General features: G+C 38.2%; 65 protein-coding genes and 1 other RNA gene. 42 read left to right on the top strand and 24 right to left on the bottom strand.

The window, feature by feature from the left end:
• The coding region (locus EQG61_RS13100; protein ID WP_164974942.1) for a T9SS type B sorting domain-containing protein at positions 1-485 on the top strand (485 nt) is incomplete at its 5' end.
• 2,040 nt (positions 486-2,525) lie between these two features.
• Here EQG61_RS13100 and EQG61_RS13105 read toward each other — a convergent pair.
• A complete protein-coding gene (locus EQG61_RS13105; protein ID WP_129462403.1) occupies positions 2,526-3,278 on the bottom strand; it encodes a hypothetical protein in 753 nt (250 codons plus the stop codon).
• A gap of 1,996 nt (positions 3,279-5,274) precedes the next feature.
• On the opposite strand from EQG61_RS13105, the gene EQG61_RS13115 reads away from it, so the two are divergent.
• The 15 genes from EQG61_RS13115 (at position 5,275) to EQG61_RS13185 (ending at position 25,870) form a co-directional block, all read left to right on the top strand.
• Positions 5,275-5,565, top strand: a complete 291-nt coding sequence (locus EQG61_RS13115; protein ID WP_129462405.1) for a hypothetical protein — start codon at positions 5,275-5,277, stop codon at positions 5,563-5,565.
• Positions 5,566-5,572: 7 nt separating this feature from the next.
• On the top strand, positions 5,573-6,727 hold the full coding sequence (locus EQG61_RS13120) for a hypothetical protein (RefSeq protein WP_129462406.1): 1,155 nt from the start codon (positions 5,573-5,575) through the stop codon (positions 6,725-6,727).
• Positions 6,728-6,832: 105 nt separating this feature from the next.
• The gene (locus EQG61_RS13125; RefSeq protein WP_129462407.1) at positions 6,833-7,867 is read left to right on the top strand and encodes a hypothetical protein; all 1,035 of its coding nucleotides are present in this window, start codon (positions 6,833-6,835) and stop codon (positions 7,865-7,867) included.
• A gap of 11 nt (positions 7,868-7,878) precedes the next feature.
• Positions 7,879-9,087 carry an amidohydrolase family protein gene (locus tag EQG61_RS13130; protein ID WP_129462408.1) on the top strand — a complete coding sequence of 403 codons (1,209 nt, stop codon included), beginning with the start codon at positions 7,879-7,881 and terminating at the stop codon, positions 9,085-9,087.
• Positions 9,088-9,155: 68 nt separating this feature from the next.
• Complete coding sequence (locus EQG61_RS13135) at positions 9,156-10,454, top strand: hypothetical protein (protein ID WP_129462409.1); 1,299 nt, start codon at positions 9,156-9,158, stop codon at positions 10,452-10,454.
• Positions 10,455-10,682: 228 nt separating this feature from the next.
• Positions 10,683-15,566, top strand: coding sequence for a DEAD/DEAH box helicase (locus EQG61_RS13140; protein ID WP_129462410.1), 4,884 nt, complete (start codon positions 10,683-10,685; stop codon positions 15,564-15,566).
• Positions 15,567-15,587: 21 nt separating this feature from the next.
• On the top strand, positions 15,588-17,051 hold the full coding sequence (locus EQG61_RS13145) for an SIR2 family protein (protein ID WP_129462411.1): 1,464 nt from the start codon (positions 15,588-15,590) through the stop codon (positions 17,049-17,051).
• 2 nt (positions 17,052-17,053) lie between these two features.
• Positions 17,054-17,725, top strand: coding sequence for a TIR domain-containing protein (locus EQG61_RS13150; protein WP_129462412.1), 672 nt, complete (start codon positions 17,054-17,056; stop codon positions 17,723-17,725).
• Between the two features lie 19 nt (positions 17,726-17,744).
• A complete protein-coding gene (locus EQG61_RS13155) occupies positions 17,745-18,158 on the top strand; it encodes a hypothetical protein (protein WP_129462413.1) in 414 nt (137 codons plus the stop codon).
• A gap of 207 nt (positions 18,159-18,365) precedes the next feature.
• Positions 18,366-20,303: an AAA family ATPase gene (locus EQG61_RS13160; protein WP_129462414.1), complete on the top strand. Its 1,938-nt coding sequence runs from the start codon at positions 18,366-18,368 to the stop codon at positions 20,301-20,303.
• Positions 20,296-21,195 carry a hypothetical protein gene (locus tag EQG61_RS13165; RefSeq protein ID WP_129462415.1) on the top strand — a complete coding sequence of 300 codons (900 nt, stop codon included), beginning with the start codon at positions 20,296-20,298 and terminating at the stop codon, positions 21,193-21,195. The genes EQG61_RS13160 and EQG61_RS13165 overlap by 8 nt, the downstream gene beginning before the upstream one ends.
• Positions 21,192-21,455 carry a hypothetical protein gene (locus tag EQG61_RS13170; RefSeq protein ID WP_129462416.1) on the top strand — a complete coding sequence of 88 codons (264 nt, stop codon included), beginning with the start codon at positions 21,192-21,194 and terminating at the stop codon, positions 21,453-21,455. Before EQG61_RS13165 ends, EQG61_RS13170 begins: the two co-directional genes overlap by 4 nt.
• Before the next feature lie 5 nt (positions 21,456-21,460).
• Complete coding sequence (locus EQG61_RS13175) at positions 21,461-24,031, top strand: McrB family protein (RefSeq protein ID WP_129462417.1); 2,571 nt, start codon at positions 21,461-21,463, stop codon at positions 24,029-24,031.
• 5 nt (positions 24,032-24,036) lie between these two features.
• On the top strand, positions 24,037-25,296 hold the full coding sequence (locus tag EQG61_RS13180; RefSeq protein ID WP_129462418.1) for an McrC family protein: 1,260 nt from the start codon (positions 24,037-24,039) through the stop codon (positions 25,294-25,296).
• 4 nt (positions 25,297-25,300) lie between these two features.
• Positions 25,301-25,870, top strand: coding sequence for a hypothetical protein (locus EQG61_RS13185; RefSeq protein ID WP_129462419.1), 570 nt, complete (start codon positions 25,301-25,303; stop codon positions 25,868-25,870).
• Positions 25,871-25,903: 33 nt separating this feature from the next.
• On the opposite strand, the gene EQG61_RS13190 is transcribed toward EQG61_RS13185, so the two are convergent.
• The 4 genes from EQG61_RS13190 to EQG61_RS13205 form a co-directional block, all read right to left on the bottom strand.
• Positions 25,904-28,891, bottom strand: coding sequence for a DEAD/DEAH box helicase (locus tag EQG61_RS13190; RefSeq protein ID WP_129462420.1), 2,988 nt, complete (start codon positions 28,889-28,891; stop codon positions 25,904-25,906).
• A 315-nt stretch (positions 28,892-29,206) separates the two neighbouring features.
• On the bottom strand, positions 29,207-29,761 hold the full coding sequence (locus EQG61_RS13195; protein WP_129462421.1) for a hypothetical protein: 555 nt from the start codon (positions 29,759-29,761) through the stop codon (positions 29,207-29,209).
• A 524-nt stretch (positions 29,762-30,285) separates the two neighbouring features.
• Positions 30,286-30,735 carry a hypothetical protein gene (locus EQG61_RS13200; protein WP_129462422.1) on the bottom strand — a complete coding sequence of 150 codons (450 nt, stop codon included), beginning with the start codon at positions 30,733-30,735 and terminating at the stop codon, positions 30,286-30,288.
• An 11-nt stretch (positions 30,736-30,746) separates the two neighbouring features.
• Entirely contained in the window at positions 30,747-33,965 is a 3,219-nt protein-coding gene (locus tag EQG61_RS13205; RefSeq protein WP_129462423.1) for a tail fiber domain-containing protein, read from the bottom strand.
• Between the two features lie 264 nt (positions 33,966-34,229).
• Between EQG61_RS13205 and EQG61_RS13210 the strand changes: the two genes are divergently transcribed.
• The 9 genes from EQG61_RS13210 to EQG61_RS13250 all read left to right on the top strand — a co-directional run bounded on the left by EQG61_RS13210 (position 34,230) and on the right by EQG61_RS13250 (position 44,895).
• Positions 34,230-34,967, top strand: a complete 738-nt coding sequence (locus EQG61_RS13210) for a LytR/AlgR family response regulator transcription factor (RefSeq protein WP_129462424.1) — start codon at positions 34,230-34,232, stop codon at positions 34,965-34,967.
• Positions 34,967-36,430, top strand: coding sequence for a sensor histidine kinase (locus EQG61_RS13215; protein WP_129462425.1), 1,464 nt, complete (start codon positions 34,967-34,969; stop codon positions 36,428-36,430). Before EQG61_RS13210 ends, EQG61_RS13215 begins: the two co-directional genes overlap by 1 nt.
• 213 nt (positions 36,431-36,643) lie before the next feature.
• Complete coding sequence (locus tag EQG61_RS13220) at positions 36,644-37,738, top strand: GAF domain-containing protein (protein WP_129462426.1); 1,095 nt, start codon at positions 36,644-36,646, stop codon at positions 37,736-37,738.
• A 15-nt stretch (positions 37,739-37,753) separates the two neighbouring features.
• Complete coding sequence (locus EQG61_RS13225) at positions 37,754-39,331, top strand: rhomboid family intramembrane serine protease (RefSeq protein WP_129462427.1); 1,578 nt, start codon at positions 37,754-37,756, stop codon at positions 39,329-39,331.
• Between the two features lie 116 nt (positions 39,332-39,447).
• Positions 39,448-40,146 (top strand): hypothetical protein, encoded by a 699-nt coding sequence (locus EQG61_RS13230; RefSeq protein ID WP_129462428.1) that lies wholly within the window; start codon positions 39,448-39,450, stop codon positions 40,144-40,146.
• A gap of 695 nt (positions 40,147-40,841) precedes the next feature.
• Positions 40,842-41,609 carry a sensor histidine kinase gene (locus tag EQG61_RS13235; protein WP_129462429.1) on the top strand — a complete coding sequence of 256 codons (768 nt, stop codon included), beginning with the start codon at positions 40,842-40,844 and terminating at the stop codon, positions 41,607-41,609.
• A gap of 33 nt (positions 41,610-41,642) precedes the next feature.
• Positions 41,643-42,302 carry a response regulator transcription factor gene (locus tag EQG61_RS13240; RefSeq protein ID WP_129462430.1) on the top strand — a complete coding sequence of 220 codons (660 nt, stop codon included), beginning with the start codon at positions 41,643-41,645 and terminating at the stop codon, positions 42,300-42,302.
• Positions 42,303-42,531: 229 nt separating this feature from the next.
• Positions 42,532-43,152, top strand: coding sequence for a hypothetical protein (locus EQG61_RS13245; protein WP_129462431.1), 621 nt, complete (start codon positions 42,532-42,534; stop codon positions 43,150-43,152).
• Between the two features lie 192 nt (positions 43,153-43,344).
• On the top strand, positions 43,345-44,895 hold the full coding sequence (locus EQG61_RS13250; RefSeq protein ID WP_129462432.1) for a T9SS type A sorting domain-containing protein: 1,551 nt from the start codon (positions 43,345-43,347) through the stop codon (positions 44,893-44,895).
• Between the two features lie 4 nt (positions 44,896-44,899).
• Here the strand turns inward: EQG61_RS13250 and EQG61_RS13255 are convergent, their stop codons facing one another.
• Complete coding sequence (locus EQG61_RS13255; RefSeq protein ID WP_129462433.1) at positions 44,900-45,808, bottom strand: pseudouridine-5'-phosphate glycosidase; 909 nt, start codon at positions 45,806-45,808, stop codon at positions 44,900-44,902.
• The gene (locus EQG61_RS13260) at positions 45,805-46,701 is read right to left on the bottom strand and encodes a PfkB family carbohydrate kinase (protein WP_129462434.1); all 897 of its coding nucleotides are present in this window, start codon (positions 46,699-46,701) and stop codon (positions 45,805-45,807) included. The genes EQG61_RS13255 and EQG61_RS13260 overlap by 4 nt, the downstream gene beginning before the upstream one ends.
• 271 nt (positions 46,702-46,972) lie before the next feature.
• Between EQG61_RS13260 and gcvT the strand changes: the two genes are divergently transcribed.
• The 3 genes from gcvT (at position 46,973) to EQG61_RS13275 (ending at position 51,053) form a co-directional block, all read left to right on the top strand.
• On the top strand, positions 46,973-48,055 hold the full coding sequence (gene gcvT / locus EQG61_RS13265; protein WP_129462435.1) for a glycine cleavage system aminomethyltransferase GcvT: 1,083 nt from the start codon (positions 46,973-46,975) through the stop codon (positions 48,053-48,055).
• A gap of 87 nt (positions 48,056-48,142) precedes the next feature.
• Positions 48,143-48,853, top strand: a complete 711-nt coding sequence (locus EQG61_RS13270) for a YebC/PmpR family DNA-binding transcriptional regulator (protein ID WP_129462436.1) — start codon at positions 48,143-48,145, stop codon at positions 48,851-48,853.
• Between the two features lie 298 nt (positions 48,854-49,151).
• Positions 49,152-51,053 carry an SPFH domain-containing protein gene (locus EQG61_RS13275; protein ID WP_129462437.1) on the top strand — a complete coding sequence of 634 codons (1,902 nt, stop codon included), beginning with the start codon at positions 49,152-49,154 and terminating at the stop codon, positions 51,051-51,053.
• 107 nt (positions 51,054-51,160) lie between these two features.
• Here EQG61_RS13275 and EQG61_RS13280 read toward each other — a convergent pair whose 3' ends face one another.
• On the bottom strand, positions 51,161-52,333 hold the full coding sequence (locus EQG61_RS13280; protein WP_129462438.1) for a proline dehydrogenase family protein: 1,173 nt from the start codon (positions 52,331-52,333) through the stop codon (positions 51,161-51,163).
• An 87-nt stretch (positions 52,334-52,420) separates the two neighbouring features.
• Between EQG61_RS13280 and aroB the strand changes: the two genes are divergently transcribed.
• The 4 genes from aroB to EQG61_RS13300 all read left to right on the top strand — a co-directional run bounded on the left by aroB (position 52,421) and on the right by EQG61_RS13300 (position 56,662).
• Positions 52,421-53,482, top strand: a complete 1,062-nt coding sequence (aroB, locus tag EQG61_RS13285) for a 3-dehydroquinate synthase (RefSeq protein WP_129462439.1) — start codon at positions 52,421-52,423, stop codon at positions 53,480-53,482.
• A 293-nt stretch (positions 53,483-53,775) separates the two neighbouring features.
• Complete coding sequence (locus EQG61_RS13290; protein WP_129462440.1) at positions 53,776-55,173, top strand: type III PLP-dependent enzyme domain-containing protein; 1,398 nt, start codon at positions 53,776-53,778, stop codon at positions 55,171-55,173.
• 78 nt (positions 55,174-55,251) lie between these two features.
• Positions 55,252-56,226 (top strand): deoxyhypusine synthase family protein, encoded by a 975-nt coding sequence (locus EQG61_RS13295; RefSeq protein ID WP_129462441.1) that lies wholly within the window; start codon positions 55,252-55,254, stop codon positions 56,224-56,226.
• 13 nt (positions 56,227-56,239) lie between these two features.
• Positions 56,240-56,662, top strand: coding sequence for a DNA primase (locus EQG61_RS13300; protein ID WP_129462442.1), 423 nt, complete (start codon positions 56,240-56,242; stop codon positions 56,660-56,662).
• Between the two features lie 112 nt (positions 56,663-56,774).
• On the opposite strand, the gene EQG61_RS13305 is transcribed toward EQG61_RS13300, so the two are convergent.
• The 9 genes from EQG61_RS13305 to EQG61_RS13340 form a co-directional block, all read right to left on the bottom strand.
• Positions 56,775-57,293 carry a DinB family protein gene (locus EQG61_RS13305; RefSeq protein WP_129462443.1) on the bottom strand — a complete coding sequence of 173 codons (519 nt, stop codon included), beginning with the start codon at positions 57,291-57,293 and terminating at the stop codon, positions 56,775-56,777.
• Positions 57,294-57,324: 31 nt separating this feature from the next.
• Positions 57,325-58,437, bottom strand: coding sequence for a homoserine dehydrogenase family protein (locus EQG61_RS13870; RefSeq protein ID WP_206733892.1), 1,113 nt, complete (start codon positions 58,435-58,437; stop codon positions 57,325-57,327).
• The gene (locus tag EQG61_RS13875; protein ID WP_206733893.1) at positions 58,424-59,422 is read right to left on the bottom strand and encodes an alpha/beta fold hydrolase; all 999 of its coding nucleotides are present in this window, start codon (positions 59,420-59,422) and stop codon (positions 58,424-58,426) included. The genes EQG61_RS13870 and EQG61_RS13875 overlap by 14 nt, the downstream gene beginning before the upstream one ends.
• A 255-nt stretch (positions 59,423-59,677) precedes the next feature.
• Positions 59,678-60,970 carry an O-acetylhomoserine aminocarboxypropyltransferase/cysteine synthase family protein gene (locus EQG61_RS13315; protein WP_129462444.1) on the bottom strand — a complete coding sequence of 431 codons (1,293 nt, stop codon included), beginning with the start codon at positions 60,968-60,970 and terminating at the stop codon, positions 59,678-59,680.
• A gap of 582 nt (positions 60,971-61,552) precedes the next feature.
• Entirely contained in the window at positions 61,553-64,114 is a 2,562-nt protein-coding gene (locus EQG61_RS13320) for a phosphoenolpyruvate carboxylase (protein WP_129462462.1), read from the bottom strand.
• Positions 64,115-64,191: 77 nt separating this feature from the next.
• The gene (locus EQG61_RS13325; protein ID WP_073362417.1) at positions 64,192-64,671 is read right to left on the bottom strand and encodes an Lrp/AsnC family transcriptional regulator; all 480 of its coding nucleotides are present in this window, start codon (positions 64,669-64,671) and stop codon (positions 64,192-64,194) included.
• Positions 64,672-64,747: 76 nt separating this feature from the next.
• The gene (locus tag EQG61_RS13330) at positions 64,748-65,893 is read right to left on the bottom strand and encodes a M14 family metallopeptidase (protein ID WP_129462445.1); all 1,146 of its coding nucleotides are present in this window, start codon (positions 65,891-65,893) and stop codon (positions 64,748-64,750) included.
• A gap of 91 nt (positions 65,894-65,984) precedes the next feature.
• Entirely contained in the window at positions 65,985-66,986 is a 1,002-nt protein-coding gene (locus EQG61_RS13335; protein ID WP_129462446.1) for a hypothetical protein, read from the bottom strand.
• A 59-nt stretch (positions 66,987-67,045) separates the two neighbouring features.
• The gene (locus EQG61_RS13340; RefSeq protein WP_129462447.1) at positions 67,046-67,600 is read right to left on the bottom strand and encodes a 1-acyl-sn-glycerol-3-phosphate acyltransferase; all 555 of its coding nucleotides are present in this window, start codon (positions 67,598-67,600) and stop codon (positions 67,046-67,048) included.
• A gap of 51 nt (positions 67,601-67,651) precedes the next feature.
• On the opposite strand from EQG61_RS13340, the gene EQG61_RS13345 reads away from it, so the two are divergent.
• Together EQG61_RS13345 and EQG61_RS13350 are read left to right on the top strand one after the other, a co-directional pair.
• Positions 67,652-68,314: a spermidine synthase gene (locus EQG61_RS13345; protein ID WP_129462448.1), complete on the top strand. Its 663-nt coding sequence runs from the start codon at positions 67,652-67,654 to the stop codon at positions 68,312-68,314.
• Entirely contained in the window at positions 68,314-69,018 is a 705-nt protein-coding gene (locus EQG61_RS13350; RefSeq protein ID WP_129462449.1) for a potassium channel family protein, read from the top strand. Before EQG61_RS13345 ends, EQG61_RS13350 begins: the two co-directional genes overlap by 1 nt.
• A gap of 9 nt (positions 69,019-69,027) precedes the next feature.
• Here the strand turns inward: EQG61_RS13350 and kdsB are convergent, their stop codons facing one another.
• Complete coding sequence (gene kdsB, locus EQG61_RS13355) at positions 69,028-69,765, bottom strand: 3-deoxy-manno-octulosonate cytidylyltransferase (protein ID WP_129462450.1); 738 nt, start codon at positions 69,763-69,765, stop codon at positions 69,028-69,030.
• Positions 69,766-70,123: 358 nt separating this feature from the next.
• Here kdsB and EQG61_RS13360 point away from each other — a divergent pair, with 358 nt between their 5' ends.
• Positions 70,124-70,546: a Spy/CpxP family protein refolding chaperone gene (locus EQG61_RS13360; RefSeq protein WP_129462451.1), complete on the top strand. Its 423-nt coding sequence runs from the start codon at positions 70,124-70,126 to the stop codon at positions 70,544-70,546.
• Positions 70,547-70,896: 350 nt separating this feature from the next.
• Here the strand turns inward: EQG61_RS13360 and EQG61_RS13365 are convergent, their stop codons facing one another.
• Positions 70,897-72,312: an ATP-dependent DNA helicase gene (locus tag EQG61_RS13365; RefSeq protein WP_129462452.1), complete on the bottom strand. Its 1,416-nt coding sequence runs from the start codon at positions 72,310-72,312 to the stop codon at positions 70,897-70,899.
• 97 nt (positions 72,313-72,409) lie between these two features.
• Between EQG61_RS13365 and EQG61_RS13370 the strand changes: the two genes are divergently transcribed.
• A complete protein-coding gene (locus EQG61_RS13370) occupies positions 72,410-73,213 on the top strand; it encodes a DUF3822 family protein (protein WP_129462453.1) in 804 nt (267 codons plus the stop codon).
• Entirely contained in the window at positions 73,210-73,770 is a 561-nt protein-coding gene (gene rsmD, locus EQG61_RS13375; protein WP_129462454.1) for a 16S rRNA (guanine(966)-N(2))-methyltransferase RsmD, read from the top strand. The genes EQG61_RS13370 and rsmD overlap by 4 nt, the downstream gene beginning before the upstream one ends.
• Here rsmD and rnpB read toward each other — a convergent pair.
• An RNA gene (gene rnpB, locus EQG61_RS13380) (RNase P RNA component class A) lies at positions 73,768-74,090 on the bottom strand. The genes rsmD and rnpB overlap by 3 nt on opposite strands.
• A 124-nt stretch (positions 74,091-74,214) precedes the next feature.
• Between rnpB and EQG61_RS13385 the strand changes: the two genes are divergently transcribed.
• The 3 genes from EQG61_RS13385 to EQG61_RS13395 all read left to right on the top strand — a co-directional run bounded on the left by EQG61_RS13385 (position 74,215) and on the right by EQG61_RS13395 (position 77,919).
• Positions 74,215-76,038 carry a carboxylesterase family protein gene (locus EQG61_RS13385; protein ID WP_129462455.1) on the top strand — a complete coding sequence of 608 codons (1,824 nt, stop codon included), beginning with the start codon at positions 74,215-74,217 and terminating at the stop codon, positions 76,036-76,038.
• 103 nt (positions 76,039-76,141) lie between these two features.
• Positions 76,142-77,224, top strand: a complete 1,083-nt coding sequence (dnaX, locus tag EQG61_RS13390) for a DNA polymerase III subunit gamma/tau (RefSeq protein ID WP_129462456.1) — start codon at positions 76,142-76,144, stop codon at positions 77,222-77,224.
• The gene (locus EQG61_RS13395) at positions 77,179-77,919 is read left to right on the top strand and encodes a DNA polymerase III subunit gamma/tau (RefSeq protein ID WP_235829070.1); all 741 of its coding nucleotides are present in this window, start codon (positions 77,179-77,181) and stop codon (positions 77,917-77,919) included. The genes dnaX and EQG61_RS13395 overlap by 46 nt, the downstream gene beginning before the upstream one ends.
• Here the strand turns inward: EQG61_RS13395 and EQG61_RS13400 are convergent.
• The 4 genes from EQG61_RS13400 to EQG61_RS13415 are packed head-to-tail and all read right to left on the bottom strand — an operon-like array spanning position 77,916 to position 82,438.
• The gene (locus EQG61_RS13400) at positions 77,916-78,917 is read right to left on the bottom strand and encodes a proline iminopeptidase-family hydrolase (RefSeq protein ID WP_129462457.1); all 1,002 of its coding nucleotides are present in this window, start codon (positions 78,915-78,917) and stop codon (positions 77,916-77,918) included. The two genes, EQG61_RS13395 and EQG61_RS13400, sit on opposite strands and share 4 nt — an antisense overlap.
• 10 nt (positions 78,918-78,927) lie before the next feature.
• Positions 78,928-79,818, bottom strand: a complete 891-nt coding sequence (locus EQG61_RS13405; protein ID WP_129462458.1) for a Ppx/GppA phosphatase family protein — start codon at positions 79,816-79,818, stop codon at positions 78,928-78,930.
• A gap of 17 nt (positions 79,819-79,835) precedes the next feature.
• On the bottom strand, positions 79,836-81,950 hold the full coding sequence (gene ppk1 / locus EQG61_RS13410) for a polyphosphate kinase 1 (protein WP_164974943.1): 2,115 nt from the start codon (positions 81,948-81,950) through the stop codon (positions 79,836-79,838).
• A 5-nt stretch (positions 81,951-81,955) separates the two neighbouring features.
• Positions 81,956-82,438: a SixA phosphatase family protein gene (locus EQG61_RS13415; protein ID WP_129462459.1), complete on the bottom strand. Its 483-nt coding sequence runs from the start codon at positions 82,436-82,438 to the stop codon at positions 81,956-81,958.
• A gap of 390 nt (positions 82,439-82,828) precedes the next feature.
• Between EQG61_RS13415 and EQG61_RS13420 the strand changes: the two genes are divergently transcribed.
• On the top strand, positions 82,829-83,347 hold the full coding sequence (locus EQG61_RS13420) for a hypothetical protein (RefSeq protein WP_129462460.1): 519 nt from the start codon (positions 82,829-82,831) through the stop codon (positions 83,345-83,347).
• Positions 83,348-83,392: 45 nt separating this feature from the next.
• On the top strand, positions 83,393-88,514 hold a 5,122-nt coding region (locus tag EQG61_RS13425; RefSeq protein WP_129462461.1), incomplete at its 3' end, for a hypothetical protein.

Genomic DNA, 88,514 nt, shown 5'->3' on the forward strand with positions numbered 1-88,514 from the left:
CTATTGGCTATGTAGTGACCAATGCCTTCTCCGACTTACAAACCATCACGGTGAATGTAACGGGTTATGGTAGCTATGTCTTCAGCTTAGACGACGGTCCGAGACAAATCTCGAATGTCTTTGAAAACGTACCATTAGGCGAACATACCATCACGGTTTGGGATACTGAAGGAGGTATGGACAACAGTTGTGATCCGTTAGTGATTAGTGGGGTATCGATTATCGATTATCCGCATTACTTCACTCCGAATGGAGACGGTATTCACGATACGTGGAATATTGTAGGGTTACAAAACACCACCGCGAAGATTTACATCTTTGACCGTATGGGTAAATTAATTAAACAGATTAGTCCGTCTTCACCAGGTTGGGATGGTACCTACAACGGCTATTTAGCTCCATCAACCGATTATTGGTTCAAGGTAGAATATGATGAAGGCGGAGTAATGAAAGAGTTTAAGGCGCATTTCTCGTTGAAACGTTAGTGACTAGTGATTAGTGACTAGATTTAGATATGGAAGCTGCTCGTAAAAGGGCAGCTTTTTTTATTATTATAAATTTTAAATGTTTTGGAGCACAATGGGGCACTAGGTTTTCACGATGTTTCACAAGGTGTAGTCATGAACAAGTACCTCTCTTTCTTCTTGCTTCTTGCTTCTTTCTTCTTGTTTCTAAAAAAGTAAAAACATCACGTTTAATCGGATTAATTAATTTAAATGATGTCATTATGGTTGGGTTTTGGAGCACAAGGTAACACAAGGTTTTCACGATGTTTCACAAGGTGTAGCCATGAACTAGCACCCCCTCTTTTTTCTTGTCTCTTTCTTCTTGCTTCTTCTAATAAACCAAACACTATTACTAGGAGAAAAACCGATTTGGGGATAGGAATAATACTTTGAAATTGGGTAGGAAGTCCTAGGGATTTATTGATTGGGAACTGTGATATTTGTACTAACAAAAACACGCATTACGAGATTCTCGATTTTCATAATCGTAAATCGTGTTTGGCAAGACGAGGAAAAGGAAGCGGAAGCTTCCTTTTTTTTTGGGGTTAAAAGTTTCAAGTTTAATGTTTCAGGTTGGACAACGTGTGAGTTCACGTTTTTAATTACTCAGAAGCTTAGTGGCTTAGTAGCTTTTCAATACTGTATATATTGAAGTAACTACTTTTAATTGGCTTTTTACTTTTTGTCTTGACACAAAAAGTAACCAAAAAGTCAAGGCTTAATACAAAAAAGCTACTTTTCTACGGGTTGTCGCTTGTCCGCAACCCGAGTCGCTAATCGCTATGTGGGTTGCTCCTAGCGCTCCAACCCTTGAAAAGATACGCTTTTTTCTATTAGGCCGGGGCTTTCTAAGAACGTATGTGCTGAATTACGGGAGATTGATTTTGTTTCAAGTTTCAGGTTTCAGGTTTCAAGTTAGCGCTGTTAAAGTTGACGTTTTGTTTTTGAATCTAGTATGTTGTCTTCTGTTTGGAAATTCTCAGAAGCTTAGTGGCTTAGCGTCTTAGTGGCTAGGAAAAGGTTTCAAGTTTCAGGTTTAAAGTTTCAAGTTGATTCCGGGTAAGTTCATGTTTGGAATTACTCAGAAGCTTAGTGGCTTAGTAGCTTTTCAATACTGTATATATTGAAGTAACTACTTTTAATTGGCTTTTTACTTTTTGTCTTGACACAAAAAGTAACCAAAAAGTCAAGGCTTAATACAAAAAAGCTACTTTTCTACGGGTTTTCGCTCGTCCGCAACCCGAGTCGCTAATCGCTATGTGGGTTGCTCCTAGCGCTCCAACCCTTGAAAAGATACGCTTTTTTCTATTAGGCCGGGGGCTTTCTAAGAACGTAAGTGCTGAATTACGGGAAATAGGATTTGTTTCAAGTTTAAGGTTTCAAGTTGGTACTTTGTAAGTTGAAGTATTGTTTTTTTAATCATGTTTCTAGCCTACTGTATGGGATTTCTCCTGGCGTCGAAATGACAAACTGGATGGAGTATTTTTTTGCTAGTAAAAAACATTTATGCGCAATCTTGTCATTTCGACGTAAGGAGAAATCCCATCCCAATTTTCACGCGGTGAAGTTTCAAGTTTCAGGTTTCAAGTTTCAGGTTGATTCCAGGTAAGTTCATGTTTTTTTAATTACTCAGAAGCTTAGTGGCTTAGCGTCTTAGTGGCTAGGAAAAGGTTTCAAGTTTAAGGTTTAAGGTTTAAAGTTGATTCCGGGTAAGTTCATGTTTTTTTAATTACTCAGAAGCTTAGCGGCTTAGCGTCTTAGTGGCTATGAAAGGGTTTCAAGTTTCAGGTTTAAAGTTTCAAGTTGATTCCATGTAATTTAATGTGTTTTTTAATTACTCAGAAGCTTAGTGGCTTAGTGGCTAGGATAAGGGTTTCAAGTTTCAGGCTTAAGGTTTCAGGTTGATTCCAAGTAAATTCTCGTTTGGAATAACTCAGAAGCTCAGTGGCTTAGCGTCTTAGTATCTTTGTGGCACAATAAAAAAACCCGATAACGGGGGAGCTATCGGGTTTGGGGTGGTTACAGTACTTCTAAAATGTTTAGCGAGCTGTATTCCTCATTTTTGAGGGGATAGAAGACGCCGTTGATTTCTTGACTGAAGGTGATCAATAAGAGATAAAAGACAATTCCTGTTCCGACGGGCATTGCTGTGGGGGTCAAGGTAACATCGGTGGGGACCATTGATTCCAAGGGACGGGATTCGACGTTGCTGTAGGTCAATTGGTGTTCTTCAGTCACAAAGTCAAGATTCAGCACAGCCGTTTGAAAATTGATGTGCGAGGCTCCTCTGGGTGCTAGAATGTTTTCCTCGGTGATCAAATCGGTAATGGTTACCACCCCTGTCGCATTATCCAATTGAATTGGGATAAAAACAATTTCGGATAACTGCCCCGTTTCGTTGAAATCAAATCCTTTTAAGATTGCTTTTCCCTCTGGGGTTTGAAGACCATTGGCTACCAATCGTTGTCCTCTCACAGATACGGCATCCAATTTTTTGATTTGTGTAAGATGCGTCATCAATCGGTTGTTCAATTTGTTGTTCTTTGCTTTGAATAACAAACTCCCCACGGATTTGCGCAACAAACCGGCTGCATTCATACTTAATCCGAACTCGGACATGTTTTCACGGGTACGTTTAAAACTGGGATCGTTTTTGATGCGTTCTCCGCTCATTGTTGAACGACGACGCACATAATTTTTTCCGTCTTTTCTGTAAAAGGTCAAGTTCTCTACTGACCCTTCGATGCTGATAATACTGCTACTTTTAGCCATTTTTAAAAAAATTTAAGTTAAACATTGGGTTATATTTCGAGACAAAGAAATCACGATATAAAACACTGTGCAACAGAACACTACCGTCTGTGCCGTTTTTGCCAATTCGTTTTCATTCTGCCTATTTTTGCCGTTTTTGCCTAACTTAAAAAAGGGGTTGGGTACGGTTATCCTAAAGGTATAGTAACCTTTACCTAAAGGATACCATTAGTTAACCACGGGGTTAGTACGGGGTTAGTACGGGGTTAGTCCGAGGTTAGTCCGAGGTTAGAGGGGCTTGAACAGTACTCAGTTGCTAGCGCAGTTTACAGTCTCAGTCGCAGTTTTCAGTTTGAGTTGGTTGGGTTGAAGTATCGATTTTAAAACATGTATGTTACCAACTGTATGGGATTTCTCCTAACGTCGAAATGACAAACTGGATGGGGAAAGGATGAATTGGTTTAAAAGTGGAAAGAGAAGGTTAAGTCGCAGTCTCAGTCGCAGTTTTCAGTTTGAGTTGGTTGGGTTGATGAATTGTTTTTTAAATCATGTATCTAGCCTACTGTATGGGATTTCTCCTGGCGTCGAAATGACAAACTGGATGGGGTATTTTTTTGCTTGCAAAAAAACATTTATGCGCAATCTTGTCATTTCGACGTAAGGAGAAATCCCATCCCAATTTTCACGCTGTGACAGTTTGCAGTTGCTAGCGCAGTTTACAGTCGCAGTCGCATTCTCAGTCTCAGTCGCATTTGAAGTTTGCAGTGGGGGTTGGTTAGGTTGAAGTATGGTTACTTTACTGAGGTTGTGCGCTTTACTGATGGATATGTTAAAAATTTGGCACGGGTTTTGTTTATGCCTTTTTAACCTAAAAAAATTATTCGCCAATTTTATGAGCACAACTTTTACGCTTTGCTAATGCCATGTTACGCATTTGCATTTATCCGAAAGACGTCGTGATTTTGACAGGGAAATCCGAACGTTATGGCCGAGAGATTATTTCACGAATCAAGAAGGCCGAAATGAAAGAAAAACGGCAACCTGTAACCGTTGAAGAATTTTGTAATTATATGCGCCTGGATTCCCAACAGGTATTGCGGTTGTTGAATGATCGAAGGTGACTTGCGCAATTGCTTGCGCAGTACTCAGTCGCAGTCGCAGCTTGCAGTTGCTTGCGCAGTCACAGTCGCAGTCGCAGTTTTCAGTTTGAGTTGGTTGGGTTGATGAATTGTTTTTTAAATCAAGAAAATTAACCTGAATAACAGTATTTAAGGATCATTTTCATAGTTTCAAGTCTGTATGCTAAAGTAATTTTTACTTTTTGTCTTGACACAAAAAGTAACCAAAAAGTCAAGGCTTAATACAAAAAAGCTACTTTTCTACGGGTTTTCGCTCGTCCGCAACCCGAGTCGCTAATCGCTATGTGGGTTGCTCCTAGCGCTCCAACCCTTGAAAAGATACGCTTTTTTCTATTAGGCCGGGGCTTTCTAAGAACGTAAGTGCTGAATTACGGGAGATTGGTTTTGTTTCAAGTTTCAAGTTGATCCCGGGTAAGTTCATGTTTGGAATTACTTTGATGCTTAGCGGCTTAGTGGCTATAAAAGGGTTTCAGGTTTCAGGTTTAAAGTTTAAAGTTGATTCCGGGTAAGTTCATGTTTTTTTAATTACTCAGAAGCTTAGTGGCTTAGCGTCTTAGTGGCTAGGAAAAGGTTTCAAGTTTAAGGTTTAAGGTTGATTTCAAGTAAGTTCATGTTTGGAATTACTCAGGAGCTTTGTGCCTTAGTGTCTTTGTGGCTAATCCCAAAAAATAGGAAAAATACTTTTAAAAAAGGGGGAAAATCCTACTGTTAAAATGAAAATTTAAAGCGAATATTGTATAAGGTATGCAGCTGAAGCTAAGTGGTTTACATTTTGCTTCCCGTCACTCCTTTTCCCTGATTCCTAAAACCTACGCCCCGCTTCTACTGGCCTAATTTGTGAAATATAGTTGATTTGATAATCCCTAAACCCTAATACCATGAAAACAATTCGTATTACCGCAGCAATTAGTTCGGTTTTTGCCCCCAAGTCGCTCTTGGTGGTGATTGACAACAAAGACGATAATGGCTTCGATAAGGAGTACCGCTCCCGAAAGTCCTTTGACCAAGAATTTGAGGCCGGAACGGGTCGCTATGTCATCAAAATTTTTGGCATGAACCAAATCGAGGGTTCGACCACGATCACCGTCTCGGGTGATTTTGAAGAGGCACAGACCCAATCGTCTGATGAAGTGGATTATGTAATGTATTTCGTAGGTACTGTTAACTAATTGCTCTATGAAAAAAATTCAGACGCTTCTTCTCCTCGCTTGTTTGAGCCCGATGCTTTGGGGACAAACTGCTCCCGCTCTCTCGCAAAACTTTGCCGAAATTGAAAAGCTTAAATCGCAAAACCTGAAGGATGCCTTTGCCACATTTTACCAAATTGCACTAAAGAATAGTGATGTCAATGAAAAATCCCTCAACCTCAACGGTTCGCTCTTTTCCCTCTACTACGCCCATGATAAAGCCAAGGTGCAACAGTACTCGGAAGACCAAATTCGTTTTTTGCGGAATTTCAACCTCAACGCTAAAATCAATCTAAACGACGACTACCAGTACCAAGGGTATGCCGTAGGTTTCCAATGGGCCATAATCAATGCTCGGGATACGAAATTCATGAACCTCACCCAAGATGAGGCGTTCATGTTGTATGACGAACTCTTACTCTCGGTGCTTCGTGAAGCGGTAACACCCTTGGAGGATGCTATTTTAAATGGCCAACTCCCCGCAGCAGAACAAGCAGCTCAATTCCAAAAACTACAGACGCTCATGAGTCAGGTGATTCGTGATGAACTCGATGCGGTACGGAAAGATCCGCTGGGTCAACAACTCCTTACCCTTTGTGACCAACAGATTGCCAAAAATGCTCAACTTCAAGCTATCGGGATGATGACTACTAACGATTTGGTTCAAAAACGGAAAGAACGGTACCGCCAACTTATCGCAGACACGGAAAAACTTCCTTTTTGGTCGGTGAATCCGTATGCTAAGACCGATACTCAAGGTCGGATCAATCAAGGGGCCTTCGAGAGTATCTTCTTGTGGAGTGGAAAAAGGGGCGAATTGGATGTTCGAGCGAAATACAACTATGCCGATACCTTATCCACTGGTGTGCGGGAAAAAATGGGAATTACGCTGGGATACAACTTCAAATGGGGTGCGACGCAAGACGAAGTGAGTGTCTTTGAAGTAAAATTTTCAGGGGCCTATCAACGTGTATTGCGTGGCCTTTTGGCCGATGAGGCACGGGAAAAACTGTCTGCTGTAGCCGACATTAAATTTCGTTTATCCGAGAATTTCATCCTGCCCTTTACCCTACAATACGACCCCAAGCAGGGAAAACTGTTTGGCTTTTTAAATCTTACGTATAACTTCAACCTCAAGCCTTAAGACCATGGGACCTAAAGTCATTTTTACATTGGTGTACACCCTACTCCTGCTCCTCGTGAAATCGTGAGTAAACACTAACCCAACATTATCCTAACCCTTTACAATATGGAACTACCCAAAATTCTCGAACTCTTAATTGCTGTTGGATTATTCTATTTTCTCTTCAGCACATTGGTGTCTATTCTCTTTGAATGGTATGCCTATAAAACCGAACAACGGGGTCGGTTTTTGTATGAAACGCTGCATAAACTGTTGCAAGACCCGGTGAATAAAAACTACGGGGCGTTGGTGTACAGTCATTTTAACCTGGTGAGTATTCGCAAGGATCGAGATTCGTATCCGCAGTACATCTCCTCAGAAATGTTTGCCGACACGCTGATTGATGTCATCGGGAGTCAGTCGGAGCAAACCACCTTTACCCCCGTCTTTGCTGCGGACGACCCGACGCAATTGCTGGAGGTTAAACTGGACGAAAACCGCATTACCGATCCCTATGCGCGGTATTGTGCGGGTGTGGAAGCGATGCACTACAGTCCGCTGAAAAGCATCTTGCGCAGCTTTGGGGAAAAGACGGCGAATTATGCCGAACTCAAGGCGCACATCATGAAATGGTACGACGATTATATGGCGCGGGTGACGGGTTGGTACAAGACAAAGATCAAGAATACGCTACTCGGTATCAGCTTTTTGGTGTGTATAACGCTGAATGTGGATTCGATTTCGTTTATCAAAAAAATCAATGCCGACGAGCAATTGCGGAAATCGTTGGTGAGCGGCACGGAGAAGTTGATTGCCGAGCGGTTGAAGCACAACCAAAAGGAAGAAGCCAAAATGAAGACCACGGAGAAAATGACCTTTATCGTAGATGGGGAACCCATACAGAAAACGGTGCGCCTCTCCCCTAACGATTCGCTGTACATATCGCAATTGAATGCTACTGTAAGTAGTATCCAACAAAACCATATTCCGATTGGATATACCGAGGGCGTTACGGCACCGTTTCAATCCTTTAAACGCTTCTTTTGGTGGGTGTTGGGAATTACCATCTCTACGTTTGCTTTGAGTTTTGGTGCGCCCTTCTGGTTTGAGGTTTTGGTCAAGGCTGTTAACATTCGTCGTTCAGGTATTAAACCCAATTAATCGCAATTCGTATGAAAACAAAATACAATATTCACACCCATATTTTCACGGGGCAGTGTGCGCCCAAGGACTTTTTACAAGTAGGACTCGCTTTAGGCGATGGCTTTTCGGTCTTTTTAAAAGGCTTATTCATGACGCGGCCGGTAGGTTGGTTGATTTCAAAACTAGGGTCGCGCCTCCACAACAAAACACTACAATTCTTAAAAATTGGCGTGATGGCGAGTCAGCGGGAAGTATTTGACAGCTTGCGTGAGCAGTATGCGCACAGTGCGTACAGCGACATGAAGTTTATTGCGTTAACCTTGGACATGGATTATATGACCGATGCGAAGCGGCGTCCGAATGTGGATTTCAATGCCCAATTGCAGGAAATGTTGAAGATCAAGAAAACCTTTCCTGACTTGGTTTTTCCGTTTTACGGGATTGACCCGCGCAATCCGGCGACGGTTACGATGACAGCCCTGCGGACGGCGTTGGAAAGCGGTGCCTTTAGTGGGATTAAGTTGTATCCCCCGAACGGGTTCTTTCCGTTTGACCCGCGCTTGGATGCGGTGTATGCCTATGCGGAAGCCCACAGTATTCCGATTATGACCCATTGCACTCGTGGAGGGAGTTATTACATTGGGGAGCGCGTGTGGGACTTGCTTCCTGACCAGCCTGCCTCGTTAAACCCGACGCATCCCGTGATGGCCAAAGTGGTGGCCCGTATCCAAGCCTACAAAACGGCAGCCGACAAGCACTATCAAAAGGCAGCCTATGCCTGCAATTTGTTCACCCACCCCGAGAACTATGTCCCGGTATTGGCGAAATACCCCAAATTGAAATTGTGCATTGCGCATTTGGGGGGCGATGTAGAGATTTTGGGCGGTCAAAACCCGAATAGAAAGCGGGCGCAGTGGTCGGTAACGGCCATGGGCTTGGAAGGCAGTACGCAAACCTGGTACGAACTGATCAAAACTGAAATCTTGGCGGCCTACCCCAACACGTACACGGACATCTCCTACTCCTTGTGCGACGCGGCCTGCATGCAAGTCTTGCAACGCGACTTGGCCAACAGCAGTATCCCCAGCGACCGGGTGTTGTTTGGCACGGACTACTTCATGGTCACCAAAGAAAACAGCGAGTTGAACGTTACGACGCTAGCGGCCCAGGTCTTGGGGGAACAGTTGGAACCCCTGATGACTTCGAACAACGCGCGGTATTTGTTTGGGAAGGTATAATAAACGCATATCGCAAAAAGCCCTTGCTTGACCTACAGTAAAGTTGTAACCTCTAAACTCTTATAATTATGAAAACAAATCAATTTCTAACAACTTTGTTTTTAGTTTTAATATCATTGAAAGCAATTTGTCAAATAGAAACTCCAACAGACATTATCACTAACAGAAATTTTGAAGGTAGTGCACCATCTAATGTTGATGAATTGAGAAATACACTCAATTATTATTTAGACGATATACGTGAATTAAAATTAAAACAACCCAAAGCTATTTTTAACAATAAAATGTTGAATACTTTTTTTAATAATGAAATTAATTCATTTGCTGTAGAAATGAAAGACTTAAGTTTAGACACCAATTTTTCAAATATTGACACTGAAAATAAAATGATAACAATTGGTACCAATATAAATTTTAAAAATTTATTTAATGTAGCTGACAAAAATTTAAGAAAAACAAATCATGTTTTAAGTTTAAGTGTATCGGGAAAAATTGATAAAAACTATTCAAAAGTTTACAGTTATTCCAAAACAACGAATGAATATGATTTCGCAAGTGATTTTGGAATAAATATTAAATATACTTATTTATTTAATGGCACTGTAAAGTTCAATCCAGAAATAAATTCTAGAATTGTAAATTATAGATCAGGAGAATTAAATACAATAGTTACACGATTTATAGAAGATGATATTAGAAACAATAACGATGATGTAATAAAAAAGTATTATAAATATTATCAATTTATTGCTGAAACTGAAATTAAAGAATTTGAAAAGTCGAATTTTATAAATTCTTACTCATTATGTTATTTAACATTTAATTCTTACATACCCTTAACAAATAAAATTGTAAATCACAAAAAAGAATCTACACTTGGTAATTTTGACAATTCAACTTTCAATAATTGGAAATTTGATTTTTCATTAAATTATTTTAAAAATTCTATAATAAATAAATTTTTACTCAATTGCAGATTGAATTACTCTTTGTTTAATAACAACAATTTTATTGCTGAAAATACAACTCCAGTCACTTTTCAAAATATCACAGTCCAAAATACATCACAACAAGTGATTAATTCATCTGATTTTATTTTTATAGGTGATTACAAAACTTTTGTGACACAGTGTTTTAAATTTGAATTTTCTAGCTTATTCATAAATAAAGCAATAGGTTTAAGTGCTGCTTTTGAAAAAAATATTGGTCAATATGATGCTAAAAACTGGAAAATTGGCATTCCTGTTAGTTTAAAAGACAATACAAACAAGCCAAAAGTCAATTTTGAAATTCAATGGAAAGAAGTAAATTCTAATCATTTCATTGGTGTAAGTATCGGATATATTTTTGGAAAATTCTTAAAATAACTAGGAAAAAAACCTCCCCTTCACTAGGAAAAACCCTAGTGATTAGTTAAATGGAAAGTGGTACACTTGCAATGGGTTAGTTATACATAGCAAAAAAAGGGTAAATGCGGAAATCCGTAAACTACCTGTACGAAAACCTTGTATTTTTAAATCCCCAATTGGTTTGACTAGTTGGGGATTTTTTGGTAGGTTTGAGGAAAATAAACAACAAGAATTAATTAATAATAAATGAACGATTTCACCCGAATATTAGACAAATACAGAAAAATTTCATTCTCCCAAAAAGACAAAGGTGAACGCTTTGAACGTTTAATGCAAGGTTATCTGCAAACGGAACCCATCTATGCATCCAAATTCAAGAAAGTATGGCTTTGGAATGAATTTCCAGGGAAAAATGATTTAGGAGGAACTGATACAGGCATTGATTTGGTTGCTTTAACTAATGATGGTGATTATTGGGCGATTCAATGTAAATGTTTTCAAGAAGGTTCTACCATTGATAAGCCAGCAGTCGATTCGTTTCTTGCAACCTCAAGTCGAAAATTTAAAGATGAAAATTTAAAAACCATTCAATTTTCGCATAGGCTTTGGATATCTACAACTAATAGATGGGGTGCAAATGCAGAAGAAGCCATCAAAAACCAACATCCTCCTGTATCAAGGATTAGTCTATATGATTTACAAGTAGCACCAATAGATTGGGAAAAATTAGAGAATGATATCCATGGCGAAAAAGCACGAATTGCTGGACGCGATCTAAGAGCGCATCAAAAAACAGCTTTAGACTTAACAGAGGCCCATCTAACAAACAATGATAGAGGAAAACTCATCATGGCTTGTGGAACTGGAAAAACCTTTACAGCTTTGCGCATTGCCGAAAATCAAACCAACAATAATGGTTTAGTATTATTTCTTGTCCCCTCAATTGCGCTTTTGGGACAAACATTGCGCGAATGGTCAACCTTTGCTGTAAAACCCATCAACGCAATTTGTATTTGTTCTGATCCTGAAATTTCCAAAACAAAAAAACAAAACGAAGATAAAGACACTACAAAAACTATCGATTTAGCATTACCTGCTTCCACAAATACTGCTGAAATTCTGAATCAGTTCCAACATCATTCTAAACAAGGAAATGAAGGAATGACAGTTGTGTTTTCAACCTACCAATCGATAGCTGTTATTGCTGCTGCACAAAAAGAATTAATCAAAAATGGGTATCCAGAATTTGATTTAATCATTTGTGATGAAGCCCACCGTACAACAGGAGTTTCTCTTGCAGGTGAAGATGAATCTGCATTTACTAAAGTGCATGATAATTCTTTTATTCAAGCCAAGAAGAGAATATACATGACGGCTACTCCCCGACTATATGACTTGGAAACCAAAAGTAAAGCAGCTCAAGCCGAAGCTATACTTTGCTCCATGGATGATGAAAGTCTTTATGGCAAAGAAATCTACCGAATTGGTTTTGGTGAAGCGGTAGAGAAAGACTTATTAACCGATTATAAAGTATTAATTCTCACGTTGAATGATAAAGACGTTCCTCCGGCAGTCCAAAAAATGATTATGGACAAGGAAAGTGAAATTAATACGGATGATGCTTCTAAATTGATTGGCTGTATCAATGCTTTGTCCAAGCAATTTTTGGGTGAAATGGGTATTTTAGAGAAATCAGACCCAAACCCGATGAAAAAAGCAGTGGCTTTCTGCCAAAGTATTGCCACTTCGAAAAAAATAACCGCTACTTTTAATGTAACTACCGATGCTTACATCGATTCATTACCGACCAGTAAAAAGAAAAAAATGGTTTCGGTTACCTCAAAACACATTGACGGTAGTATGTCTGCTCCCGAGCGTGATGAGTTATTGGGTTGGTTAAAAACAGATGGTGATGATAACGAATGTAGAATATTAACCAATGTCCGTTGTTTGAGTGAAGGTGTGGATGTCCCTTCTCTTGATGCTGTTCTATTCTTATCGGCACGCAACTCCCAAGTAGATGTAGTACAATCGGTTGGACGTGTCATGCGTAAAGCTCCTGGTAAAAAATACGGGTATATTATTATCCCTGTGGTTGTTCCTTCTGATGTAGAAGCAGATAAAGCCTTGGATGATAACGAACGTTATAAAGTCGTTTGGACGGTGCTTAATGCCTTACGTGCGCATGATGATCGTTTTAATGCCATTGTAAACAAAATTGAACTCAACAAAAACAAACCACAACAAATTCTTGTAGGAAGGCCTGATTTTTCATTTGATGGCGATGGTAACCCATTGCAATGGAATGATGATAATGACATTTACCAAACTGCTAATGATATTAACCAACAAATGTCTTTACAGTTTGAACAGTTGCAAAATGTGGTATTTGCCCGTATGGTGGAAAAAGTAGGCGACCGACGCTATTGGGAACAATGGGCTAAAAATGTGGCCGAAATTGCCGAACGACAAGTTACTCGTATTAACAGACTCATTGAAGAAGACCAAACCCATGAAAAGACGTTTGAAAACTTCCTGAAAGGTTTGCAGAAAAATATTAACCCGAGTATTACTAAGCAACAAGCAGTAGATATGCTTTCACAGCATATTATTACCAAGCCGGTTTTTGAAGCTTTGTTTGATGGATATTCGTTTGTAAAGAACAACCCTATTTCGATATCTATGCAGTCGATGTTGGATTTGTTGGAAGACCAATCATTTGACAAAGATGCCGAAACCTTACAAAAATTCTACGATTCGGTAAAAATGCGTGCCTCTGGGATTGATAATGCAGAGGGGAAACAGCGCATCATAATTGAGTTGTATGACAAGTTCTTTAAAACGGCTTTCCCTAAAATGGTGGAACAATTGGGTATTGTATATACGCCCGTTGAAGTGGTGGACTTTATCATTCATTCGGTGAACGATATTTTGAAAAAAGAGTTTGAGCGTAGTTTAACCGACGAAAATGTTCATATTTTAGATCCTTTTACGGGAACGGGAACCTTTATTACCCGATTGCTACAAAGTGGTTTAATTGCTGAGAAGGATTTAGAACGCAAATACCTGCACGAACTACATGCCAATGAAATTGTACTCCTTGCCTATTATATTGCCACCATTAATATTGAAAATGCTTATCACGATGCTACACCCGACCCTGATGATGGAATTGGCAAAGAAAAGTACCAACCATTTGACGGTATTGTATTGACCGACACCTTCCAACTGGGCGAAACCGATGCCAGTGAGCAGCTATTCTCCGAAATGTTCCCTCAAAATTCAGAAAGGGTGGCAAAGCAAAAGAAAGCACCGTTGCGTGTGATTATTGGAAATCCACCTTATTCTATTGGGCAAAAGAACGCTAATGATAATGCACAAAATCAAAGTTACCCCAATTTAGATGCAAAAATTGCATCCTCCTATGCTAAGTTATCCTCTGCGGGTCTAAACAAATCGTTGTATGATGCATATATCAAGGCATTTCGATGGAGTACAGACCGTTTAGATGAAAATGGAGGTGTAATTGCTTTTATAACCAATGGTGCTTGGTTAGATGGTAATAGTACCGATGGATTTAGAAAAAGTATAGAAAATGAGTTTTCCTCAATTTATGTTTTTAATTTAAGAGGAAATGCCAGAACTAGTGGAGAACTAAGACAAAAAGAAGCTGGCAACGTTTTTGGTTCAGGTTCAAGAACACCAATATCCATAACGCTCTTAATTAAAAATCCAGATGTTAAAACAGAAAAAGCAACTATTCATTATCATGAAATTGGTGATTATTTAAGTCGGGAACAAAAACTTGACATTGTCAGTCAATTCAAATCAGGCGGGCATGATACTTTCCCTTGGAAACAATTAATACCTAATGAACATGGAGACTGGATTTCACAGAGAAATGATGCTTTTGAAAATTATTTTCAATTAGCTCCTTCAAAAACATATGATACTAAAAGCCATTCTTTTTTTGTACCACAATCATTAGGGGTTTTAACTGCAAGAGATGCTTGGGTATATAATTTTTCTAAAAAAGAGCTAATTGATAATATCAATAAAACTATTTCTCATTATAATGAACAAAGAAATCTCATAATAACAAAACAAATTAGTGACCCAATCACTGATTCTACAAAAGGTAGTTGGTCACAAATATGGATTGATTTAGTAAATAAAAACTATGAAATAAAAGATGATAGTAAGGAATATAGGATATCTGAATATAGACCATTCATTAAAAGTAATTTATATTTTGGCAAAGATTTAATTGCTAGGAGATATCAATTACCTAAAATTTTCCCTAATTCAGCAAAGAATAAAAATTTAGCTATCGTAACAACTGGGGCAGGTGCAGGTAAACCATTTTCAACATTAATTGTGAATAATATTCCAAATTATGATTTTATTGAAAAATCTAATTGCTTCCCCCTCTATTACTACGAAGAAAACATCTCTGCCCAAAAAGGCTTGTTTGATGAAGGTAATGAAGGTGATTATATCCGCAGAGATGGGGTTAGTGATTTTATACTGGAACGAGCTAAAAAGCAATATGGTAAAAACGTTACTAAAGAAGATATTTTTTATTATGTGTATGGCTTTTTACACAGTCCGGAGTATCGTGAAACGTTTGCCAATGATTTAAAAAAAATGTTACCTCGCTTGCCGTTGGTAGAAGATGTGCGTGATTTTTGGGCGTTTAGCAAAGCGGGGAGAACGTTAGCCGAGTTGCACTTAAACTATGAAAGTATTCCTGCCTATGAAGGAGTAACCATTCAATCCCCTGATGTTATTTATCAAATGTCACCTTACGAAATGTATGAAGTGACCAAAATGCGTTTTCCAAAAAAAGACCAAAAGGACACTATCATTTACAACGGTAATTTCATCATCACGAATATTCCAGCCAAAGCCTATGAATATGTGGTAAACGGCAAAAGTGCCATTGAATGGATCATGGAGCGCTACCAAGTAACGGTACACAAAGACAGCGGCATCAAAAACAATCCCAATGATTGGGCGCTAGAACACGACAACCCGAGCTATATATATGATTTACTATTGAGTATTATCAATGTAAGCGTACAAACGGTAGAAATTGTGGAGGGGTTGCCGAAGGTGAGGTTTGAGTGATGATTTTAAAAGTAAAAAAACATGGAATTTACGCACGAACAAAAGAGATTTATTTATGAATTTGTTATTGAAATTAATAATGGTGATGCTGCAATTTTTGCTGGAGCAGGTTTGTCTGCTACTTCAGGATTTGTTAATTGGAAAGAATTGTTAAAAGATTTAGCCGATGAAATAGGTTTAAATGTTGATAAGGAAAGTGATTTAATTTCTGTAGCTCAATATTATTGCAATAGTTTTAACAGAGCTAAAATAAATGATAAGATAATTAATGAATTTACAACTCTAAAAAAAGGAAACGAAAACCATTATTTATTATCAAGAATAGGTATTGATACATTTTGGACAACTAATTATGACCAATTAATTGAAAAAACTTTACAAGAAGATGGGAAAATTATTGACTTAAAAATTGTCAAAGAGCATTTCTCAAGATATATAAAGAAAAAAGATGCTGTTGTATATAAAATGCATGGTGATAAGGATTCACCTCATGAAGCTGTTTTAACTAAAGATGATTATGACTATTATAATGTAAATAGAGAACTTTTTTCAACTGCACTTAGAGGCGATCTTTTATCTAGGAAGTTCTTATTTATTGGTTTTAGTTTTGATGATCCAAATTTAGATTTCATCTTAAGCCGAATTAAAATATTACTTGAAGAACACACCCCAAATCACTTTTGCTTTTTTAAAGAAATCTCAGAAAAAGATTTTCAAGATAAAAACAAATTACCTGAAGAAAATAAAAAAGACTTTTTATATGCAGAAATAAAGCAAAGTTTAAAGATTGCAGATTTAAAGAGATATGGTATAAATGCTGTAATGGTAAAAGAATATACTGAAATCACAGAAATACTTCTAGAAATTGAGAGACGTGTAAAGAGAAAAAATATTTTTATATCTGGTGCAGCCCATATTTATGATCCTTACTCAATTGATGAAGCAAAAGAATTTATTCATAATCTAAGTTATAGAATTGCTGAAAAGGAATATAAAATAGTTTCTGGTTATGGGCTAGGAATTGGAAGTATGATTATTAATGGAGCATTAGATTTTAAACTTAATTCAAAATATCCAAGTTTAGATGACCTATTAATTTTAAGACCTTTCCCTCAAATTCAATCAGGTTCAAAAACAATACCTGAAATTTGGACAGAATATAGAAAAGATATGTTATCAAAAGCCGGAATAGCTGTTTTTGTTTTTGGTAATAAACTTTTAGCAAACGGTGATATAGTGGACTCAGATGGCATGATAGAAGAATTTAATATTTGTTTGGAGAATAAAGTCATTCCTATTCCTATTGGAGCTACTGGTTATATATCAAAAAAATTGTGGCATAAAGTTATGGGTGATTTCTATCAGTATTTTCCAAAAAATACTGATTTAGAAGATGCCTTAAGAGAATTAGGTAATGATAAACTTAATAGAGATGAAATAATCACGAATACAATTAAAGCAATCAACATTTTACAAAAATTATAATTATGGGGAAAAAAATATTTGTATCTTATAAGTATTCTGACGATAATGTTGAATCATTACCCGGAAAAGGTTGGTTTGAAAAAACAACAGTTAGGGACTATGTTGACAAATTTGAAACGCTTTTAGAAGATGAAGATGACATTTATAAAGGTGAATCAGATGGTGAAGATTTAAGTGAAAAAAGTGAAGACGAAATAGCTGAACTTTTAAAAGATAGAATTTATGATAGTACTGTTACAGTTATATTTATTTCTAAAGGAATGAATGAAAATAGACCTGAGAATGATCAATGGATTCCCTGGGAAATATGTTACTCAATAAAAGAAATAACTCGAGGAGGTAGAACTAGCCAAACCAATGCTGTTTTATGCGTTGTTTTGCCTGATAATAATGGAAGTTATGAATATTTGATAACCTACGACAGTGAATGTAATTGCATGAACTACAAAACATATTTTTTATTTCCCATTATAAGAAAGAATATGTTCAACATAAAAGAACCAGTAACTACATTTTGTAAAAATCAAACAGTTTATCATGGATATTCTTCATATTTCCATATGGTAAAATGGGAAGATTTTATAAAAGATTATAAATCACAGATAGATATTTGTTTACATATAAAAGATAATATAGATGATTATGAAGACTTATGTAAAAAATTGGAAGCTTAAAATAGAATAACAAAATAAAATGAATACGATTGTAGGACTCTATGAGTCAGGCAGTAAAGGTAAGACATCAACACTTAATATGCTGATATATCTTTTGGAAATTGCAACGAGTGGTACTACAAACAACCATTCTATTTTAACCGATAGAAGAGCAGTATTTGTCTTTAATAATTTAGTTATTGGTATAGGAACTGGTGGAGATACATGGAGTGTTGTGGATGATAATTGCAAGTTTTTTGATTTCCATAATTGTGATATTGTATTTACCGCTACTCGAAAAAAATCGGATTCAGGTTCAGTAAAAAGATTAGAGAATTATGCACAACAACATGGTTTAAATGTAACTTGGCAAAGAAAGAATTTAACTAATAATTCTCAAAATGAGAACAATGTCAATTTTTTACAAGCTTTGTCATTATTTAATTTAATTTAAAGTATTAAAAAATCGCTAAAATCCTTTTCGAGTTTGACTTCAAAATACAGAATAAAATTCATAAATAATATTGAAGAAAACCAACACCTCACCTCTTTACGTGATTGGTTGTTACCGATGTTGATGAATGGTCAGGTTACGGTTGGTGAGGTTGAGCGAGAGTTGAGGATGGTTGCGGAGGAGAGAAGTGGATATAAAATGTAAGATATGAGATTAGCTGCAATATATTTGCCAAGTAATGAAAACTTTAAAGAAGACACCATCAACTTTGGTGGTAGGTACAATTATTTTATAACTAAAAACAACTCTGAATATAAATTAAAAAGAATCTTAAATGAGAATTTCATTGAAAATTTTTTTTCAAACGAAATAAGTAACATTTCAGTTATTGTTGGTAAAAATGGAGTAGGAAAAACTTATCTTTTAAAAAAAATACTGAAAAGTGATGATTTACTTCTCGTTTTTGAGAGTGATTATGAGTATTTAAAAAAACAATGGCTAATTAGTTCATCAAAAAATTATTTAAAACCCTCTCATGGAATAAAATATATTGATAATAAAGAAAAAGATGAATTAGATATCGCGTTCCAAGAACTAAAAAAAGAGGAAAAAAATCATTACAACAATAATTATAGAATATACGAAAAACCGACATATTATTTTTATTCACCATTGTCAAATTATAATCTTTCAACTAAATACATTGATGATTTTACGGTAAATGATGACTCAATCTTTACAATTCAATCTGAAATATTACAAAGACAAGTTAGTTTTTTAATGCAAAAAAAATTAATTAATGGTCTTAAAGAAATTTATGAAGGTTTTCCTAGTTATGATAAAGTTAAAATTAAATTAATTGAATTTATTAATCCTGATTTAAGCTTAATTGATTTCAGACTTTATTCATTTTTTAAAAACAATTCATTTTTTAAAAACAAGGATTTAAACAAACTTAAGAACGACAACGAATTTCAAATTGCTTATAAGCAGGACTCTGATAATGGTAACTTTATAAATATTTTCACAATATTGTCTGAGAGATCAAAACAGTCATCAGGTAGAAAACGTATATATATAGAGATTTACATTAGAGCTATACTTTCATTAATTAGTCTTACAGGAACATCAAAGTTAAATTTAGTTTTTGCAGAAATTAACTCTTTAATTGTAGATGACGTTTTCGAAAACGATAGAAGATTCAATAAATTAATTCGAGTAACCTTTGACAAGGTAAAAAAAATTAATGAAAAACTAAATGAACATGGCATTATAGATTCGCTAGAAGAATTAGAAGAATTGATCAAAGAGATTTTAACTAATTTGCCAGAAGATCAATATTTTTCATTATTGGAAGAAAAAATTAACAAATTAAACAAATCATACTTCAACTTTCTTCATAAAACCGAATCATTTATCAATGATTTTATTATTGATTATGAAATACCATTTTTAAAATTTGAAACAAACAAAAACCTATCTCAAGGAGAAGAATATTTATTAAATCTTTTTTCTGCAATTTACTCAAAAGTAGATTTGGGGAATAAAGAAAATATAATCCTACTATTAGATGAACCTGATTTAGGATTTCACCCAAAATGGAAGAAGAAATTAGTAGAGTCGTTTGTAACGGTACTCCCGGCATTAATAAAAGGTCTTAGTGCTAGAAAGTTTAATGATATTCAAGGATTTGAGAATGAAAATGTATTAAACCGATTACAAATAATATTTACCACACATGACCCATTAACTTTGTCTGATATTCCGAATAAAAATATTGTGTATTTGGATAAAAATGATAATTCGTTTTTTGTAAAAAAAACAAATAAGCCTGAAAAATCTTTTGGTGCAAACTTGACCGATCTGTTAGCTGATTCTTTTTACATAAATGATGGTTTAATTGGGGATTTTGCAAAAAGAAAAATTAATGAAACTATTGAATGGTTAAATCAGTCTAATGATAATATTGTGGAATTTGAAGATAAAAATCAAAATGAAATACATAGAAAAGTTATAAATACCATTGACGAACCTATTCTAAAAATAAAACTACTTGAAATGTATTCAGAAAAAATTGGAATTTCACTCAGAAATCAGATTTTAGACGAACAAATTAAATATTTAGAAAGTTTGAAAAATGATTAATATATACAATAAAGCATCTTTTAGGGCATCTAAAATTCATTTAAAAGAACTAAGAAATAAAATTCTTAATTCACCACACTTAAATGATTTACCAAATTATCTAAAAAATTTTATCATATCTAAAATCGATGATATACTAATTGGTGATCCAAAAAAATTATCTAGATTAAATACTCATTATTACAAACTTCAAAGATCAAGACACGTTAGGAAATATGATTCAGTTCTAAAAAAAATTTTTTCATTTTCAAACTTTAATACTAACAAAAAAGAATATAACTTAAATAATTTATCTGAAAACATATCAATTAAATACTGTCCATATTGTAATAGACAATCTACAATCAATGTTACTTCTAATTCAATAAAGCCTGATTTTGATCATTATTTTCCACAAGCTAAATTTCCTTTGTTAGGTTTATCTTTTTATAATTTAATCCCATGCTGCACAATTTGTAATAGCAGATTTAAAATTGGAAAAGTTTTAAGATTAAACCAATATTTACATCCCTATGTAGATGATTGTATGAATGATTTTAATTTTACATATAAATATGACATTTCATCAAAAAATTTGATTAAAATTGATATCAAGAGAGATATATTAAACCCTTTACCAACTAAAATAGAAAAGTCATTATCATTATTCAAAATTATTGAAACTTATAATGCACACACAGATGAAATCTTAGATCTTTTAAAAATTAAACAAATTTATAATGATCGATATCTAAAAATATTGTCAACGCAAACATTTTCTGATTTAAAAATTTCACAAGAAGAACTATACAGATTAGCTTTTGGTGTATACTATGAAAAAACTGACTTCTCTAAACGCCCATTCAGTAAATTAAAGAAGGATATTTTAACTGAATTAAATTTAATCAGATGAAAACCGCAGAAATCATAAAAATGGGCTACGTCATTCAAGCCTTTCTAGAAAAAGAAAAACGTATCGATGCCAAACCCAAAGACCTTATGCCTATTCTTATTGAAAAAGGCTTTTTCAAAAAAGACCACCGTGAAGGGTTGCCTTTGCGAGCTTTATTAAGAGACTTGGATCGTAAAAATAAATTGTACTTGTTGCCACAGGTACGAGCCGATCGAAAGGCCAAAAATGTGAGTTGGTTTTTTAATGCTATAAAAAGTTAAAAATTATGTTTGAAAATATTTTAGAATTTTACGCCACAAATGCGCGTTTACAATCCATTATTAATAATCCTGTTTTTCAATTTCAAAAAGGACAAGAAGCTTTACTAAAGTGGCAAGCCTATGAATTGACGGCTACTCAGATTGAAAAAATCAAATTATGGGTTAATAATTATTCATCGTTTCAATCGGTACAAAGTGATCAAATTGAACTTTATGACATCAAATTATTATTCCTAGAAATTGTATCCTATTGTGATGTCAATGCTAATGGTAAAAGGCTTTATAATCAATATGAAGATAAACGAACAATTGCCAAAGCAGGGGTTCGCATGGGAAGTTGGATTAATGGATTAATTGACTTCAAACTAAATCCAGACGGCTTATTTGGTTCAACAAAAAATGCCTTTAATTATTTATTGTATCCTCGCGAGCACTCAACCATTCTCAGTGAAAATCACAGAGTCCAAATTATCGAACATTATTTGCAACTGCCTTACCGTGCTGAAACTTTTAATCAAAATTTGCTCGCCCTATTTGGTCAATACAATTTACAAGTAGTAAATCCCGATAATTATACCTATCTCCTCTCTGAATTGATTTATCATTATGAGTTGGAATGGAAAAAAAGCAAAGGAATGACCTTTCGAAATTTAGTCGAACAACTTAACGCTGTTATTCGTGAAGAAAATTTAGATTTTGAACCCGTTGGATGGTCAAAAAATAGAAAATACGTTTGGTTAAAGGATCGAGAAAATATTATTGGTGATGATATTGCTCATTACGAAATTAGCTCTAGAACGCTTCACAACAATAAAATATTTGTTGATATCCATTTTGAAGGTAAGAAAAAAGAGCGTGAATATTTTTACAATAACATCCAAGAGTTACCAGAAAATTTAGAATGGTTTGATTGGTGGAAATCCAAAAGTATTGGCTATAAAGAAGAATTCTCTCTACTTGATAAAGATATCGTTACAAAAGTACTTTCTGCCTTAGAATACTTTGAATCAACCATTGGCAACCAAATCCGTCAACTTAAAATAGAAAAATTTCCTTCTAGTCAGAACACATTACCCTCATCAAAAAATTTAGCTATGCCATTAAATCAAATACTTTACGGGCCTCCAGGAACGGGGAAAACACATAATTCTATCAATACTGCCTTGCAACTCATTGATGATGAAGAAGTCAATGCTATAGAACTAACTGTTCGTGAAGACGTTAAAGTACTCTATGATAAAAAAGTGGAAGAAGGCCAAATCGCTTTTACCACTTTTCACCAAAGTATGAGTTATGAGGATTTCATTGAAGGGATTAAACCGTTAAAACCTAATGGGCAAGATAAACAAGTATTGTATGATGTGGTTCCGGGGCTATTTAAGACCTTAGCAGCTAAAGCATTGCATAATTTTATTTTGCATGCTCGTGAGGGGAAAAAAGAAAAGAGTTATTCATTTGATGAATTTCACAACAATTATCTCAACCATATTAATCAACCCGCAAATCTAAATACTGTACTGTTTACAACTATAAATGACAAAGAGTTAAAGTTATTATCGGTCAATGGCACTTCCATTATTGTAAAATTTGTTTGGTACAACAAAGCACAAGGTATTGAAGCTACACAACCTTTTAGTGTTACCAAAGATAAAATTCGACAATTGTTTGAAGCGGGTATTAATCCACATGAAATTACAAACATGAAAGAGACCTTTGCTCCTTTCTTCAAACATAATTTATCGGTGTATTATGCGGTTTATAAATCGTTTTATGACTATGTAAATACCCAAGGATTTGACTTATCTGAAAATGAGGAAACATCCATTACTTTGACAGAAGATTTTGAATTATTATTGGATGCTTATTCCTTACTTACCCCTGTTGAAATAGAGCGCGGTCTAGCAGAATCGCAAAACTATGTACTAATTATTGACGAAATCAACCGTGGTAATGTATCGCAAATCTTTGGGGAGTTGATTACCCTTATTGAAGATGATAAACGTTTGGGCAAACCAGAAGCAATTCAAGTTACCCTCCCCTATAGCAAAGAGAAATTTGGCGTCCCTCCTAACCTTTATATTCTAGGAACCATGAACACCGCTGACCGAAGTGTAGAAGCATTAGATACCGCTTTACGCAGACGTTTTAGTTTTACAGAGATGCCGCCGCAATATGACTTGAAAGAATTACAGGGTGAGGTTTATGGTTATCCCTTGCACGCTATACTTAAAAAACTCAACCAACATATTGAAATCTTATTGAATCGCGATCATTTGATTGGGCATTCCTATTTTCTCAACAAAACTGAAGCCACGCTACAAGAATCGTTTTATAAAAATATCATTCCGTTGTTGCAAGAGTATTTTTATGGCGATTACCAAAAAATAGGTATGGTGCTCGGTAAAGGGTTTGTGCGTAATCTACATGAACACCAAAACAGTACTGTTTTTGCTTCGTTTGAAACGGATTATGATTATACCGACAAAGTAGTGTATTCGATTGTGAACTATGCTGATCAAACCAATGTTCCGGCTGATTGGAATTTTGAAAAGGCACTTACTGCATTAATGTCGTAAAGCCTATGCCAGCAGCAACTATCACCGTCTTTGAACACCAAAAACTAAAGCTAAATCAAACCTACAAAGGAATTTGTTTTTCTGATTCCTACCTCAAGGCGTTGCAGAAGTACCATGGGGAAAAGGGTACGCCGTTCTTTAGTTTGATTCACAATGGTGTTCAGTTTAACGAACATGTGGGCGTATTGCAAGTGGGTACTCTTCGCATTGAAGTCTTACCCAAGGTTGAGCATACCCAAATGGATGCACAGGGTTCTTCAGAGGGATCATGGCGTGATTTGCTTATTGACATGTTTAAAGTCGTACAAGGCGTGGAGGCTAAATCGAATACCAATAGTTTTTCACGGGTAAAATCCAATTCTATTTTGGACTTGTATTTTATGCTATTTCTTCAGGAAGTAGAGGAATTGTTACATCGGGGATTAATCAAGCGGTATCGCACCACAGAAGGCAATCAAAAAGCGTTGAAAGGTTCGTTACGTTTTGCACCACACCTTCGTGAAAATTTGGTGCATAAAGAACGCTTTTTTGTTCGTTACACTACTTATGACCACCAGCACTTGCTGCATCAAATTCTTTATAAAACCTTAGCGTTGATTCAGACCTTGAGTTCGAATGCACAATTGAGTACTTCTGTGGGCGCTGTATTACTTCGCTTTCCTGAGATGGAAACGATAACAGTCACTGAGGCTACTTTTGAACGCATTCCTTTTGATCGAAAAAACAATGCGTATCAAAAAGCAATACAGATTGCGCGATTATTGCTTTTGAATTATCATCCGGATGTCCAACAAGGGCGGCATGATGTTTTGGCTTTGATGTTTGACATGAACGCGCTGTGGGAGGAATTCATTTTTATGACGTTGAAAAAGGCACCACAGACGTATTCTAATCTTCGTGCCCAGCATCCAAAACCCTTCTGGAAACCCTTGCAAGGAGGTCGTAGCGTGGGTATGAAACCCGATATCACGTATTCGTATAACGGCCAAACGATTGTACTTGACACGAAGTGGAAAAACATCCAATCGGCCAATCCTTCGGTGGATGATTTACGGCAATTGTATGTTTACCATGAGTACTTTGATGCCCAACGGGTAGCTTTGGTTTATCCAGGAAAGCAGGATTTCCGTAACGGTCGTTATTTTAATTTTGATCAGTCGGCTTCCGAAAAAGAATGTGCTGTGATTTGTTTGGATGTCCATCCGAGAATACGGGTTTGGCAGGAGGAGATACGAGAGAAAATTAGAACTTATTTACACAATTAAAATTATGCTTACTACCCTACTAACCGCCTTAAGTGTTTGCGCTTTAACCTTTTTATTTTGCCAAGCCCTTTTTAAGAAAAAAATAGATGAACAAGCTGTACTAGTTAAAGAAACTACTGAAAAGCTTCGTGAATTAGAACAAAACAAAACATATATTATTGAAAAAGAAGTTCATGACCGAACGAATGCTTACAGGGAAACCATCAAACAATTGGAGATGGACAAGATTACTATCAAACATGAAAGTTACCAACTGGGTGTTAAGGATACAGAGGAACAATTTAAAAATGAATATGTAGTTCAAGTTCTTCCCTACATCAATAAAGTCAATGAAAAGCGCGATGGATTTTTCAGTTTTGGTACAGAAGAAATCATTGAGATTGGCTATCAGTATCAGTTATTTATCAAAGGGTTTCCTGCTTTAGAAAAAGCACAAATTATCATAGATCGACATCGTTCGAAAGACTATAAAGTCAATCATGAAAACATCAATCAATTGATCGCAACAACCATTGGAGCAACATTGGAAAACTCAGGAGGTATTATTCGGTTTGTGACGAAAAAGAGTAGTTAATTAACGTCGCTCTCTACTGAAGTTTTATTTTTTTCAATAATTATCAAACAACGTCCTCTGATACCCAATTCCATTAAACTTATTGATTAACTCGCGGATGAATTCGTAATGCTTTACGTAAGGGTTGGGCACAGCGATGAGTTGGAGCTTTTTATTGTGAATCAACTCCATTTTAATTTTATCGGATTTAAGGGTTCGGGGGTTGTGGTAATGCTCAGCACCGTTTAACTCAAAGATGACCTTGGGTTGGTTGTTTTCGTAGAGTACGCCATCGAATTCTTTTTTGTTGACTAATGGATTATCACGCTCTTCCGGAAATACGTCAGTTACTTTTACATTTCTACGGAAACGGGTTTCTTTGAGCGAACAGTAATGCTGCATGGTTTTATAGAACTCGTCTTCGAATTTGGAGTTGTTAGAAAAGCCAATCGTTAATTTATTAACCTGACTTTGGGCAACTTCTGCCGTTCCGTTTTTATAAGCATAGGCCATCAATGCATACAAATCGTCGTCTTTTTGGGATAAGATTTTGATGGCTTCGAGGTCGGTTACTACAATCAAATTCTCTTTGGCACGGGTGACACCAACGTTTAGTAATTCACTGTTGTTTTTGATCCAATCGTAGGTTTTGGGGGACGTTTTGGTAGACAAGGCCGTAGAAATGATAATCGTTTTGTTTTCTTGTCCTTGTACTTTGTGAATAGTACCACAACTCACCGAGGTATCAATCGTACCTGCTTTTTTGGCTTCTTTCAAATAGTGATTGACCACATCTTCCTGGTTTCTGAACGGTGTCAAAATAAACGCATCGGTGAGGTTGTTCTTTTGAATGTACTCCACTATGGCAAGGGCTTCCTCCAATTGTCCGTTTTTATTTTGCTGATTGGCATTGGTCACCGAAAGTAATTTTACGGTTCCCGGATTGCCAACCGCCGTCAGGTTTAAACGTTGGTCGTAAAACCGTTTGTTGGAATAATTGATGATTTTTTGTCCACAACGGTAATGGTAACTTAATAGAATCTCACGGGAAATGGAATCCAACTTCTTGTAAGCTGAGAGTATGGAATTACTGTAATAATCGTATTCGTCGCTAATTTGAAACTGTTGCATCAATTTCCAGTTCTTCTCTTTATCAAAAACGATAATGGGTTTGAGTTGGTTGGTATCGCCTATCAAGACCATGTTTTTGCATTTGGAAATCGGAATTAAACTCGTGGGTATTTCGCACTGCCCAGCTTCATCGATGGTGAGCAAATCAAATTTAAACCGTTGACCCAAGCGACGGCTGGAAATGTTGGTTGTGAGAATAATGGGGAAAACTTTGGTGAGTTTTTCTATATTTTTATCGTCGGTTAACCATGTATTGAATTCTTTAATTTGATCGTTTTCTTCTTGAATGTGAAGAATTTCGATTAGTTCAGTATACTCTTTGGTTCTTAAACGCTTGATGTATTTCAGTGATTCGAAATAAAAGAACTGCAGCAGACTGTGGTTGTCTTTGATGATTTCAAATATGCCTTTAACCTCTTCATCCGTGGTTACTGGAATCGAGTTGATTTTAGCCAGCAACTTTTCACGTTCTTGTTCCAACAACCAATACTTTCCTTTAGCCATGAGTCCGTCAATAAACTCGAGGTTTTGTTCTAAATCGGCTCGTTCTTCATACAGTTGCAGTTTGTCTAACAGCTGTTTGTTTTTCTCTCTTGAATTTTGTTTTAGGTTACGCAATAGCGACTCTTTGGGTACGTCGTTCGTTTTGTAGTTGTATAGTTTCTTGATGGTTTGTATGGCTTCCAACGTACATTGTTTATTGCCTAAACGAAGAAAGGGAATTAAAATCTCTTTATTTCTATAGGTTCCTAAGTTCAGTTTCTCTTTGATTCCGTCTATGGGTACATTGTTGTTGGAGGAAATGAGAAGGGTTTTGTTGTTGGTCAAACAATTCACTACAATATTTAAGATAGTTTGCGTTTTTCCGGTACCCGGTGGTCCTTGCACATAGGTTACTGGATATTTTAACGCATTGTAAATGGTGCGTAATTGATCAATGTTGACATTATTATCATACAAAACGATATGGGGTTCTGCCCTATTCTTGCGGTCCAATAAAGAGGAATTTTTAAAAAATGCTTTTAAAGGAATTTGCATTTCTTGGTTTTCGTGTTCTGTATGAATATAATCAAAAATGGGGGCAATATCAATTTTGGAATAGCCGAGTACGACAATTTCAGGTCGGGTATTGAGTATTTCCCCATGTTTGAAATTTTCTATAATGGCATCTATAGTTTTGGATGGGTTGTCCAAATAGTGTTCTTCAAAATCGGACGGACTGAAATCGGTGTAATACGATAAGGAATATTTGGTGTCTTTGATGTAAAAGTTGGGATTGAACTGCGTGGCATTTCCCACCAAAAGTGTCTTTTTAACGGGATCATAGGACAGTTCCCGATAGGCTACCACAAACTTACCGCGTGATTCAAGGTCGATTGAAAATTCACATAGTGCCAATTTATAGTCATAATGTGTTCTATAGTCGTTGTGGTATATATCTTTGATGATTTGTTTTTGCTGGTCGTCGGACAGTTGATAGGGATTTTGCTCCTTCAGTACGGTCAAATCAATTTCCGAAATCAAGTGTGTTTTATGAAGAAAAGGGTCGTTGTTTGCTTTGTGGCATTCGAGGTAATAATTGAGCACATCGTTGTTGTAGCGATCAAATTCATAGACGGCTAGGCTTTCATCTTCGTTTATTTTCTTGATAAGATTAGGAGGTACATCATAGTGGGAGAACTTGAGTATTTCGACGTGTTGGATTCCAGAAATTGAAATTGTTTTTCTGCATAAAGGTTCGTCCTTCATGACATTAAACATATCCACTACAATTTTATCGTTGCCATAAATATCAAGGATGGAAATCCAAAAAGGACTGACTTTTCCCTCTTTGTTTTTGTATTTGATGCTGAGGTAACGTCCTCCTCGTACGGCTTCGGCAATAGCGACTGTAGTACGCTTATGAATCATTTTCGTGCTTTTATAGGGTCTGTAGAGAATTCTGTAGAATCAAATATAAGGAGTTTGTAGGGAAAATTTTAGAATTTAGAGTTTAGAATTTAGAGTTTAGAATTTAGAGTTTAGAAATTAGAATTATGAATTATGAATTATGTGTGCCTGTGGAATAGACGGGATTTTGGATTAGACGTTAGATGTTAGACATTAGACATTAGACGTTAGAATGATTTGTGATTGCTAAAAATGGAATTTGCAATAACCCGACTGATGACTCTAATCTAAAGTTTGATGCCTTTGGTTGTCGTGAAGATCATAGTAGGTCGAGGGTTAAATATCATCTCTACGCCAGGAATCGTCGGGGCTGAAACGGTATTTTTTGGAGGCTAATTTCCATTGGTTGTTTTCTTTTTTTACTACAAATTGTTCGTAACGGGTTATGCCGTGGGTGTAATGGAATTCGAGGGTGGCTCGCTGTTCTGATTTTTGGGTAATAAAGAGTTGGAGATCGGGTCGGTACAAATAGTCGTATCGTGTGGGAATTCCGAATGCCAGACTGCGATTGAACTCCGGTTCGATCATTACTTCGCGCAACAAATCATTGTGCCGTTGACTGTACTCCGCCCAGAGTTCGTCTTCTCGTGGTTGCACTTGGTTGGGTTGATACGGGTTTTTTAAGGCTTCACTGCGTGCGCAAATTTCACGTTCCAAGTCATTGAATCGTACTAAGGTTGGAATCAAAAAATCTATGGTTTCTTGGGTGAATTCTTTAAATTTTTCAGCTGTATTGGAGGTATCTACAGTAAACTTTGTAATGCTATTGTTGGATTGAAGTACTCCTTCTTCACGTTTCTTTTTTCCAAAAAATGTATTCCAAAAACCCATCTCTTTTTTTTGTAAAAATAATAAATTAAAACTGTAGATATGAGTAATGAATTAGGTGTGCCTTTGAAAAAGACGGGGGTTGGGAATTTAGAATTTAGAGTTTAGAATTTAGAATTTAGAATTTAGAATTTAGAATTTCTTAAAATTGATGTAAGTGCTGGAATGGGATTTGGGATTAGACGTTAGACGTTAGACGTTAGACGTTAGACGTTGGACGTTAGTCGTTGGAATTTGGAACTTGGGATTTGGGATTTGGGATTAGACGTTAGTCGTTAGTCGTTGGACGTTAGTCGTTGGAATTTGGGATTTGGGATTTGAAATTTGAGATTTGGGATTAGACGTTAGACGTTAGTCGTTGGACGTTAGTCGTTGGACGTTAGTCGTTGGAATTTAAAATATTGGGATTTGAGTGATTAGTGACTAGTGATTGGAATTTGGAATTTGAAAATAAAAAAAAAAACTCCGTTCTTCCCTATTAACATAGTTCAAACGGAGTTTACCGGTTTACACTCTAAAACCTGTATTTAAAACCAAAGGGTGGCTGTTCCACTACTTTTGGCGGGTATTTCGGAAGGAGTTGCCAAAGGATGTTCGATACTTAGCGAGATCTTTTTGACGTTGGAAAAACGATGTACGCCCAGTTCGGCGTCGTCTGCAATTACTTTACGAATTGAACCTGAAGACGTCTCAACAAGTAACGTGACACAACTGTCTCCTCCTCCATTGTTATCCACATCAATAGCAATGGATCTGGGTGTATCGGATTGGAACACCACTTGAAAGTTGGATTGGCGCAATTCACAGGTACGAACAGGTTGGCGTATGGGTTGATTGGGATCGATCACTAAATCACCTCCTACTGTGGAGGAAAGTGTATACCGTTCAAGATTGTATTTCACTACCGCAGTATTGGATTGTGACCATGCGGCTCCTCCTACCAAAAGGAAAAGGATAAATAACATCATTGTTTTCATAGGGTTGGGTTTTATTTGTTTTCTAATTGTTCGATTCGTTGTTGGAGCAATTGTAACAGTTCGTTTTGCTTATTTATCAAGGCTTGTTGTTCTTGAATGGACTTGACCAAAACGGGAATTACTTCTGCATAGTTCACACCTAACAACGGAGCTTTTTCCCAAACGCGTGGTGCTCCCTCTGAGGCATTGCTCCATTGAGAATCGACGACTACTTCGGGTACCACTTCTTGCAGGTCTTGTGCAATAAATCCGAGGTGAACACTGTGGTTATCGATGTTTTGGTTTTTCCATTTGAAGGTTACAGGTTTTAATTGCATGAGTTGGTTCAGTCCGTATGTTAGGGGCTGAATGTCTTGCTTTTCGCGGCGGTCACTGGTATTGATGGTTCCGTTGGTTGCGAAGAGGGTATTCCAGCGGTTGGCAGCTTGTCCGAGACTTTGGGTTCCGTCGTTCATGGGCATAAAACGGGCTCCGAGAAATTGGTACAAATCATTCACGGTAGTCAGGTCGTCACCACTACTCCCAAGGGTTAAATTGGGGCCAATATTGTAAATACGCCAATCGGTATTGGCTGCTGAGGAACGAAAAAAATCAAGCGCTACATTGGACGTTGTCCCAACAGTAGAAGTATTGGCGATTCGGGTAACGGTGAGTCCTGCTGGCCCGGAAACCTGTAGTTTTTCAGTGGGTAGTGTGGTACCTATTCCGACTTCTCCCGTAGGTAAAAGGGTCATGAGGGTTCCTGTGGTTAAGGCCGTTGCGGTGGTTGCACTGGTGCCTATTTTAAAACTATCGGCTGAGGTATCGAGTCCGAAGCTGTAATGCCTTGCACCGGTATTTCCTAGGTGAATAATGGCATCGCCTGTACCTTGTTGTTCGATGTAGAGTTGGCCGTTGGTGGTTGAGGCTGAATTCTCAGCGATATGGAATTGGCGTGAGGGCGTTGTGGTGCCTACTCCGACTTCACCAGTCGCTAATACGGTCATGAGTGTTCCTGTGGTAACGCCTTCGGCAGTGGTTGGGCTTGTACCTAATTTAAAACTATCCGTAATATTATCCAATCCGAAACTGTAATGCCGTGCACCGGTATTCCCTAGGTGAATAATGGCATCGCCTGTACCTTGTTGTTCAATGTAGAGTTGGCCGTTGGTGGTTGAGGCTGTATTCTCAGCGATATGGAATTGGCGTGAGGGCGTTGTGGTGCCTACTCCAACTTCTCCAGTCGCTAATACGGTCATGAGTGTTCCTGTGGTAACGCCTGCGGCAGTGGTTGGACTCGTTCCTAATTTAAAACTATCCGTTAGATTATCCATTCCGAAACTAAAGTGACGTGTACCCGTATTTCCTAATTGGATAAAGGCATCACCTGTTCCTTGTTGTTCGAGGTAGAGTTGGCCGTTGGAGGTTGATGTGGTAGTTTCTGCTACATGGAGACGTCGTGAGGGAGAAGTTGTTCCAATTCCGACACTCGTCGATGCTGTTGCCCCATTTACACCATTGATACTTCCTAAAACGAGAGCATTACTGGTATTCACGAAGGCTTGATTTCCAAGCGCTGTAGCGTTTGTTAAGTTACTGGTTCCTACTTCGGCATCATTTCCCAATAATGTATTTCTTTCCCCTGTCGTATTCACATTTCCCGCTGAAAACCCTATAAATAAGTTAAGTCTCCCAGAAGTATTTTGCCCTGAAAACGCACCTATCGCAATATTATTATTCCCTGAACTATTTAATCCAGCGGCATACCCAAGGTAAGTACTTGCATTTCCTAAACTACCATTTGCCCCTGAGAAACGTCCCAAAAATGTATTATAGTCTCCTGAAGTATTGGCATTCCCTGCCAAATTTCCTATGTACGTATTGGAAGTTCCCGTACTGTTTGTACCTGCTGATAATCCAAAAAATGTATTTGAACTGCCGAGTAGACCTGCTAATGTGTTATTACGTTTAAACACCAAATCGACATTATCGGTTGTTCCAATAAAATTGGTAGTTGCATTGGTTCCTGCATTTCCTGAAAGACCCCATGCCAAAGACGTTGCGCTTTGCCAGGTAGCTGTTCCGTTACCATCACTGGTTAATACTTTCCCTGCGGCTTGATTGCCGTCAACTAGTCGTAAGTTGCCCACCACATGTAATCGTGTAGCAGGTGTTGCGGTACCGAGTCCTGTATTTCCATTTTTTAGCACTACCATGGCATCACTCCGTTCGGCAGTATCGATTATCGAATTACTATTGGTATCTAAAGCATTTCCAATTGTAAATAGACGATCGGTAGCATTGGTCGTGTTATAACTAAGATTTCCAACGGGTGTTGGTGTATACGTTGTAGCACCAATTCCAATGACCGTTTCTCCTGCACTGAAGGCTGTATTTTGAATTCCCCAAGCAGTAGCCGCGTATCCTGAAGCAGTGGACATTTGACCGAATGCTGTACTACTATCTGCGCTGGCCGTATTTTGTAAACCAAAGGCAAATGATCGTGATCCGCTGGCGGTAGAACCCGCTCCAAAAGCGGTAGACAATAAACCACTTGCCGTTGTACTAGCTCCAAAGGCTGTGGACGTATTGCCACTTGCGGTTGTAAAACTTCCAAATGCAGTCGCACTATTGCCACTTGCCGTAGTTCCTTGTCCAAAGGCAAAAGTATTGAATCCACTAGCTATTGAATTGTAACCAAAAGCGGTAGAATTATCACCAACATTGATGTTATCCCACTGATCTGTATCGGTAATTCCGGCTCGAAAAGCGATTTTCTTGGGGTACCAAAACATTCGCACGCCGGTGGCATTGGCCAGATTTGTTCCACTAGAATAGACACCGGTGGAGATCAATCCATCCGTCCCATTAATGGTTAGGGCACCCGCATCTGCCGTGATGGTCTTCCCTAATCCAGCTCCTCCAAAATCATAGGCTTGATCGAGGGTTCCTACTTTGGTCCCTGCAATGGGTTGCCATACTGTGGCGGCATTATCCCAATAGTAAAATCCGGGAGAAAAAGAACCCGACGCGGTGGATAAATAAACGAGCATCCCGTTTTGTGCTGCGGTAGGATTGACGGCTGGAAATGTTGTGATCCGCGGAATCAAAATACCGTCAGTATTTGCAGGGGTTGTAGCATTCGAAGGCACAATATCCAATTGGGCTTTGGGGTCGGTGGTGTTCACTCCTACTTGGGCTGGTACAATTTGGAGCACAAAAAAAAATACGAGTACGTAAATTCTTTTCATGGCTTAGGGTTTTGCTGATTTTGACTTAAAGGTATTCGTATATCCCAAATGATCGAATTACTAATTGATGATTTGTCGTAAATATTGTATACTTGGATAAAAAATGATGAAGACTGGTGCAGGGAGTTCTTTTGCCACCAACATCGCATTTTCTGCGACTTACAAGTAGATGCAGGTCGATTATAGTAAAAATGATACCACTGGTACAAAAAAAAGACGAACCTGTAAAAAATGTAGTATTTTTATGTAATTGATTTTTCGTGTATGATTCGTGTCCTCCTTATCGATGATGAACTTAGTGCTTTGAAAAGCATGCATTGGGAACTGACCAACTTTTGTCCTGAAGTAACCATTTTGGGTAGTTTCACCCGTGCTGCAGAAGCCAAAAACTTTTTGGATCATCATACCGTGGATTGTGTTTTCTTGGATATAGAAATGCCCGAGATGGATGGCTTTCAATTTTTGGATTCCCTGACCGAACGCAATTTTGCTGTGGTGATTACAACGGCTTATGATCAATATGCCATTAAAGCCATCAAGGAACGTGCTTTGGATTATTTGTTAAAACCGATTGATACGGATGATTTACAACAGTGTCTTCAGAAGATAAAACAATTCAAAGAGGAATTTACAGTACATGAGCGTTTGGAAAAAACCTTAGAACAACTCATTCATAAAAATCTTTCGACCAAGAAAATTAGTATTCCTTGTGATGGTAAATTGCTTTTTTTAAATGCCGATGATATACTGTATTGTGAAAGTGACGGAAACTATTGTACGGTATTTTTAGAGAATAAAGAAAAACTTTTTGTGACGCAAAAATTGAAATTTATGGAAGAGAAATTGGCTGATCATTATTTCTTCCGGATTCATAACTCCTATTTAATCAATTTGAACAAGGTGAAAGAATTTCATAAAAGTGAAGATTTTGTTGTTTTAACAAATCAGTGCAGGCTTCCTGTGTCACGGCAAAAGAAATCCACCTTTTTGAATCAAATGTAATGATTACACAAAGTACCCTCTTTTATGTTTTATCCAGTTTGGTTACGGGAGGTGTAGCTATATATTTTCTATTGTGCTTATTGATTTATTTTCAATCCAAACAAAAGAGTTTTTTGTATTATGGATTGTATAATTTTTTCTTACTGACCTATCTGATTACCAAAAGTCCTTTTCTTAGCAAGACTTTAATTCCATTTCTCAAAGCGCACGATTGGACCTCTTACAATTGGTACAGTCAGGTCGTTTACAATTCCTTATTGTTTTTATTCTACCAGGCATTTTTGGATTTGGACCAACATTATCCACGGTTTAATCGGATACTTCATCGGTACTTAGTAATACAATTGAGTAGTGCAACGGTGTTGTTTTTATATACGTTGCTCACCGGAAATCACTGGATTTTCACCACCTATTTTATTTATGTATTTATTCCCATTGTTTCGGGTTTTGTGTTTTATGCTTTATACATCGCTTGGCGAATTCCGAATCGGTTGGGTTATTTTATCATTACTGGAGTAGTGTTATACAATGTATTTGCCTACTTTTCTTTGTATCAAAGTTTTCATCATTCAATAGCCACAGAACCGCTGAATTTCTTTTTCATTGCGATTCTTTTAGAATCCATCGTATTTATTTTGGGATTGGGGTATAAGGTCAAACTCATTTACCAAGATCGCTTGAATACACAACTAAAAATTATTGAGGAACAACGCGTCAACCAAGAACTTCGGACAAGCCATCAAAAAGTATTGGAAGCGGAGTTGGCTTCAAAAATAAACGACTTAAAAGAGGCGTTACAAAAATCAGAAGCAGAGAAAGTGACCACTTTACGTTTGCAATTTGAAAATGAGGTTAACATTTTAAAACTGGAATCGCTTCGTAGTCAGATGAACCCCCATTTCATTTTTAATGCACTCAATTCGATTAAAGTGTATTTGATCGAAAACAACAAGGAACAAGCGATTTATTATTTGAATAAATTTTCAAAGTTAATTCGCAAAATATTGGAGAGTTCGCGCAACGATAGCATCACTTTAACGGAAGAATTAGAAATTATCGAATTGTATATGCGAATTGAAAACATTCGTTTTGACAATCAAATTGATTTTTCCATAACACAGGATGAAAAGGTGGGTTTACCTACCGTGAAAATTCCGAGTCTTTTACTACAGCCCTTCATTGAGAATGCCATTTGGCATGGTTTAATGTTGAAAGAAGGCGAAAAAAAGATTTCTATTCATGTGGGGGTTCAGGATAGTCGTGTGGTTTTGACCATTTCCGATAATGGAATTGGAAGGGAAAAAGCAAGGGAACATCGCGAGAAAAAATCCTTTAAAAAGGAATCGTTGGGATTGGAGTTTTCTCGTGAACGGCTTTCTTATTTTAACAAAAAAACAGAGAGCAATTATTCTTTCAACATTGAAGATTTGGAGGAAGGAACGAAAGTGGTGTTTTTGTTTTAGGGTTCAGGTTTAAAGTTTCAGGTTTAAAGTTTCAGGTTTCAGGTTTCAGGTTTCAAGTTGGATACGAGTGAATTCACGTTATGGAAACTCAGTAGCTCAGCAGCTTAGTAGCTCAGCGTCTTTTTTAACACTCCCTACTTCATGTATCCCAAAAACATTTTGTAACTTTATATCAACAATAGCTGCACTCTACGCCATTTAAATACCCTAACTATGCATGAAGCGAAACGTTTACAGGAATTGTTCAATTACCAAATATTGGACACTAAGCCCGAGCAGGCTTTGGATGATATTGCCGAAATTGCCTCTTTGGTATGCGATACACCGATATCACTAATTACGATGGTGGATGATTCTCGATCTTGGCATAAATCGATTTATGGTCTTGACTTAAAAGAAGTGAATCGATCGGATTCTTTTTGCCAGCATATGCTTTACAATACGGAGGATTTGATGATTGTTGAAGATGCGTTATTGGATCAAAAGTTTGCCAATAATCCCTATGTACTTCAGGAAAACGGGGTTCGGTTTTATGCAGGCGCCCCATTGGTGACTCCCAAAGGTTATGTATTGGGTTCGCTCTGTGTGGTAGATACAAAGCCCCGAAAGTTGCATGCCCGTCAGCTTCAAGCCTTAAAACTGCTTTCGCGAAAAGCGATGGACTATTTGAATTCGCGCAAATTAATAGTTCTTCAAAACCAGTCTATTGCCAAACAATCGCACAAGATGAAACGCCTAACGGATTTATCGCCGGGGATGTTGTTTCAATACCGCAATACGGCCGATGGCAAGGGTCATTTTGATTTCATCAGCGATGGTTTTTCCCTTTTATTTCCACATTTGCGCAATGAGCATGTGTACAGTAACCCCAATGCGTTATTGGCTTATATTCATCCTGATGATGTGGCCAATGTGAAAAAAAGTGTGGATTTGGCCATTACCCAAAAAACCAATTGGCATTTTATCTACCGTACTACCGATTTAACGCATCGGGAGATTTGGCATATGGTGAAAGCCCGTATCGAAAAATCGGATGATGAAGAAACGATCTGGTATGGTTCTATTCAAGACATCACTTCGATTATTACCAATGATAAAACGCTGGGTGATGTGTTGTTTGAACTTTCGCACCATTTGCGTAAACCGGTTGCCAATATCTTAGGCATTACCCAACAAATGCAACAAGAAAATCTAACTTTACCCGAGCTGCAGGAATACATCCAAATGATTGCCCAAAGTGCCGAAGAATTGGATTTGTTTATTCGGCAACAAAATTCGTATTTTAACGACCAAAAGAAATCCACTTAAAAAGTCGACTGCTGTTTGGAACCATTACCGTTAATTGCCAAAATTCGCCTGTTATTTCCGCGCCTGTTGATGGGGCTGGTCATTTGTTCGGGATACTTAAGTATACTCCATGTTTTGTTTGTGATTCCGCACATCGGACTCATTTGGGAGGAGGATATTGTATTGTTTTTTATCCCGATGGTTTCGGCCTTGGTGTGGCTCTTTTTGATGCGGAATTCCTTTCGGTATTTCGAACGGGTGGGTCGCTATTCCTCACGAATGCTTGTGATTTATTCCTTTTTCTTTTTGCTCTTTGGCAATATGATGGTGCAACAATTGGTCCATCATCTGGCGGGCGAAAAGCATACGGTAGCGCGAACCAGTGCGATCACCTATTCCCCTTACTACGCCACGTATCTCATTAAAGATTGGAAAATTGACACCTCACAGGTTACGGATGTTCGCTCCTATTCCGTTACTGGAAGATTGGATACGGATCTGAATCTACACATGACGGCTATTGTTCCGTTGGTGGACACTATACATCCTAAAGCGTCAAAGCAACACCGTATATGGTTGCTCCACTCCTATTCCGAAACCCTTGCTAATGCGTACGACAGTGATGCGGCTAAGCAAAAGAAATTGGACCATCAATGTTCGATTTGGTTGCGCGAGGTAAAAACCAAAACATTTACGTTTACTTCCTTTCATCGTTTGGATAAGCATTACGAGCGGCAAACGTTTCAAAAAGTGGCAACGGGTTTGAAAGGGACTACTTCTCAACCTCTAATTCTACTTGAAGGGGCTGTCGATGCGGAAGGTGATTTTCTGTATGATGCTTTTTTCAGTGTGTTTCTTTTTATCTTATTTTTTGGGGCTATTGGATTTGCCTTATTGCAATCGGCACATCCCATTGCCTCTCATTTGCGTTATGGAATTGCCTTTGATGATTATTGTGCTGACTTGGATAATGCCAGCGGATGGATACCTGCCATCTTACCCAGGTACCGGTACCTACTTACGCCTTGGTTGATAGTGGGCAGTATTGGTCTCTTTATTTTCCGATTTGCGGGTGGGTTGCATTTTGGCTATTTTGATACTGACGAATTAATTGCCATGGGGGCATTACTTCCCGAGACGTATAATTGGCGATTGTTGACGGCTCCTTTTATCGAATCGAGTATCATTAATCTTGGTTTTCAGGTCTTGTGTTGGTATTACTTAGGGCAATTGTTAGAGCCTGTTGTTCCTTGGAAAACGCGTTTGCGATTATTTATTTACAGTACTTTATTGAGTGGTTACCTGCATGCAGCTTGGAGTTCGGCACCTTGTTTTACCGGTGCTTTAGGCGGCACCATGGGTTGGTTTGGATTGTTAATCGCGTTATGGTACGACACGGAATGGGATTATTGGGACAAGGAGCGGTATAAAATCACCTTTCGCTGGGTGATTGCTTTGTTCATTGCGGCTTTAGGTTGTGGAATAATGAGTGATGCTGATGATCTTGCGGCTTATGTCATCGTCTTTATTTTTGGAATGTTTTTTAAGACTGCCCGCAAGAAAACCCTTGTATTTCCTGACGTTCAAGAACAAGCCAGGCCTTCTTCCGAGTAGTCTATAGGAAAAATACCTAAAACAAATAGTGTTTTTCCTATAGGATTAATTCGAAGTATACTGCATATTTGTTCTACAAAATAACCCCAATTTATTAACTCTAAAACATTCAACTTATGAACCAAGGTTTAGGCTCTACCAGCCATGTTGCAGCACCCGAAAACATTATTGTCATTGACGCCAATTTAGTAGATAATGCATGGAAAATTGCCAACAGTGCGTATTTCGCTTCTAATTTACTTCCTTCACCCCATGTTGCCGATTATTTCATTATTGATTTGAATTTGGTGAGTTCAACTGATCCAAAAGTGATTACGGGCTGGTTAAAGTTCAATGCTGCCTATTTCAGTTATGAAGACAGTAATAATTTCATTGCTTTGGGCCACGACTTAACCGATTTGATTTACCATACACAAATTGAAACGGCGATTACAGCGGGTCTTAGTTTTCAAATCAACGGATCGGATTTAGCGAATCTTTCCTCCTCATTTGACCGCAGTAATTACCCGCATTATTTTCAAGTGGAAACCAACGCCTTAGGGGTTCCCACTGGAATTACCGAAATAACGGATTACAATTGTGAAGCAAATTCTTTTTCTTTTCCCTTATTTAAAGCTATCTTTACCTTGTTTGGTATCGCCCCCACCGACCGTCGCAATGCAACGTTTAGTTTTGCCCAGATTGTGAGTCCGACCAACGTGACCAGTATCGGATTTAAGTTGGAGTATGGAACGAAGACGATGTATTATGATTTTTCAGGAGGTCAAACTCCACCATTAACATCTACTATTTCTATAGCAAGACGATTGAAATGACCTGTAACAATACATTTATTGCCTTTTTAAATCATTTACCTTTAATTGTATATTTTGAAGGGATAGTTTTCATACTATCCACCCTATTCATTCTTAAAAGTAAAAAGCATCACTATTTGTTTTTATCGATTCTACTGTTGTATATTTTTAATGAATTTACCACCTATTATCTTCGGTTTATAGATCATAAAAAATATTTTTTTATTGACAATCTTATCATGATATCTACAATTTCACTATCTACTATATTGTGGTATATTCAAATAGGGAAATTAAATATTTTTAAAAGAAAAATACCCTGGATAATAGCGAGTTTCATAATAATTGTATCCTTATTAATTTACAAATTGGACTTGAAAAATGTTTCCTATGTTATTTTCCCCATTGGAAGTATTATCTATTTATTTATGTATTTTTTTACGTGTATTAAAAGATTAAAAAATGAAGATTTTGAATTTTTGTTCTCCAATAATTTTATCCTTTTCAGCTCGCCTTTGTTTATGTTTTTTGGATTATCAATGATTTTTTCCTTTGTGAGTTGGGATCTTCAAGAGACGATACTGTTTGGAACAACTTTGATAGATATCGTTGCTACTTACATTAACTACATTACTTACAGTCTTTTTCTTTTATTTGCTTATAAAGAGTATAAATCCGCCAAACAAATTGAACAACTGCAAAATAATTAAACTATTATGCCCATTGAGTATTACAAAATCGCTTTAGGAATATTTGTTTGTTTGGTCTTTGTGAGTCTGACCACTCTATTCAGTTATTTACTGGCCCGATTATACATCACCAAAGTAAAAAAACACGCCGAGGAGATGCATGCCAAAGACATGGAATACCAGACTACGTTAACCGAAACGATCGTGGAAACCCAGGAGCAATTGTTGCAGAACATCTCAAGGGATTTACACGATGATGCGGGACAGCAGATTACGGCGTTAAATTTTCAAATTGAGAATTATAAGCACGACCATCCCGAAGAGGTAGAACGGTTGAGTGTACTTTCGCAATCGTTAAACCATTTGTCGCAATCGGTGCGCAGCATCAGTCACTCGTTGAGCAGTCAGTTGGTGATGCAACAAGACTTAGGGAAAGCGATTCGCAACGAACTCGAACGTCTGCAAAAAAACAGTCGGATCCAATTTGGTATTGCCGTTAGTGATGCTCCACTCCTATTAAAAGACGATGAAAAATTAATTATCTATCGTATTTTTCAAGAGTCGCTGAACAATTGTTTGAAGCATGCACGGGCGAAAAATATCAATATCGAACTATTGGCTTCGCCCAAATTTAAATTATCAATAAAGGATGACGGAAAAGGATTTGATTTGAATGAAAAATCATTATCTTTAGGAATGATCACCATGAAACGTAGAGCCGAGTTAATCGGCTGTACGTTACAGATTGCCTCCCAACCGGGACAAGGCACCCAATTGGTCTTGTCTCGCAATTAGAACAAAAACAACACGTAATAAAACCCTAGTACCATGGAACCCATTCGCATCTGTTTAATTGACGATCATGAGATTGTCCGGCAAGGCCTCAAAGAATTGATCAAACGCTTAGGTGACTACGAAGTGAGTCACGAATTTGATGACGGAGACCATTTTTTGGAATCCTTACCTTTGGACCCTGTCCCGGATATGTATATTTTGGATTATTCCATGCCGCATAAAAACGGGATTGAAGTATTACAGGAATTGGAAAAGATGGGCGGCGACTACAAAGTGATGTTGCTCACTCAGCACATTGACGAACATATCATTGATGATGCCTATCACCATGGCGCCCGCGGCTTCTTGCATAAAAACTGCACGGCCGCCGATTTAAAGTCGGCCATTGACAATATCCTCAACATTGGCTATGATAATATTGCCGAAATCTTAAAGCGGGTCAAGAATTACGATACACGCGAATCCGATTTGACGCCAACTGTTTTTGATTTATCCGATAAAGAGTTGGAGTTTTTATCCTTGGTTTGCGATGAGCGTGAACTGACCTATGAGCAAATGTCTAAGTTGATGCGGGTTTCCCAAAAATCAATTGATGCGTACCGTTCAGCTTTGTTTGATCGCTTCCAAATCAAATCCAAAGTGGGCTTGGTGTTATTTTCGTATAAATACCGCTTGACGGAGCCTTTTTTGTAAATAACTATTTGGGGTTATTTCGTATTTTAGTTGTGATGCTCTTAGTGGCTATACTCGAATGTAGAAAGTTAGCGTTTTATTTATATAACCTAAGTGCTTTGAACATTTCAGTACATAAAACGTTTCTCATAGTAAAAAAACAATTGAGTTTACTTTAATTGAAACTAGAGCTAACCTTAATTTCGGTCTAAAAAATTTTAAATTTAATATCTATTTTAACCCTCCAAAAATGAAAAAAGCTGTCTTATTTCTTCTATTATTTCCCTTACTTGTTTCTGCCAAATTTTACAAAGCCAAAATAAATTTTAATGATGGTACTTCTAAAAATGGTTTTATCGAATTGCCAGAGTATCCTGATGATTCCAAAATTAAATTTAAAGAAGAAGAGGATGGGAAAACCGAAAAATATAAAATTGATGACGTAAGTAATTTTGAAATTACTAATGATAAAAATGAAATTGTAAAATATATCTCTTTAAAATTGGCCGATCAAGGAACGTTTGATCGAAAAAAAATTAAACCCGGTGACAAAAAAATTTGGGCAAAAATTATCATTGAGGGTAAAATTTCTATTTATGCGGCATATTATGCTTACAATCCTGCTTCCAAAACTGGTGGTGGAGGAACCTATTATATAAAAAGACCAAATGAAGATTTTGGATTATACTTGGATGAATTTGGCAACAATGGTTTAAGTGTTTGCATGAATTGTTATACGGAATTAAAAAAGACACTAAAAGCCTATTTTGAAGATAGTTGTCCGAATTTTTTAGAGAAAATAACCAAAGAGGATTTGAATAAAAAAGGGGTTACTTATTTAGTTGAATTGTATGAACTGAATTGTAAATAATGAAGAAAATTACAGTTATTTGCTGTGATTTTTAAACTGATAACATATACGAAGTAAAATGAATTGTGTGAGGCAAAAACACAATCTCATTAAATTTATTTTTCTATTGCCAAAGTTGTTGCTCTGTGATCTTTCACTCAATTAGAAAAGTTACTATCTTTATAGTTTAAATCATCCCTTTAAACTATTGCCATGAAGTCTTTTTATCTTTTTTTGTGTTTATCCCTATACGCCATCACTTCGGGACAAGTTTTGGGTCCGAGTTGGGTAAGTTATCTTCCCGGTACCACGGGTAATCCCAATCTAATGGGTACGCTTTCCACTGTCGATTCCAGTGGCTATAGTTATGTTTGTGGAAATACAGGTACGCTCTCCTACTACAATGTAGCGCAAAGTAACCTTACCTTAAAAAAATTTAATTCCTTATTACAAAATGAATACGCTGTAAATCTTTTAGGAGATTTGCATGTTTACGCGCTTGTTTCAGATGGCAATAGCTTATATATCGCATTAAATTATATCACCCAACTGGATTATGAGACGTTGCATTTAAGTGATACCTCTGGAGAACATCCTGTATTACTAAAATTAGATAGTGACGGGCATTATGTCTGGCATCTTCCGCTTTCGGGTAATAATGTCTTTCGATTTAGAGCGCTTACTTTAGACGTCTATAATTCCGTTTATATTGGGTATGACAATTATTTTAATTCGTACATTAAAAAGTTAGACACCAATGGAAATACACTTTTTACCATTACCCAAAACAATGTAAAAATGATCAGCAATATCAGCGTGGTCCCTCAAGGGAATATTGCCGTAGCGGGTGGTTGTTCTCAAAGTATTCCTAATTTCAATGGTACTTCCGCTTCCAATTCACTTTCTTACAGCACCTATATCGCCTACTACAATGCCTCCCAACAACTCCAATGGGTTCATTTTTTTGAAGACATTACGTGTTCAGATCCTGATGTAGCCATAGACCCTTCGGGCAATGTGTATTTCACTTCCACTTTGTATGATAATTTCCCACTTCTGGGGCAGCCCACGGAAGGGCCAGTAGCTGGTTTGGATTTCTTTTTGATCAAATTAAATCCGCAGGGCAATTTGGTTTGGTATCGTGAGGTACCCGGCGCGGGGCAGTTTAAACTGGCCAAATCGAAATCGGTGGCCGTGAGTTGGGGACAAAATTACCCGGCCGTCATTTATGTAGCGGGTACAACACGTAATTCCGTGCAATGGTTACCTGACTTCGCTACAAATCCTGGAAATCAAGATGATATTTTGCTTTTGGCCTATGACTTAAATGGCAATCTAATTCATCACACTATCGGAGGAAGTAGTACGGGGAACGATCAATTGGACGGCCTTACGATTAACTCGAACAGTTCCTTTGCAACCATCTCAGGAATTACGTTGGGAACAGGTTCGATGCATGGTATGCCATTAAATCCAAGCACTACCAACTATACGCCTTATATTATTCGTCTTGATCAAGTCTTTTTGAATCAGCACGAGTTTACCACTACTACATGGTCTGTTTCACCCAATCCAGCACATGAAACGATAACCCTTCGAACCCAAGACTATTTTGGAAAAGGGACACTAACGAATGTATTGGGTCAAAAGATGCGTGATTTTGATATCGAATCACCCGAAACAGTACTCCATGTAAATGAATTACCGAAAGGCATTTACATAATCACAGTGGGTACCACCTCCAAACGAATCAGTATAAATTAATCTATTATTGAGTAAAGGCTACTGCAATTTTGGCGGCCACTTTTGCATTGTTTTTAATTAAGGCAATGTTGGCTTCCAGGCTTTCTCCTTGGGTATGGTCGGCAATGAATTTTAAAATAAATGGGGTTACTTCTTTTCCGCGAATACCTTGTTTTTCAGCAGCGGCTAAAGCGGCTAGAATGTGTTCCTCCACCACTTCCATCGGCATTTCGTATTCTTGTGGAACTGGGTTGGCAATGAGTACCGAACCGTTTAATCCCAATGCCCATTTGGCTTTCAGCATTTGGGCTAAACCTTCCACCGAATCTTCACGCATGGGCGATTGAAAGCCACTTTTGGTAGAATAAAAGCTAGGAAATTCCGATTGCCCGTAAGTAACTACAGGTACGCCAAGTGTTTCCAAATATTCTAGGGTTAGTCCGATATCTAAAATGGATTTCACGCCAGCAGCGACGATGGCAACATTGGTCTGACTCATTTCGGTGAGATCGGCTGAAATATCCATGGTGGTTTCTGCACCGCGATGCACACCTCCTATTCCGCCCGTGGCAAAAACGGAAATTCCCGCCATAACTGCAATGCGCATGGTGGTGGCAACAGTAGTAGCCCCATCCATTTTCTTAGCGATCACATACGGCATATCGCGTAAACTTACTTTCCAAACGCCTTTGGCTTGCGCGAAGTCGTCAATTTCGTCTTCGGTTAAACCCACCTTACAAAAACCATCACGTATAGCAATGGTGGCTGGTACCGCTCCATGGGCACGTACGACGGCTTCCACGGCTTTGGCAGTAGCTGCATTTTGGGGCCAAGGCATTCCGTGGGAAATAATGGTGGATTCTAAAGCGACTACAGGATTTCCTGTGGCTAGAGCTTCTTGAACTTCGGGACTGATTTGTAGGTAGGTATTCATGGATAATAATTTTCTTTTAGTAATTCTAATTGTTGGGGATGCAGTTGGCTGTCAACGGCTCCTTTTTGATGAAGAATATGTAAGGCCAATGCATGACCGTATTCTAAACATTCTTGACTATTTTTATGATGATATTGCGCATATAACCAACCCGCTAATGCTGCATCTCCGGCACCTGTGGAGTCTGCCATTTGAATGGTGGGGACACCCAAATCAACCTGTTCTGAAGTAGTATACAGCGATGATCCCGCACTACCCTTTCGTAACCAAACTGCTTTTACACCACGTTGGAAGAGGGAATCCAGTCCGCCCAGAGCCTCTAATTCTTCTTCATTGGGAGTGAGTAAGACGACAGGGTTTAAGTTGACTTCCTTTAATTTCACTGCTTTGAGTACCGATACGGGTTCGATAACCAGTTGCCAATGGTATAGAGCCGCTTGTGTACTCAACCATTGCAAGGTTTCCACTGCTAAATTGGTGTCGGCTACAATACAAAAAGCTTGGTGTAAAATATCCATTTTAGTTTCCAAAAAATCGGGGGTAATCAATGCCGTAATTTCATCCTGACAAATGGCTGTAAAGAGTTGTCCATTGGGATGATGAAAGGCGATGTATTTACCCGTAGGTTTATCGGAAGAAAGCACATGCGTCAAATCGATACCTGTCGCTTCCAATTGCGAATGAATTTCTTGACCAGCAGCATCCGTACCTAAAGCAGTAATCAATTGTATTGGAATTTCCAAAGCTGCCAAATGACGGGCTACATTGGTCATCACACCTCCCACCGATGTTGTTCCATGGGCTGGATTTGAGGTTTCCAAAAGCATCGTTAACTGACTGAAGTAAACTTCATCCAATAATGCTGCGCCAATACAAAGAATGGGTGGATTCATGGGACGAAGATACGAAATTTGGTGACTAGTGGTTAGTGACTAGTGACTAGTGACTAGTGATTTGATGTTAGATTTTGGGATTTGAGATTAGGTCCCGAAATTTCGGGAGAGATTTGGGATTCGCAACTCTATACTGATCACTGACGACTTATAACTGCTCACTGATACCTGCTCACAGATTTTCTGAAAAATACCTTGTAATTAAGAAAACACAAGTGAGTTAGATTGTCCTTTATTTCTTATTTTTGCGCCACAAACCAACTTTAGTACAATGAAAAATACTGCTTTGACGCACATCCACGAGCAATTGGGAGCGAAAATGGTTCCATTTGCGGGATATAATATGCCTGTTCAATACGAAGGGGTGAATATCGAACATGAAACGGTACGTAACGGTGTAGGCGTTTTTGACGTGTCGCACATGGGTGAATTCCTAATTACGGGTCCGGGCGCTTTGGACTTGATCCAAAGGGTGACTTCAAACGATGCTTCGGTATTGACTGTCGGACGTGCGCAATATTCCTGTTTGCCCAACAATGACGGTGGAATTGTAGACGATTTGATCGTGTACCGCATGAAGGAAGAGCAATATTTGTTAGTCGTAAATGCGTCTAATATTGAAAAAGATTGGAATTGGATTGCATCACACAATACCGACAATGTAGAGATGCGCAATATTTCTGATGACTATTCATTGTTAGCGATTCAGGGGCCCAAAGCTATTGAAGCGATGCAATCCTTAACTTCTGTAGATTTATCGGCCATCAACTACTATCATTTTGAAGTGGGACCTTTTGCAGGTATCGAACATGTGATTATTTCAGCAACGGGTTATACGGGTTCCGGTGGTTTTGAAATTTACTGTAAAAACAGTGAAGTGGAACAATTATGGACAAAAGTATTTGAAGCGGGTGCAGCTTTTGGAATCAAACCCATTGGATTGGCTGCGCGCGATACCTTGCGTTTGGAAATGGGCTTCTGTTTATACGGAAACGACATCAACGACAGCACCTCTCCTATTGAAGCCGGATTGGGTTGGATTACCAAATTCACCAAAGAATTTACCAACAGTGCTAATTTAAAAGCCCAAAAAGAAGCGGGTGTATCACGTAAATTAGTAGGCTTTGAATTAATCGAACGCGGTATTCCAAGACATGATTATGAAATTGTGGATGCTGACGGAAACAACATTGGTATTGTCACTTCAGGAACGATGGCACCTTCTTTGGGTAAAGGCATCGGAATGGGGTATGTGAAAACAGAATTTGCAGCAGTTGACTCCACCGTTTACATTCAAATTCGAAACAACAAAGTAGCCGCTAAGGTGGTGAAAATGCCTTTTTATAAAAAATAAGACGGAACAAGCTATTTGACTTTTCTATTGAAAAGTTTACCTTTGGCGTCCGAAAAATACATCATTAACAGCTAAATTACCAGAGCAATGGGAAGAGCGTTTGAATTTAGAAAAGCCCGAAAAATGAAACGTTGGTCAGCAATGGCTAAAACGTTTACCCGAATTGGAAAAGATATTGTTATTGCCGTAAAAGAAGGTGGTCCGAATCCGGAAGCCAATGCACGTTTACGTGCGGTGATGCAAAATGCAAAAGCGGCAAACATGCCGAAAGAGAATGTGGAGCGCGCCATTAAAAAAGCATCTGATAAAGATACGGCCAACTATAAAGAAGTTCTGTTTGAAGGCTATGCACCGCATGGTATCGCCATTTTAATTGAAACAGCTACCGATAACAACAACCGTACTGTGGCAAATATCCGTAGTTATTTCAATAAATGTAACGGTACTTTAGGCACACAAGGTTCGGTTGAATTTATGTTTGACCATACGTGTAATTTCCGTATTCCGAATACGGGACAAGATATCGAGGAATTGGAATTGGAAATGATTGATTTTGGTGTGGAAGAAATCTTCGCGGATGAAGACGGTATTTTGATGTATGCGCCTTTTGAAAGTTTTGGTTCGATTCAAAAACATTTGGAAGCTGAAGGTATTGAAATCTTATCTTCTGGCTTTGAACGCATTCCGCAAGTGACCAAAGAATTGACGCCTGAGCAAGTGGCCGATGTGGAAAAACTACTCGAAAAAATTGAAGAAGATGATGATGTGATGAATGTCTATCATACCATGCAGGAATAATTTTTTTAAATTATAAATTTTGAAATATTAATAAAAGTCGGCTTTGTGCTGACTTTTTTATTTTCTACTCTTTTTTTTGTAACATTTCTTTTGACCATACGTATAACCAAGGATTTTGAAATTAGTCGATACAGCAAAAGATGAAATTTAGGTACTAATACCCTCCTGTTCCTTCAGAAAAGTACAATCCCTATTTCTTGAACACAGTTAACTGGAATTGAATTGTTATTCTTTTTCGATGCATTTGCTATGCTTTAAAATCTAAACCAACAATTAAAACCTTTAAAAAATTTATACCATGACTATTTTTACGTATTGGTGGGTGATCCTTTTAGTTTTATCACTCGTTTTGTACAAATTTGTATTACGTGTTTTCTTCGGAATGGTGATTGTCCCAGAAGACAAAATTGGATTAATCACCAAAAAATTCGTGCTTTTTGGAGCCGATCGTTCATTACCTGATGGTCGCATTATCGCTACTAAAGGGGAAGCGGGTTTCCAAGCCCAAGCCCTTGCCCCTGGTTTATATTGGGGAAAATGGATTTGGCAGTACAGCATTGACATGACACCGTTTACCATCATTCCTGAAGGAAAAATTGGATTGGTGCTGAGTAAAGACGGTAAAGAAATTCCGACCGGTCGCATTTTAGCCCGTAAAGTGGATTGCGACAATTTCCAAGATGCGCGAATGTTCTTGGATAATGGTGGACAAAAAGGACGTCAAACGGCCTTTATCACCAGTGGTTCGTACCGTATCAACACCTACTTGTTTGAAGTTGTCATCATTGACCAAGTTAAGATTTTTGAAAATATGGTGGGTATTGTGACGGCTTTGGATGGTGAACCCATTCCGTTGGGACAAATTGCCGGTAAGTATGTAGATGCCCACAACAACTTCCAAGACTTTGATTCGTTCTTAGAAAATGGTGGTAACCGTGGTTTACAACCGCAAGTGATCTTAGCCGGTTCTTATTATATCAATACCTGGGCTATCCAAATTGAACAAACGCCAATGACTGATGTACCAATTGGCCATGTGGGTGTTGTAATCTCGTACATTGGAGAAGACGGTCAAGATGTTACAGGTGATACTTTCAAACACGGGAATATTGTTTCCAAAGGTCAACGTGGGGTTTGGATGGAACCACTGGGTCCAGGGAAATACGCATTGAACAAATACACGACTAAATTGGAATTGGTGCCCACTACCAACTTGGTATTGAACTGGGCGAATGCCCGCAGTGAATCCCATGATTTGGATAAAAACTTATCGACAATCACGGTGCGTTCTAAAGACGGTTTCCCCTTCAACTTGGATGTCTCACAAATCATTCACGTTCCAGCCAATGAAGCGCCCAAAGTAATTGCGCGTTTTGGTAGTATGACCAACTTGGTTTCACAAGTATTGGAACCAACCATTGGTAACTACTTCCGTAACTCGGCACAAGACAGTGATGTGATTTCCTTCTTAAGTACGCGTAAGGAACGTCAAGAATCGGCTAAAGTGCATATCAAAGCGGTTTTGGATGAATACAATGTAAATGCTGTTGACACCTTAATTGGTGATATTACACCCCCTGAATCGTTGATGAAAACGTTGACGGACCGTAAAATTGCAGAAGAAGAGCAAAAAACGTATCAAACCCAAAAGATGGCGCAAGAACAACGCCAAGGGGTGGAAAAAGAAACGGCCATTGCGGACATGCAAAAAGAAATCGTACGTGCGGCTCAAAGTGTAGAGATTGCACAACGTACAGCAGACGCTACAGTGAAAAAAGCCGAAGGGGATGCTACGAGTTTGAAACTGAATGTAAACGCGGAAGCGGAAGCCACCAAAATGCGTGCTCAAGCGGAAGCCGAAGCGACCAAAGCCCGTGCAGGAGCACAAGCCGAAGCAACCAAATTGAATGCTACTGCAGAAGCTGAACGTATTTCGAAAACCGGTTTGGCGGAAGCAGAGAAAATTATGGCCATCGGTAAATCGACTGCTGAATCGTATCAGTTGCAAGTAAGTGCAATGGGTGGTGACAACTTTACCCGTTACAAAATCACCGAAGAATTGGCCAAAGGAAATGTGAAAATCATTCCTGATGTGTTAATCAACGGTAACAACGGTTCTGAAGGTGGCATCAGTGGTTTGCTTGGCATGAAACTCATGGAAATGATGGATGCTGATGCGGAGAAGAAGAAAAAGGAATAGATTTTAGATGTTAGACGTTGGACTTTAGACGTTGGACGTTGGAATGAAAGTTTAATTTATTTCATTTAATATAAAAAGCCCCTGTAAATTCAGGGGCTTTTGCTTTTTTATTTATCCAACTTACGGCGTTGGCGTTCGGTTTTTAACAAGTTCAATTCCCGACTCGTTTGTCCGGCAACCGAAGTGTTTTCTTCAGCTCGGCGAATCAAATAGGGCATTACATCACGCACGGGTCCGAAGGGCAAATATTTGGCTACATTATAGCCGTGGGCGGCCAAATTATAACTGATGTTATCACTCATTCCATATAATTGACCAAACCAAATGCGTGAGTCGCTTTTCGCTAGGCCTCTTGCAGCCATCATTTCCATTAATTTATACGAACTCTCTTCGTTGTGTGTTCCCGCAAAAATCGCCATACGGTCAATATGTTCCATCATATAATCCACGGCGGCATTGTAATTATCGTCGGTGGCGGCTTTACTCGGACAAATAGGTGATTGTTGTCCCATTTGTTGGGCGCGGTCATTTTCTTTTTCCATATAAGCGCCACGTACTAACTTCATTCCGATATAAAATCCATCAGCTTGTGCTCGTTGGTGTAATTGTTTTAAATAGTCTAAACGATCCCAACGGTACATTTGCAAGGTATTGAAGACAATCGCTTTTTCTTTGTTATAACGGCGCATCATTTCTTCCACCAAATCATCCGCAGCATCTTGCATCCAACTTTCTTCCGCATCAATTAACAAAGCCACATCTTTGGCATGGGCAGTTTTACAAATGATATCAAAACGTTCACATACTCGATTCCATTCGCTTTGTTCATTCGCTGTCAGTGGATGTTTTAATCCAACTTTTTCATACAACGCAATACGTCCTAATCCGGTAGGTTTGAAAACTGCAAACGGTATGGCTTGACGTTCTTTAGCAAAGTCAACCGTTTTTAAGGTCATGTTTAAAGCTGCATCAAATTGAGCTTCTTCTTCTTTGCCTTCTACTGAATAGTCTAATACAGAGGAAACCCCTTTGGTATACATTTTATCCACTACCGAAAGGCAATCTACCTCGGTTGTCCCTCCACAAAAATGGTCGAAAACCGTAGCACGAATCAATCCTTCTACCGGTAAATGGGCTTTAATTGCAAAATTTGTTACTGCTGTACCGATTCGAACTAAGGGTTCGCTAGCAATCATTTTAAATAAAAAATACGCGCGATCGAGTTCGGTATCAGTTTTTAAACTGAACGCGACTTCAGTATTGTTAAATATCTTGTCCATGGTTTGTTTGAAAGTAGACAAATGTACTAATTGTGAACTGAAATTATAGCAAAAAATGCCGTATTTTTGGAACCAAAATTGACTATAATGCAATCCATTTCTGCCAACGGCTACTCGATTGAGTTCAACGAATACGGTTATGAAAAACTGAATCAACTGATCCAATCCAACCGCTATTCTTCCCTATTCATCTTGACCGACAGTCATAGTAACGAACATTGTGCCCCCCATTTGCTACCCCATTTGGCTGTTGACGTTCCTATTGAAATTATAGAAATTGAACCGGGGGAAGGAATGAAAACCATGGCTACCTGTGTTGAGTTATGGACGTTGTTGACTGAAATGGGCGCTGATCGCAAATCGTTACTTATTAATTTAGGCGGAGGTGTGATTACGGATTTGGGCGGATTTGTAGCTTCTACGTTTAAACGCGGGATTGACTTTGTGCACATTCCCACTACCCTTTTGGGTATGGTTGATGCGGCCATTGGTGGTAAAAACGGTGTCGATTTAGGATTGCTCAAAAACCAAGTGGGAACCATCACCAATCCAAAATTATTAGTCATTGATTCCGCCTATTTGGCCACCTTACCCCAACGGGAAATGCGTTCGGGACTCGCAGAAATGCTGAAACACGGTTTAATCCAAGACAAAGCGTATTGGGAACAATTTCTGGACTTGAGTCAGTTGGACAGTTCGCTTCTTGACACTTTAATCTATCGTTCGGTCGAAATTAAAAATACCATTGTTACACAAGACCCGACAGAGAACGGTATCCGTAAAGCCTTGAATTTTGGACATACTTTGGGACATGCCATTGAAAGTCATTTTTTAACTACTGAAAATCCCTTATTACACGGCGAAGCCATCGCTATTGGGATGATTTTGGAGGCTTACCTCTCTTATGAAAAAGGATTACTTTCTAAAGAAGATTATCACCAAATTAAATACGTCTTGTCCGATTTGTTTGAGTCGGTAGTCATCACGCCAAATGACATTGAAATTTTGCTCGAATACATGATTCACGACAAGAAAAATGAGTACGGTAAAGTGCAATTTGCACTATTGAATGGAATCGGAAATATTAGCCTTAACCAAGAAGCTGATAACGAAATGATTAGCCGTGCATTTAAAGACTATTTGGGCTAATATTTTTTTAGCTAAAATATTGCAAATCGATTTTTTTATTTTTTACATTTGCGGGGATGATAAAAAACAATATTCCAACGACAAAATCCTTGTTGCAAAGCAACGGCAAAGCACTTTCACACGTGTTGCCTGCGTCGTTTTTTATCCCAAAAGCACTTTACACCGTTTACAATCAAACCTCCGACTCAGTAATGGATTTATCGATTGTGTATGAGAACCTTAGAGTTTGAGAAGTAAAAACATACGTTTACTAAGCATTTGCATTTGTTTTTATCACTCATTCAAACTTTAAAATGAATACGAAATATTCCGACTTAATAAACCAAACTTTTTATTTTCCACAAGAAGAGTTTAGCCTTAATAAAGACACTTTATTATTTCACAACATCGATTTGATGAAATTAGTAGAGCAATACGGTACGCCGTTGAAGTTCACCTATTTGCCTGCTATTTCCAATAATATCAATAAAGCCAAGAGTTGGTTCCGTAAAGGAATGGAGAAAATTGGCTACGAAGGCAAATATTATTACTGCTATTGCACTAAGAGTTCGCATTTTGAATTCATTATGAATGAGGCGTTTAAAAACAATATTCATATTGAAACGTCGTCGGCATTTGACATCAATATTGTGGAAAACCTTTTGGCTAACGGCAAAATCAACAAAAATACTTATGTAGTGTGTAACGGATTCAAACGTGATGCCTATGTAGAAAATATTGCCCGATTAATCAACAACGGTCATAACAAAACCATTCCTGTAATTGACAACTACGAAGAGTTGGATTTATTACAAGAACAAATCAAAGGGAAATTCAAAATTGGTATCCGAATCGCTGCCGAGGAAGAACCAAAATTTGAGTTTTATACTTCGCGATTAGGAATTGGTTATAAGGATATCGTGCCGTTTTACCGTAAACAAATTCAGGAAAACAAGAAAGTGGAATTGAAAATGTTGCACTTCTTTATCAATACCGGAATTCGGGACACGGCCTATTACTGGAACGAATTGTTGAAATGTATGAAGGTGTACATCGCTTTGAAAAAAGAATGTCCGACACTTGACAGTTTGAACATCGGTGGTGGATTCCCCATCAAGAATTCCTTGGCCTTTGAATACGACTACCAGTATATGGTAGATGAGATTTTGAACCAAATCAAAATCGCTTGTGATGATGCCGAAGTAGAAGTTCCCCATATTTTCACCGAATTCGGTTCGTTTACCGTAGGTGAAAGCGGTGGTGCTGTTTACCAAGTATTGTATCAGAAAAAACAAAACGACCGTGAGAACTGGAACATGATTGACAGTTCGTTCATCACTACCCTACCCGATACGTGGGCTATCAACAAACGCTTTGTTATGTTGGCTGTTAACCGTTGGAACGACACCTACGAACGCGTGCTATTGGGAGGTATGACATGTGATAGTGACGATTATTACAATTCTGAGCAACACATGAATGCGGTTTATTTACCCAAATACAACAAAGAAAAACCCTTATATATCGGATTCTTCAATACCGGCGCTTACCAAGAAACCATTGGTGGATTTGGCGGATTGCACCACTGTTTGATTCCCCAACCCAAACATATTTTGATTGATCGGGATGAGAATGGTATCTTAGCCACCGAAGTGTTTTCAGAGCAACAAACTTCGGACGATGTATTGAAAATCTTGGGCTACGACAAATAATATTTTTTCGTTTGTAGTTTTAAAAAAATAGTTTTTCTTTGACCCATAAGAATTAGACAAACACAGAAAAGAGGAATAATGAGTAAAGGACCTATCAGTCAGTTTATTGAACACAATTTTTTACATTTCAATGCAGCCGCTTTGGTGGATGCTGCGAAAGGATATGAAGCCCATTTGTTGGAAAATGGAAAAATGATGATTACCCTTGCCGGTGCGATGAGTACCGCAGAGTTGGGGAAATCATTGGCTGAAATGATCCGCCAAGATAAAGTACATATCATATCTTGTACAGGTGCCAACCTAGAAGAAGACATCATGAACTTGGTGGCACACAACTCCTATAAGCGTGTTCCTAACTACCGTGATTTGTCTCCACAAGAAGAATGGGATTTGTTAGAAAACCATTATAATCGTGTAACGGATACCTGTATTCCTGAGGAGGAAGCTTTCCGTCGTTTACAATCGCATTTGTTTGATATTTGGAACAAAGCGGACAAAAATGACGAACGTTATTTTCCACATGAATTCATGTACCAAATGATTAACTCAGGAGTGTTGGAGCAATATTATGAAATTGACCCAAAGAACTCTTGGATGGTGGCCGCTGCTGAGAAAAACTTACCCATTGTAGTTCCAGGATGGGAAGACAGTACGATGGGGAACATCTTTGCTTCCTACTGTATCAAAGGAGAGTTCAAAGCCACTACCATGAAAAGTGGTGTGGAATACATGATGTGGTTAGCCGATTGGTATACCAAAAACTGCGAAGGCAAAGGTGTGGGATTCTTCCAAATTGGTGGAGGTATCGCCGGAGACTTCCCAATTTGTGTAGTACCAATGTTGTACCAAGATATGGAGATGCATGATGTACCGTTTTGGAGTTATTTCTGCCAAATCTCTGACTCTACAACGAGTTATGGTTCCTACTCTGGTGCAGTCCCTAATGAGAAAATCACTTGGGGAAAATTAGACATCACGACCCCAAAATTTATTGTTGAATCGGATGCTACTATTGTGGCACCGCTTATATTTGCTTACCTTTTAGACTTATAAAATCCTACCTGTTATGAGACGAGTTATTGTTGATTACGCCAAACTAACCAGCGATATTTTGAATTTGTTGGTTGAAAAATTCCCCGATGGTTATGATGATTCCGATATCATCCGATTCCGTAATGCCCAAAACGAATTGGTTGAAGCCGTTGAAGTTCGAACCGAAGACACTATTTATTTAGTGAAAGTAAGTACCAAATTAGCAACTCGTATGGAGAAATTCGAGGACGAAGAAGATGATTTGGATACAGAAATCGAACCAATTGCACCTGTAAAGGGTATGGATATCGATGATGACGATATGCCCAGCGAAGACGAAGATGAAGATGTTGATTTATTGAAAGACAAAGGCGGATCTGATGATGAGGAAGACGATGACGACGACGATGACTTCGAACCTTCTGAAAGTTATGATGACGACGATGAAGACGAGTAATTCAAATGATGAATTATAAATTTTAAATTATAAATGAAATCCCGAGTGCATATTACTCGGGATTTTTTATTGCAAAACATTTAAAATTTAAAATAACACCATTTATAATATACTACAGGTAGCGTTGTTGAAACACTTTGTGGTGGTGGTTTTGATGACCGATAATGATAAATCCTAAAGCTCTAACTGAGATAGGATGATTGGATGCGCTACCTATACGTTCGAAATATTCAGGCTTAAACGATTTGAATAGGTATATCGTGGCATGGCGTAAAGTAGAGAACTCGGTCAACAAATCTTGAATACTTCGTTCATTTCCATTGGACTGATCCACATAATCATTCTCATCAAAACCGGGTAAAGGCGTTTGATCGTTGCGAGCAATGCGCATGGCGCGATAGGCAAATACGCGTTCAGCATCGATGATATGTTGGATGATTTCCTTAATCGTCCATTTTCCTTCCGCATAGCGGTAATCAAATTTATCCATCGGAATTTCTCGTACAAAATGAATAAACCGATGTAAGGAAATTTCCAATTCTTCAATCAAAGAATACTGTGGATCTACTTGTGCCAAATAGGGTGCATAAAAATCTCCGTACTCTCCCGTTTGTATTTGTTCTATACGCATTGTTTGCTATTTTATCCAAAGATAATAAACTTTAGGCAACCCAATCTTGTAACAATTGTTCTTTATAGACTAAGGTATCGGCTATTTGAATAATATCGGACAAAACGCCTCGTGCGGTTACCGCCTTCCCTGCTCCTGCCCCTTGAATAATGATGGGCTGCTTACCGTACGATTCGGTATAGATTTCGATCAAATTATCAGCGCCTTTCAACTGACCCAAGGGAGAATTGCGAGGAACCGAAATTAATTGCACTTCCAAAGTATCTGTACTGCGATTCCAATTCCCCACATAGCGCAAAACATGATTATCCGCTTGGGTGATTTTGGCAATTTGAAAAGGTTTATTAAACAAGCGCTGCTGATTGCGGTACTCTTTCAAAGTCAAATTAGTAGCCAATTCTGGAATTAACAGCGATTCGATTTTCACGGAAGAAAATTCGGCTTTCGAACCCAATTCTCGGGCTAAAATCAACAATTTACGCGCTACATCATTTCCAGACAAATCTTCACGGGAGTCGGGTTCTGTATAGCCAAACTGTTCCGCTTCTTTTAATAAAGTGGCAAACGGAACGTCTTCCTCTCCAAATCGATTGAACAAATAACTTAGCGTACCTGAGAACACCCCTCGTATTTGTGTGATTTCCTCACCTGCATCAAATAAATTCTTGATGGTGTTTATTACGGGCAATCCAGCCCCTACATTGGTCTCGTATAGAAACTTACGATCAAATCGTTTCAAATTGGATCGCAATTCTTTATAAAAATCATAGTGCAAAGTATTCGCTTTTTTATTGGCAGCGACAATGTGAAAACCCGCTTGAATCAACGGAATATAATTTTTGATAATGTCTTCACTCGCTGTAGCATCGACCGCTATCAGGTTGTCCAATTCCAAGTCTTGTACGTATTCGATGATGTCTTCAATTCGAAAAGGAATAGCTGATTGAGCAAAATTGGCTTCCCATTGATTTTTCACACCTTCCTTTTCAAAAAATGCCAAGGTAGAATTGGTAATTATGGGAAAGCGGAGTTCGATATTTTTTTGTTGTAAAAAGAAATCTTGTGCTTGGAGTACTTGGTTGATCAAAGTACTCCCAACATTTCCAATTCCAAAGAGAACTATATTTATTCTAAGTGTGGGCATAATTCAGTTGTTTTTGGGTGCAAAACACCGGTTTTAAAAAAGCAATTAATTGTTCAAATTCGATTAAAAAGGCATCATGCCCGTGAATGGACTGTATTTCATGGTAATATATATTTTCATGTATACTCGCCAATTGCATGACCGCCTTTCGGTTTTCTTGAGCGGTAAAAAACAAATCTGAATCGACGGCAACCACATGAATTGTGGCTTCTATACCAGTTACCACTTCTTCGAGAGCACCTCGAAAACGCGTGATATCATGGGTTTTCAGCAAATGATTCATGAGTTTATAGGCCGATAATCGAAAACGGTCGCGTAATTTGTGGCCGTGGTAGGTTAACCAATTTTCCACAGCAAATTCGCCACTGGGTATTTGTTGCCGATTGAATCGCGCGTTAATGGATTGCGGTGTACGGTACAAAAGCATGGCATGTTGCCGCGCATCACTGATGGGTTGCAAGGAATTCGTTAAGATTTGTTCCTGCACTTGCACATTTGCCAATACCCAATCGGTGGCTTTCCAGTCGGTCGCTATCGGAATCAAATATTGAATCGCCTTCGGTTGCAAAACAGCCATCTCCCAAGCAATAGCGCCACCTAGACTTCCTCCAATAACGGCATACACTTCCTGAACCTTGAGTTCGTGCAATCCTTGCCAAAATATACGAGCGATATCTCGAACGGTGAAATCTTGGTAATTGGAAATCAGGTTACCTAAAATACCGTCGTAGCCGTTACCTGGAATATTAAATGCAATGACGGTGTAGTATTCCAAATCGATTACTTTTCCCGATCCAATGAGTTCGTTCCACCACCCTTTTTCCCCGGTTACGGTAGAGTTGCCGGTGAGTGCATGATTGACTACGACAACGGGCGCCGAACCGAGGGACTGACCAAAGGTTTCGAAGTACAAGGGCAAAAAAGGAGTGGTTTTTCCGTTTTCCAAGAGGAATTGGTAAAGTTCTATTTTGGCTAATTTTTTCATTTTTTCTTGTGTTGTTAAAGCAGTTTTTGTTGTTGAATCGCTTTTCATAGAAGCACTTTATCCCTAGCCTCGACCTTCCAAAGGCAGGCAGGTAGAGCCGATATCCACGTAGCGCTAGCGAAGTGACCGACCTAACGGTTGGCAGGTAAAGGCGAGAACGGGACCTACCTACGGCAGGCAAGAATAGCTCCTTAAAAAACTGTGGAAACCTCCCCGAATGTGGCGCATCCGGGGGTTTCCCATGCAAACTAAAACCTAGACTGATTTTTCAACGGGCAAAGCCGCGAAAACGGTAGCCAAATCCGCTTTTAAATCGTCGATAGCCTCAAGGCCTACTGAGAGACGAATGAGGTCAGGAGTTACTCCCGTGCTTTCTTGCTGCTCGGGTGTTAATTGTTGGTGCGTGGTGCTTGCGGGATGAATAATCAACGATTTGGTATCGCCGATATTCGCTAGCAAGGAGAATAATTGGGAATCGTTGGCCACTTTTTTCGCGGCTTCGAATCCGCCCTTGAGTCCGAACGTCACTATACCACTCTGCCCTTGGGGCAAATATTTTTGGGCCAAATCATAATATTTCGAGGTTTTCAACCCGGGATAGTTGACCCAAGCTACGGCTTCTTGCTCGCTCAACCACTCGGCCAAAGCCAAGGCATTCTGACTGTGTTTGAGGATACGGACTTCCAAGGTTTCGAGTCCTTGCAGGGTTTGGAACGCGTTAAACGGACTCAAGGCAGCACCAAAATCGCGCAATCCTTCGATACGTACTTTGGCAATAAAAGCAGCGGCTCCAAGGACTTCATAGTATTTTAATCCGTGGTAACCGGCTGCGGGTTCGGTGAACTCGGGGAATTTTCCATTGCTCCAATCAAACGTTCCGGCATCGATAATCACTCCGCCTAGAGACGTTCCGTTTCCGGTGATGTATTTGGTGAGGGAATGAATTACAATGTTAGCGCCGTATTGAATGGGGTTAAGTAAATAGGGAGAAGCAACGGTGTTGTCTACAATGAACGGTACTTTGTAAGCTTGGGCTTGTTGGGCAATGGCTTCAAGGTCGAGGACGTCCAATTTGGGATTACCGAGACTTTCGGCGAAGAATACACGGGTGTTTTCTTGGGCGGCTTTCGTAAAATTAGTCGGTTCAGAGGGATCGACAAATGTGGTAGTAATCCCCAAACGAGGCAAGGTCACGTTAAGCAAATTGTAGGTTCCTCCGTATAGGCTGTTGGAAGCCACAATATGGTCGCCAGCTTTTAGCAATACTAACAAGGCTGTGGCCAATGCAGCAGTTCCTGAGGCGGTTACTACAGCACCGATTCCACCCTCGAGTTGGGCCAAGCGTTGTTCCAACACATCGTTGGTGGGATTGTTGAGTCGGGTATAAATGTACCCTGCTTCACTCAAGCTAAACAGATTGGCTGCATGTTCGGCATTGTTAAACACGTAGGAAGTGGTTTGGTAGATCGGCACAGCGCGTGTTCCTGAAGTTTGTTGAACATCATGTCCGGCATGAAGGGCTTTGGTGGCAAATTTTGTTGTACTCATTTTTATGAAATTTAGAAGTTAGATATTTAAATTTTAGAATTTAGATTTTAGATTTTAGTCTTATGACTTTTTGACTTACGCCTTATTTGACTTACGACTCAAAAAAAAGGTCCTTTTGATTTGTAACCAAAAGGACCTGAACACTATATAGGAATAACATAAGAATCACCTTTGGCAACAAAGCATAGCACAACAACACATCATCATGTGCATCATCCAGCGGTGGTTGTTATGTTTTGCAGTGGTTGACATTATTTTTGTTTCAGGTTTAAGGTTTCAAGTTTAAGGTTAGGGTTAGTGCATAAAAAAAGCCCCTGCTTTGGCAGAGGCTTGATATATACTTGAGCTTTGTAATTTCTTTTTCAAATTATACCATATACGTCCTCTGCGGGGAAGATTCCCACATCATACAACACATATGGCGCATTACGTTTTTCATTTTTTTAATCGAATGGATTTGTTATTTTTCGACACTGCAAACTTCAAAAGGATTTTTGGATTACACAAGCCTTTTTTAAAACTTTAACAAAAATTAATTTTTATCTATTTGATTTTAAGGCTATTAACAAATATATTTTTTTATTAAGCAGAGTTCCGACTGGCATTGGTATTCCCGAAAAGGGAGCGAATGACTAACTTTTCATAGGTTTCGAGTAACGTCGAATCAGCTTTCCCTTGACGAATTTCATTGATTTTCATTAGGGCGTATTGTTGGATGGTGAGCAAGGGTAAAACAATGTCTTCTCGCATTTTAATCGATGCTTTTCCATCGGGGTAATTTTCCATGAGTTCGGTATGTCCTGCAATCTTCAAAAGCATGTTTTTTGTCAGTGTAAACTCATCGAAAATGATTTGCCAGAAGGTACCAAATTCAGGATCATTTTCCATATATTGAGTTAAAGGGAAAAATGACTTTGCCAACGACATCATGCTGTTTTCTAATAGTGTACGGAAAAACAAAGAGTTTTTATACAATGCCTGTACTTCAGTCCATCGACCGGCATTTTCAAACGCATATAACGCGGTTCCCACGCCAAAAAATCCGGGTACATTTTGTTTCATCTGACTCCATGAACCAACAAATGGAATGGCGCGTAAATCGGCGAAATCCAATTGTTCAGCGGCCTTTCTTTTAGAAGGTCGACTTCCAATATTGGTCTTCGCATAATAATTCAAGGTACTGCGCTGCTCAAGATAAGGAATGAACTTGGGATGCTGTTTAAAAGCGGTATATTTTTCAAATCCGATAACCGCCAATTCATCTATAATAGCTTTATCTTCAGAGGTTAAGTCGCTTTCTTTTTTGGCAAACAAAACATTGGTTACACCGGCACTCAACAAATTTTCAAGATTAAATCGACACGATTCGGGTGTCCCGAAATTCGAACTGATGGTTTGCCCCTGAACGGTCAATTGGATTTCTTTGTGTTCAATTCCTGAACCCAATGATGCATAGAATTTATGCGTTTTTCCTCCGCCACGAGCAGGTGGTCCGCCCCTACCGTCAAAGAAAATGACTTCAATACTGTATTTGCGCGACATGGCTGTGATGGCTTCTTTGGCTTTAAAAATGGACCAGTTGGCCATCAAATAACCTCCATCTTTGGTACCATCCGAAAAACCAAGCATTACGGTTTGTTTGTTTTGGCGACGTGCCAAGTGAGTACTGTATTCGGGATGGGTGTACAATTGTTCCATAATTTGTGCAGCGTGTTGCAAATCTTCCACCGATTCAAAAAGTGGCACAATATCCACTGTAGGTTGGTGCCATCCTGTCCAAAGGAATAACGCCAAGGTTTCAAGCACATTGAGCGCCGATTCATTATTACTAATAATATAGCGATTGGCCCCTAATTCACCGTTTTGCTGTTGGATCTTTTTCATCACCTCTATAGAAGCAATAGTTTGAGCTACAATTTCGACAGCAAAGTCAGAAGCCTGAACCGTTCCTTCAATTGTATTTAATAATTCGCGCCGTTTAGATTCATCCCAAGTCAAGTATTCTTCTTGGTTTAAATGGCCAACAACGGCCGAAACGACTAGATTATGAATTTTACTGTTTTGACGAATATCTAACGAAGCGAAATGGAACCCAAAGGTTTGTACTTTATGAATTAATTGTGTCACTTCGTCCAGATACAACGATTGGTGTTTTGATTCTAAGAGGCATTTTACTTGATTCAATTGTTCCAATAATTCGATTTGTGAAATGTACAATTCGCCACGGGAATAAAACACAGAACGGTACAATTGACGTTCTAATTCGGCGATGATTACATCCACTTCAGTAAAGGTCAACTTGCGTTTGAGTTTTCGAATATCTGAATAATAACATTTCAAAATGGAGGTGCGTAAGCGTTGTGCAACTTGAAGCGAAATCTCCGGGGTTACAAACGGATTACCGTCGCGATCCCCTCCTGGCCAAAAACCCAACTGAATCAATGGGTTGTCAAGTTGAGCATCAATGGCGTTGTTTTTATGCAGGTAATGCAGCATTTCACCAATGGTAGTATAAAATACATTCTCCAGATACCAAATCAAACTTACGGCTTCATCAAACGGAGTGGGTTTATCTTTTTTAATGAATCGTGTTTTACCCAATTGCGCCAATAACAACTCTATTTGATGCAAATCATTTTGACGAATGGCCTCGGTTAAATCGGTGATGATTCCTAAAACAGCTCCAGGATAAAATTGTGTGGGATGTGCGGTAAGGACGGTTCTAACTTTAAATTCTTGCAAAAAAGAGCGCCATTGATTTTGCAATTCGGCGGTATCACATCGTTCTTTGATTTCGCGCAATGAACCTTTCCCTTCTAAATTATTAACCGTTGAAAAAGCGGCATCTTCGATGGCATCAAAGAGTACAATTTGACGCTCCACGTATTGGATGAAACGAAACAACAAATTGAGTTTTTCTATTTCATCAGTGGGATTTCCATACTTTTCAATGAATAAATTGACAATTTCGACAGGAGAAAGTTTTTGTTGAAACCCTTTAACACATAACTCATGAAAAAGCGGCAACAGCACTCCCGTATTGTCGATTGCATCAAAGGGCAAGGTGATAAACACACTGTTATACAAATGGTATTTTGCGGCAACTTGTTGCTGAAAACGTTCAATTTTGGGAAGTGTATACATGGCTTTGTGTTGATTAGGTATAAAAAAACCCCAAGCAGCACTTGAGGTTTTCATAAAATCAAATAACGATTTGTATCTTAAATATCTTTGAAGATAGTATGCATCAAACGTTTTTTGTCGTTGATACTTTCTTCCAAAGAAATCATGGTTTCTGTTCGGTAAACGCCTTCGATATCATCAATCATAAAGATTACATCTTTGGCATGTTTTGTATCACGGGCACGAATTTTACAGAAAATATTAAATTTTCCAGTAGTCACGTGAGCTACCGTTACAAAGGGAATTTCATTGATACGCTCCAAAACGAATTTGGTTTGTGACGTATTATTCAAAAATACACCAACATACGCGATGAATGAATACCCTAATTTCTCATAATCCAAAGTAAGCGAAGAACCCATAATGATTCCTGCATCTTCCATTTTCTTTACACGAACGTGAACCGTTCCCGCAGAAATCAACAATTTTTTTGCGATATCTGTAAAAGGAACACGGGTATTGTCAATTAACATGTCAAGGATTTGGTGATCGACTTCATCTAAACGAAACTTACTCATAACTACGAATTTATGTTGTTTATTTATTATGCTTGCAAATTAATGTATTTTATTTAAAAAAAAAGTATTATTAATGTTATATTTTAACTCCATTAACAAATTTTATGTTTTTTTCTAAATAAAAATCCGCTTTTTCATCAATATTCGGAATATCATTTTTACCATCTGAGTACCTCATTTTGTGGGCATTGTAAGAAAAATGACCTATTTTTCCTTCTAACGCTCCCACTTCACAGATGTAGGCATTAAATTCGATATTCCCGTTGATTAATTCTTCACGGTATTGTGCAGCAAAATTCGTAATTATTTCTTTACCGTCATAATTTATTTTAATGTTTTTATAAATAAAATCATAAAAAACGGCATTATTTTGAGGAATTTGTAAATATAGCTCGTTTTTGTTGTCAACTATATCGTTTTCGTAAATATACTTCAAACCCGAAATGAGTGCAATAAAAATCATTTTGCGGGTATATTCTCGATAATAATCATTCGGATAATGACCCGCTTCAAATAAAATTGTCGGAACCCCTAAATTAATAAAACGATCGCCAATACAATTGAGGTTAAATCCATCATCAAAACGACCTACTTGATTGGGGATATGCTTTTGCAATTCTTCATTCATCGCCACAATGACGTTCATGGCTTTGGTGCGAACCTCATTGATCGCTCGTTCTTCATTATAAGCTGGCGCTAAAAAGGAAACTGTGGCGGGATTGCCTGTATTTCCGGCTCCAAAAATGGTCCGTTGATCATGTAAATTATAAGCCAAATTAGGTTGAAACTCATCAAATGCACCACGCAAAAACCGACTTTCGGGTTGGCTTAAATCGACCGAGTCCCGATTCAAATCTACTTGATTGGCATTAACACGCGTATAAGCTTCTGCCCCATCGGGATTGACCATAGGAAGAATTCGAAACTTGAAACGTTGCTGCAACGCCTCAGCCAATGGGTCATCGGATTGTAAAAAGGCAATGAAATCGAACAACGCTTTTGTAGTTGTCCCTTCATTCCCGTGCATCTGGGACCAAAGTAAGACCTTGAACTTGCCATTTCCTATATCGAATTGGTATAAGGGTCGGTTTTGAACAGAATAACCTTTACTTTCGGGATGAATCGAAAGCGATTGCAAGACACTTTCTATTTGTGATAAGGTAATATAGCGACCAAAGAGTTGGTTTTGTTTGTAATTTTTATGGCATTCAAAATAATCCATCGAGCACTCTATTTCTACAAATATACTAAAAAAGCCCCCAAGTCTGCGCACTTGGAGGCTTTCCACCTTAGTCTAACAAATTAAAACAGATTTATTTTCGGTGCAAGTGAACACTGCTGATTCCGGCTTCTGCACGTGCAGCTGCAGGTGCAGCATCTCCTGTTGTTGTTGGCAAGTTAAAGGTTAGCAATCGACCGCCCATGTTTAAACGTTCTGCTACATATATTTTATCATTTCCTTCGTCATAGGCAACATCAACGGGATTCCCCATAGTTGACATCGGTCCGTAGATTCGCACTTGATTGGACAAAGCAATTGTACCTCCATTGGAAGTCATACCTAATACTGAACTGAAATTATTGATTACGATTAGTCCACCATCAGAATCGGATGAAGCAGCACCAACATCGGTCAATACCATACGGTCATCCATTTTAGAGAATGCAATTCCGTGTGTGCGCACTAAACCTTGAATGGTAACTCGTTTTGTAGGAGTAATAGCGCCATTTGGTTTTCCAAAGAAGTTTTCAAACACGACTAAATCACCTGTTAAGTCAGCAATAGCATACAATGTTGTTCCATCAATTGCAATCCCCCAAGTTTTGAAATTAACTGTATAATTATTCAATAATGTTAAGCTATTTCCTGTACGTTGATAAACTAACAACTTATTGGTGTTTGCATTGGCTGCGTTTTGATCTTGAGTAACCACTACTTTGTCACCCACTACAGCTACTTCACGCGGATTATTAAATTCTGAACCCGAGGCAAGTGCCAAGTTAAGTGCCGCTGCATTGGTAGCTACCGCATTTTTGATACCATTGTAAACCTCTAATTTATTAAAAGACCGTGACGCTAACAAAATTTCATCGCGCTCACTGTCATAAAAAACGCCATCGGTGTCTAATGAACCTATTGTAAACGATTTTACTGTAGGTGAAGATTCCATTAAATCGGTGTAGGATACTTTACCAGAAGTGTTGCTCGAAGTAACTAATCGAAGTTCAGGATTGGATGGTGTAGTTGAATTGTCATCGTTACTACAAGAGAATAATGCCGGGATAAAGGCTAAGAGTACTAATTTCTTTTTCATAATAAAGTGTGTTAATTAATTTTGACACCTTTATGTACGAAAGAACTTGTAGTTTGGTTTTACAATTGTGGAAATTGTCGTTCAGGAAAGCGGCCTTTCACTCCTTTATAAAAAGATAAAAACACGGGAAGGTCAGTATCCAATTGGCCTGACGGGTAAAAAGGAGCACCAATTCGCACTTCTTTTTTTTCATAATCAAAGGCTACAGGAATAATCGGAACATGAGCTTTATGCGCAATAAAATAAAATCCGGTACGCAATTCCTCCACATATTTTCGGGTACCTTCTGGAGCAATTCCTAATCGGAAAACTTCGCGAGAATTAAAAATATCGACGATGGCATCGACTAAATTTTTACCCCCGCTTCGATCCAAAGGTGCGCCACCGATTGCGCGAAAATAATAACCGAAAGGAAAAACAAACAATTCTTTTTTGCCTACAAAATTCATTTGTTGATTCGAAATTCCTCTGACAAATAACCCTATAAAAAAATCGAAGTTACAGGTATGTGGCAGTACAGCAATCACACATTTCTTTACATTGGGATCAAATGAACCCGTGAGTTTCCACCCCATGATTTTGTAAAAAATAAATTCGTAAAGCCGTTTTTTCATCCCGTAAATTTTGCGTAAATTTAGAACATTAACCTGTAATCACCTAACTCCATGTTAGCCAAATACCTTAGCTATCTTATTCCAATTAATGTCGTCAAAAAAAAGTCGACGGTTAGTAAAACGTTAGAAGTCACTTGGAATAATGGGCAGCTGGTTTTGGATAGCAAAAACACCAATTATTCTTTTGGGAGTTTGCAACGTATTTTGCGCAAGGGCTTAAAATACATCGGATTTGAACGTATCCGAAATTTCAATTCAATTCTAGTTTTGGGTGTTGCTGGTGGCAGTGTGATTGAAACCCTAGTGGAAGAAATACAATTTAAAGGACGAATTACCGGAGTTGAAATTGATGCTGACATATTACAAATTGCCAAAGACTACTTCAAAATTGATCGTTTTGCCAATTTGGAATTGATTGCAGACGATGCTTTCGAATTTATCCTCAAAACAAAAGAACACTACGATTTGATTATCATTGATATTTTTCAAGATACCCAAATGCCCAATTTCTTATTTCAGGATTTTTTTATCCAACGAATCAATGCGTTGCTGAATACGGAGGGTTTTATTTTGTTCAATACGATGGTACTCACGGACAAAGATCGGGCACGCAATTTGGATTACCGCAAAAAATTCAATGCGGATTTTTCATTGCGCATGTACCCGAAAGTGGAGGAACATAACGAATTGTTCACCATTAAAAAATTGCACTAATGGTATTTTTAAAAAAATTACTCGTGGGTAAGTTTACCTATAAAAACAGACCCCGTTTCAACCCTATCCAACGGCGCATTTTAAATATCCGCGCTATTTGGAATAATGACCATCAATACGATAATGGGATTGAAAAGATTGTACGCTTATTCCTTTCTTCGACACAATTGCTTTTCCCAGGGGTTTATATCAAATACCTCGCATGCAAAATCGGACCCGAATACCAAGACCTTTCCATGGACACTTATATCTTATTGAAAATGGCATTCCCTTGGTTTATTCTAATCCATAACTTACAAGATCAATCCTGGATTGTACTCCTAATGTTGTATATGCTTTTGGAAACGGTATTGTATATCCCAACTCTTATTTTTGCATCAGACCTTTTTATGCAACCCAGATCCTACAAACGATCGATGCTATTGCTGTTTTTTAATTACCTCGAAATTGTTGTTTCCTTTGCCGTTTTGTATACTTTGGGCCATCATATGAACAAACCGTTTACCCATTGGTTTGACCCCATATACTTTAGTGTGGTTAGTGCCAACTCTATCGGATTTGGAGATTATCACCCCATTACTACTTATGGCAAAATTTTGGTAAGTATTCAAGCGATGTTCTTTTTATCTTTTGTGTTGTTGTTTCTGAATTTCTTCTCCACCAAAGTAAAAAGCAAAGGCTATTTTGATAACGAGGCTGAATAACTGCAAATATCAATACTTCTGATTCCAGAGTTTTCGCGCTTTTTCAAGATCTTCAGGCGTATCAATCCCAATGCCTACATGGGTGGTTTCCACCATGCGAATGCGTTTGCCATATTCCAAATAACGGAGTTGTTCCAATTTTTCGGAAGCTTCTAAAGGTTTCATGGGCCATTGTGCAAAATCCAACAAGGCTTGTTTTCGGAAAGCATAAATTCCGACATGTTTCATATACCGCACGCCTGCTTGCGTATCGCGGGGATACGGAATTACGGAACGGGAGAAATATAGTGCAAATCCTTTTTGGTCAGTAACCACTTTCACATTGTTGGGATTAGCGATTTCTGCTTCCTCCGTAATTTCAAACATTAGAGAAGCCAAATCAATTTCATAGTTGACATCTTGGCGGTATACTTCCAATACTTGGGCTAATGGTTCCTTGACAATAAAAGGTTCGTCACCTTGCACATTGACCACTATATCGGCCTCCAAATGGGCCACCGCTTCTGCAATTCGATCACTCCCACTTTCATGTTCGCGCTGACTGCGAATTACCTTTCCCCCATGTGCTTGTATGGCATTTTCAATTTCATCGGCATCGGTCACTACAAAAACATCATCAAAGAGTTGGGTTTGAAGTGCCGCTTCATAGGTGCGAACAATAACGGGCTTTCCACACAAATCCTGAACTAATTTGGCGGGAAAACGCGTGGAAGCAAATCGAGCGGGAATCACAGCAATGACTTTCATAGTGGTATATTTTGGGTTAAAGATACAGATTTCGCAAAAGTAATAACGAATTTCAAAACGGGTTCCCTCGTAAATAGATGCTGATTTCATTGCACGTGTGTCCGAAGTGTGTCCGTGATGAGACCGTGGTGAGTCCGTGATGAGTCCGTGAAAATGATAATTTTCTCGGACTCACTACGGAAACATTACGCAATGATGTCGAACGCATCCCTAAGAAATCTGCTCACTCCACGCTTCCTCTCTTTAAGACTATTTTAGGAATAACCTCCCTTCTACCGCTTAAAAAATTAGGTTAACCGATTAAACTTTTATATCCAAATGTTTTCTAATAGTTTTAGTATCTAAAATTTAATGTCGTATGAAAAAAGTAATTTGTTTTGTATTGTTACTCTTGGGGGTATCGCTTACCGCTCAAGAACGACCTGCGGGTCCACCACCTAATGACGGTCCTCCTCATGAAAATGAAAATCCGGAAAAGCATTTGGAACGAATGAAAAAGGATTTAAAATTAAGTGATCAACAAGTGACCCAACTTCGGGAGCATTTTAAAAAACGAAAAGCGGAACGCGAAGCTTTCAAACCGAAAGATGGAGAACGTCCCCAACCGTCAGAACGAAAAGCACATCACGAAGCGCGAATAAAAGCGGATGAAGAGGCGATGAAAAAAATCTTAACTCCTGAACAATTGAAACAATGGAAGAAGCATCGTGAAGAGGGAATGAAAAAGAAACAAGAGAAGAAAGCGAAGAAAAAAGAAAAGAAAAAAGAAACAAAAGAGTAAACTAGAATTTGGTCAATCGTGTGAGCGCCTTCGGGCGCTTTTTTTTTGTTTCAAGTTTCAAGTTTCAGGTTTCAGGTTACTTTCTAAGAACTAATAATTTCAAGTCTTCAAATTGATACATTGTAAATGTTTAGTTCAGAAGGATTTTTATTTTTTTTTATTAACCACGAAGTCACTAAGATTTGATGACCATTCCATGGTATTTTAAGGTCACAAAGTCGCTGCGCTTGGATAAGTTCAGGTTGCAATTATATAGGTTTAAAAGTGGAAAGGGTTTAAAAAGTGTAGCAAGTAACATGATTAAACACGAAATTTTCTTGCTTCTTGCTTCTTGCTTCTTTTCTCTAAACCTATCCTTCAAAAAACTCCTCTTTAAACCCAATCAAGTACAGTTTATCTTTGGCACGGGTCATGGCGGTATAGAGCCAGCGCACATAATCCGCATCCATTCCTTCGGGTAAATAGGGTTGTTCGACAAAAACCGTATTCCATTGTCCGCCTTGCGATTTGTGGCAGGTGATGGCATACGAGAACTTCACTTGGAGTGCATTGAAATATTCATTTTGTTTCAACTTCTCCATTTTTTTATACTTCGAAGGTTCGTCTTCATAATCTAACAGCACTTCTTCATACAAACGATTGGATTGCTCATAGGTTAAAGCCGGCGATTCGCTTTTTATAGTATCCAAGAGCAAAACGGTTTCAAAAGGTATCTGATCGGGATAATCCACCATCCGAATTTTGACACGGGCAAAGTGAAATCCGTATAATTCTTTAAAACCAAATAGCTCCAAGACTTCGATAATATCGCCATTCGCAATAAAACCAGCAGCATCGGTTTCTTTCAACCAAAAATAATTATTCTTGACCACCATTAAAAAGTCACCCACCGACAATTCACTTTCCTTAAAAAGGATACGAGACCGAATTTGTTCATTGTACTGGTTGGCCCGTTTGTTAGAGCGCACAATAAAAGCGGTATCTTCTATGGAATAATTACTGTAGGCACTATTGATAGCATCTTGAATATCATAGCCATCCACCAAACGGATGATATCTTTAAATCCCCTGAGTTGAAATTGGAATTCTTCAAAAAAGGCTTCCTGTAGCATTTCGCGCAATTGCGTTGCATTATAAAGTATCCCCGACTTTTCCTCTTGCCGCATGACTTCATCGAGTTCGATACTGTCAATCTTTTTATCATAATGCAATGCTAAAGTATCGGTATTCAACGCTGGAGAATCCGTTCGATTCACAGGAGGTAACTGAGCCGTATCTCCTAATAATATAAGCTTGCAATTCTGACTGTTGTACACGTAAAAAATAAGGTCATCCAACAAAGAACCGTTTTGATACATGCCCGACCCGCCATCTTGATCGGAAATCATGGAAGCCTCATCGACAATGAATATGGTGTTTTTGTGTTTGTTCTGTTGGATGGTAAACGAGACGCCGCCAGCTGACTTCTTGGGAAAATAAATTTTCTTATGAATCGTAAATGCGGGTTTTTGGGAATAATTGGCAATAACTTTCGCGGCTCGCCCGGTGGGTGCCAATAAGACTGATTTATAGTTAATGTCAGCTAAGCAATTGACAAGCGTTGAAATGACCGTTGTCTTCCCTGTTCCCGCATAACCTTTCAAGACGAAAATACTGTCGTCACTCGGGTCTGTGATGTATTGAGCAATTTTTTGAAAAAAGACTTCCTGTTTCAACGTAGGCTGAAACGGAAAAGAATGGTACAAGTGCTGATAAAAATTTTTCATGCCCTACAAAGATAGTCGAGTCGGGGCAAATTTGGGGCAACCCATGAAAGGCTTATATTAACAATATTTCGTAAGTTTGTCCACTCCTATATATATAATGAGTAGCATCATCGACAAAACATACAAACGACTTTCCATTCAGGTTTCCCTGAGCGGATTATCTTTTGCTGTTTTTGATGTAATTACCGATCATATTATTGCCTTACAATCGATACCCTTTTCAGCCTTTCAACGCAGTTCGAAAATAGAAGATTTGTTTGCCGTGGTTTTTCATGAATATCCTGAATTGCGAAATTCGTATGACGAAATCAAAATTATTCACAGTAATAATTTGTGTACGTTTGTCCCCACTGCCCTATTTGATTCCGAGTTCATTGGAAGTTATTTGCAATACAACACCAAGGTTTTTGAAACGGATTATTTTACCTACGATAGTTTGCCCAACTATGAAATGGAGAATGTGTATATCCCGTATGTGAACATGAATAATTTTTTCATTGACCAATACGGTTCGTTTGATTACCAGCATGCCCATACCTTATTGGTCCAAAAATTATTGGATTATTCGAAAAACAATGACCAACGAACGATGTATGTTCATGTAAGCAGTGGTCATTTCGAAATTGTGGTGATTGAAAATCGGAAGTTGCAATTGTACAATTCGTTTGAGTTCAAAACCCCAGAGGACTTTATCTATTATATTTTATTTACAGCGGAACAATTGCATCTGAATCCGGAGTCGTTTCCATTAGTGCTTTTGGGAGCTGTTGAAGAAGAAGATGACTTGTATCAAATGGCGTATAAATATGTTCGCGATGTATCGTTGCTGTCAATGAAATTTATGGTGAATGGAAGAACAGAGGCAGAAAACCGTCAACACTTTATACTAGTACACGCGTGAGAATTATTTCAGGAAAATACAAAGGTCGACGCTTGGTCGCACCCAAAAACTTACCGGTTCGTCCCACAACGGACATGAGTAAGGAATCGTTATTCAATATTTTAAACAACCATTTTCACTTTTCTGATTTGAAAGTACTCGATTTATTTTCGGGAACGGGCAACATCAGTTATGAATTTGGTTCGCGCGGATGTCCCGAAATCATCAGTGTGGATGCCGATTTTGGCTGTGTGAATTACATCAAAAAGACGGCGAACGAATTGGATTTAAACATTACGGCAATCAAAAGTGATGTCTTCAAATTCTTAGAACGCCATCGCGGTTCGTACGATGTCATTTTTGCTGACCCACCGTATGATATGGCCGAAAAGGATTTTCATCGTTTGGTCGAATTGATTTTCGAACAAGATTTACTGGATGAACAAGGCGTTTTGGTGGTCGAACATTCCAAAAACACGAAAATGGAGCAACTTGAGTTTTTCTCCTATGACCGAAATTATGGCGCTTCGGTTTTTACCTTTTTTGAATATCCTTCCGAAGAAGAGGAAGAAGAATAAAAAAGCAGACCTGTAAGCCGGATTCTGTATCTCATCTTTTAGGATAAGACCCTTATCATTTATCTGGTCGTATTATTACTAATACGATCTATCTGCCTACCCCCCGACAACGAACGAGTAGCCCTTAACTGTCGGTATACATGGCATTGCACCGCATAGAGTTTACCTGATTTCACTACAGCCGAACTGTACATCCTTTCTGTTGCACTAGTCCTCTTCCGATTTCTCGAAAGGACGGGCGTTACCCGCTATGCTACTCTTTGGTGTCCGGACTTTCCTCCATCTCGACGAATCGAAACAGCGATAAGGCGGTCTGCACTGCAAAGATACATTTATATCTTTGGAAAAGTCCCTTTTATTATAGAGAACTCTGAATTAAAAAAATTACGATTACCTTTAAACCTTACAACTCCAATTGTATCTAAATCCTAAAAAAGGTAGCCCATGAAATCACTATTACTTTCCCTATTCTTTTCAATTGCTTGTGTTAACGCACAAAATGTCTCAACACAATTTGGACCGATTCAAGGTACACAAAATGGAACTGTATATCAGTTTTTAGGGATTCCATTTGCAAAACCTCCAATCGGAAATCTTAGATGGAAAGCCCCTCAAAATCCCGATGCCTGGGCAACACCTTTAATCACAAACTCTTTTGCCCCAGTTTGTCCCCAAAAAAAATATGATCAAGGGGGAACAACTTCTTCAATTGTAGGTAATGAAGATTGTTTATATCTAAATGTTTGGACACCGCAGCTAAGTGTAGGCAATTTACCTGTATTAGTTTACATTCATGGAGGCGGAAATCAGCAAGGAGGTGCGAGTGAAGAAGGTGGTGGCACTCCTCTATTTTTTGGCAAAAATATGGCTGAACGCGGTAATGCTGTTGTAGTGACAATTCAGTACCGATTAGGTCCATTAGGTTTTCTTGCGCATCCGGGACTCGAAACAGAGAATTCACAAAATATTTCTGGTAATTATGCGGTTATGGACCAACTTTTGGCATTACAATGGGTGCAAAACAATATCGCTCAATTTGGTGGTGATCCAACTAAAGTAATGGTTTTTGGAGAAAGTGCGGGTGGTGTAAATGTGGGCAATCTACTCACTTCACCCTTAGCTAGTGGGTTATTCCAAAGGGCTTGTATTCAAAGTGCTGCACCGGTTGTAAAACCCTATTCCGTTGGAATTACAAATGGCATCGATTACGTTAATGCTTTTACTACTTCAGGAACGGATACGGATAAAATAACTTTTATGCGAGCACTTTCACCGGAAACATTAGTAGCCAATGAAAATCCTCCATTATCGGGAGGTGCAGTAGGGATGAATTGGACCGCTGTTATAGATAATTATTGTTTTACTCAAACTGCTTATTCCGCATTTAACTCAGGTAATTTTAATAAAGTTCCCTTGCTTATGGGTTCAAACTCAGAGGAAATGAGTTTATCAGCACCGCAAACCGTTACTCCAACCATGACGTCGGCATTGAAATTAAGTATTTTTCCACTTTCACTAATGCCACAAGCCAATGCACTTTATCCATCTGGAAGCACCAATGAGGAAGCACGAAATTCCTACATTAACCTCCTTACTGATTCACAATTCACCGCAACAACACGTAGAACCGTACAATGCGTGAGTCGAAATCAAACACAACCGGTTTGGCGTTATTTTTTCACCTACAAACATTCCCTTCCATCACTTGCCACTTTGGGCAGTTATCATGGAATGGAATTGTTATATGTCTTTAATAACTTTGAAAATTCGACTATTGGTTCAGGAAGTCTATTTCAACCTTCGGATGCTAATGTTCAAAATGCACTTTTACATTATTGGGTAAACTTTGCCAATACCGGTGATCCCAATGGGAATGGCCTGCCCAACTGGTCACAATATAATGCTACAAACGACAACTATATGGAATTAAAATCTATTCCTGACGGCTCCCAAAATGGTGTACGAACAGCCCAATCTGACTTATTCGATACTGCTTCAAACTATACTCCTTGTTCTAGTTCGTTAAACACTGACATTCCAGTATCCGAACGTTTCATGGTCTATCCCAACCCATCCAATGGTGTTTTTACCATTGCAATTCCCGAACAAGATAGGATAGAAAATGTAACCGTTTACACTTTTTTAGGTCAAAAAATATTGGAATCCCACGAGGAAACTATTGATTTGTCAGGACATACATCAGGTATTTATTGGCTTCATTTAGTCACAAAGGAGACTACCACTCTAGTACGAATTATTAAAAAGTAATTTTTATAAAAAACCTATTCTGTGAATAAGTTTTTAGGATTTCGAGAAGCTTCATTAGCCATTAAAACACAAAAAAACTATATTTGTATTCCAATTGAAAACTATGGAACAATTTATTGTATCAGCCCGTAAATACCGTCCGCAAACGTTTAAAGACGTAGTGGGTCAGCAGGCTATTACCAATACGTTGTTGAATGCCATAGAAACCAATCACTTGGCACAAGCCCTCCTATTTACGGGTCCGAGAGGTGTGGGTAAAACTACTTGTGCACGTATTTTGGCGCGTAAAATCAACCAACCGGGTTATGATGACCCAAATGAAGATTTTGCCTTCAATGTTTTTGAATTGGATGCTGCCTCCAACAACTCAGTGGATGACATTCGGAATTTGATTGATCAAGTCCGCATCCCTCCCCAAACCGGACAATATAAAGTGTATATCATCGACGAGGTGCACATGTTGTCTACGGCTGCTTTTAATGCATTTTTGAAAACTTTAGAGGAACCGCCGAAGCACGCTATTTTTATTTTAGCGACTACTGAAAAACACAAAATCATCCCGACTATTTTATCGCGTTGTCAAATTTTTGACTTCAAACGCATTACGGTGAAGGACGCGAAAGAACATTTGGCGGAAGTCGCCCAAAGTCAGGGAATCCAATATGAGGACGATGCCTTACACATCATTGCGCAAAAAGCTGATGGTGCGATGCGGGATGCCTTATCTATTTTTGACCGTGTGGTATCGTATTGCGGAAACAATCTTACCCGTCAAGCAGTAACCGAGAATCTCAATGTATTGGATTTTGAAACCTACGTTATGGTGACGGATTTGATTTTGGAAAACAACATACCGCAAATATTGGTGGCTTATAATTCGATTTTATCCAAAGGTTTTGACGGCCATCATTTTATTATTGGAATGGCTTCGCATTTCCGTGATTTAATGGTTTGTAAAAATCCGGCGACTCTAACCTTACTCGAAGCGGGTGAACATGCCCAAAAACTCTATGGTGAACAAGCACAAAAGTGTTCGCTTGACTTTTTATTGAAAGCTATTGAGTTGGCCAATGATTGTGATTTAAAATACAAAACTTCACAAAATCAGCGGTTATTGGTCGAATTGACATTGATGCAATTGTGCTCCATCACTTTCGATGGAGAAAAAAAAAAGTTGATTTCATAATTCCGCCCACCTACTTTAGAAATTCCAATTATTCCATCACGGAACTCAAACAACCGGAAATTACTGCACCCACTCCACAGAAAACGGAGGAAGTAGTAGTAAAAACTGAAAGTGCAACTCCAGCAACGGTTCAACCCACACAAACGCCAACTGCAGTTTCTCCAACAACACCTGTTCCACCGCCAACAGTGGCAAAACCCTTAACGACACAATTGCCAGGCAATGACGGCAGTGGAAAAGTTTCAGCCTTATCACTATCCAGTATTCGGGCAAAAAAAGAATTGCAAGAACAACAACGTAATGTAGTGCGAGAAGAAGCTAAAGCATTACCGACCGAGAAATTTACCGAAACGGAAATGTTGGAGCAATGGTACAAATATGCTGATCGTTTAAATGACAAAGGCCACAAAATCATGGAGGCCTTATTGCGCATAAACGACCCTCAATTAGAAGGAACTCGTATTATTCATACGCTTCCGAATGAAGGTTCGAAGTTGGATTTTGAAAAAGAAAAACCGGAATTGGTTGCTTTTTTACGCGCCAAATTGCACAACCACGAAATCAGTTTGGATATTGAAGTGAATGAAGAAGTGAAAAGTAAAGTAGCCTTTACTCCTCAAGACAAATTCAACCGTTTGAATGAAATCAACCCCAACTTGGAGTTGTTACGAAAGCTATTTGATTTGGATGTTTAACGATCCGACGTTAAAAATTTTATCAATCCGTTCATGTAAGTTTCCTGGTCATCGTACATCGCCATATGACTTCCTTTTGCACAATATAAATACGAACCTTTTGGGAATTGTTGGGCCATCCATTCCATAAACTTGGGATCCATGGTATCGTATTTTGCACCAATGACTAAAGTTGGGATCGCAATATTTTTCAATTTATTGGAAACATCCCAATGGGTTAATTTCCCTGAAATTCCCAATTCACTTGGTCCTTGCATAGTAATATATAAGGAAGAATTCAGTCGGCTGAACGCTCGATTTACGGGTTCGGGCCATTGGTTTACGGGAAGTCGAAGAATGTGTTGGTTGTAATAATTAGCCATCAACAATTCCATATATTTTGGATTCGTGTAGTCTTTCTTGGCTTCCAATTCGCGAATTTGTACAAGTACCATTGGGTCCAATTGTTTTTCTAAGACTTTAGAATATTCCCCATATTTTGGGCAACTTGCCATCATATTGGAAACAATTAACCCTTTCAAATTTTCCTGATATTTCAAGGCATATTGCATAGCGAGTATCCCTCCCCAAGAGTGACCCAACAGATAAAAATTTTCTTTGGTTAGGTTTAGCGCTTTTCGCACTTGTTCCACTTCTTCCACATAGCGCGGCAAATCCCAAAAGGTAGTATCGTTGGGATTATCTGAAAAACCAGTTCCTAATTGATCGTAATAAATGTACTCAATTTCGGCGCCTGGCAGAAAACTGTCCATGCATTCAAAATACTCGTGCGACATACCTGGACCACCATTCAAAAGCAACAATTTGATCTTCGGATTATTTCCAATTCGTTTGGTCCAGACGTTGAATTTTCCTTTGGGCGTTGTAATTTCGACCATCTTTACCCCACCATTCTTGATACCTTTTGTGGCATCTTGGTGATAATGCAAGGATGATTCTGTCTTTTGACAACCAACAAAAACAAGAGCAATAAGAACTAATCCAACTAACTTTTTCATAAGAATAAGATTAAATTTTTCCATAATACATCGCTTTCACGATGCCGTCTGAGAGTCCGATTTTAGGTACAAATAGTTGACGAGCGCCGCTCCATTTCATCGCATTTAGGTAGATACGAGTAGCAGGAATAATTACATCGGCACGGTCGGTATTTAACCCTAATTCAGCAATACGTTGTTCATAGGTAAGCGAATTCAGATACTGATATTGTGAATTGAGATACAAATATGATAGTGGTTTGTCTTGTAATTTTCCCGATAATTTGAACAATTTATTGATATTTCCACCCGAACCAATGAGAATAATCTCTTCATAGGGAGCACACGTTTCTTTAATCCAAGTTTCAATTTCTGACCAAGTGGATTCGGGTACCATGTCATTAATTAATCGAACTGTTCCGTTTCTAAAGGATTTCGAAGTCACCATTTTACCTTCAGAAAATAAAGAGAATTCAGTACTTCCTCCTCCAACATCTACATAAAGATAGGTGCGATCAGAGGCAATGAACGTATGTAAATCGGAGGATGCGATAATTGCTGCTTCCGTTTTTCCATCAATAATTTCGATATCTATGGACGCTTTTTCTTTGATTATTTGGGTAATTTCTAGTCCATTTTTTGAATCCCGCATGGCAGAAGTAGCACAAGCTTTATAGCGTTCTACTTTATAGACTTTCATTAAGAGTCGGAACGCTTCCATCGCATCCACCATTCGGGTTTTATTTTCTTCAGAAATAATTCCGGAAGTAAAGGCATCTTGTCCGAGACGAATGGGTACGCGGATTAACGCTGACTTATTGAATTGGGTTTCTTTTCCTTCTTGTTCGACAATATTGGTAATGAGCAACCGCATCGCATTAGAACCGATATCAATTGCTGCATATTTTTTTATGGTAATCATTTCGATTTGGGGCAGTATTAAGGTATTAATAATTTATCTTCAAACAGTCGTTTAAAGTAATCATACATTTCATATTGGGCACGAAAAACGGGTTCGTCCACTTTGCGTTTTCGGTATTTATTATCCAATTTGTCTGAGTGGAAACGGGCTTTTACATTTCCTTTCCAACCAATTTCAAAGGTATCGATAAGGATTTTTTTGATATCTTCTTGGTATATAGGACAGGTTACTTCTACCCTTCCGTCCAAATTTCGAGTCATAAAGTCGGCTGAAGAAATGTATACCTCTGGATTCCCTTCGTTGCCAAAGATAAAAACTCGAGCATGCTCTAGTAAATTATCGACGATACTGATGGCTTCTATATTTTCACTCATTCCTTTAACACCAGGTATTAGTGAACAAATACCTCGAATTTGCAAACGAATTTTCACACCGGCATTACTGGCTTCGTATAACTTTTCCACCATTTCAAAATCGGATAACGAATTCATTTTCAAATCCATGTAAGCAGGCTTTCCTAAAGTAGCATTTAGAATTTCGCGATCGATTAATTTATAGATACGACTTCGGGTATAGTGTGGCGATACAATTAAATGTTTGTAGCGATGTAATCGGTAATTGATATCAAAAAATTCAAAGATTTTGGTGACATCTTTTAAGATTTGTTGGTGACTGGTGAACAGGGTTACATCGGTATAGACTTTGGCCGAAGACTCATTAAAATTACCCGTCGAGATGAAACCGTAACGCTTAATTTTGTGGTTTTCCAAGCGTTCAATCACACATATTTTACTGTGAACTTTTAGTCCTTTTATCCCAAAAATCAATTCAATTCCTTCTTGCTGCATGGTTTCTGAATACGAGATATTACTCTCTTCATCGAAACGCGCTTGAAGTTCGATTTGCACCACAACACGCTTACCATTACGCGCGGCATTGATAAGCGAACTGATGATTTGGGAGTTCTTTGCCAAGCGGTACAAGGTAATTTTGATTGTGGTTACTTTCGGGTCTAAAGCAGCTTCTCTCAAGAATTTGATCAGGTAGGCAAACGACTGAAAGGGAGCGTACACCAAATAATCTTTTTTGGCAATTTTATTTAAAATACTGCCTTCTAGAGACAACCCAGGAACGGGTAGCGGTGTCTTTTTTTGGTATAACAAATCAAAACGACCGAGGTTGGGAAAATCCATATAATCACGACGGTTGTGGTAGCGGCCGCCAGGAATGATACTATCGGATTTATCAATACCCATTCTGTTTAAGAAAAAGTTTAGGGTATCTTTATCGATGGCTGTATCGTAGACAAATCGCACCGGTTCACCCACACGACGCTCTTTCACCGAAGATGCAATTTTCTGCAACATACTTTTATTCAAATCACTATCGATATCCAACTGAGCATCGCGTGTAATTTTAATCATATGGGCAGAAATACTTTCGTAATCGAAAATATTAAAAATTGAACTTAGATTATACCGAATCACATCATCCAAAAGCATGATGTATTGTTTGTTTTCAAGAGAAGGTAATACAACTACACGGTTGATATTTTTGGGAATTTCAACTATGGCATATCGAACTTCTTTAGAAAGAACACGACTAAACATGTTGGCATTTTCATCCTTTCGCATGACTAATTTCACAGCCAGATAGCCCGAGGTATCCTTCAACAAAGGAAATTCTGCTAAATCATTTAAGATTACTGTAACGAGTTCGGGACTTACACTTTGAATGAAAAAATCGTGAATATAATTTTGATGTTCCTGACACAATTGTGTCTCATTCACAATGATAATATTCTCTTTTTCTAATTGCTTTTCAATATCACTAAGGATTCGTAAACTCTCCGTTTGTTGCTTGATTACAATATCGGTAATCTCTTTCACCAATTGCTGGGCGGAAATTCCTCCTAAGATTTTTTCACCGGTTTGTCCGGACAAACTAAGTCGTCGAATGGCGGCAAACCGTACACGGAAAAACTCATCTAAATTGTTAGAAAAAATACCGAGAAAGCGAAGTCTATCGAGTAAGGGTACCGTAGGATCAGCAGCTTCTTGTAATACACGGGCATTGAAAGTGAGCCAGCTTTTTTCGCGGTCAATGAATTTGTTTTTTTTATCGTTTATCATGCTAATTAATCTCTGGGTGTCCGAAAACGAACGGTTTTTCCTTTTTGAATTTGGCTCCAATTTTCGCAATCAAATTCAATCGTTACCCAACCGGAAGTGGGAACATTTTCAATATAACGGTCCCCAAATTTATTAACAAAATCTGTAATAGCAGAATTATGACCAAAAAGAAAAACGTGTGTTAACGAAGAAGACAGTTTTTTAACAAATGTTTCAAGTTGTCGCACGTCAAAAGTGTAGAGTTCAGGGATAATTTCGAATGTATTTTGTTTGATTGGCAATCCCTCCAACATAAGATTTGCCGTTGAACGTGCTCGAACAGCCGGACTTGAAAAGACATAGTCGGCATCTTTTATTATACTTTGAACATGCTCACGCATCACTAATGCTCGTTGAATTCCGACTTCATTTAAAGGACGAAGTTTATCCTCAAGGGGAAGATTCCATGAAGATTTTGCATGTCTAATCAGAGAAAGTTGATATTTCATGTTATTGTAAGATTTTTCATGTTATATATTGTATCAAATGCATTTTATCCGCTTTTTTATGCATTTTATCGATGTTTTTTTTGGTCAGACAGAAAATACTGACTACTTTCGATTTGTTAAATTATGCATTTTATCGATAGTAATATATATCAGATGTAGAATTTATTCAACAAAAAATGAAGAAAAAACGTTCTAAAATGCATCGCCAACTAGCACAAATATGCCGTTAAATAACCGTAAAAAGGTTAAAATCGGAATTTCAACGAGTTTTGTGGTAGTTCACAGATAAAATTAAGATTGAGAAACTTATCAACATAATTTTGAACAATGTTAACTTTATCCTAAATGCATAGTAACAATAGTAACAAAATCAACCCAAATAAATCAAACATGAACAAATCAATTAGTTCTTATTCGGTCTTGAGAAACGTGATTACGATAATCGTTTTCCTCCTCTCAATGCAAAGTGAAATGTTTGCCCAGCAAGCAGGTTCGCCCAGAGTTTCAACGATTAAACTACTTGACACCTACGTTGGAGGCGGTACTGATCCTGATCGTACCCGACTCAAAGAATTAGTGTATGAAGTACAATCGTCTGTTTATTTTTATGACAATGTAGTGAAAACTTATGGCGCCACTCCTGTCAGTTTATACACTGATTTCAATGGATTTATTCGTCTACCGCAGGCTACTTTTCAAAAGGAAACGATTGAATTGATAACCATTCGTATTGACAATCCTTCTCAAATCATCAGTACATTGAATCTTTCAACCTTGAGTGCTTTTACCAAGTTGAAATATGTTTATATACTTACAACCTTTCCTTACACTCTTCAACAAATTTCTCAGGTTGTAACTTCTACAAACACCCCATACATAGTCGTTTACAAAAGCGACATGGGATCGTAATCATTCAAATTTAGCTCAAAGTTGAATACCATGAAAAATAACTATATGACTCACAAATCTAACAAAACCAAATTTTTGCTTCTTCAGCTTTTGTTCCTTTTTGGAATGATTGGAAGCTTAAATGCTCAGGTTTATGTTCCCTTTACACAACGTACTTCGTCGTACACTCCGACGAAAACCGTTTACAATGTTAAAGGGGATTTTACCATGATTGGTAATACCAACCTGACCCTACAAAATTATGGTGCTACTACGCTTAACAACAACAACACTATGGTGTATGTTGACGTCGACGGAAATAGCATTACAGGACTAGGTGGTAGTCCGACCTTCAACTCTTCGTCAGCGGATTTGACCCTTTCAACCGAAAACGGTGCAATTCCTTCTTGTTCACGAATTGTTTTTGCCGGATTATACTGGACAGGTCGTGCTAATCAATCGGGGACTGCTTCCAATACTTTCAGCGTAACAAAAACAATTGGAGGTACATCGTACACCAAGACTTTTGACAAACGTAAAGCGTTATTGAAAGGACCTGGTGCAACTGCTTACACTACACTTCAAGCATCTTCAACAAATATTTATTACCCTACTTCTAATGGGGATTATATTTATTCTGGATTTGCAGAAATTACCGACTATGTTAGACAATACGGTTTAGGTTCCTATACTGTAGCCGATTTAGCATTACGTGATGGTAATGGAGGTGGAACAGGATACTCCGGAGGTTGGGGTATCGTTGTTGTTTACGAAAACTCCAAAATGAAATACCGTGATGTGACTATCTTTGATGGTCATGCCTACATGAATGGTTCATCTACAACAAATTTACCTGTATCAGGTTTTAATACGGTACAAACGGGTAACGTAGGTATCAAATTAGGTATGATGGCTTCTGAAGGTGACGTAAACCTGACCGGTGATTTCTTTAGAATTAGAAATTTAAACACAAATAATTACACTACTCTTTCCCATACCGGTAATTCGGCGTCGAATTTCTTTAATTCTTCTATTGCTACGGGTGGAAATACGCGAAACCCTAACATAGCAAACAATACTGGTATAGATATAGCGATGTTTACGCTTAACAATACCAATAATACAATAATTGGTAACAGTCAAACGTCAACCAACTTCCAATACGGTAGTGGTGGTGACGTTTATGCTATTTTTAATATAGCCATGGCTGTAGATGCTTATGTACCTGAGCAAGAAGGTATGTTGAGTGTAACTCAATTGAACAATGTTAACGTTTCAACTCCTCCATATTCGATTCAACCAGGTCAAGACATGACCTTTAGTGTGGATATCAAAAACTTAGGTACTGAAGCGGTTAATAATACTAAAATTGTTATTCCTATTCCCTACAATGCTACTTATGTAACTAATAGTGCATCAGGATCGGTATTATTCACGCCTCTACCTTCACCAAATACGGTAACCTTTAACCCTACATTAGGTGCAACAGGTTCGATTGTGTGGGATTTTGGTACTTTACCTTTACCTTCTTCACCTAATCAAGTATTGGCTCGATTAACTTTTAAATTAAGAGCTACTACTGATTGTACCATTTTGAACAACACTTCTTGTGGTAATAACATTCAAGTAAACGGAACCATTTCTGGTGTCGGAGCGATAACTGGAGTTGCTTTAAACAACAAACCGTTAATTCAAGGATATACCACCAATGGTACTTGTGTGGGAGAACCAATCGCTCAAGCCATTTCAATTGGAATCAATGGAACGAATTATGTGAATGCCAATTGTCAAGGTGTTCCAACAGTTCGTAACTTCTACTATTGTGGTGCTGGAACAACAGTTCCTGTATCTGATGTAGCTTCAAGTTTTCCTACAGGATCTTCTTTCTACAATGAATATCCAGTAGATTCTAATACTGTGGAATACAATGCTTCAAATCCATTCCCAATGAATGCAGGAACAACTGTAACTTATTATGCAGTTCCTCCTGGAAGCACAGGATGTAATATTCCTTTCACCATTTCAAGATGTAATAAAATTATTGCAAATGACGATACAGGAACTTCAATTGTAGGAGCTGCTGGTGGAACTTCATTTACCAATGTATTGACTAACGATACATTAAATGGAAATCCAGTTGTTGCTTCTCAAGTAACTATATCGCAAATTTCATCGACCAATGCCGGTGTTTCATTAGTTGGAAACAATGTTGTTGTTGCTCCTGGCACTCCTGCAGGTAACTATACTTTGGTGTATCAAATTTGTGAAGTTTCCAATCCTACAAACTGCGACACAGCAACGGTAACTGTACCTGTTTCTGCAGCAGAAATTGAGGCTGAAGACGATACTGCAGGCCCTATAGTTGCCACATCTGGAGCTAACAATGTTTTAAATGTATTGACAAATGATACTTTAAATGATAATCCAGCAACTTCATCAAATGTTACCATTACTACTATTGTAGCCAACCCGAATTTGGTATTAAACAGTAATGGTTCAGTTAACGTAATTGCGGGCACTCCTAATGGTGTGTATACATTAACATATCAAATTTGTGAAACCATCAATCCTTCAAATTGCGATACTGCAGTGGTAACAATCACAGTGAATGACGGCGTTTTAGCATGTAACCCTGCTGATTTTGTACCTTTCACAAGCATTCAGTTTGATGGGTTAACGACTTCTTCCTCAACAAGTGGAATTTGTTTAATTGGTTGTGGATTAAGTAATGTATCGCGTTTAATTGATGCGAGTTTAACAAACTATGCCACTGCTTCAACAGGTATTGGTGTAGGTGTTTCACATCGCGTTCGTGTAACAGATACAAATACAACTTATACAGCTGGAACATTTGCAGGTTACCGAATCGAACCAACTGGTGGTTTACTTTCTGCAGATTTATTGAATGCAATCACTGTTAAAACATATTTAGGAGGAACTCTTAAAGAAACATTTAATGGTTCATCTTTAGTTAACTTAAGTTTACTTGCTAATCCTGGTAGTTTTGTAGTGGGTGCTAATACCAACCAACAATTTGATGCCATTGAATTTACAGTAAACAGTTTAGCTTCTGTTGCTTCTTCAACAAATATTTACTATCCAGTTATTGTAAACTACTGTCCAGGTCCAGCTTTGGAATGTAATGAAGTTACAGCTTTAAATTATCCTACATTCCCTGCTACAGTTGAGTATTCTCACACAGGTATGTCAGGAATTAGTGTAGGTTCAGTATCTAATGCTACTAACTTAGTTTCTGCTAGCTCTACAGATTTCGCAACAATTACTTTATTAGCAAGTGTTGCTGGTTCAGGAAGTGTTGCTGTTAAAGATCAAGTAGTGGATTACCCTGCTGGAACTTATGCTGGTTTTGAAATTGAAAATAGAAATATTGTAAGTGTTGCTGCTTTATCGAATCTTACTGTTCGTACCTATTTAAATGGTTCATTGAGAGAGCAGATCTCTGGAAATAACCTTTTAGTTAATGGTTTATTATTAAATAGTACTGGAAGATATAAAGTAGGTTTTGTTGCGACTCAATCTTTTGATGAAGTACAATTTAGCATCAATCAAACGGTTGGTGTAAACCTTGGAAATACTAAAGTATATAATGCAGTTATTGAAAAATTCTGTGCCGGACCTGAGTTGCCTTGTAACACTCCTGTTGCAATTACAGCTCCTACATATCCTGTATATGTAAATGGTTCAAATACTGGAATTGATGGTTTAGCTTGTTTATTATGTGCTGTATCAAATACTGAGAATTTAATCGACACAAACGCTTCTAACTACGCAAATGTAGATTTAACTGCTTCTGTTGGAACAAGTGCTAGTATTGCAGTTAAAGATCAAATTACAGATTACGCTGCTGGTAACTTTGCTGGTTTTGATATTGATGCTGTAAATTTAGTTAACGTTAATGCTTTAGATGCTATTCGTGTAACTACTTACTTAAATGGTGTTCAGCAAGAAACGAAAACAGGTGACGGACCTTTAGTAGCTGTAAATACAGACTTATTAGTAGGTTCTAGCAGACAAACAGTTGGTTTTGTAACTACAATGCCATTTGATGAAGTGAAAATTTCATTTGTGAATTTGGCTACAGTTACTTTGGGCACAATTAAAGTTTACAATGGAGTTTTCCAAAAATTCTGTCCAACAACAATTGACTGTAACCAATCGTATGCGCTTACCTCTCCTACTTTCCCTGTTACTTTAGATGGTAAAAGAACAGGAATTGACGGTGTAGCTTGTGTGGCATGTGCTGTTAATAACTCAAACAATGTATTAACTGCTTCAACTACTGATTATGCAACTATCTCTTTAACTGCTGGAGTTGCTGCTACAGGTTCGATCGCAGTAGTTGATCAATTGACAACGTATCCAGCAGGTACTTTTGCCGGATTTACAATTAAAGACTTAAATAGTTTAATTGAAGCGGATTTATTACAATCGCTAACAATTTCTACTTATAACAACGGTCAATTAAAAGAAACCCGTAGTGCTGGTCAATTAATTAGTTTAACTGCTATTGCTCCTATTTTAGGAAGTGGTCCAGGTTACTATAATGTTGGATTCTATGCTACACAATCTTTTGACGAAGTTCGAATCAAAGTTGCTTCTTTAGCAAGTGTGATCAGTAACTTACGTGTGTACGGTGCATTTGTGAACACTGGAAATAGTTCTGGTGGTTCCTTAAATTGTGCGGTAATTGATGCAATTAATGATACTTTGTCTAGTGTAAATGGTTCTATTGGATCTCAAAACGCTGGAAATATATTAGTAAGTAATGGTGGTGGTGCCGATAATATTAACGGTACAGCTGTTACTACATCACAAGTAACTATTAGTGTTGTAAATCCTGCTACACCAATTAATGGTGGTGCAGTTCCAACTATTGATGTTACTACTGGTAATGTTGTTATTCCTGCTGGAACTCCTGCTGGAACTTATACAATTACTTACCAAATTTGTCAAACTATCAATCCAACTAATTGTGATACGGCTGTTGTTACGATTCCTGTAACAGCTGGAATCATCATCGCTAACGACGATAATGGTTCAGCTAACGGTTATACGGGTGGTACTGCTGTACCTAATGTGTTGGTAAACGATACCTTAAACGGTCAACCTGTTACTTTGGCGCAAGTGAACTTAACACAAGTTTCTACAACAAGTCCGAATGTAACTT

This window comes from Flavobacterium stagni, from assembly GCF_004122105.1.
Taxonomy (GTDB): domain Bacteria; phylum Bacteroidota; class Bacteroidia; order Flavobacteriales; family Flavobacteriaceae; genus Flavobacterium; species Flavobacterium stagni.

What these genes read in the sequence shown, in the direction of transcription:
- EQG61_RS13105 (WP_129462403.1), bottom strand. Translation starts at nt 3,278, where the DNA reads ATGGCTAAAAGTAGCAGTATTATCAGCATCGAAGGGTCAGTAGAGAAC.
- EQG61_RS13115 (WP_129462405.1), top strand. Translation starts at nt 5,275, where the DNA reads ATGAAAACAATTCGTATTACCGCAGCAATTAGTTCGGTTTTTGCCCCC.
- EQG61_RS13120 (WP_129462406.1), top strand. Translation starts at nt 5,573, where the DNA reads ATGAAAAAAATTCAGACGCTTCTTCTCCTCGCTTGTTTGAGCCCGATG.
- EQG61_RS13125 (WP_129462407.1), top strand. Translation starts at nt 6,833, where the DNA reads ATGGAACTACCCAAAATTCTCGAACTCTTAATTGCTGTTGGATTATTC.
- EQG61_RS13130 (WP_129462408.1), top strand. Translation starts at nt 7,879, where the DNA reads ATGAAAACAAAATACAATATTCACACCCATATTTTCACGGGGCAGTGT.
- EQG61_RS13135 (WP_129462409.1), top strand. Translation starts at nt 9,156, where the DNA reads ATGAAAACAAATCAATTTCTAACAACTTTGTTTTTAGTTTTAATATCA.
- EQG61_RS13140 (WP_129462410.1), top strand. Translation starts at nt 10,683, where the DNA reads ATGAACGATTTCACCCGAATATTAGACAAATACAGAAAAATTTCATTC.
- EQG61_RS13145 (WP_129462411.1), top strand. Translation starts at nt 15,588, where the DNA reads ATGGAATTTACGCACGAACAAAAGAGATTTATTTATGAATTTGTTATT.
- EQG61_RS13150 (WP_129462412.1), top strand. Translation starts at nt 17,054, where the DNA reads ATGGGGAAAAAAATATTTGTATCTTATAAGTATTCTGACGATAATGTT.
- EQG61_RS13155 (WP_129462413.1), top strand. Translation starts at nt 17,745, where the DNA reads ATGAATACGATTGTAGGACTCTATGAGTCAGGCAGTAAAGGTAAGACA.
- EQG61_RS13160 (WP_129462414.1), top strand. Translation starts at nt 18,366, where the DNA reads ATGAGATTAGCTGCAATATATTTGCCAAGTAATGAAAACTTTAAAGAA.
- EQG61_RS13165 (WP_129462415.1), top strand. Translation starts at nt 20,296, where the DNA reads ATGATTAATATATACAATAAAGCATCTTTTAGGGCATCTAAAATTCAT.
- EQG61_RS13170 (WP_129462416.1), top strand. Translation starts at nt 21,192, where the DNA reads ATGAAAACCGCAGAAATCATAAAAATGGGCTACGTCATTCAAGCCTTT.
- EQG61_RS13175 (WP_129462417.1), top strand. Translation starts at nt 21,461, where the DNA reads ATGTTTGAAAATATTTTAGAATTTTACGCCACAAATGCGCGTTTACAA.
- EQG61_RS13180 (WP_129462418.1), top strand. Translation starts at nt 24,037, where the DNA reads ATGCCAGCAGCAACTATCACCGTCTTTGAACACCAAAAACTAAAGCTA.
- EQG61_RS13185 (WP_129462419.1), top strand. Translation starts at nt 25,301, where the DNA reads ATGCTTACTACCCTACTAACCGCCTTAAGTGTTTGCGCTTTAACCTTT.
- EQG61_RS13190 (WP_129462420.1), bottom strand. Translation starts at nt 28,891, where the DNA reads ATGATTCATAAGCGTACTACAGTCGCTATTGCCGAAGCCGTACGAGGA.
- EQG61_RS13195 (WP_129462421.1), bottom strand. Translation starts at nt 29,761, where the DNA reads ATGGGTTTTTGGAATACATTTTTTGGAAAAAAGAAACGTGAAGAAGGA.
- EQG61_RS13200 (WP_129462422.1), bottom strand. Translation starts at nt 30,735, where the DNA reads ATGAAAACAATGATGTTATTTATCCTTTTCCTTTTGGTAGGAGGAGCC.
- EQG61_RS13205 (WP_129462423.1), bottom strand. Translation starts at nt 33,965, where the DNA reads ATGAAAAGAATTTACGTACTCGTATTTTTTTTTGTGCTCCAAATTGTA.
- EQG61_RS13210 (WP_129462424.1), top strand. Translation starts at nt 34,230, where the DNA reads ATGATTCGTGTCCTCCTTATCGATGATGAACTTAGTGCTTTGAAAAGC.
- EQG61_RS13215 (WP_129462425.1), top strand. Translation starts at nt 34,967, where the DNA reads ATGATTACACAAAGTACCCTCTTTTATGTTTTATCCAGTTTGGTTACG.
- EQG61_RS13220 (WP_129462426.1), top strand. Translation starts at nt 36,644, where the DNA reads ATGCATGAAGCGAAACGTTTACAGGAATTGTTCAATTACCAAATATTG.
- EQG61_RS13230 (WP_129462428.1), top strand. Translation starts at nt 39,448, where the DNA reads ATGAACCAAGGTTTAGGCTCTACCAGCCATGTTGCAGCACCCGAAAAC.
- EQG61_RS13235 (WP_129462429.1), top strand. Translation starts at nt 40,842, where the DNA reads ATGCCCATTGAGTATTACAAAATCGCTTTAGGAATATTTGTTTGTTTG.
- EQG61_RS13240 (WP_129462430.1), top strand. Translation starts at nt 41,643, where the DNA reads ATGGAACCCATTCGCATCTGTTTAATTGACGATCATGAGATTGTCCGG.
- EQG61_RS13245 (WP_129462431.1), top strand. Translation starts at nt 42,532, where the DNA reads ATGAAAAAAGCTGTCTTATTTCTTCTATTATTTCCCTTACTTGTTTCT.
- EQG61_RS13250 (WP_129462432.1), top strand. Translation starts at nt 43,345, where the DNA reads ATGAAGTCTTTTTATCTTTTTTTGTGTTTATCCCTATACGCCATCACT.
- EQG61_RS13255 (WP_129462433.1), bottom strand. Translation starts at nt 45,808, where the DNA reads ATGAATACCTACCTACAAATCAGTCCCGAAGTTCAAGAAGCTCTAGCC.
- EQG61_RS13260 (WP_129462434.1), bottom strand. Translation starts at nt 46,701, where the DNA reads ATGAATCCACCCATTCTTTGTATTGGCGCAGCATTATTGGATGAAGTT.
- gcvT (WP_129462435.1), top strand. Translation starts at nt 46,973, where the DNA reads ATGAAAAATACTGCTTTGACGCACATCCACGAGCAATTGGGAGCGAAA.
- EQG61_RS13270 (WP_129462436.1), top strand. Translation starts at nt 48,143, where the DNA reads ATGGGAAGAGCGTTTGAATTTAGAAAAGCCCGAAAAATGAAACGTTGG.
- EQG61_RS13275 (WP_129462437.1), top strand. Translation starts at nt 49,152, where the DNA reads ATGACTATTTTTACGTATTGGTGGGTGATCCTTTTAGTTTTATCACTC.
- EQG61_RS13280 (WP_129462438.1), bottom strand. Translation starts at nt 52,333, where the DNA reads ATGGACAAGATATTTAACAATACTGAAGTCGCGTTCAGTTTAAAAACT.
- aroB (WP_129462439.1), top strand. Translation starts at nt 52,421, where the DNA reads ATGCAATCCATTTCTGCCAACGGCTACTCGATTGAGTTCAACGAATAC.
- EQG61_RS13290 (WP_129462440.1), top strand. Translation starts at nt 53,776, where the DNA reads ATGAATACGAAATATTCCGACTTAATAAACCAAACTTTTTATTTTCCA.
- EQG61_RS13295 (WP_129462441.1), top strand. Translation starts at nt 55,252, where the DNA reads ATGAGTAAAGGACCTATCAGTCAGTTTATTGAACACAATTTTTTACAT.
- EQG61_RS13300 (WP_129462442.1), top strand. Translation starts at nt 56,240, where the DNA reads ATGAGACGAGTTATTGTTGATTACGCCAAACTAACCAGCGATATTTTG.
- EQG61_RS13305 (WP_129462443.1), bottom strand. Translation starts at nt 57,293, where the DNA reads ATGCGTATAGAACAAATACAAACGGGAGAGTACGGAGATTTTTATGCA.
- EQG61_RS13870 (WP_206733892.1), bottom strand. Translation starts at nt 58,437, where the DNA reads ATGCCCACACTTAGAATAAATATAGTTCTCTTTGGAATTGGAAATGTT.
- EQG61_RS13875 (WP_206733893.1), bottom strand. Translation starts at nt 59,422, where the DNA reads ATGAAAAAATTAGCCAAAATAGAACTTTACCAATTCCTCTTGGAAAAC.
- EQG61_RS13315 (WP_129462444.1), bottom strand. Translation starts at nt 60,970, where the DNA reads ATGAGTACAACAAAATTTGCCACCAAAGCCCTTCATGCCGGACATGAT.
- EQG61_RS13320 (WP_129462462.1), bottom strand. Translation starts at nt 64,114, where the DNA reads ATGTATACACTTCCCAAAATTGAACGTTTTCAGCAACAAGTTGCCGCA.
- EQG61_RS13325 (WP_073362417.1), bottom strand. Translation starts at nt 64,671, where the DNA reads ATGAGTAAGTTTCGTTTAGATGAAGTCGATCACCAAATCCTTGACATG.
- EQG61_RS13330 (WP_129462445.1), bottom strand. Translation starts at nt 65,893, where the DNA reads ATGGATTATTTTGAATGCCATAAAAATTACAAACAAAACCAACTCTTT.
- EQG61_RS13335 (WP_129462446.1), bottom strand. Translation starts at nt 66,986, where the DNA reads ATGAAAAAGAAATTAGTACTCTTAGCCTTTATCCCGGCATTATTCTCT.
- EQG61_RS13340 (WP_129462447.1), bottom strand. Translation starts at nt 67,600, where the DNA reads ATGAAAAAACGGCTTTACGAATTTATTTTTTACAAAATCATGGGGTGG.
- EQG61_RS13345 (WP_129462448.1), top strand. Translation starts at nt 67,652, where the DNA reads ATGTTAGCCAAATACCTTAGCTATCTTATTCCAATTAATGTCGTCAAA.
- EQG61_RS13350 (WP_129462449.1), top strand. Translation starts at nt 68,314, where the DNA reads ATGGTATTTTTAAAAAAATTACTCGTGGGTAAGTTTACCTATAAAAAC.
- kdsB (WP_129462450.1), bottom strand. Translation starts at nt 69,765, where the DNA reads ATGAAAGTCATTGCTGTGATTCCCGCTCGATTTGCTTCCACGCGTTTT.
- EQG61_RS13360 (WP_129462451.1), top strand. Translation starts at nt 70,124, where the DNA reads ATGAAAAAAGTAATTTGTTTTGTATTGTTACTCTTGGGGGTATCGCTT.
- EQG61_RS13365 (WP_129462452.1), bottom strand. Translation starts at nt 72,312, where the DNA reads ATGAAAAATTTTTATCAGCACTTGTACCATTCTTTTCCGTTTCAGCCT.
- EQG61_RS13370 (WP_129462453.1), top strand. Translation starts at nt 72,410, where the DNA reads ATGAGTAGCATCATCGACAAAACATACAAACGACTTTCCATTCAGGTT.
- EQG61_RS13385 (WP_129462455.1), top strand. Translation starts at nt 74,215, where the DNA reads ATGAAATCACTATTACTTTCCCTATTCTTTTCAATTGCTTGTGTTAAC.
- dnaX (WP_129462456.1), top strand. Translation starts at nt 76,142, where the DNA reads ATGGAACAATTTATTGTATCAGCCCGTAAATACCGTCCGCAAACGTTT.
- EQG61_RS13400 (WP_129462457.1), bottom strand. Translation starts at nt 78,917, where the DNA reads ATGAAAAAGTTAGTTGGATTAGTTCTTATTGCTCTTGTTTTTGTTGGT.
- EQG61_RS13405 (WP_129462458.1), bottom strand. Translation starts at nt 79,818, where the DNA reads ATGATTACCATAAAAAAATATGCAGCAATTGATATCGGTTCTAATGCG.
- ppk1 (WP_164974943.1), bottom strand. Translation starts at nt 81,950, where the DNA reads ATGATAAACGATAAAAAAAACAAATTCATTGACCGCGAAAAAAGCTGG.
- EQG61_RS13415 (WP_129462459.1), bottom strand. Translation starts at nt 82,438, where the DNA reads ATGAAATATCAACTTTCTCTGATTAGACATGCAAAATCTTCATGGAAT.
- EQG61_RS13420 (WP_129462460.1), top strand. Translation starts at nt 82,829, where the DNA reads ATGAACAAATCAATTAGTTCTTATTCGGTCTTGAGAAACGTGATTACG.